Raw genomic sequence first — 115,343 nt, 5'->3', positions numbered from 1 at the left:
TAGGTTCGACTGTTAATAGCACGACAGATATATGGAACTTTACTGGATCATTCAACCATGATACTAGAGTGTCTGTCGAAATCCCTCCTAATTCCCTTAAAACCTGTAGAATAGATGCGCCAAAGTAATCACTTGCTACATGTCCCAATTTACTTAACGCTACTTGTTCTGCATACTTCCAGGCTTCATTGTTTTCTGATAAGTATACTTTAAGCAACTGTTTCAGTTTGTTCCAACCATAGTGATATTCACCAGGATTTGGCCTACCTACTTTTTGATTATAGATATCTAACCAATACAGCAGATCTTCTATATTTAATTGCCAGTTTTTATAGTGGTCAAAAAAAATCCTAAAAAAGGTATGAAAGTGTGGATCATTGGTCTGCATTGCTTCTACATCTATTGCTATTTGATGCAGAGAAGAACGATCTGCCATCAATACCAAAAAGTCAGCCATACCACTGCTGAGGTTAGAATGAGGCGGTTGCCCATTTACCATGAATGGAGACTCCATGGCAAGGTGGAATTCAAATAGGTTTTTTATGTTCGGGGAATAAGTAAATTTCAATTGCTCGCTGAACTTCCTGAATAAACCATAATACATCAATGGCTGATTACCTATACTCCAATCTTTTTCAGCCACGACCATACCATCAACAACCAGCAATCCCTCTTTAATCAGCAGAGGAAAGTGTGCGATGTCAGTAGATTGGAAGCGGATGAGTTTTTTGGCGATGATCCAGTCAAGGAACTGTTTCAATTCTTGCGATAGAGGATCATTGCTTTCATAGCATTTTTGTAGAGATATAATATCGAACTTGGGTATTATCATAAAAAAGACATACACTAAAATAATGAAAATGATCAAATTAATGAGAAATTCGTTATCAGCCGGTGGCCACATGTTGAATTTTAATCTCATTTTCATCAGATACCATATTAAAAATCGGTAATTTCTTAATCTTCATCATTTTTCCTCTATGGATGCCTAGTACTCTCCATTCCTAAATTTGGAAGTAAAGCCGTAATGAACTTATCTTTGTTTCCCACCGATATAACAGATCCTTTTCTATTTTAACATTTAATATTACAATGCGCATGCACCCAGACTATAAGCAATTATTGCAAAAATTCCCCAATGGAGTGATTCCCCAATATCCCATTTATAACTATAATAATAATCCTTCATTAAAACCTGTATTTGATCACGTGTTTGAGTTCCGTAATGATCACTTGCAGTATAAAAGGCAATTGTTGAGTTGGCCTCCCTCGTACCTTTATTTTGTGGATAATCCAACTAAAAATGCTTTTGCAACTACCCGAGCCTATAATAAGGCCATTGCTATTTTTCACGGGTTAGTGGAGAAAATGCATGCATTCTTTCAGTCACAAGAAACCTTGATAAATGATGATGCATTTAATGATGTTCGTGCTGTGCTTAAAAGAACTGGAGAGCCGGCGTTTTTAGCTTTTTTAGAGAATCTATTGTCATTTGCCTATTTTCATGAATATGGCCATTTGGTGCAGGGCCCGCGTCCTCAAAATCCGAACGATACAGAAGATAGTACTGGCACCATAAAAGAATCTGATGTTCCCATGACTCACGCTAGGGAAATAGATGCGGATTGGTTAGCGACTAACTATGTTGCCTGACAGGTTACATTAGCGTTTAAAGATGAGAATGAAAAATGGGAACAGGGTACGCCAGAAGAACTAGAGGCAATGGCAAGTGTCGCTTTATGCGGTAAATTTTGCTTCTTCATTCAATCATCCCAGCGGTATCCAGCATTATATTATGGCGAAACTGAATACCCACACCCACATCCTTTAATTCGCATAGCTTTCATCTCGCAGTTTATGGGTAAAATTATCTGTAAAAACATTCCCGAGGGTATGAAATTTGACGAAAAGGCCGCACTTTCGAAGGCATTGCAAATGGCAGAGCAAATGTTAGCGCCTACTTACGGTGCGGTCCTTTCTAAATTATCCAAGCAATTAGAGGATAATTACGATAAAATAGAAAGCTACGGCAACAAGATAATAGATTTAGCCAAAGCTACCCAGACCATGTGTGTTAACCGTAAGGAAAACCAGCTTTAATTGAGCTAGAGATTATTTGCTATTTTGATGTACAGTATATATTTTTCATGGTATAGGGAACGGATTTATCTGACACCTTCCCGTCTAGAGAATATCTTTTGATTTTCCTTCATCCATGAGCCCCAATCTTCTAAAAATTCCTCTCCTGCATTCTCATACTCAGCATGGATGATGCATGCAACAATGCATCTACAGTCACGCATATTTGTTATGTGCTTGTAGGGGATATTATGGCCATGGATACACTAACTTAGAATTTTTTGGTGTATCCTTATTTGTATCCCTTCAGATTGGATTGGATAGGATTAACTTCATTTCCGAAAAAGAGAAAAGCCGCATAAATCCTACGATCTATGCGGCTTTGAATCTTTTTGCTTTCGCTGTTGTGATTCCGCTGGGACTCGAACCCAGGACCCATACATTAAAAGTGTATTGCTCTACCAACTGAGCTACAGAATCATTCCCGTCATTTTCAATTGGGAGTGCAAAGATATGTATTAAATTATTTTTCCCAAATATTTCACCAACTAAAATTCCTCACTGCTCCAAAACCCGCTCCCCTGCTACTTATTAGCTACAAAAAAAATCTTCCCCCTCAAACCTTCCGGTTGTTTCTTCTTATCATATATATGCAGCGAATAATATTTACCTGCTACCCAATCATCCACCATGTTATCATAAAAAGCACTGCCCGGATTACCACTCTGCCCACCAGGGTAAATACCATAAGCTTTAGTTTCAGGGCCTAGTTCAACCACCATTCTCCAGGAAGGCCCGTGCGTTTTCTTAGTAGCATTGAGGATGTGTGTACCACCGCCCGTATTCAGGCTCATACGGCTCAGTGCAGGCAGGCTGCGTGTAAGATGGCGGATATCTGTACCTCTCCATTTACCGATGGCAAGATTCCCGGCAGCATCTAAAGCAGCAGCAGAATCCGCAGCCGCTTTAAACGATTGAAGAACAATATCAGAAAGTGTTTCGCGAACAGCAGGTGTGCGCACGTTATCTACAAAGCGCATCGAAGAGTCTTTCAGCAGCCATAACACCGTAGTGCGCTGTAAAGGTATTTCTAAAGTAATACTGTCAATAGAAAGTTCATCATCCCATACATCCTTCTGCAATTCCTCTATCCACAGATTAAAGATCGTAGCAGCTTTAGAATCCGGGTTCGCCTCTCCGTTCCAGGCAGCAATGGTCTTAAACTGTTCCTTCTGTTTGGCAGAAAGCGCTACAGGATCCAGAAAATTCGCAAGAAGAGGAATAGCCGTTACAGCAAAGAGGTTCATATTGTCGTTCTGCAACTTCATCATATCCTCCGGGGTAATGCCGTTCATCTCACGCAGTCTTTCATTAGCGCGTTTACCACGGAAGAGATCATATTCTCCGACCAGACGGTAAGGGTATGTGCTATCCGTTGGGCGTTGATTAGCGGAGCTTACAAAGCCTTGTGCAGGGTTGAAGATATGCGGGTTCTCTGCCTGCGGGATATATCCCTGCCAGGCGTAAGTACTATCAGCGCCGGGCATCACAAATTTGCCCTGATCTTTCCAGCGTGCAGGATACTGGCCGTTGTGCCAGATAGCAATATTCCCGTCCTTCCCTGCATAGATAAAGTTCTGCGCGGGACAGGTATAGTGCTTCAATGCTTCCAGGTAATCTTCGTAGTTCTTAGCATGGTTTAAGAGCGCAAAGGTGCGCAGTTCATTAGATTCATCATGCGCTTTCCAACGCACGGCCAGGAAGCCCTGTTTGCCGGTAGAATCCATGAATGTATTATCATACATCACAGGCCCCCATACCGTATAAGCTACAGTATCCATAAAGGGCTCCTCTCCTTTGATCTTGATTTCTTCCACACGCAGATCTGCTTTACGGTATGCGCCGTTGAAGAGATATTCAGTGCGCCCGTTGCGGAAATCCATGCGGTAATAATCCAGCACATCCTCGCTTCCATTGGTTACCGCCCAGCCCATGTGATCATTGAAACCAATGATGATCCCTGGTGCACCAGGCAATGAAGCGCCATACGCATTGAAAGAAGGTGTATGCAGCTGCATCTCATACCATAAGGAAGGGAGACTTAGCCCCAGATGCGGGTCATTGCAGAGGATAACTGCGCCGGATTTAGTTTTACTGCCGGATACCGCCCAGTTATTACTACCGTTATCAGGATCAGGTTTATCTTCTTTGAAACGGAAAAAAGCATCCGTAGCGTGCAATACGCTGTCAGATGGCGCTACCGGAACGAAAGAAGGCGCAGGAAACACAGTCCCCTTTGGAACAATAGGGTCCAGTGTATCAGAGAAATCAGGATACATCTGGTCAAATTCCTTAGCACTGAATAACCGCCGCGCATTCGTAGCCTCCAGGTCCGTATTGTTATAAGCCAGGTCATAGCTCATGTACTTGAGCAACAAAGCCGTTTTAAGGTTCGTCCAGGGCTCAGGTCTGTAACCAAGTAATTTGTATTCCAGGGGCAGATCGCGGTCCCTGAGGCAGTGTATATAAGCATTTACTCCCGCCGTATAGGCATCCCCCTGTGCTTTGGAAGCCGGGTCTTTGGAAATAGCCTCCACAGTCTTTTCTGCAGAAGATACCATGCCCAGCCTGCGCTGGCGGCGGTCGTAAGTGAGCATACGGGGCCCTAAAACCTCACACAGCCGCCCTGCAGCCGCATAAGTTTGCAGCTCCATCTGCCAGAGGCGGTCTTTTGCATGCAGGTACCCCTGCACGAAATAAACATCATTCTCTTTTTCCGCAAATACATGCGGCACCATACGTTCATCCAGCCATACCTCTACCGGGCCGGTAAGCTCTTTAAAAGAAAGACCTGTTTCATGTTTGATGGAAGAACGCTCCGCCTGTTGCCAGAAACCATGCTGCGGGCTCAGGAGCATACCAAATGCAGGTACACTGCCCCATCTGTGATTCAACGCCCATACAAGCGCAATCGTAAGGATTAAGGGTATAAATCTCATACTGGGAATAATCTGTTACTTAGCGAGGGCCAGCGGCGCTTCTTTCAGCACGCATACCTCAATCATTTTTATCCGGATGTCCGAATACATCTCAAAGATCTTCTTTAATAAGGAATATAATTCCTTATAGTTCGAAAACTGAGGTTTCTTCGTACCTCCGAGTTTGGAAAAGGTAGCCCCGGTATGATGGGTGGGGTCAGTGGAAAACATCATTACCACATCTACTACGCCGCCTTCCAGGGACACTTCCAGCCCCGCACTCAGCCCTTTGGCAATGCGGTTCACTTCGCTGTTCTCCAGGATGTACGTAGTGGTTTTGGGATTGTAGGTGGTCCTTGCGAACCCGAACTCGATCAGCATATCCTGCGCTTCGCTGGTGCTGAAGTCCGTAAATGCAGGCTCCGTCTGGTAGTTTCCGGATAAGGTCTGGTACCAGTTTACAAAGTCAAGTCCTTCCAATACTTTTTTAAGAACGGGATTTACTTCCATAGAAACAGGCTTTAGGTAATGAATTCCATGTTAATATACACCTTTTAGCAAATATGTTTGCTATTCATTTTAAATATTAATGGCGGTTATGAGCCGGTCCACGTCCGCAGCGGTATTGAAACTGTGCAGCACCACTCTTAAACGCTCCTGCCCCTTAGGTACAGTGGGATGTAAGATTGCCCGAACATCCAGACCCTCCTGTTGCAAATTGTGCGCCAATTGCCGGGCCTGCTCATTTCCGGGGGCCATTACTACCTGGATGGGCGTTTCGCTGGCTGCCCCGGGAACACCTTTCCGGAACTGAGCGATCAGGGAAGAAAGATGGGAACGCTCCAGGTGCATGTCCGGAAAAATGTCATATGCAGCCAATATTACAGCTATGGCATGCGGTGGCAGCGCAGTGGTATAAATGAAGGAACGGGAGAAATTGATCAGGAAATCTCTCAGCACCGCAGATCCCAGCACGATTGCCCCATGGCAGCCCACGGCTTTCCCAAAAGTATGTACCCGGGCAAAACAGCTCAACCCCAGGGCCTGCATCAGCCCTTCCCCTCTTGGCCCTATTACCCCGGTAGCATGCGCTTCATCTACGATCAGCAGGGCGCCCAGTTTATCGCAAAGGGCAGTGATCTCTTCCAGCGGGGCAGTATCGCCATCCATGGAATAAACGGACTCCACAGCTACGAATACACGGCCGCCTTCTACGGATAAGATCTTCTTTTGCAGATCTTCCACGCTGTTATGAATAAATGAGTAGGAAGTGGCAGCAGATAAACGCACCCCATCCCGGATGGAAGCATGGATCAGCTGATCGTATATAATAGTATCGCCTTTTTGCGGAACGGCAGAAAATAAACCAAGGTTGGCATCGTAACCGGAATTATAGATCAGGCCGGCAGGCGCTTCATGGAACTTTGCCAATACCTGTTCTGCCTGCTCTACGAGTTCGTAATTCCCTGCCAGTAATCTTGAGCCTCCGCTTCCGTGCACCTGTGCCAGTTGACGGCTGATAGTAAGTGCTTCTTCCTGTACACGTTCACTCCGCGCAAGACCCAGGTAATCATTTGAACAGAAATCTATCATGCGCCCAGGCAAACGCAGCTGGCGGAATGCGTGCTGCTCCCTGCGTTTGTTCAATGCTGTTTCCAGAAAGTCTTCTTTTCGCATAATGTCAAAACTAAGTATCTTGTCCCAATATCAAACATAGTATGAGCAGTAAAGTTTCGATCCTTGGATTAAAATTACCATCGGACCCGCGGTGGGTGGACCTGGCAGCAATTTCGCTGGAAGAAGTATTAACGGATCATGCTTTCTGCGAACAAAAAGCAGCTACCTCCTGTATCTCTCTCATTCAACGATATCCGGACAGATCAAAATTAGTGGAAGAACTCGCACCCATTGTTACGGAAGAATGGGGCCATTTCCGCCAGGTACTTGCCGAAATGAAAAAACGCGGCTTCACACTCGGTAAACAACGGAAAGATGAATATGTGAATGAACTGATCTCCTTCCAGGTAAAAGGCGGCTCTCCTGCCGATGTGCTGCTGGACAGGCTGCTGATCTTTGCATTGATCGAAGCCCGCAGCTGTGAGCGCTTCCGCCTCTTAAGCGAAGGCCTTGAAGATGCCTACCTCCGCGAATTCTACCGTAAGTTCATGATCTCCGAAGCAGGGCACTACCGCCTCTTTATCGATCTCGCCAATGAATACCTGCCGGAAGAAAAAGTAAAGAAACGCTGGGCGGAATGGCTGGAATTTGAAGCAGGCATGATCGCTACTCTCAAGGTGCGTGGCGACAGGATGCACTAAAAATGGAAACCCAGGTTTACATACGCTTTTAAATACTGTGCCTGATCACTGTACATCACGGATGCCTCCAGCGGCCCCAGCCTTGTGCTGTAGCCGAATGTAACACCATACCCTGTTACATAATTATATTTTGTTTCAGATACGCCGTTAAAATCATACGCGCCGAAGGATGCCTTGGGTGTGATGAAGATGTTCCTTATTGCTTCATATTGAAAACCAAGTGAAGCAGAGGCCACACTGGAAGTATTCACTTCTCCATGATACAATCCCATAAAAGGTATCTGGTTACGCGTGAAGTCCGTGAGGCCACCGATCAGGAAGTCGTTGGTGATGATCTGGTTATAGTTGAAGTTAAATCCCGCATAACCGTTTACGATCAGGGTAGATCTTTTGGAAAAAGGGAAATAGTAATTCATTTTCAGCAATACGCGCTGGTAGTCGGAGAAATTATAACCCAGGCTGTCTATGTCCTGCGTAACACCTTCCAGCGTTACCCTGAGGTCCGGATTCTGATTATGGATCATGCCGGCTTCAAATTGGATCTCTGCTCCTTTGGTGGGGAACTGTTTGCGGTCCACCGTACTTAAACCATAATATAAAAAGGAATTGAATTGTTTGGTATTGCCGTCCAGCTCCACATAAGGAGAAAGTTTAGGTTTAATGCGGATATACTCCCAGCGGGAACTTACGCCTACTGCCATCACCCGGTTCAGCATGTATTGCAGTTTGGCATCTACCGAGGCATATTTATTCCGGTACTCCTGGATCTTCTTAAAATTATCGTAGAAATTGTAGGGATTGTTTTCGTAATAGGTGCCTACGCCAAAACCAAAGTTCCGCTTGCGCCCCATGTATTTAAAGAACTCTGCCCTGATCCGGGGATTTTCACTGATAGCCACGGTTACATAGGCCCGGGAGTTGGGTACAATGAAGTTACGCTGGGTGAGGTTGATGATAGCACTGGCATTGGTGAAGGTATTATAATGCAGTGCGAACTTCACATAACTAAGCGGGTTCTCTTCCACATCTATTTCCAGCTGGCTGCTGCCATAACCCATGGGGGTAAGGTGATAGGTGATCTGTTTGTAGAAACGGGTACCATATACGTTCAGTACTGCTTCTTCAATCATCTCCGGCGTATAACAACCTCCCGCTTCGAGACCTAAACGGCCACGGAAGAAGTTTTCATCTGAATGCACCAGCCCTTTTATCCTGATCCCGGAGATCTCTACATCCGGCACATTCGGCAGGCGGTTAGCCACCCGTTCTTCTTTGCCATAGATAGCATCCAGCGAATCTGCCATGTGTTTGAAAATGGGATACATCTCCCTTCCTTTCCGTTTTCCCTCTTCAATGATGGAATCCACACTGTTGAAGCTGGCGGCGGAATAATTCTTCAGATCATGATGAATATAGATGTTGGCCAGCTTGCGGGCTTTTACAAAATCATCTGCATCTTTATAAAAACCTAACTGGTAAAGCACATCAAATGGCGTAAGCAGTTCATCTGCGGGCCGGAGGCCATTGCTCACATTGGAGCCGATAATAAAATCAGCGCCCATCTCTTTGGCGGTAACGGAAGGGAAATTACGCACTACCCCGCCATCCACGAGCTTGCGGTTGCCGATCTTCACCGCCGTGAACACGGAAGGGATGGCCATACTGGCACGCATACACGTAACCAGCTCTCCTTTATCGAGCGTCACTATCTCCCCGGTGGCCACATCGGTGGCAATACATTTAAAAGGAATATTGAATTTGGAAAAATCTTTGATGTCCCGCGCGGGCCAGCTGAGTTTTGCCAGCTGCAGCCATAAGCGCTCCCCGGAGATAACACCGGAATTGAGCTTGGGTTTACCATACTCAAAGGGGATCTCCAGCATATAACGGTTGTATTCTGCCCTTTCTTCAAAACTGATATCGTTCAAAACGGGCTGATTGGAGAATAATGTGCCCCAATCCAGCTTTTTGGCAATAATCTCAATGGTATCGCCGGAATAACCGATCGCATACAGGGCGCCTACGATACTGCCCATGCTGGTGCCGGTTACATAATTAACTTTTAAACCTGCACTGTCCAGCGCCTGCAGGATGCCGATATGCGCCAGGCCTTTCGCGCCGCCACCGCTTAAAGTAAGTCCAATGCCCGGCCTGTGGCCCGGCGCCTGCTGCGCGGCCACAAAATAAGGCAGGAAAAGAAGTATGATAATGAATAGTCGAAGCATGCGGGTTTACCGTCCTTGAACAATAATAAAGGTAAAGGTTTTAACGATCCGAAAAACAAACTGTAATCAAAGTGATTTTATTTATTAAAGTATTTCTCTATCTTTTCGGGATAACAATTTCACAATATGAATTTACCGAACCAAAAGCAGAGTATCTGGCAAGTGATATTCGCTTCGTCTGCAGGCACCTTAATAGAATGGTACGACTTCTACATCTTCGGCAGTCTTTCCCTGATATTATCTGAAAAATTCTTCCCGGACACCAATCCCACCCTCTCCTATGTAGCCACCCTGGCCACTTTTGCAGTAGGTTTCATCGTACGCCCTTTCGGCGCCATTGTATTTGGCAGATTGGGTGATATGGTGGGCAGGAAATACACTTTCCTCCTAACCCTTTTGATCATGGGAGGTTCCACTTTTGCTATCGGCCTTATACCCGGGTACGCTACCATAGGGATATTAGCCCCTATCTTAGTGTTGATCCTGCGCCTGGCGCAAGGGCTTGCACTGGGTGGTGAATATGGCGGCGCGGCTACTTATGTGGCAGAACACTCTCCCGCAGGGCGCAGGGGTTACTATACCAGCTTTATTCAAACCACCGCCACACTTGGGTTGTTTGTATCCCTGGGCGTGATCCTGGCCACCCGAACTACCATGAGCGCTGAAAGCTTTAATGAATGGGGATGGCGGATACCTTTCTGGTTAAGTATCCTGCTGGTATTGATGAGCTATTACATCCGTATCAAACTGCATGAATCCCCGCAGTTCGTACAACTGAAAGCAGAAGGTAAAACTTCCAAGAACCCTATTAAGGAGAGCTTCGGTAATAAAGAGAACCTGAAACTGGTATTGCTGGCGCTCTTTGGTGCGGCTATGGGCCAGGGTGTGGTATGGTACACCGGGCAGTTCTATGCTTTATCTTTTTTACAGAACACCATGCACGTGGAGTTCGTGCAATCCAATATCATCATTGCGGTGGCACTGTTCTTCGCTACGCCTTTCTTCATTTACTTCGGCCACCTCTCTGATAAGATAGGCCGGAAAAAAGTAATGATGACAGGAATGCTCATTGCTGCGCTCTCTTACTACCCTATCTATAAAGCGATGGATAATACAACAGACCTGAGCAAAAAAGAAGAGATCAGCAGCGCGTATCGCGTGGAAAGCAGCCTCACCCCGCAGGAAGGCGGAAAGTTCTCGGAAAGGTCTGCCAAGATCCATGTGTATACAGATAGTACCGTGGTAAAAGAGATCACCACTACTTCTGCAGCCGGCAAAGTGGATGTGAAGAAAGAAGTAACCGTAAGTAAGAGCAACCAGGCATGGCTGATCCTGCTTATTTTCATACAGGTGATCTTTGTAACCATGGTATACGGACCAATAGCGGCCTTCCTCGTGGAATTATTCCCTACCCGGATCCGTTATACTTCCATGTCGCTGCCGTATCATATCGGGAATGGCGTGTTTGGTGGATTGTTACCGGCTATCTCTACCCTGCTGGTTACAAAATACAATAACCACCTGGCAGGACTGATCTACCCGATCGGTATTGCATTGATCTGCCTGGTGATAGGATTGATCTTCATTAAAGAAAAGAAAACAGCAGACGGTTTTGCAGAAGTTGCAGACGTTTAAACATAATCATAGCTGGCGTGCCGGAGGGCATGCCAGCTATACTTTCCCTTCAAAATACCCCAGCTCCTCTCCCATTTCTAAAAAAGGATGTGCTGCCACCAGGGCCTTTGTTTTCTTCACATAAGTTTGTAAGAACTGCTGATGCTGCGGCGTTTGCGGGTTAAAAGGACGGTGATGCCTTGCCCTTGTTATTTCCATTACCTGTTGCAGGATCTTCTGCCCTTCCGGACTGATACAGTTGTTGGCAAAGTTATCCCAAACGTAATTGACAGCCAGTTCATTGGGGTGTACAAGGTCTTCCTTGTAAAAACGGTAATCGCGGAGATCGTCTATCACCAGTTCATACGCAGGGAAATAAAAAAGACGGTTGAATTTATTCACCAGGTGATGTACAGCCTGTAACAGGATAGCCTTGCTCAGGTTATTCTCTACCACACCATCCCTTATGTATCTCACCGGGCTCACGGTGAAAAGGATATTCACTTTCCGGTTCTGGAAGAACAGGCGGTGCATCATGTTATCCAATGCAGCAATGATCTCGTTGGCCGTTAATAAACGTTTGTAGAAAGCCTGATCGGGTACTTTATGGCAATTGGCAACAATGCGGTTGTTCTCTTTAAGTGCATAGGCGTGTGCGCTGCCTAAAGTAATGATCAGCCAGTCAGCCTCTTTTAAACGTTTGGCTGCGGCGGCTTGTGAATCGTTGATGGCGTTAAGTACTGTTTCTTTGGAGGCATCTGAAAAACGGGAATGATGGTCCCAGCTGTGCCAGAGGTCTTCATGCAGGAACAGATCCTGTTCGGTATATTCCTTTTCATCCAGGTAGTACTGCATGCTTTGTGCAATGCTCAGCGGATTAAAGAGAATGCCATTGGGATTGATGTTGACGTTAAACTTGTTCTGCCGCAGGCGTGCGCCGATCTCTTCTGCAAAACAGGAACCTGTGAGCAGCAGTTTGTCAGTATATTGAAGAGATGGTTCTATGGGAGCCACCGGAAAGGTTAAGCGGAAGTTCATGCTGCAAAAGTATCGATTTCAGTTAATGCGGAAAACCAGGTTCATGCTGGTATTTCAATCCTTTCTTTTTAATGCCGGAACACCTGATCCGCCAATGCGCCTGCCTGCATGAGCTTTTCTATGCTGAAAGGAAGAGGGATGTTCCGCTTCTGGCAAAAGGCAGCGAGGTTTTCTGTGGCAATGTTGCCTACCAGGTCGTCCTGCGCCATGGGGCAGCCTCCTATTCCGCGCAATGCACTGTCGAACCGGCGGCAGCCGTTGTCGTAGGCGGCGGCGATCTTTTCTTCCCAGGCCTGCGGGGTGGAATGAAAATGTGCGCCGAATTCAATCTCCGGGTAAGCAGGGATCAGATGCGAGAAGAGTTTGGAAATATTCTCCGGGTTGGCTACGCCTACTGTATCTGCCAGGGAAATGATGGGAATGTTCAGTTCTGCGAAAGCATTGGCCCAGTGCAGTACCACATCTGTATCATACGGATCGCCATATGGATTACCGAAGCCCATGGAGATATAGATCACCAGTTGTTTGCTGTTCTTCACGCAAAGCTCCTGGATGGTCTGCACTTCCTCCATGGATTCCGCGATGGTTTTATTGGTATTGCGGAGCTGGAAGGTTTCTGAAATGGAAAAGGGAAAACCGAGGAAGTTCACCGCCTCGTGAGATACGGCATCTTCCGCTCCCCGCACATTGGCCACAATGGCCAGTAATTTGGTTTTGGATGAAGGAAGAATGCCTTTGAGCACAGCGGCGGTATCCGCCATCTGCGGAATGGCTTTAGCAGACACAAAGCTGCCGAAGTCCAGGGTATCAAATCCTACTTCCAGCAAGCTGTTCAGGTAACTGATCTTTTCTTCTGTTGGTATCTGCTGCGGCCACCCTTGCATGGCGTCCCGCGGACATTCAATGAATTTGATCATATCCGTTGCTATTTTATCGGCAAATTAACCCTTTACGGCCATACGGTGACGCATGGCTTCGAACAGGATGATCCCTGCCGCTACCGATACGTTAAACGACTCAAAATCATTCTGCATGGGAATATAGAACTGCTGGTCCGATGCTTTGAGCAAAGCGGGGTACACCCCTTTGTCCTCAGACCCCATGATCACCGCTATCGGCTCCTGCCAGGGCAGGTCAAATAAGGCTGTTTTGGATTCCATTTCACTGGCCATCACCTTAATACCGTTGAGGTGCAGGGTGTCTATGGCCTTCAGCAGACTGTCCACCCGGCAAACGGAGATCCTTTCCAGGGCACCGGCGGAAGATTTAAGGGCTTCTTCATTCAGGGCAGCAATGCCCCTGTCTGGTATAATAATGCCATGGGCGCCGCAACAAACGGCGCTGCGGGCAATGGCGCCTATATTCCGCACATCCGTGATCCCGTCCAGGATCAGGAACAAGGGTGTTTCTCCTTTTTCTACTACATGAGAAATAACGTCCTGGAGGTCCAGGTAGGCTACTTTAGCCGTTACTGCTATCACGCCCTGGTGGTTGGCCTGTGTTAAACCGTTCAGTTTCTCCATCGGTACAGTGTTGATGGGCACTTTCAGTGAGGCAGCCAGCTGGCGGATCTGGGGAATAATGTCTCCCGTTGCGGATTTCAGTAAAAATATGCGTTCAATGGGCTTCCCGGCCTTCATGGCTTCCAGCAATGGCTGGCGGCCTATGATCAGCGAAGATTGTTTCGGCTTGGGAGGCGATGGCTTAAATCGATTGTTCATCGCGGCAAAGATAAAGCATCAAAGCTCACCTTCCAGCATCATGAGCTTAATCTTTTGGATAGCGGCAATAGAGAGGGAATCTGTTATCTCATGGTTTTTCACCATCTGGTACGCTTTTTCGAAGTGTACTTTCTGTACCAGCAGCTGTTCCGTTTCCTCCGGCTGGGCTTCAAACTGCTCTAATCCCTGTGCCAGGTATACAATGCCGAACTCGTCACTCACGGAATTGGATAGATGCATCTGGATGAGCATGGTCCAGTCCTGCGCTACCAGCCCGGTTTCTTCCAGCAGTTCCCTTTTGGCAGTTGCCAGGGGATCTGTTCCCAGGGGGCAACCACCTTCGGGTATTTCCCAGCTGAAAGCCTCCAGCGGAAAACGGTACTGCCCTACCAGGTAAAGCTGCTGATCTGTATCCAGCGCTACCACGCCAATGGCCAGGTTCTTGAAATGTACCACCCCGTAAATGCCGGCCCCACCGGAGGGGTTCAGCACCTGGTGTTCGGTCACACGGATCCATTTGTTCTCATAGGGAACGGCGGAATCGAGGATCTGCCAGGGATTCTGTTGTATGTTCATCGCACAAATATGCATAAAAAAAAGTGAGAACACAACGAGGTGTTCTCACTTATACGGGTCTATATATGGTTAAATGGAGAGGTAATAATAGTAGAATTCATCGTCCCGCTTAAAGCCGGTATCCTCGTACAGGGCCTGTGCAGTGATATTGTCCGTATGCGTTTGCAGCATAATGTACCTTGCGTTGGTCAGCTCTCCCAATGCCCTGGATGCGGCGATCAGTCCGCGTGCCGCGCCTATCCTTCTGTGCGCAGGGTCTACAAAGAGATCGTTCAGGATCCAGGCTTTTTTCATACCAATGGAAGAAAATACAGGGTATAATTGGGTGAAGCCTACTACTTCATCGTTATAGAGGGCCACAAATATTTCGCTTTCCCCTTTCTCCAGTCTTTCTTTGAGATAAGCTTTTGCGCCCTGCAGGTCTGAGGCCTGCTCATAATGCTGGCGGTAAGCATCAAACAGTTCTGCCAGCCGGGGCAGATGGGCGGCAGTTGCTTTAGTAATTTGCATGTACAGGAAATATTTGAGCCAGGTGATGGTTCAGGTGACGCAGGTAATCTTCTGCAATGTATTGTAAGGACACAGGGGCATTAGGCCCTATCACACAGATGTGCTGCAAAGCCCTGGCCGGTATGAGTGGCAGGATGCGTACAATGTGCAGGTTCTGTATGCGCCAGATGTTGATGATCTCTTTCCAGTCTGTTCGCTGATAAGCCCGTACCTCTACCCAGAAATCCTGGTTATAACCCGGCAGTTCCACGTACTCCGCATGCTGCGCTCTCACAAAGCGGGTATAGTTATTCACGGCAGAATCTATAAGGTGACCGAGTATTTCTTTTTTGCTCCATTTGGAAGGCAGCCTTTTTTCGCTGGCTTCTTCTTCTGAAAAGCGAAGAAGTTTTTCGGTGGTAGCTTCCACCACTTCCCAGAGTTTTTTGCTCAGGTCTCCCAGCGGCGGCTTTTCTAACGCGATGGCCATTTTGATATTACATCTTTCATAACCGCCTTTCTCCAGCTCCACTTCTTCAAATCCCAGCTTGCGGTACATATTGATAGCAGTGGCCTGTTTGGTGTTGGAATATAATACCATGCGGCTGAAACCGGCTTCCGCAGCACGCAGTAATAAAGTGCAGCCCAGCAGCCAGCCCAGTTTACGGCCCTGGAAGCTTTCATCCACGGCCATCTTCGTCATCTCTACTGTATCTTCATTCAATTGCTTATATGCAACGGTACCGGCTATTTTATCATCCACCGCTACAAAGATGATATCTCCGCCATGGTTGATGATATGTTCCTCCGGATTGCCCAGCACGGCAATGTCTATCGGCTCTAATGTGTAATCCTTTTTGATCCAGGCACTGTTCAGCTGCTCAAAATCTTTCTGATAGGCAGGATGCCAGGATAAGATGCGGATGTCATTTGCTTCGTTCATAACTTTTGTTCTTGTTAAAGGCATTGTTCACGAGATATACACCTAACAGGGTAACCAGGCAGGATGCACCGATCATCCAGTTGAGCTTTTCACTCAGGATGAGCCAGCCCAGTACCACCGCCACAATGGGGTTCACGTACGCATAAATGGAAACAAGTGAAGGCGGCAGATTGTTAAGTGCAAAAACGTAAGCGGAATACCCTAATAAAGATCCTATAAAAATGAGGTATAATAAACTTCCCCATAGCTCACCTGTGAAACTGGAAGATTGCAGATGCTGCCCTGTAACTACAGCTATCAGCAACATCACCAATCCGCTGAATAACATCTGGAACCCTGCGCCATACAGGTAATTCACTCCCAGCGCCCATTTGGCCGTGAGCACGGAACCCAGTGCCCAGAATACACAGGCCACTACAATGAGGATCACGCCTAAACGGTATTCCGGGTTCATCAGTTCTTTGAGATGATCGTAAAAGATACCACCGATGCCGATCATACCTATCACCATCCCTAAAACCAGCTGAACGGAGATCTTTGTTTTTTGTACCAGGAAGTAACTGAAGACGGTGATCCATATGGGAACGGTGGCGGCTATGATAGCGCCCATTCCGCTGGGAATGTATTGCATGGCCCAGGTCATGAGCCCGTTACTGCCGCACAACATCAGCACCCCTATTACAAACAGCCTGGAGAGGATAGGCAGTTCCGGTAACTTATATCCTCTTAACATAAAGAAACCAACCAGTATAACACCAGCCGCAGTTTGCCGCAGGCCTGCCAGCATAATACCATGCATGTGCTGTACACCAATGCGCGATGCCAGGTAAGTGGTTCCCCAGAAAAAACTAACTATGATCAACGCCAGGTAGGCGCTTGTATTTGACTTCTTCATGATGGAGCTTTGCTTTCGATACGGTTAATGATAAACTGCAACGGGTAGATACCCATTGCCACTTACTAATATCAACCTCTAAAATCAATTATTATCTACGATGGCAGATAAATCAGCTATTTCAGCGGCTACAGTTTCCAGTTCTGCCACAACTTTGTCGATATCCTGATCCGTGGTGCGCCAGTTCACGAGAGCTGCCCTGATAGCAGGTGTTCCCTTGTAATTGGTTGGCGTAACATACACCACGCCCCGCTTGACAAGTTTTTGCAGAAAGAGGTTCACATGTTCCTGTAACATTCGCTGCGAATGGTTCAGTGTAAAGCAGACAACGCACAACCGCACAGGTGCCAGCAAGTGAAAGCGCTCACTCTTAGCGAGTCGCTCTCCTAATTGCTGGGCGAGGCGGATATTGGTTTCTACCATATCTCTGTAACCTTCGGCCCCATATGCTTTCAAAGAGAACCACGCTGGAAGCGAGCGCAATCGTCGTGAGTTCTCCGGGGCATAATTAATGTAATTAAAATTCGCTTCGGGGTCGCCGAGATAAGCGGCGCCCGCATTCTGGAATACGGATAACTGTAACAATGGATGCCGGGTGAAAACCATTGCGGAATCGTATGGTACGTTCAGCCACTTGTGGGCATCAATCGTAATACTGTCCGCGCCTTCCCAGCCCTTCAACAAGTGTTTGTAACGTGGGCTTACAGCAGCAAAGCCACCGAATGCCGCATCTATATGTAACCAGAAATGATGTTCTTTCTTTAAAGCAACGATGGCGGCGATATCATCGAAGTCTACCGTATTCACGGTACCTGCGTTGGCCACGTAAATGAAAGGCTGTGCAGGATGTGCTGCTATCCACGCTTTCAGGGCATTCACATCTACTGCTTCGCGTTCAGCCAATACCGGTAATTTTACGAGTGCATTGCGGCCAAGGCCCAGCATACTGAGTGCTTTGGCAATGCTGGAATGTGGTGTTCCGCTGAGGATAGTCACCTCTTTTAACGCTGCTGCTCCTTCCTCTCCTACATCTACCCCTTGCTGAATACCCAGCCATTGCCGCGCAGTGGCCAGTGCTGTGAAGTTGGACATGGTAGCACCACTCACAAAACATCCCAGGAAATCTTCCGGTATATTGAATAATTGTTTCAGCAGGTTCAGTGTTTCTGATTCAATGTTGTAAGAAACGGCTGTTTTGTCTCCGGGGTTCATATCAAATGTACCCGCCAGCCAGTCTCCTGCCAGTGCTGCAGGCGTAACACCACCCGTTACAAAGCCGAAATAACGCGGCCCTGCATTGCCTGTCAGATGATCTCCATACTTATTGTCAAACAGCTCCAATGCTGCTGCAGTACCGATACCTTTCTCCGGAAGTAAAGACGCCGGGAATGCAGGCAGCATACCACTGACGGGCAACTCATTCATCTGCTGTAAAAAATCAGAAGCATACCCTGCCGTTTGCGTTAAGAGTTCGTTTATTTCTGCGAGGTCCTGGCGGAAAGTTGCATTCATGTCAGTTAGGTTTGGAGGTCTGTAATGACGCAACAAAATTCCAACATTTCCACTAAATAAAACAGATTCAGTTTTGGGAATTTTGACCAGATCAGATGGGTTGATCAAGAATAATTATCCATGACGAATGCGTTTCGTCATCAGAACAACATACCTCCGCGTTCATGGTCCAGCAACCACTGCTTCCGCCTTAATCCGCCAGCATAGCCGGTTAGAACACCACCGCTGCCTATTACACGGTGGCAGGGCACTACAATGGCCAACTGATTTTTACCATTGGTAGTTCCAACTGCTCTGATACTTTTTACATTTCCTACGCGTTTGGCGAGTGCCAGGTAAGTGATGGTATGTCCGTAAGGGATAGTAGTGAGGTAATGCCATACTGTTTGCTGAAAGTCTGTACCAGTCTGCTTTACAGGCAGCTCAAACACTTCTCTTTCTTTCCTGAAATACTCCTGTAATTGCTGCACACAGGTAAGCAGTAATGCAGGCGGGTTGTCTGTTGCAACATCTTTCTTTTCTCCATCAATAAACGAAACGGCGCTGATATATTCCGCGGTTCCGCGGATAGCCAGCAGGCCTACGGGAGAATCCATATAGATCAGGTGCTCATCCATGATAGAGGGAGCGCCAGCAGTAGAAGGTTGCATAAGCCGCATGATTTTGCCAGTGTTGTGTTAATGCTTTTACTTCGGGTAAAGCAGGTTTTGCCGCTAAGTTCAGCTGATGGCGTAATGCATTATGTAAACCTGCATCTTCCAAAGGTAATGCCTGCGGATGTTGCGCGAATTTCATCAGTACATAATTGGCGCTCCAGTTGCCTATCCCCTTAATAGATACTAATGTTTCACGCGCCTGTTCATAAGGCATTTGTTTCAGGATCTCTTCTGTGAGTTCACCTGCTGCCATTAGCTTTGCTACGCGGATAATGCCTTCTGCTTTGGTACGGGAGAACTGCATCACGGTGAGGTCTTCCGGCTGCAGGGAAGCTATTACAGCAGGGTGCGGATAGAGATAATAACTATCCAGCGTATATCCGAAAGTTTGCACCAGCCTTTGTTTCAGCGTATATGCAAAAGAAAGATTGATCTGCTGGCCGGTGATGGTCCAGGTGATGGCTTCAAAGAGATCAGGAATACCAATGAGGCGCAGGCCTTTGAATGCGCTGATCAGCGGTGCAAGTAATGCATCCTTTGCAGCGAAGGCATAAAACTCATCCATGTTGCCATCCAGGTGCATCCATTTATTGAGGAAATCGCGGATGTAAGCACTGCTGCTTTCATTCACTTCTCCCTGTAATACTTCTACCACCAGCGCCTGCTGTGCAGGATCTTCACTGATCTTCAGCAGCACGGGCTTCCCTTCCGGCGCCAGTAGTTTATATACACTTTGCTCCCTTACCTGGTGTAAACATTCACGTGGTGAACGGTTTAAGAACAGGAGGCATTCTGCAAAGCTGAAATGCGGATAATCTGTTATCGGTACAACAATCATTTACCGGGTGTATGGATCAACTGAATAATAGTGAATAAGTGATGCGCTTCATGCAGCAGGAACATTTCCAGCCAGCCCGGGATATTGAACACACCGTACTTCATGTGTTTGCCGGTGCGTGACAGGTCTTCAGGGTCAATGCTGTCCACCAAACGGATCAGTTCTGTGCGTTCTTTACGGTAAATAGACAGCAGTTCTGCATTGCTGAGTTTGCAATAGGAAAGGAAAACCGGATCAGTATCCCCTGAATAAGCAGCAAAAGTGGGATCATCTTCATTCAGCATTTTCTGGATACGAGCCTTGAACACCAGCTGAAAAGCCACGAGGTGTGCGGCATTTTCAAGAGCCGTCCACTTGCCTTCCCTCACCCTTTCCTCCAGCACATCCTGTGCAACTTCTCCTGTTATGTCTTCCAGCGCTAAATGTTGTGTGCGTAAACGTGTATCAGTGGCAATTGGAATTTGTAGCATGGTATGAATTGGTTAAACGGAGGATGAAATTATACAATTAAATCAGAATAAACAGATTCCATTTCCGTAATTTTGGCCATATCAGTACAAATCTCCCATCATGGAACATTTATATATGCAGGTGGCTGAACGCATTCAGACGATGATAGAAAAAGAAGTGATCAGGATAGGCGACAAACTTCCCTCCGTAAGGTCGCTGAGTAAAGAACAGGGCATCAGTATGAGTACCGTGTTCCAGGCATATTATCACTTGGAGAGCAAGGGGTTCATAGAACCAAGGCCTAAATCCGGCTATTACGTGAAGTTCTCCCCACGCCGTATGCCTGAAATGCCCAAGATCTGCCGGCCTGTTAAAAAAGCCGCGGAAGTGAATGTGAGTGATATGATCACAGAAGTGTTCTATCACCTTTCCGACGATGATGTACTGCGCTTTTCCCTGGCTGCTCCGCCGGAAGAACTGCTGCCTGCCGCCAAACTCGGCAAATCCCTCATCCAGGCGATGCGGGACCTCCCCGCCGGTGGGGTGAACTACGAGAACCTGCAGGGAAATGTGAACCTCAGGCGGCAAATTGCCCGTATGAGCCTGCAATGGAACGGGAATGTCACGGAAGATGACATAGTGACCACAACGGGCTGTATGGACGCTTTAACACTCTGCCTCTCCGCCACCACCCAACCCGGTGATGTAATTGCCCTTGAAAGCCCTGCTTACTGCGGCACCTTTCAGCTGGCAGAAAGCCTGGGGCTGAAAGTACTGGAAATACCCACCAACCCGGTTTGCGGGGTGGACCTTGAATATCTTGATAAAGCCATTCCCAAGTTTAAGATCAAAGCCTGCGTGTTTGTAACCAACTTCAATAATCCCTTAGGTGCAGTAATGCCGGATAAAAACAAAAGGGAACTGGTGAAACTCATGAACAAATACGACATCCCCCTGATAGAAGACGATATCTATGCCGATCTCTACTTCGGCAAACTCAGGCCTTCCAGCTGCAAGCAATACGACCGTAACGGCAATGTGCTGCTCTGCAATTCCTTCTCCAAATCCCTCGCACCGGGATACCGTGTTGGCTGGACCATGCCGGGGAAATACAAAGACAAAGTATTACGCCTTAAACTCAACCACTCCGTATCCAGCGCTACACTGCCACAGGCGGCTATTGCACATTTCCTGGAGAACGGGCGGTACGAGCATCACCTGCGCAACCTCCGCAAACAGATCCATACCCAATGCCTGCGTTACCAGCAGGCCATTGCAGATTACTTTCCGGAAGACACCTGCGTTACACGCCCGCAGGGTGGTTATGTGTTATGGCTGGAATTGAACCAGTCCATCAACACCTTTGAAATGTATGAACTGGCCATGAAGCGCAAAGTAAGTTTTGCACCTGGCAGGATCTTCTCGCTGCAGGACCGTTATAACAACTGCCTGCGCATCAGCCATGCCAGGCCCTGGAGCAAACAGGTGGAAGACGGTTTAAAAACAATCGGGAAACTGGCGCACCAGATGATGATGTAAAGAAAAGCCAGGGCAGTAATGCCCCGGCCGTCTGTTACCTACAACTGTACTAAACTGTTTTACGGTAATTCCATACAGCAATGCTGTTGATCACTACCGCAAACACCAGCATCATTCCAAGGTAATACCGGATATCCGCCCAGCCGCTGCCTTTCAGCATCACCATCCGTATCACCTTTACAAAATAAGCTATGGGGTTTGCCAGCGTGAGCTGCTGCGCCCAGCCCGGCATACTTTCTATGGGCGTGAACAATCCACTCATGAGGATAAAAATGATCATAAAGAACCAGGTGATGAACATGGACTGCTGCTGCGTTTCCGTAAAGGTGGACACAAGCAGTCCCATTCCCAGCATTACCACCAGGTAAATAGCCGCAAACAGGAACACATACCCGATACTCCCCACCATAGGTATGTTGAACACCAGCTTCCCTACTATAAGGCCAAAGCTTAGTTCAAACAAAGCAATGATCCAGAATGGTAACAGTTTGCCGATGATGAAGTGATGTTTACGGATAGGCGTTACATTCAGCTGCTCAATTGTGCCCATCTCTTTTTCCTTCACAATGTTCATCCCTGATAAAAATGCGCCGATCAGTGTTACCAATACTACCAGTATACCCGGCACCATAAAGAACTTGTAATTCATATCAGGGTTATACCAATAGCGGGAAGAAACTGCTATATGCTCCGGGGAATTGTCTTCATCCATCGCCAGCCAATCCAGCCTGATCTGCCGGTTGAAGCTGTTGATGATACTGGCGGCATAACCGTTGGCGAGGCCTGCCTTGCTTCCGTTGATGGCATTCACCAGCATTTGTACTTTCACTTCATCTTCCCGCACAAGGTCCCGCTCAAAATGCCGGGGGATAGTGAGCACCAGGTCTGCTTTGTTAGCTTCCAGGTCTTCGTAGGCTTCTTTTGGATTGAATGTTTGCCTGTTGAGAGAGAAGTAACCTGAAGAGAGCAATTTATCCCGCAACTGGCGGCTCCAGGTGGAGTTATCCTGGTCTACGATATCAACAGATAAATTTTTGATCTCGTAATTCGCCGCAAAGGAAAGGATCAGTAACTGTACCACCGGCACCACAAAGATGATCGGCAACATGGCACGGTTGCGGAAGATCTGAAGGAATTCCTTCTGTAGTATAAAGAATATCGTGCGCATCAGCTTAACCTGGTTTTAAAGTTCCGAACACTTAATACAAGGAAGAATAAAGTCATTCCACCGAGGATCACGGTAGGCAGGAAGATCTGCCGAAGCCCTGCACCTTTGAGCATCACATCTTTGAGAATAATGATGAACCATTTTGCGGGTATGATGTTCGAAATGATCTGTAATGGCCGGGGCATACTTTCAACCGGGAATACAAACCCGGATAAGAGGATGGTTGGCAATAACAGGCCCATCATGGAGATCATCATAGCCGTTTGCTGAGAATTGGTGATACTGGAAATAAGGATGCCCAGTGAAAGTGCTGTAAGCCCGAACAGACCGCATTCTCCCAACAATAACAAAAGATTTCCCTTGATGGGCATGCCAAAGATAAAGAAGCCCATCACTAATATAATACACGCTATTATAAAGGATAGCACTATATAAGGCACTACTTTACCTGCAATGATGAGAACAGGCCGCAAGGGAGATACCAGTAATATTTCCATGGTGCCTAACTCCTTTTCTCTTGTAATGGTGATGGAGGTCATCATGGCAGACACTAACATCAGGATGAGCGTCATTACACCGGGAACAAAGAGGAACACGCTTTTCAGGGAAGGATTGTATTCCATCCGCACTTCCGTATTAATGGTCAGCGGTAATTCAATCCTGCCCGTTAACTCCTGCTGGTATTGTGCGATAATAACAGTAGCATAATTGATAACGGTGGTGGCCGTATTGGGATCAGAGGCATCCGCCAGTAATTGCACCGGTGCTTTTTTCTGATGATAGAACTTATCACCAAAATGGTCAGGGATCACTACCACCAGTTTAATATCCCCTTTATGAAAAGCAGGTTCTATCTCGTCTGCAGACCGCAGGTTCTGCCTCACTGTAAAATAACCGGAGGAGGTCATCTTATGTATCATCTGCTGGCTGTAGGTATCGCGGGCATTATCCAGCACAGCTATCTGTACATGATGGATCTCATTGGTGATGGCAAAACCAAACAACACGATCAAAATAACAGGCATGCCGAAGAGGATCAGCAGCGTGCGCTTGTCGCGGAAAATATGGTAGAACTCTTTTCGTACAAATACGATGAACTGGCGCATGTTGTTAAGATTTAGCCCTGGCTAATTGCAGGAATACATCATTCATGGAAGCTGCGTTGAATTGCTCTTTCAGCTTTTGCGGTGTATCCAGTGCTTTGATCTTTCCATCCACCATAATGGAAATGCGGTTACAATATTCCGCTTCGTCCATATAGTGCGTGGTTACAAAGATGGTCACACCCCTGTCCGCCGCTTCATAGATCAGGTCCCAGAACTGGCGGCGGGTGATGGGGTCTACCCCACCCGTTGGTTCATCCAGGAACACGATGGAAGGATCATGGAGCACAGCAATGGAAAAGGAGAGCTTTTGCTTCCAGCCTAAGGGAAGGGAACTCACTAAATGACCGGCTTCTTTTTCCAGGTTGAGCTGTTGCAGCAAGCCATGTGTTTTGGTTTTGATCTGCTGATTACTCAGGCCGTAAATGCCACCATAGAAACGGATATTCTCTTTCACGGTCAGGTCCTCGTACAAAGAGAACTTCTGGCTCATGTAACCAATACTTTGTTTCACCTTCTCCGTTTGTGTGTATACATCAAAGCCCGCCACCTTCGCTTCTCCGCTGCTGGGTTTCAGTAATCCGCAGAGCATGCGCATAGCGGTGGTTTTACCCGCGCCATTAGCTCCCAGGAAGCCGAATATTTCGCCCTGTGCTACTTCAAACGTGATGGCATTGGTAGCAATGAAATCTCCAAAACGTTTGGTGAGATCTTTGGTTACGATCGCATAGTTATTCATACCGCTTCGTTTTGTTCCTGCATCAGTTGCATAAAGGCATCCTCGATACCTGCTTTTGCGGGGGTGATAACAAGGCCTTTGTGTTTGTTTGCCAGGTAAGCTTTTAATTGTTCCACATCCGTGTGCAGCGTTACGTGCAGGTATTCGCCAAATGCATAACAGCTGTCTGCTCCTTCGTAAGCGCGGATATCCTTTATGAGGTGGTACATATTGTCCGCCCGCGCGGCCCAGATCTTTTTACCGAAGTCGCCTACGATAGCAGCCGGTGTATTGATCATCATGATCTCTCCTTTCTGCATCAGCGCTACCCTGTCACATAAAATGGCTTCATCCATGTAGGGGGTGGATACCAGGATGGGGATACCTTTTGTTTTCAAACGCTGCAGCATTTCCCAGAACTCTTTGCGGGACACAGGGTCTACACCGGTAGTAGGTTCATCGAGGAACAATACCTTTGGTTTATGCACAAGTGCGCAGCAGAGTGCCAGCTTCTGTTTCATACCGCCGGAGAGTTTGCCTGCAGGGCGCTTTTTAAAAGGTTCTATCTGCTCGTAGATCTCTTTAATGAGATCATAGTTCTCTTCCACCGTAGTGTTGAAGATGGTGGCAAAGAAGTTGAGGTTTTCTTCGATGGTAAGGTCCTGGTAGAGGGAAAACCTGCCGGGCATATAACCTACCTGTGAGCGGATGGTCCTGTAATCTTTCACCACATCCGATCCGTTCACGGTTGCCGTACCTTTATCAGCCAGCAATAGCGTAGCCAGGATCCTGAACAGGGTGGATTTTCCGGCACCATCCGGCCCGATCAGCCCAAACAGTTCTCCTTCTTCCACCGTGAAAGAAATGTTCTGCAGGGCCTTAATATCCCCAAAGCTTTTATGGATATTTTCTACAACTATAGGTTGCATGTTCTTTTATTTAGAGAGTCTTATCTCACCCGGCATACCTATTTTGAGGCTGCCATCATTTTGTACCCGTACTTTCAGGGCATATACCAACTGTACTCTTTCCTCACGTGTCTGAATTGTTTTGGGCGTGAACTCCGCATCGCCGGAGATCCAGCTTACCGTACCAGGTAGGCTTTTCAATTCACCATTCGGCAGATCTGTTTGCACCGTTACCTGCTGGCCCGTTTTCACCAGGCCCAGCTGATCACCGCTGATGTATGCACGGAGGTACATAGTATTCAGGTCTGCTATCTTATACAATGGTTTTCCAAAAGTGACCACCTCTCCTTTCTCTACATATTTAGTGAGTACGGTTCCTTGTATGGGATTGATCACGCGGGATTGCGCCAGTTGTTCTTTCACCTGTTCCACCTGTAATTCCAGGGGCTGCGATTCACTGTTCAGGCCACTGATCTGCGTATTCAGCGAGGAGGAAGTAGAAGCATATTGTTTTTCCAGTAACGCAATCGCCGCATTGATATCATCCAGCTGTTTGGGCGTGGCAGCATTGGCTTTTAAGAGGTTCTGGATCCTTTGCTTTTCTCTTTGTTGTGTAGCGATCTGCTGGCGGATCACTTCCAGTTGCGGTGTGATCTCGGGGCGTTTGCTTAACACCGCTTTGATATTGGCACCCAGCTGTGCTTTCTTCAGGTTCAGCTGAACGGAATCGATACCGCCTACCAATGCATTGGCTTGTAATACCGCGCCTTCTTCCACATCAAAACTGAGCAGGCGGCCGGAGGCTTCCGCAGATACAATGATCTCTGTGGATTCAAAGTTGCCGTAGGCATCGGCAGCATCATCCTTTGATCTACATGCCGTGAATAAAACGATCAGTGATATAACTGTTAAGGTTGTTTTCATGTTTAATATCCTTTAATGACCTGGTAATATAATGTGGCATACACCCATTGGATCTCGTGTGTTTTATGTGCAATCACGGCCTGCGTTTCTGCATGCAGGTCTGTGAGATAATCATGTACTGTGAGTACACCATTATCCAGCTGCGCGGCAGATACTTCTTTCACTTTGGTACGCAGTTGCACAATCTCTTTATCTTTCTCCACGGCCTGCTGTAAATTGCTGATCTCTGAAGATTGCTGCACCAGCTGCATCTTTGTATTGAGCGTAAAGGCTTCCGACTGTGCCTGGATGCTTTGCTCCTGCTGCTGCAACACGGCGCGTTCTGTTCTGTTATAGCGCCAGTTCCACAACGTCCAGTTAAAACGGATACCCGTCATGTAGTAGAAATCAAACTTATTTTCCAGCATATTCAAACCCGGGCGGCCGTATCCTCCCTGTGCGAAGGCGCTTACCTTTGGCAATGCTTTTGTACCGGTGAGTTTGGATTGCTGCTGCAATACGTTCGTTTGATATTTATAGAGTTGCAATTCAGGGCGCTGTAATTCTTCCGTTTGATTAGAGACTGAAAGTGGTAATTGTAGTTTGAGAGGTGCCGGCAACTCTTTACCGGTGAGCAGGCTTAACACCTGTATAGCTGCGCGTTTGCCGGTCTGTGCTTCAAATAACTGCTGCTCTGTTTTTAAGAGTTCTGCTTTGAGGATGTCCACCTGGCTGGCCAGTATTGTGCCGTTATCAACGCCTGCCTGCTGGCGTTCCATCTTTTGTTTCACTTCCTCCATCATCTTTTCGCGCGCTGCAATATTCTCATCCCAAAGCAGGGCATTGAAATAGGTTTGCAATACCTGCTGGCGGAGCTTATATAATTCCACTTCCACCTTCTGCTGCTCTGCCAGTTTAGTTACTTCCTGCAATTCCCGCTGGTTTGCAGTGGCGCCTCCATCGTACAATAACTGCTTCACGTCTATGGTGGCTTTGTACTGGTCTTTGGATAATTCCGGGATGTTCATGCCAGGCAGTTTGATGGGGATCTGCGTTACTTCAGACTGATAAGTAGCCTGACCGTTCAATTCCACCTGCGGCAGGTAATTGGTTTTGATATTCTGTATCTGCAGCCGCGTCATGTTATCCAGCACCTGCTTCTGTTTCAGCAGGGGATAATTGCGCCTTGCCGACTGTTGCGCCGAGTCCAGGCTTAAGAACTGCTCCTGTGCGGATACCTGCAAAGAGAGCAGTAGCAGCAACAGTGGAGGGATCAATTTCATAACTAACTATTTTATTTAACTATTTGGTTAATAGCAGGACAAAAAAATATTTATGGTCGTAATGACATTAAAATAAACTCCGTTACAGATTTTTTCCGGTCTTCCATCAGTGCACTGTATTGCTGGTCATTCATGCCGAACACATTGCTGAGCATGGGTTTGGCGATGAAGGGGAAGATGCACATGCTAAGTGTATTCATCATCAGTTGCATGGGGTTCATCCTGCGGATGGTACCTTTTTCCATTTCTACCAGCATTTCTTTCATGAATTGCTTAATGTCCGGAAAATCAGGTGCATGCACGAATCTTTCAACAATCCTGTCTGGGTTCTGGTTTATTTCGTTGATAATAAAAACAGGCAGGTGTGGATTGGCGGACAGAAAAGTAATGTAATGATCCACCGCTGCGGCTACTTTTTCTTCGAAGGCCATTTCACCCTTAAAGATGATATTGATCCTTTTCAGCAGGTTCTCCATTGCCTCCTGGAACACCATGTCGAACAGTTTATCCTTGCTGCGGTAGTAGTAGTGCAGCATGGCTTTATTGATACCCGCTTCATCGGCAATATCCTGCATGCGGGCGCCTGCCAGGCCCTTTTGCATGAATATCTTCTTGGCAGCGTCTATGATCTGTTGCTCTGTGGTATTTGTTGTCTGCATATCTAACTACCTTGTTTAACCATTTGGTTAAACTCAAGGCAAAGGTATAGAATTTGAGGAATTCGCCAAATAATTATTTAAGGGGCTGGTAAATCTGCTCAGAAATATTGAAGTTGGCCATTTTGGCCGAATTGGCCGGAAATGACCGGTTTTTTGATTCATGTACGGCTCAACCATGGGCCATCCATGGGCCATCCCCGGAGCAACCCCGGAAGAACACCGGTTTTTCGATGCTTTTATACAGGCTTTACCTGGTCCCTTAAAATGATTGAAGCACAGCCCCCACCCTTTGATCGAAAGTATCAATACCGTTGTGTTCCACCCGGATGGATGCCAGAAAGCTTAGCATGGTTTCGTCATGTTCCGCTTTTTTACCTGTTTTCAGGTCGATGTGTACGAATTTGGACCAGAGGAAGGATTTTACTTTCTTTTTGGCTTCATCCGTCATCCACATTTCCACGAGGATGTGGTTATTGGAAAACTCCAGTACACGGGAGAAGATGTGTACTTTTTCTGCTACAAAGGCAGGTTTGAGGTAAGAGATCTGGTGCTGGGCTACAACCCAACCCACCCCTTTAACAGCATAATCTTTCAGGTGCATGTTATAGGTGGCAGCCAGGTGATCTTCCCGGGCATTCATGAAATAGTTGATATAAGAAGCATTGTTGAGATGGCCAAAGGGATCACAATCGCTAAAGCGTACGGTATACAGCGCTTCCGGTTCTTTGATGATCATGTTTGCATGGTTTTGGAGACCCGAATGTAAAGAAAAAGCCGGGTTCAGTGCGAAACTGCCCGGCATTGCTCTGTCAATTGTTTTAAACGCATTAATCAGGGTTCACAACGGATCATGAAAATTATGCAGTCTTACTAATCTTAACCCAACAATGGCTGAGTGGAGATGCCTCCATCTATAGTATATTCCGAGCCCGTAATAAACGAAGCGTCTGAAGAAGCCAGGAAGGCAACCAGCTTGGCCACTTCTGAAGACTCGCCCGAACGGTTCAGCGGAACACGTTGTTTTATCAGGTTATTGAATGCGGTGCGGCTATCTTCATCCATGCCCAGTTTGTCGAAAATAGGCGTGTTGATCGGTCCGGGATTCACGGTGTTCACACGGATGTTCCTCACTGCCAGTTCATTGCTCAAAGTGCGGCCCAACGCATTCAGAGCGGCTTTGCTGGCGGAGTATACAGAAGTGTTAGGCATTGCTGTGAATGCATTCACGGAAGACAACAGGATGATGGAAGCGCCATCATTCAATAATGGTAAGAATTTTTGTACGGTAAAGTAGGCGCCTTTGAAGTTGATGTTCATGATGCTGTCAAAAGCCGCTTCTGTTACTTCAGCAACAGGACTGAAAGTGCCTATTCCGGCGTTGACAAACAGCACGTCAACTTTTCCGAAATGTTCTTTCACGGTGTTTACCAATGCATCGGTATCTGTGAGGCTGGCCTGGTCAGCGATAATACCCAAAGTACCGTTGCCCAGTTTGGTTGCCGCCGCATCTACCGCAGCGCGGTTACGACCTGTAATGATAACCTGTGCTCCTTTTGCTACGAATTCTTCAGCCGTAGCGTACCCTATGCCGCTGTTACCGCCGGTAACAACAGCTACCTTGTTCTTTAAGGTGCTCATTTAGTGTGTATTTGTATTGATTTATTTAAAAATATCGATGTATTAGGGCAAAAAAAATCAACTCAATTGCAGGAAGAAAGAGGAAAGGTGTTTCATCATTTCTTTATTAATGGCCAGTTGTACATTCCGGCCTTCTTTTGTGCTGATCAATACGCCACTATCTACAAGGATCTTGATGTGATGGGAAACAGTTGGTTGGGATAGGCATGTAAGGTCCTGGATCTCTCCACAACAAACAGACTCATTCCTCGCTATCTTCATCAGTATAGCCATCCGGTGTTTATCTGCCAATGCATTTGCCGCCTTCTCTATCAACGCTGCGTCCATGATGCAAATATACATACATTTTCGAAACATCGAAATATTTCGATCTATTTTTTTTAGAAGGTAGTTACAATAAGGGGGAAAAGAGGCGTACAATGGCCTCCCCGAGGCGTGCCATCCGGCCACGGTTGCGCCATTGCTCCAGGTGCAGCTCTGTGCTGTGGAGGGTATCCTGCAAAAAGGCCTCAGTGAGCTTCCAGTTCATGTCTTTACTGTACACAAAGGCATTGACCTCAAAGTTGAAGTCGAAGCTGCGGATATCCATATTGGCGGTGCCCACTACGGAAAGGTTCTCGTCCACCACCATGGTTTTGGCGTGTACGAAGCCCTTCTGGTAACGGAAGATGCGTACGCCGCAGGTAAGCAGGGATTCAAAGAAGGATTCCGAGGCTTTGTTCACGATCCGGCTGTCGCTCATGTCCGGCACCAGCAGGCGAACGTCCCTGCCGGACAATGCGGCCATTTGCAGGGCGTTGAGGATGGACTCGTTGGGAATGAAATAAGGCGTGGTAATATATACGGAGCGCTCCGCCTGGTTGATGGCAGCCAGGTAAGAGAGCATAATGGAAGAACGTTCAGAGTCCGGGCCGCTGGCGGCGATCTGTACCAGGTCCTCCCCTGTTACTTTGATATCCGGGAAAAAATCCTGGGTAATGGGCAGGTCTGCTTCCGCGCAGAAGTTCCAGTCTCCCATAAAAAGGAATTGCAGGGTATGTACACCCAGGCCTTTTATGCACAGATGGGTATCTCTCCAGTAGGGCCATTGTGGATGTGCATCCCTGTAACGGGAGGTATTGATATAACGGTCTGCCACATTAATACCGCCGATGAAACCGGTATGCCCGTCTACTACTACTATTTTACGGTGGTTCCGGTAATTGAGGCGGTTGGCCAGCAGGCGCACGCGGTAGAAAGGATATACTTCAATGCCCGCTGCCCTCATCTGGCGGAGGAAACGGCGGTTGATGTCGCTGCTGCCGAAATCGTCATAAATAAAACGAACCGCCACCCCTTCTTTGGCCTTATGCATCAGGATGTCCATGATCTCCCGGCCGATCACATCTTCTTCAAAGATGTAGTATTCCAGGTGAATGTGATGTTTGGCAGCTTTCAGTGTTTCGATGAGCAGGGGGAACTTTTCTTCTCCGTTAAGGAGTAAAATGGCTTCGTTATCAGCCGTGATGGGTGACAAGGAATCCCTGAAAAGCAAACGGGCGATGCCGGTTTTATTGGTGACGAGGTCAGAATGTTCGATGAGGGTCTGGCGGCTTTCCTGCTGGAGGTATAACTGCAGTTTTTCGCTGAGCCTTACATTGCTCATCCATTTACGGCTGTAAATACGGTTCACCCGGCGGTTCATACCTACCAGCAAATAAATGAGTATGCCGATACCAGGCAGGAAGAAAAGAACTAAAAGATATGCCAGTGTTTTACCCGTGGACCGGGCTTCCAGCAATGCTTTGACAGCCACCCATGTTGTAATGCCGTAGAGGATAATGATGGTGATCGTTTGCCAGTGGTCCTTCAGAAATTGCAGTATCATCGTTCACAATAATACGTTTTTCGGGGCACAAAAAAAGCCGTACTATACTGCGTGCATTCTTCTACGTTATTTGCAGTATAATACGGCCACGATCTTTTAAGGCTGCTTAGTTGTTGCCGCCACCACCACGGTTACCACCGTTCTGGCGCATCTTCTCCTGAGCTTCCTTGTACTTTTTGAACTGGTCCTCTGTGAGGATGCCTTTCACTTTCTCATCTCTTTCAGTGCCCAGTTTCTGGAACGCTTCCCTGTCAGGACGGTTGCCGGAAGCCTGTGCGTCTGCACGCATTTTCTCCATTTGTTTGTAGGAGTTCGTGAATACAGAATCCAGCTTTGTTTGCTGATCTTTATTCAAAGACAGTTCAGTAGTCAGTCTTTCAATAGTAGCTTTTACGCGTTCTTCAACAGAACGGCGCTGACCGCCCTGGCCACCACCTTGTTGTGCAAAAACGCTGATGTTCATTGCCAGCAGAAAGGCCAGCATCAGCATGATCCTTTGTTTCATGATTAGAGGGTTTTGTAGATTGTTATTGTATTTAAATGCTCATGATGCCTTGCTATTGTTTCACACTATCTTTCGGCGGCTGATTCTTATTGCGCCAGGGGGCGTTCATTTTTTTCAGTACCTGGCTTACCACAGAGTCGAAAGCCGGTTGCTGCTGCGGGGTGCAGATGCTTCTCAGCCGTTGAAAATACCGGAATGTTCTCAGGTCTATCTTTTTCTGTTTGGCTGCAATGGTATCCGCTGCCGCATTGATCACGGAGTCTGGGATGGCGGTATCTTTGATCAGCTTAAAGAAATTATCTTTTGCCACACGCATTTCCCCGAAGTAAGGCCTGGTACTATCCCAATGCTGGTCTTTCAGACTTTTGTATTGCGCCAGCTGGTCCGGCGTAAACCCTACCTGTTTCTCCAGCATTTGCAACATTTCACCGCCTTTATCCTTATCCGGATGCTTTTGCGGAGACGCCGGTTTGGTATATACAAAGAATACCAGCATGCCGATGTTCGTCAACAAAAGGAAAACCAGCAGCAGGCTCAGTATTTTATTCCGGGCAAATGTTTCTTTCATCTTTTATTCGGGTTTGTCAAAGTCGTAAAAGGTGGTGCTGATACCCAGTTGGGATGCATCGTCAAAGTCCTGCTGCAACATAGCCTGTTCCGTTCTTTCCGGGGCGGGCTTCATTTGTACGAACATGAAACTATTCACCGCCAGGATGAGCAGTACACCGGCAATAGCTATAGAGGGCCTTGTAACAATGGCAAGGAACCGCTCCCATGCGTCTGCGGCACCGGACCGTTGCATCCTGGCCTGCAGGCGGGTAAAGAAGAAATCACCCGGCTCAGCCCGTTGTACGCCATCGAGGCTACTGAGGGTGCTTTCTACTTCGTGTGATATATTTAGTTTCTTCTTCATGATCGCTGTATTTAAGTTAGACGATAAAAAGCTTGAAAACTTGCATTTATTCTTCGTTATGGTAATATTCTTCCAATTGCTGCCTCAAATTCTGTTTAGCCCGGTGTAAAAGGCCCTCCACTGCGGATATACTGGCATCCATTACCCCTGCTATCTCCTTGCTGCTCAGGCCCTCCAGCTTGTGGAGCACAAAAGCGGCCTTCTGGCTGTCCGGCAACCGGGCAATAGCCCTGAACAGCAGGTCTGCCCGCTCTTTATTGGCTAATGCTACCCCGGGGTGGTGAAAATCCGGCGGATCTATGATCAATTCGTTCTGCTGGCCGAAAAGGCTGTAGACTTTCCCCCATCTTTTTTTCCGGTTCTTTTTCCGGAGATGGTCCAGGCATTTGGTAACGGTAATACGGTATAACCAGGTGGAGATCTGTGCCTCTCCTTTGAATGTTCCTATTGATTCATGCACCTGCATGAACACCTCCTGAGCCACGTCTTCCGCGTCCGCAGTATTTTGCAGTATCCCGAGGGCGGTATTATATACCATGCCCTGCCACTGAGCCACCAGTTGAGAAAAGGCGGCCTCGCTACCCTGCTTTAACTGTGCAATAATATCCGTCAATGCGCTCCGAGTAAGTTAGGTATTAAAACGGTCTGTTCATCATGTCCGGCGCGCCATTTAACCTGTTAAAACGTTCCCTGCCACCGGTTGGCATGTTGAGCTTACCGAAATTTTTCAATCTGTAAGTAAATGTAAGCATAAAATACTGGGTGAGCACCTGGCTCTGGCTGTCCACAATACTCAGTCCGTTCACCGTACGGCTTATTGCCCTGTTCTGCTTCAGCAGGTCAAAAACGGATGCCCTCAGTTCTCCCCGCTGGTTCTTCAGGAACTTCTTCCCGATACCGGCATTCCAGAGGATGTATCCTTTATCCAGGTCTCCTCCCAGGCCCCTGTTGAACTGGTAGTTCACTTCGTTCTGCAATACCCAGCCACTTTTGGTGAGCAGGTTTACAGCACCGGAGGCGGTATGGGTGGAATAATCACTGTTATTGCTTGGGTCGATGGTATTTTTGACCGTATTGAAATTACCGTTATACGATAATGTGAAATCAACATACTCGCTGATGTTGCTGGAGATCAGCACACCTGCGCTGTACGTATAGTTATGGGTGAAACCTCTCAACTGGTTGATCTGGCCCGGCGTACGCTGATAACTTACCCCTGTATTCAGGTTAAAGTTGGATTTGATGAATTTCAGCGGTACACCATACGTAAAGAAGGAACGTACACTCACAAAACCATCCATATTTTTTGCCTGCGTTAAGCGGCCACCGCGTTTCAGCGTATCAGTCCCTTGCAGCACTGAGTCTCCGCGGGATGGTGTGAACACGGCATTCGTCAGGTAATCGTTATTGGTTTGCAGGAATATATTGGCAAAGAAGTTATTGTTATTTACGGTGTTGGTATAGTTATACCGTGCAGCTACCATGTGGCCAAATTGCGGACGCAGTTTAGGATCACCCACGGAATAATTCAGCAGGCCGCTTTTGAAATAACCATCCTGTAATTGCTGAATGGAAGGCTGGTTCATAGAAGAACGGTAGAACACCCTGATCCTCGCATAATCCGTCAGTTTATACATCAGCATCGCATTGGGCAAAATGTTGGTAAAGCTTTGCGATTCGTTGCTGGCAAAAGGAAAGATCCTGTCGCTCGTCATCTCCGTATGCTGGTAGGATACACCTACAGACAACATCTTATCCCGGTTACCCAAACGGTAAGTGATACCGGCATTCTGCGTAACGGCGGTGTTCTCGAACATGTTGGACTGCGCAGAATCCAGGATGCTATAGTCTTTGGATCCCAGGAAGTCGTACTGATAAGCCCTTCTGTCTGAACTGTTCCTGCTGTAGGTAGGGTTATAGTTTATCTGTAATTGTCCGGATTTACCGATAGGCTCCGTATACGCGATGTTAGCATTATAAGATTGTCCGTCTGATAAAGGACTGATCTTTTGCCTCAGCGAATCATCCTTTCCTGAACCATCATAATAGTTAAGATCACTGTTCCTGTAGTTTGTTCCGGAACGGTCGTTGGTACTTAAGCCAAGGCTCAGGGAGATGGTCCTTCCTCTTTTCGCAAATGCGTGACGGTACATGATGTTTCCGTTCAGGTTGTACCCTGAATTGGAAGAACTGGAATTATTCATGTTATCCGCCAGCAGTTTGCCGAACTGGATGGTATTACCAAATGATTCCGAGTAAGAGTTATTGTTCTGGAAACTGATACCAGGTGTAAAGATGATAGAATTATTAGAGTCGATCCTGTATTCTATCCGCATATTGAAGCGGTGATTATAGTTGGAACTGTTGCTGTAAGAGGTATCCGTATCGATCTGTTTCTCACCCTGATCCAGCGTTTGTTCCTCACGGTTGATCTCGTTATTGCTGGTGTTGCTGTTATTGAAGAAATAACTGCCGTTGAAGGTTACTTTCTTACCGAAATTGTCATTGAAGTTTACACCAATAGAATTGGTTTTGTTCAGCCCCCTGTTGGTACCGGTGAGGAAGTTGGAACCACCTCCACCCCCGCCACCGCTGAAGCCGCCTCCGCCGCCACCACGGCCTCCGCTTCCACCACCTCTGCCACCACCTCCGCCGCCACGGCCACCGCCGCCGGCACCAGCGTTCTGCACACCTAACAGGTCTTGTGAAGAGAAGTTCTGCTGGTTGACGTTATTGGTCATACCAATGATAGAGATGCGCCTGTCCTGGTTGAAGAGGTTCACATTTCCACCGGCAGAATAGCGGCCCTCTGTACCATAACCGGCAAATATTTTTCCGAACTGGCCCTGGCGCATTTCTGCGCGGGTAACGATATTGATCGTTTTTTGAGAGTTACCGTCATCAAAACCGGTGAACTGTGCCTGATCGCTCATCCGGTCGAATACTTCTATCCGCTGAATGGCTTCTGCAGGCAGGTTCCTTAAGGCCAGTGTGGCATCTTCTCCAAAGAATTCCTTTCCATCCACCAATACTTTTCTTACATCTTCACCCTGTGCTTTTACATTACCATTCTCTACGGTAATGCCGGGCATCTTTTTTACGAGGTCCTCACCACTGGCATCCGGGTTGGTTTTATAAGCATCCGCATTGAATGCCAGGGTATCGCCTTTTTGCTGTGCAGGGGGTACCTGGCCTTTGATCACTACCTCTCTCAGTTCCCTGGTGGATTTGGGCATTTTAATAACACCCAGGTCCTGTGTTTCCGTTTGCAGCATGATAGCTCTTACGAGCTCTCCATAGCCGAGGAAACTAATGGTGAGGAGATAAGCCTGCGGTTTGAGGTCTGTGATCTCAAAAGCGCCGTTATTATCAGTAAATACTTGTTTTTTAAAGGTATTATCCGTTGGGGAAGTCAGCCTGATGGTGGCTTTTTTCAGTGTCGAACTATCCGCTTTATCTTTCAACACACCCTTCAGCACCAGATTCTGCGCAGAAGTAAGCTGAGCGCAGGTCAGTAAAAGCAATGTAAAGATCAGTGCATGCCGCATAGTATAAGTTATCTGTATGGTTGGACGATATATCCGGGGGAAACATTTGCGGCCTTGATAAAAATATTAAAAAAAGAGGATATCTCTGCTGAACGGGCGTTCCGCAGGGATATCCTCTTTATATTGGGCGGAGAGAGAGGGACCCTGCACCATGTAAGGGGCCAATTTTCTTCGGTTAAGCTTGCCCGTTATGATTTGGGTCAAATTCCACAATCCATTCAATACCATATTTGTCTCTGAACATTCCGGCGTATGTACCCCAGGGACTGTCACCAATGGGCCCTTCAACATCTCCACCTGCTGATAATCCGTTAAATATCTGGTCAGCCTCTTGCTTACTTTCGGCACCAACAACTATTTTAGACCTGTTTTCGTTTTCGTTCACCCGCCCCATAAATTCCGGAACATCATTGGCCAATAGCACATTGCCTTTACCGATAGGCAAAGCAATGGTCATGATCTTATCAGCCTCATTTTCCGGTACCGGAAATTCAGCACTTGATAAATCTTTAAAACGAACGATCTTAGTAAACTCGCCGCCAAAAACTGATCTGTAAAAAGTGAATGCTTCTTCGGCATTTCCGTTAAAGTTGATCCAGGGATTGATTGTTCTCATAACTTTATTTTTAGGTTTATAATTTCTGCGATAAAGTGGTTAACAGATCTTCCAGATTTTTTAAGGTCATGATGAAGCCCATTTTGAAGCCCTCCAATAATTTTTCCATTCGCTCAAACGATTCATTAAAAATGGTGATCCTCACTGTTGTTCTGCCATTTTGTTCACTGAAATTGTAATCCCATTCAGAACCCGGCAGTTCACGGTTTTCGTCTTTGTCAGCAAACGTGTTGTACATCTTAAAATTGGTTTTCGGGGTGATGGATGTAAATTCCTGCACCGCCCAACGCTCCTGCCCATCAGGGCTTATCATCGCGTAAAATCGCCGCCCGCCTACTTCAAAATTCATATATTTGGTCCTGGCGCGCATAGGTGCAGGCGCCCCCCATTGGTCCAGTAGTTCGGCTTTGGTAAAGGCATCCCATACTAAAGACTGCCCGGCATTAAATTCCCTGGTTATATAAACCGTTTTCGCGGTTTTGTCAACGTTAAAATCAAATAGCAGATCGTTGTTCATTATTTATTGATTAGTTAATTAATTATTTTTCTTTGGCATCAATGCTACTTCGTAGTCTTTTCTTTAATTGTTGTTAATAATTGGTCAAGTTGGTTAAACTGAGTTTCCCAATTTTGCCTGAATTGGGCCAGCCAATGGTCAAACTCCTGCATTTTTTTTGCATTAAAGTGATAATAAATCTCCCTGCCGCTCTGCTCAGGTTTAATCAATTCGCATTCGTGCAATACTTTAATATGTTTTGATACTGCCTGGCGGGTCATATCAAATTTTTCCGCCAATGCATTTGGTGTTAATGCCTGGATAGCGATTAACGTTAAAATAGCCCTGCGTGTCGGGTCTGATATAGCCTGGAATATATCTTGTTTCATTTCTTGATTATTATTTGCGCAACCCTCAGGTTGCAAATATATGTGCAACTTTTGAGTTGCGCAAATATATTTTTATCTTTTTACGGGAGTATAAAAGGCATAAAAAAAGCTCCTTACGGAGCCTGGGCGGAGGAAGAGGGATTCGACCCCCCGGATGGCTACTTATAAACCTTGCCATCTTTCATTACAAAAACCACCTCTTCTAAAACACTGATATCAGTTATGGGGTTTCCCTTCACTGCAATAATATCTGCAAATCGCCCGGCTTCAATAACGCCTATTGAACTGTTTCCTATTAAATCAGCAGGATGAAGGGTTGCGGCACGTAATACTTCAATATTGGACATTCCGGATGCCACATAAGTTTTATACATTGCGGCGCTGATCTGCCCCCGGGTCTTTCCCGGAAATTCATAATAGATATCCGAGCCTATTGCAATCCGCACACCCGCTTTTACAGCTCTTTTGATCCTTTCCTGGTATCTTGCAACTCCGGGTACATCTGTGGGAACCAAAAAAATATTCTTTTTGGCCATCAGGTTAAGCACTGTTTCGGAAACGGTATACGCGTGTTCAATGGAACTCACCCCTGCCTCCACTGCCGTCATAGAAGGGCCATCTCCATCAGTTGCATGAACGGCTACCGGCAGCTTAGCTCGTTTCGCTTCCTCTACAATAACTTTCATCTCCTCCAAAGATAACCTGCGGGAACCGGCATTGGCTATGACTTTTATACAATCGGCACCATCATATATAGCCTGGCGTACGGCCTTCCGGGCTTCTTCTGCGCCACTTATCTGAACATACTCCTGGCTTAATAACTGTTGTGCTGCTGGTGTCACTGACTGAAACTGTCCACCTACAGGAGAAAGTGCCCTGGTGGAAACAAACATACGTGGCCCGGTCACATCGTTGTTATTAATAGCGTCTCTTAATGCAATGTCTGCGTTAATGCTGGAATTGCCTAAATCACGCACAGCAGTAAAGCCAGCTTCCAGCATTTCACGTGCCAGCCTTGCACCTAATAATGCTCTTTTAGCAGGTCCGAGCTGGACCATTTCCAAAAGCCTGTTCGAATTGTCATCTCCATATCTTGTATAATACTGATGAAGCAAATGCGTATGAGCATCAATAAGTCCGGGCAAAAGTGTTACATCACCTAAAGCAAGAATTCGTACGCTGTCAGGAATTTTGAGATTAGAACCTACTCCTGTAATTTTATTTTTTTCTATTAATATAACTACATCAGGGATTTCCTTGCCGGCACGAACATCGATCATCCGCTTTGCGGTTACAGCAATCCTGTCTGTGTTTTTTTTATCCTGAGCATTTAATAAAAAAATAAATACTAAAATGAATGTAGTTGTTAAGGATATTGTCTTCACCGGTAGCTATTTAGCGTCCTTTACATAAGTGTTCAGCCATTGCGTTTGCTCCCAGAGCAGGTGCAGCAGGTTTTCCTTTGCGGAGTAACCATGACTTTCAAAAGGCAGTTGTACAAAACGTACGGTACCTCCATGCCCTTTCACCGCATTATATAACCTTTCGCTCTGGATAGGGAATGTACCGGGGTTGTTATCCATTTCCCCATGTATTAACAGCAAGGGTGTTTTGATCTTGTCTGCAAAGCTGAAAGGACTCATGTTAAAATAAACCTCGGGTGCCTGCCAGTAAGTACGTTCTTCTGCCTGGAAACCGAAGGGCGTTAAGGTACGGTTATAGGCACCACTCCGGGCAATGCCTGCCTTGAACAGTTTCGTGTGGGCGAGCAGGTTAGCCGTCATGAAAGCGCCGTAGCTATGACCGCCTACTGCTACCCTGTTGCTATCCCCTACCCCCATTTTAGCGAGGGCCTGTATAGCCGCATGTGCGTTGAGATAGAGCTGGGGAATGAAATTATCATTCGGTTCTTTATTTCCTTCTCCCACGATGGGCATTTCCGCATTGTCAAGAATGGCATATCCCTGTGTAACCCAGGGAATAGGGCCACCATACCCCACACGGGTGAACGTATACCTGGAACCCCTTACCTGTGCAGCATCTGCAGCGGATTTATACTCACGGGGATAAGCCCAGATCAGTACAGGCAGCGGGCCATCTTTCTTTGCATCGTATCCTTTGGGTAAATATAGATCGCCGGTAAGGTCTACGCCATCTGCTCTCTTGTAAGAGATCTTTTGTTTGGATACACCTTCCATGGCTTTATAAGGATTGGTGAAATCAGTGATAGGTGTACCGATCAGTGAACGTTTCTTCAGATCGCGGATATAATAGTTAGGTGCCTCCGTCTGGCTTTCCCGGGAAGTAAGCATGATGAGTTTTTCTGCGTCCAGTACATCCACCACTGTTTCATAGAAGGGTGCCTGGCAACGCCAGAGGATATTGCCTTTGCCCGTTTTGAGGTTATAGCTTTGCACAAAGGGCAGGTCTCCTTCAGGAGAAGAACCCTGTGAGCGCAACAGCAGCTCTCCGTTCTTTTGTACAAAAAGCACTGGTCTGTCGTATTGATTACGGATAGTTACAGGTGTACCTATCTCACTGTAAGCATCATTACTGCTTTTTTCAAAAAGGGAATCCAGTTTGCCGGTTTCGGAATTATAGATACTGATACGTTCTCTGCGATCGGCAAATAAAGATTCATATACCAGGGCGAGTTGTTTTGTGCCCCATACTACATTATCAAAACGGCGTTTGGTACGGAAGAGTTCTTTTGGTGTTGCTTCTGTAACAGCATCCACCGCCAGTACCGCATCGCGGAACTCCGCTTTTTTGCGGCCCAGTCCTTCATCCAGTGCTTTTACGTAAATGATGGTATGCGGCTCATCTGCCTTCCAGGAAAAATTACGCGGTGTGTTCTCTACATCATCGAAACCGATGGGTGCTCCTTCTGTGGAAGGGTTTTTAGCGAGTGATTTTACCGTATTTCCCTGCAGGTCTGTTACGGTAATGGTATGCGGAAAACCGAAAGCGGTAACGAGGTAAGAGAATGGTTTTTCCACCTGGCGCAGCAGCAGGTATTGTTTATCCGGTGATACGGAATAGGATTGCCAGATGCCTGGTTTACCTATGGGCTTTTCCGATTGCAGATCATTGATCACCAGTTGTGCATTGGTCATATAAGCAAACAATTGTTCGTCATATGGACTTTTGATCAGATCCTGGTAAGTGCGGGAAGCAGCGTTTTTACCTTTGCTTTCCTGCACAACAGGTCCTTTGGGGGCAGCAGGCGCGACAGGTAATGCGCCTGTTCCGGCAGGTACTGTTTTATACAGGAGGCGGTTGTTATCTATCCAGGTGAATGACTGGCCAAGGGCCGTGTTCAAAGGCGCCTGGTTCACTTTCCGGGCGGCTTTGGCAGCAATATCTATCACATAGAGGTCTATGCGGTCGTTGAGCGTGTTCGTAAATGCGGCGAGCTTACCGTCCGGGCTCCAGGTGACCTGAAAACCGCGGAACTCCTGTGGCAGGCCCGTGATGGGGAACAGCTCTTTGGTTTTGATGTTCTTAAGCTGGTAACCGGCATGATATACCACGCGGCTGGGGCCAAAGTTGCGGGGATTGAGGCGGAGGCCTGCAATACGCAATTCAGGCTGTGCAAGTTCTTCTACTGTTGGGTAGGAATTACGGTCTATGAGTAGCATCCACTCCCCTTTCTTGTCCACACTCACAGCAGGTAAAGGTTTTGCCAGCAGCAGCTCCTCTATTACAGCCGGAGGGCGCTGGTAGGTAACATTATCCTGGCCATAGGCAATAGTAGTGGCCAGCAGGCTTAGTGCAAATAGTGTTGTTCTCATCATGTAAAATTGGGTTTATCTAAAGCAGGTCTTCTTCTTTGATCAGGTTGTTCTTAAGGGCATACATCACCACGCCGGCGGTATTGCGCACATTCATCTTCTCCAGTATCCGGGTGCGGTAACCTTCTACAGTGCGTTTACTTAGAAAGATCTTATCTCCTATCTGCTGGGCGGTGTACTGCAGGCAGATCAGCTGAATGATCTCCTGCTCCCGTTCCGTAAAGGAGATCTGTTCTTTGTGTTTATAGGGATTGAACTTACTCTTGGCGATCATGCCGGCCAGTTTGGCTGAGGTGCTTTTGCAGTAATATACCCTGTCCTCATACACATTGGCAATAGCATCTAAGATCTCCTGTTTGTCTGCATTCTTGAGCAGGTATCCTTTAGCGCCGGCCTCCAGCATTTCAACGATCTGGTTCTCTTCATCGAACATAGAGAGTGCAATGATGCGGGCATCCGGTTGGAGGCGGATCATTTCCCTGGTGGCGGTGATACCATCCATGCGGGGCATCTTAATATCCGTCATCACCACATCCGGTTTCTCGCGGGCTACTACTTCCAGTAATTCCCGGCCATCTCCGGCCTGGCCTACGAGGGTAATATTTTCCTGGCGGGAAAGCATCAAAGCTAAACCGTCTAAAAAAATTTCGTGATCATCAGCCACTACAAGGCGGATATCGTAATTCATGGAGATTATTACTGGGGATTAGAAAAGGTGTGAACAAATATACAAAATTATCCCCGAGGTATCCTGAGATAATAATGGGTGCCCTCGCCGGGCACAGAGTGGATGCTTACAGAGCCGCGCATGATGTCCATACGGATCTCCATACTTTTCAGGCCCAGGCCGCGGGAATTCTGTTTGGCCTTTTCTACATTGAAGCCTTTACCGTTATCATGAACAAGGATCAGGAGTTCCTTTTCATCTTCACTGAAGCCTATCTCCAGTTTGGTGGCGCCTGCATGTTTGAGGGTGTTGTGAATGATCTCCTGGATCACGCGGAAGATATGAATATCCTTTTCAGGATCGGGGGTGATAGCATTTACGGCATAAACGTGTACTTCCAGCAGATCGTTATGCCCTATGTGGTTGGTGAATTCCGTGATGGCTTCAATAAGTCCTCTTCTTTCGAGGGTGTTGGGAAGCAGGTCGTACGAGATCTGGCGCATGCTGGTAATGATTTCATCTATATACTTACCGGATTTGGCAATGATCTGTTTATCGCGCGGGTCTGTGACTTCAATGCTCGTCATGTTCAGTTTAACGGTAGAGAGCAATGGACCCAGGCTGTCGTGCAGGTCTGTGGCAATGCGTTTGCGTTCATTTTCCAATGATTTGATCTCTGCGGTGATGCGTTCCCGTTGCAGGCGCACATAACGCCGGTGATACCGGATAATGGAGCCGATAAAGAAAGTGATGATCACTGCCAGCAGTGAAGATAATAGTGCGGTTATATCATATATCCTATCTTCCATGGGGTGCAACACTTACGCTTTGAAACGCTTGGAAAAGTAATAGTCGTCCCTTACGGGGATAAACCAGACGGCTATTGCATAGACAATATTAACGAAAGCATTGATAAAAGCGAAGAGGTTGAAGATATTCCTGGATACTCTTGAATTATCCGGGTCTATTAACTGGAAACCTTCCGTGATCACACTGTATACGCCAATGATGATAAGGCCTATACAGATCAGGAACTTAGCATTCCTGAAAAGGTTACCACCGAAGGCGGCGATCAGTGAATTGATCTCATTAATAGATAAAAGCACGGTTACCAGCGAATATAATATTACAAAGTAGGAGGAGAAGCCATCTGCCAGAAGGCCCATATAGAGGTTTTCAAACGCCCATACCATACAATAAACAATAGCAAGGAAGATCATTAACCTGGGGCGTTTCTTAAGAAAGCCCCAGGTGTAAAAAAGATAGAGGATCACACCAGCTTCCAGCAAGGTGTAGATATTGCTGGTGATGGTATTACTTTTAGTTAACCTGATACTTACTTCACTCACCACTTCTGCGGTTAATGCCAGTAAAAGGAATAGTAAGAAGGGCTGATAACTGGCACGTATACGGTGCATGCGTATCAGCCCCAATATCATTGGGAATATGATGGTAAAACTAAGTAACTGGATAACAGTATTGGACATTGATCCGGATTATTAAGGTACGAGGGGGCTTCCAATATCGCATGAATGGGGGCAGCGGTGACCGCGTTCAACGGCTTCTTCATCTTCCAATTCCAATTCAGGGTCCTGCGCATAGGCTGTACTCACACCTGGGATCCAGAAATTGTTCTGTGCAAATAGTTTACCACGGAGGTCTTTGCCCTGCCCATCAACAGGCACTAACACAAACACCACTTCTCTTTCCCTGTTCAGGCCGAGGTAAACACGAATGCCATCTGTTCCCTTTTTGTTGAGTAATGCCCCGATAGCGTCTTTATTGAATAATTCACAAACAGGCAGTTTAAAGCGGGTGGAGAGGTAAGAAGAATCTCTCAGTTGCCCCTGCAGCTCGTCTTTGGCGCTGTCGAATGCATGGGTATAGGCCCTGGCATCTTTCATGGTGATAATATGTTCTTTAGCTCTCTCTCTGTCCACAGGAATACCTCCGCCGCGGCCGAATTCCCTGTAAATGAGCAATATCAGTAATAAGAGGATAATAATCCAGGGCACTGATTGTGATCTTTTCATAACCATTGTGTTTTTTATGTGAGTAAATGCAAGGTAATACAGCCATTAGATGTTCAGGCAAGTAGAACTTCCCGAAAAAAAGGGTATAAATACTTATTTGAATTTGGGAACCTTTGGGTGGGTGAACTGGATGACGATATACGGCTACAATTTATGAAATTTCCTTAACTTGTACATTCACAAAGCCTTAGCCATGAAAAAGGTAGATGATTACATTGCTAAATCGGCCCCTTTTGCACAGCCCATCCTTGAACATTTACGGGAATTAGTCTATAAAGCCTGTCCGCATGCGGAGGAGGCCATTAAATGGGGCATGCCTATTTTTGAGACCTACGGTATCAATCTGTGCAGCATGGCTGCCTTTAAGCAGCACTGTGCTTTTGGTTTCTGGAAGGTGTCCCTGCTGGAGGATAAACAGGGGATCCTGCAGGGAGAAAATTCGATGGGCAGTTTGGGCCGGATCACTTCGCTTAAAGAACTGCCTTCTGACAAGGTGCTGATCTCTTACCTGCGGGAGGCGGATGCATTGAACAGAGATAATATTAAAGTGCCTAAGGCTTCTCCTAAGGAGAAAAAGGAACTGGTAACACCTAAGGAACTGGCCGCTGCATTAAAGAAAAATAAGGCAGCTACGAAGGTGTTTAATGCTTTTAGTTATTCCTGCAAGAAGGAATACATTGAGTGGATAGATGAGGCTAAAACGGAGGCTACGAAGCTTAAACGGGTGGCTACTGCGGTGGAGTGGATTGCTGAGGGGAAGGAGAGACACTGGAAGTATAAGAAGTGAGGCTTTAAATCTTTAAATAAAAAATCCCGGCAACGCATGTTACCGGGACTCCTGTATGAAAAATATTCTAAACGGTTCTTCCCATCAAAGGATCACTGAACGCCGACTTCCCCGTTTCAACATGCCCTGCATATCTCCTGGCAAATCCTTTCGCACCCTGTACCGTAATCAACAGATCATACCAACCAAAGCTGGTACCCAGCGTCAAAGGCACTGAGGCTTTCTTTCCTGCTGCTACTTTCACTTCGCGGGGTTTACCTTTATAAGACACATCTTTGATCTCTATTGTATAGGTTTCTTTACCATGATTAATAAAGTTCAATACTGCATTATCCATCGTTACATCCAGGCGCGGGTCATTTTCGTCTCCTTTTATTTCCCTGTAGAAACCATTCGGGCCATATACATTCAGCGCATAAGCAGCTGCATCCCATTCATCCGTTAAAGCATCGCCTGCTTTTACGGCGTAATTGCGAATACCTTTCCCGTAGACCGTAAATGGTGCACCTGCTGCCTGTTTACCGAAAAGCGTATTATCTGCTTTCAATCGCAGCACTACTTTTTTACGATCCGCACTTAGTTTGGCATCTGCAGATAACTGGTAAGGAATAGCGCAGGAAGGCCTGATACCCGGCTCCTGTTGCGGCATGATGGCAGACAGCGGGCCTGCTATTTCCTGCGGTGAAAGGAGTTTAAAGTTAGCAGGTGGTGCTTTGAACTTAGCTTTGTGTACACTTTCAATGAAGGCCTCTTTATTCAATGCAGCAGGGCTTTCTATCTTCTCTCCGTTATAAGGCCTGAACACAGAAGTAAGGTCTCCGCATACCGTGCGCCGCCATGCGGTGATGTTATCCGTTGCAATCTTCTTTTTCAGTTTGTGCGACAGGAAGTTTTCGAGGAACTGCACATCAGAAGTATGATCAAATACCTGCGAGTTCACAAATCCTCCGCGGCTCCAGGGAGAAGCTACTACCAATGGTACGCGGTAACCTAAACCGATCGCGCTTTCTCTTGCACCTCTTTTTTCCTGTGCAGCCAGTGTCACATACTCCACTGAAGGATCAATGCCTTCTGACACCTTACCTGCATCTGCTTTACCAGGCGTTGGTGGCACAAAGGGCGGTACGTGATCAAAGTAACCATCGTTTTCATCATAAGTGAGGATGAAGATGGTTTTCTTCCATACCTCCGGATTCTGCGTGAGGATGTCCATCACTTCAGAGAGGTACCAGGCACCATACCAGGGAGCGCCCGGATGGTCTGAGAAATTCTCCGGTGCTACAATCCAGGATACAGCAGGGAGTTCGCCTTTCTTTACGTCTTCACGGAACTGGTGCAGGATATCTCCTTTGGGTAATTGCACTTCCCGTTCTGTACTGCCATCGTTATATTTCAATGTGCTCAGGGAATGATAATCAGGATCATTCCTGTTAGTGGTGAATGCTCTTTTGTGCAGGTTCTGCTCTTTCTGCGGCAGGGTATTGAAAGGTTTTTGTGTTACCTTCTCAATTACCTTCTTTGCATATTCGAGGTATGTTTTTTTGCGTTTGAGCACTGCTTCATCTTTTTCAGCAGCGATCTCTGCAGGTAATGTTGTCAGTAATTTCTTCAGGTATTGAATGTGCGGTTCATAGTATTCCACATGATATTGGGAGAACCATTCAATGGAGTTATCTGTGAAGTTGGCCAGCCAGGCATCTTCTTCTCCTTCAAAACCAACGCCTACGCTGATCTCGTTCTGGTAGATCTTCCAGGAAACATTATTTTCTTCCAGCACTTCCGGGAATGTTTTCCAGCTGGCTTCTTTACCATAATCCACATCTGAATTGTATACGTTCGCTTTTGCATCAGCGCTCATTTCATGACGGATGGTGCCCGTCCAGAAGTACAGCCGGTTGGGGGTAGTACCGGTTAAGGAAGAGCAGAAATGCTGGTCGCATACGGTGAAGGCATCTGCGAGTGCGTAGTAAAAGGGAATGTCTTCCCTGTTATAATAGCCCATGGTAAGGGGCATGTGTTTGTATTCTTTATGACCGGAGCTTTTCACATCCAGCCATCTGTTGTATTTACCATCATTGCGTGCATCTACCTGGTCTGCCCAGGAGTGCGGCAGCGAACTCATCCAGGTAGCTTTGGTATCAAAGATGTTCAGGCGGAAGGGGGCGTATGTTTCCCCTGCGCTGTTGCTTTGCAGGAATACGGGATGGCCATTTTCCAGCTTAATGGCCCTTGGATCATTGAAACCTCTTACACCTTTCAGGGTACCGAAGCAATGATCAAAAGAACGGTTCTCCTGCATGAGGAACACTACATGTTCTGCATCCAGGTAACTGCTGCCCGGGGCGGGATTGATGGCCAGTGCCCTTTGTATGGTTTCGGGCAGGATGTTGGCTAATCCGCCTGCGCCTGACAACAGGGCTGCTTTGCGTAAAAATTCTCGTCTCGTATCCATAAAGCCAAAATAGCAATATTTCCTGAATGGGTAGGGGCGATAAGATTAAATCCTGATTAAAAGAAGAAGGGCTGACATTTACCTGCCAGCCCTTCTTCTTTTTAATCTTCTAACCCGAGATACACTTTTACCGCGGCATAATCGGACCAGTTTACCTGGGCAGCCGATCTCCCCAGCACATTGCCTGGCACAATCATGTAACGGTATTGTTGGTACTTCTTACCATTGGCAGATACAGTACCCACGTCCGCATTGGAATACAACTGAATCTTCTGCGTGTAAGCCATCACCTGGATGTAAAGACCAGATGGAGCAGAATAAGGCAAAGGATAAATTTCAGGATCACTTGCATCGCTGGAGTTGATGTATACTTTTACATCTGCATTGCTCAACAGCGCCAGGGTGAGTTTAGGTACGTCAATAGTGGCATAGAAGCCCACCGTATCAATACCACCGCCTGCAAGGTGGATGGTATCGGCCTTAAACGGCACATCCATCCATGCGGAATAGATCACAGAGCCGGAGCCGGTATCACCTTTAGGGCCGGCAGGGCCTTCGGGACCAGCAGGACCAGTAGCACCTTCTTTACCACAGGATACCATGAACATAACGAAAAAAAGTCCTGACAGCAGGACTAACGGGGAAATAAGATTGTGTCTTTTCATATTTAAGCTAATGTTAACGGCATGAAAGGGTTAAGGATTCACACCTGGGTCTGATTTAAGGGGGCTAAAGTACAAATTCCTTCTCAAAAAGAAAGAGGCTGCCTCCATTACTTTGAAACAGCCTCTTGCCCGGTATTTATTTTGCATTACAACCGACATCCGCAGGATGCAGGATCCTGGCAGTGACAGGTTGTACAGATACTTCATCTGCACCCAGGTCAAGCGCTCCTTTGCGCTCCTGGCCATCCATATCTGCGGTAATACCGGCGTATCCTTCTTTTACCACATCAATGGCCGGACTGCCTTTCTGCAGGTGACCATCCTTGGTAAGCTTAGGATCAAAGGATGTATAACCGGAGTCCGGCATTTGCCCTGCACCTTTGGTATTAAAGATCACATTCCATTTAAAGACTGGATTCACATAGAGCGGGCCTTGTATGCTCATGGCTTCTCCCCCGCCCTGGATAATGTTATAGGCAATAGTGATAAAAGTTGAACCGATACCATTCTTCCGTTCTGTACGGGTAATATTATCCTCGTTATTCAACAGCGTATTGAAAGCGATCACTACGCGATCAGGACGGTCGTGGCTGGTTAAAGGCGCACCATCTGCTACTTCCGCACCACCATTCCCTACATTGATAGCAGGTTTGCAGTTTTCAAAGTAATTGCTGTAAATGATATGATCATCTCCAAAAATGCGGAGACCGGGTGTGTTGTAGAAATAGTTACCATACACCTTGCAGAAGTTACCATGCCTTAGCGTGAACTGTGCTTTACAATCCCTTATGGTATTGTAACGAATAGTTACGGCAGAAGATTTAACAGAGAGTAATTCGTTTTCCCCTGCGCAATTCTCAAAGAGGTTGTATTCAAAGATACTGTTGCTGGAAGAAAGGCTGTAGCCGCTCAGGCCGAATTGCACGGCTTCAGCCCCGTTACCTTTTTGCGGCGAGAAGTTGTGAAAATAATTGTGGTGGATCCAGAGCCTTTCTGCGATCTGTTTACCGGTTCCTCTTACACCGATGAACTTTCCAAGTGAGTTTTTATCCTGGAAGGTGTTGTAATCTACGGTATGATCATTACCAATAACGGTGAGGTAATTTCCTTCTCCTGTGTTGATGAAGGTATTGCGCGTCCAGCGGCAGAAAGTTGTACCGCCTTCCATCACCGCTTTGTTAGCGGCATGCGTGAATTTAAATCCGCTGATCACGATGTAGGAAGAAGGGCTCATTATTTTAAAACCACCTGCACCGGTGATCTCTGCCTTTTCCGTAGTGATGGTAATGGGCTGGGCGGCTGTACCATTCCTTTGAATGCTAATGTCTTCCGTGGTGGTGTAAACACCATTGGCCAGTGTGATCACATCTCCGGGGGCAGCGCTGTTAATGGCGGTCTGTAATTCAGCGATGGATCTGACAAGTACTTTTTTGGCTGAGAGGGTGCCTGCAGCCAGCAGGAAAGTGAAGAGCATAAGCGCTCTTTTTGCACAGTGTATTGGCAAGCTAGTAATCATTGTGGAACCTTTTATTACCGCATAATTACAAACTTTAAATGATAAAGGAGTGGTTAATTCACCACTCCTTTTATTTTACCTTTTATGCATGATATTTTACCAGAACACCGTATACAGGGCAGTGAGGATACCACAGATGATCACGGAGCCTACTACGAAACCAGGGGATACCCGGAACATGGAAGTATCAATCTCAATTTCCTCACCGGTTGGTGTTGCTTTGGGTTTAGATAAACTGATCACGATCATGATAGCCACGATAAGCACGAAAGTGATCGTCATCCTGTCCAGGAAAGGATAATCCGGGAAAGCGCCGTTCGTCCATACCGGTAAGAATTTCAGGATGGTGGAAATTGGAATGGTGAGCAGTGTACCGGTAAGTGCTGCTGCTGCCGTAGTGCGTTTCCAGAAGAAACCCATCAGGAAGATTGCCAGCACACCAGGAGAGATAAAGCCCACATATTCCTGGATGAACTGGTACGCCTGGTCCAGCGATTTCAGGGCAGGTGTTACCAATGCCGCGAGTAACATGGCAATGACCACGGCCCATTTTCCTACGATCACCAATTGTTTTTCTGTAGCATTCTTGTTGAAGAACTTCTTATAGATATCCAGTGAAAAGATAGTGGAGATACTATTGGCTTTACCTGCCAGCGAAGCTACGATAGCCGCTGTGAGCGCTGCGAATGCCACGCCTTTGAGACCGGCCGGTAATAAGTTCATCAAGGTAGGATATGCCTGATCCGGTTTTAACACACCGGCCGCATTCTTCATTTCTTCCTGGAACATGCCATTCTTATGCAACACATACATCACGATACCCGGTAATACGGCGATCACCGGCACCAGTAATTTCAGGAAGGCAGCAAACAGTATTCCTTTCCTGGCGGTTTTAAGATCAGCGCCCAGTGCACGTTGCGTGATGTACTGGTTACATCCCCAATAGGCCAGGTTATTGATCCACATCCCTCCTATCAGTACAGACAGACCGGGAAGGTCTTTATAGTAAGCATTCGACTTATCAAAGATCATATGAAAATGAGTAGGCGCTTCCTTGCGAAGAACACCCAGTCCTTTCCAGATATCACCATCATACCCGAACTTATCTGCCAGCAGGGATAATGCGAGGTAAGTAGTGATCAATCCACCCACGATCAATACCAGCACCTGCACTACATCCGTATACCCGATCACTTTCATACCACCCAGCGTTACCACCAATGCAAAGATGCACAAGCCTGCAATACACCATTCAAAACTGATGGGTGTAATAGAAGTGATGGCCAGCGCGCCGAGGTAGATAATGGAAGTAAGGTTTACAAACACATATACCAGCAACCAGAACACGGCCATGATGGTACTCACTTTATCGTTGTACCGCCTGGACAGGAATTGCGGCATGGTGTAGATCTTGTTCTTCAGGTACAGCGGGATGAAGAACACGGCTACAATGATCAAAGTGGCAGCAGCCATCCATTCATACGTAGAGATAGCCAGGCCCAGCGCAAAACCGGAACCGGACATACCGATAAAATGTTCCGCAGAGATATTGGATGCGATCAATGATGCACCGATCGCCCACCAGGTAAGCGAACCTTCTGCCAGGAAAAACTCCTTTGCGCTGGTAGAAGTTGCTTTCTTACGATGATAGATATAATAACCATAACCGGCTATGGCAACAAAATAGATGAAGAATACAATGTAGTCAGCAAGCTGCAGTTTATTCATGTGGTGGAATTAAAAACTATTTAGACTTTAAGGAACCATCGTTTGCTGTACAGGAAATAAAGTGCTGCTAATTCAACAGCAAGCACGCCGCACCACAACCATACCTCATGAAATGCTTCCGGCGTAAACTTTATCAATCCACCGAACAGGTACTGCGAAGTATGTTTGAAATTAACAATGCCATGCGTTGCCATATAGATAAGGATGGCATTGGTACCGATCCATACGAAAGGCATACTCCATTTCTTCCAGCCTGCGGCGTCTATTATGAGGTAGAAAAAGGATAACAGCAAGAGGCTCCAACCGGCGGTAACCAATACGAAAGAGCTGGTCCAGATGTGTTTATTCAGCGGGAATATGAGCCCCCATGCATAACCCAGTATCAGAGACACTACACCTGCCAGTGCCAGGTAAGCACCTTTTTTCATCCGGCTCCACTCGCAGGACTTCAGGAATTCACCCGTGAGCACGCCCAGCAGGGCACTGCCTACGGCCGGAACGGTGGAAAACAGCCCTTCAGGGTCAAATACCGTACGGTACAGGTGGCCGGGCAGGAACAGGCGGTCGAAATACCCGGCAAAGTTCCCTTCAGGGGTTAAAACGCCGGCTCCGAAACCGGGTACCGGGATAAGCATCATGGCCGCCCAGTAACCGATCAGGAGGATCCCTACCCAAATAATGCGCATCCGTAAGGAGCAATTCAGGTAAATAAGGGCCGCAAAAAAGCAGGACAAGCCGATGCGGCCCAATACGCTGGCGAAACGGGTATTCTCATATCCCTCCCAATGCAGCAGGCCGTTCACAACCATGCCTAATACAATGAGGATAAGGGTACGCCGTACCAGCGAGCTGTATATCTTCTTTTTGCCGGTCACCGCTGCTTTTGCATAGGCAAAAGGCATGGATACCCCGGCAATAAAAATGAAAAGCGGAAAAATGAGGTCGTAGAACGTAAAGCCGTTCCATTCGGAGTGTTGCAGCTGAGCTGCCATAAGATCAAGCGCAGGGTGATGTGTGGCCTTGGCAAGCTGGGTGAAGATCTCTTCCCCGCTGATGATCCAGAACATATCAAAACCCCTTAATGCATCCAGTGACTGCAGGCGTTCCGCCGGCATAGTGTTAGGTAAGCCCCCCTTATAATTCATCGTATAATTTCCCGATTTTTTCTGATACCCGCAATAATCAGTGGTGTTATTTAATAGTTAGCGAGCGGGAGAGGTATAGGTAAAGTTATACTGCCGGATCCAGGACCCGGCAGTAGTATATTAGAATTTCAGTGTTTTTGGAAGGTATTTAGCCACCAGGTCCTCATAATAAGGCCGCAGTTGCTTCCAATCCGGTGGAACCGGGTTCTTGGAGTAGAGGTCGTAAGGGTTGAACAGCTTCACCCATTTCAGCATTTCACGGTCGTGATCATCCAGCAATTGCTCATAATCACCTTCCCGGTGCCAGGAGTAAAAGGAGTGATAACGCAGCATGTACAGGCCGGATTCCGGTAAACTGTCCTTCATCATCTGGTACACATATTCATCATGGCCCCAGGACATGTGTACATTGCGGAGACCGCAGCCTTTCTTGTATACGCCTGTAGGCGTCTGGTATTCCGGATTGTTGAAGTCCGGGTTGTTCTTAAAGAACTCAGGATATACGATCTTATCTGAATAGGCACAACCTACAGGGAAGGTATCCCCTACCACCGCCCACTGCGGCTCACCGAAGAGGCAGAGGGTTTTACCCATGTCGTGCATGAGCCCTACCAGCACCATCCAGTCCGGGTGGCCATCCCTGCGGATAGCCTCTGCTGTTTGCAGCAGGTGCTGGAACTGGTCCAGGTCCGTATCCGGGTCAGAATCATCTACCAGCTGGTTGAGGAAGTCAAATGCCTCCCAGACAGGCATCTCTTTTTTATTGAAACGCAGGTAATCTGCTCTTTTCTCCTGTACAAAATCATACGTCTGATAAGTATGGTTCAGCCGGTAGAATTCCCTTACCGTATCCCTTTCAGGTGCATCGTAATTACGGTATGCTTCTGTGGATTTGGAGCTGGCGATGGCTTCAGGATCAGGATAGCGTTCGAGAACGGCATCTTCCCATTCATCAAGGCTTCCCAGCGGGTTAATTTCTTTTTCGGTGAACTTTGGTGTGGTACTCATAGGAGCATCAGTTTACTGTGAGAAAATTGTGGAATGTTTCCCTAATTTCGATGTTTTCCCCAAGATTCTTTGCATAATAGTGTAGCTTTATTTACGAAACCGGTTTCGAAAATGAAGAATGTTACCATCAGAGCGTTAGCTAAGGAATTGAACTTATCCGTTTCCACTATTTCCAAGGCCTTGCGGGACAGTTATGAGATCAGCGAAGAAACCAAACAACGCGTGCTGGAAGTAGCCAACCGGCTGAGTTATACACCCAATCCTTACGCCAGCAGTCTGCGCGGCAAAAAAAGCAAAAACATTGCAGTAGTGATCCCCGAGATCGCAGATAGTTTTTTTGCGATCGCTATCAACGGTATTGAAGCGGTGGTGAAAGAAAAAGGTTATCACGTGCTGATCTGCCTTACTCACGAAAGTTTTGAAAATGAAAAGGCCATTCTCCGGGAATTTGGCAGTGGCAGAGTGGATGGGGTGCTGATGTCCGTGTCCAGTGAAACCACTTCCTGCGAGCATATCTGCGATCTGATGGATAAAGAAGTGCCGGTAGTGTTCTTTGACCGCGTACTGGATGAAGTGGATACAGATAAGATCGTAACAAATGATTTTGAAAGCGGTTATGCTGCTACGCGGCACCTTATAGAAAAAGGATGTAAAAAGATTGCCTATCTCGGCATCTCCAAAAGCCTTGCCATCAGCAACAACCGTATGGAAGGTTATAAAAAAGCATTGGCAGACCATCAGATCCCCTTTGAAGCGAGTGATATTGTACTTTGTACCAATGATCCTGCCTACAATACAGAGATCGTAAAAGAACTGCTGCAGCGAAAGAAAAGACCGGACGGGATTGTGGCTTCCGTGGAGAAGCTCACCACTACCGTGTACCAGGCCTGTAATGAGTTGCAATTGGCTATTCCGCGTCAGCTGCGGATCGTTTGTTTTTCCAATCTTGAAATTGCCACCATCCTCCACCCTTCCCTTACTACCATTACACAACCGGCATTTGAGATGGGAAAGTCTGCAGCTACCGTGTTGCTGAAAGCATTGGATAAAAAGAATAACAGTCAGCCGAAGAAGCAGTTGGTTATTCCGTCTACCCTGATCATCAGAGGCTCCAGTAGTATATGAAACTAATCAGAGGGACAGATAGTACATGCATTTATAAGAAGCTACTCTGTATATGAAACTTATAAGAACAACATCAGAAAATCCGGATTTCATTGCGCTTGTACGCGAGCTGGATCAATACCTTGCCGGTGTGAACGGCGAAGCACATAGCTTCTTTGCGCAATTCAACAAGATAGATATGCTGAAGCATACCGTGGTAGCCTATATTGATGATATCCCCGTAGGCTGCGGCGCATTTAAAGCCTTTGATACCACCGCTGCAGAGATCAAGCGGATGTTTGTACAGCCTGCCTTTCGCGGGAAAGGAATTGCCAGTGCTATCCTTAAAGAACTGGAAACCTGGGCGGCTGAAGAAGGGTTCACCGCCTGTGTACTCGAAACCGGCAGCCATATGCCGGATGCAGTGGCGCTTTATGCCGCCAGGGGGTACGGTGTGACCGCCAAATATGGCCAGTATGTGGACTCTGTGCTGAGTGTATGCATGCGAAAAGATGTCTGAAAATACCACTGTCGCATTAAACCTCTTCTTTGTCGCAATCTCCCCCCGGTGCTTTTTCAGTGGCGTTGTATGTTTGTATCACAAAACAAAAAACACCTGATCATGGAAAATAAGACACCCATCACAGTAGAAGCAACAATTCAGGCTCCGGTTGAAAAAGTATGGAAATATTGGAGCGAACCCACACACATTATGAACTGGTGCAGCGCCTCCGATGACTGGCATGCCCCTGCCGCAACAAACGACCTGCGTACAGGTGGAAAGTTCTCCACTACCATGGCCGCAAAAGACGGCAGTTTCAGTTTTGATTTTGCAGGCGTTTATGACGAGGTAACAGATCATCAATACATCTCCTATACCATGGGCGATGGCAGGACCGTAAAGATCTCTTTCAGCGGTGAAGGCAATGCTACAAAGGTTGTGGAAACATTTGATCCGGAAGAAGTGAATACAAGAGAATTACAACAAGGCGGCTGGCAGGCAATCCTGAACAACTTCAAGAAATATACAGAAGGGAACTAAGTTTTTTTCTTTTCAGGGACTGCATATCTTTAATATGCAGTCCCTTTTGCCATCAAACCCTCCACCACAGGCACTTGTAGATTTTTCTTCATCTCCAAGCAAAAAAGTTTTTTTTAAATACATTTCGTTTTATACTTTTGCCGCGGAGGAATGGCAGAGCGGTCGATTGCGGCAGTCTTGAAAACTGTTGACTGTAACAGGTCCGGGGGTTCGAATCCCTCTTCCTCCGCTGACAAAACAAGATGAACTCACAGGCTAAGCTTGTGGGTTTTTTGTTTTTTAAAGAATACCCTTTCTCAGAATTCTCTTTATATTTATGGAGATTCCACTGAATGCAATACCAATCATATACTGACCATCAGTTATTAGACATGTTAAGGTTGGGTGATAAAGCTGCACTGAACGAAATATACACAAGATACCAGGGCATCCTTTACAGTCACGCTTTCCGGCGCTTCCCCGACCGGGAGGAGGTGCGTGATGTAGTGCAGGATATATTCATCAACCTCTGGAACAACCGCGATCACCTCCAGGTGGGCACCAGTCTTGCCGCTTATCTCTATGCTTCTGTACGGAACCGGCTGCTAAATATTATCCGTCACCAAAAAGTGCAGGACTCCTATATCCATTCCCTGCAGCATTTCATTGACAAAGGGGAGAACATCACGGATGAAAAGCTCCGGGAAAAGGAACTGATCCTCCTTGTTGAGCAGGAAGTGGCCGCATTGCCGGCGCAAATGCGCCTTATTTTTGAAATGAGCCGCCAGCTGAACATGAGCCACCAGCAAATAGCCGAAGAGCTGAACCTGAGCCCCCTGACGGTGCGGACACAGGTCAGGAACGCACTGCGCATCCTTAAGGTGCGGCTGGGTCCCCGGATCTTTAGTGTTTTCTTCTGATTTTTTTTCAAATCATCTACCCCCTCCCCCTTTTTTGCGTGTCATATACGTATACAGGGGGAAATAATCCCCATTCCACGATGAAGAACGCCAAAGAACTGCTTGATAAATATCTTTCCGGAGAGGCAACCAGCGAAGAAAAAGCGTTGGTTGAAACCTGGTATCTGCAAGAGGGCCTCCCTCCCTCTGATCTTTCGCAACAACAACTTCAGGAAGAACACGACATGGGCCTGAAAGCCCTGCATTCACAGATTTCGCCCGTAAGGCGCATCTGGCCGCGTTGGGCCGCCGCTGCGGTGATATTGTTATGCGTGGGAACTGCCGCCTTTTACATGACGCCTGCTAAGCAGCATACGCAGCCAGACGTAGCAGTAAACGTAACGGAAGCGGATATACCTGCTGGCAGTAACAAAGCTGTACTGACCCTTTCCAACGGAAAGAAGATCAGCCTCACGGATGCCGCACCGGGTAGTCTTGCCCGTGAGTACGGGGTTTCTGCAGAAAAAACAGCAGATGGAGAACTGGTGTACACCTCTAATGATGCCTCTTCCGCGAACGAATATCACACGATCACAACACCCGCCGGTGGTCAGTACCAGGTTACCCTGCCCGATGGTAGTCATGTATGGCTCAACGCCGCATCCAGCCTGCGTTACCCTGTGAAGTTCATACAGCAGGAACGGCAGGTGGAATTAAGCGGCGAAGCCTATTTTGAGGTGAATAAACAAGCCGGCAAACGGTCTTTCATTGTACAAACCGGCGGCCAGCAGGTGGAAGTATTGGGCACACATTTTAATATCAGCGGGTACACGAATGATGCAGCTATTAAAACCACCCTGCTGGAAGGGTCTGTGCGGGTACGGAACAAACCGGGCAGTGATGTGTTGCTGAAACCAGGGCAAATGGCCATTAACAACCCCGCCAAGGGCGCCATACGTGTAACAGCGGCGGATGTGGAAGATGTAATGGCCTGGAAGAACGGGCTGTTCATTTTCAATAATGAGCACATCAGGGACATTATGACCAAACTGGCACGCTGGTACGATATTGAGGTGCAATATGAGGGAGACATGACCGGCGTGGCCTTCCAGGGCAACTATCAACGCTCGAGGAGCCTTGTGAACCTTCTCAAAACAATTGAACAAACCAATAGTGTCCGCTTTAAAACAGAAGGCAGGCGGATCACCGTGATCAGACAATAAACTTTTTTTAATTGACGAACAGCCGTTCATACTGCCGTTGTGCAGGATGCGGAACCGTATTGTAAAAATTCCCGCGTGTTATGAAATGTAGATTTACTTTTTTCCTGATCGCCTTTCTGCTGGCCGGCGCTTCGGGGTTCTCACAGCAAGTCAGCATCCGTGTAAAAGATGCTTCTATCAAGGAAGTGTTTTCCAAACTTACAGAACAAACCGGCCTGAACTTTATGGCCGATGCCGTATTGATGAAAAACCTGAAACCGCTCAACCTGCAGTTCAGCAATGCATCGCTGAACGAAGTATTGCAAAAATGTTTCAGCGGTGAAGAGGTGGACATCCTGGTGAACCAGGACTACAAAACGGTAGTGATACGCAAGAAAACACCGGCCGCCAAAACAACCAGGCAACAAAAACAAGTTACCGGCAAAGTCACCAATAGTACCCATGAACCATTGCCCGGTGTGAGTATCCGGGTGAAAAATACGGTTACTGCCACCGTGTCTGACGCCACAGGTATGTTCAGCATTGAAGTACCTGAAAATGATGCCACACTTGCTTTTTCCTTCATCGGGTTTAGCCCGAAGGAAGTAGCGGTGAAAGACGGATCGGATATAACCGTGGTGCTGGAAGATCAGCAAAAGGCATTGGGAGAAGTGGTGGTGATCGGCTATGGTGAACAAAGCAGTAAAAAAGTAACCACGGCTATTTCACGGATCGGTGGAAGTGCTATTGCAAAACAGCCTGTTGCAACACCGGGTGAGGCGCTCGCAGCCCTTGCACCGGGCATACAGGTGCAATCTGCGCGGGGCGGTTATCCCGGCGAAGCACCTACCATCCGGATCAGGGGCGTTGGCTCCCTTGGCACCAGCAGTGATCCGTTATACGTGGTAGATGGTTATCCCTTACAGGAATCCACACAATTCGACCTGATCAATCCTGCTGATATCGAATCCATAGAACTGTTGAAAGATGCGGCTTCCGCAGCCATTTATGGCTCCAGGGCGGCTAATGGCGTGGTGATCGTGACCACCAAAAGAGGTAAAGCAGGTAAAGCTAGTTTTAATGTTTCCGCTTATAGCGGCATACAACAGATCGCCAAAAAAGTAGAACTGCTGAACCGGGATGAATATATTGATTATGCAAAGTTCACAGCACGTCTGCGTAATGTAACGTATCCCGCAGTATTCGATACCAATCCTGACAGTCTGCCGGATGTGGATTGGCAGGATGTGATCTTCCGGCAGGCCCCTATCTCCGACTTCCAGTTGTCCGCAAGAGGAGGTTCTGAAAAAGCCCGGTATTCCGTTTCCGGCGGATACTTTAGCCAGGATGGAACTATGCGTGGCACTTCCTACAAGCGGTATAACCTTCGTTTTAATATGGATGCAGACCTTCACCCTAAACTAAAGATCGGTATATCCATGGCGCCCTCTTTCTCCGATCAGTACCGGCAGCCTGCAGCAGGACAGTTCAGTGAAGCTTCTACCGGCGAAACAGCTGGCGGCCGCGGTTTACCGAGCCCTATCCATTCCGCTGTATTAATGCCGCCTGTAGTGCCTGTATATGCAGCAGATGGAGATTATGCACAGGGATACAGGGGTTTGAAAAACTCCGCGAACGGTGTGTTCTTCCAGGCCAGCCTCTACAACCCGCTGGGTGTGCTGGAACTGTACCGCAACAGGGTAAAAGAATACCGCCTGCTGGGTAACAGTTTTTTGGAATACGAACCGGTGCAACGGCTAAAGCTGAAAACCTCACTCGGCGCTACACTCAACATCAATGATCAGAACGCCTATATCCCGGCTACACTGGCCAATAACAGCGCACCAGCTGCCAGCCGTTCAAACCCTGTGATCGCGCAGATCTATGCGATGGAAAACCAATCGACAGTGGTAGACTGGCTTTGGGAGAATACGCTCACTTATTCAGGCAACATTGCAGAAGCGCATCACTTTAATGCTCTTTTGCTCTACTCACTGCAGAAATACCAGGCTAAATCCACCGGTGCGGCAGGCCGCTCCGGTACGTATACAAGTGCTTTGCTAGAAAACCCGCTGGCTTCTTCTGACCTTGTAGGCTCACTGGCTTACAGTCAGAATTCTTTCCTGTCATTCGGTGGCCGCCTGAATTATGATTACAAGAATAAATACCTGCTCTCGGCAGCGCTTCGCCGCGATGGTTCTTCCCGCTTTGGCCCCAATAACCGCTTTGCTTCTTTCCCTTCAGTATCTGCGGCATGGCGCATCAGCGAAGAACCATTCATGCAGGCAATCAGCCCGGTGTTGAACGAAGTGAAAGTACGCGCCAGCTATGGTGAAACAGGCAATGCCAGCATTGGTGATTTTACCTGGGCCAACAACATTGTACCACGCGATTATGGTTTTGGTAACCAGCGTACTTACGGCAGCGCACAATCCGGCTTCGCTAATTATGATCTCACCTGGGAAAAGAACCGGCAAACAGACATCGGGCTGGAGCTGGGTTTCCTGAACGATAAATACAGTCTTACCCTCGACTATTATACCCGTGAAACAGAAGGTATGCTCTTTCAGAAAGATCTGCCTGCCATTATCGGTTATGCAGCATTTTATCGCACCAACCTGGGCAAATTACGCAACAATGGTTTTGAACTCAACGCAAAAGCCAACTTCAACCTCGGCCCTGTTAAGTGGGTGCTGGAAGGAAATATATCCGCCAACCGCACAAAGGTGCTCAGCCTGGGAGGTCCCTCTTCCCTCCCCCCTGACGCGGCTATCTTCGGATGGGATAACGTATTCCAGGTAAAAACAGGTGATCCCCTGGGACTGATGTACGGTTACGAGGTAGCAGGTATTTTCCGCACAGCGCAGGACTTACAGCAACATCCTCAATGGGTGACCGGTAATAAAGTGGGTGACTGGATCATCAAAGATCAGAACAACGATAAAAAAATTGATGAGAACGACCGCGCTGTTCTCGGCCATGGCTTCCCTGATTTTCTCTATGGCCTCAACAGCACCTGGCAATACCGGAACATAGATCTGTCTATCCTGGTGCAGGGCGTGCAGGGTGTTGATGTGATCAATGGCAACGTACGGCATCAGTTCGGCATCCACAATGTGAATACCAGTCCTGAGTATTACAACAACATCTTTGATCCGCAGCAGCCGGATAAAAATGTGGAGTACCCGGCACCACTGGCTTCCGGCGTAACACCGCTCAATAACCTTACGAACAAAGCAGTGTCTGACGCATCTTTTCTCAGGCTTCGCAATGTAACACTCGGTTATACCTTACCACCGGCTGCATTGCGAAAAATAAAAGTACAGGCGCTCCGCTTTTATGTGACCGCACAAAATCTGTTCACCATCACCCGGTATAACTGGTACAATCCTGAAACCAGCGTTACAGGTGATTCTGTATACAGGCCCGGGGTAGATCAGGGCACCTACCCGGCTAACCGTGTGTTCATTGCCGGCCTTCATCTTGGTTTTTAACCTTAAAAATGTACAACATGCATCTTGGAAAATACATCACCATTCTGTTGGTTTCATGCACAGCTACCGGCTGCAGCAGTTTTGTAGACATCACACCGCAGCATGTGATCCCTGTGGGCAATTACTATAAAACGGAAGCGGATATACGCGCCACACTTACCGGCGCTTATGGTAACCTCCGCGATATTTACAATGGTTTCTGGATCCATTTTGAACTCCCTTCAGACAATACGCAGGTGTTCACGGAAAACGAAGGCAGCTATGGAGAATTCGACTGGCTGACCTTCCGCTCAACCGGCGGTGTATCCGGCCCCTGGAACCAGGCGTACCGGACCATTGCATCTGCTAACATCATTCTTGACCGCATTGATGGCATCACCATCACGGATGAATTGAAGAAACAATATACCGGTGAAGCTAAATTTCTCCGCGCGCTCATGTACTTCAACCTGGTACGCCTCTTTGGCGATGTGCCGCTGGTGCTGAAAGAACTGCTTACGGAAGAAGAGGCCTACACCTACCGCCGTACATCCGCAGAAGCAGTATACGCACAGATAGAGAAAGATCTGCTGGACGCAATAGCGATGCTGCCACCGAAGTTCACCGGCGTCAATGTTGGCCGCGCTACGAGCGGAGCCGCAAGATCGCTGCTGGGCAAAGCATATTTACAGCAAAAAAAGTGGGAAGCTGCTGAAGCTATCTTAGCGGAAGTGATCAATGCCTATACCTTTGAACCTGATCTTACCAAACTGTTCGGTCCTGCTAACGACAATAACTCCGAAGTGATCTTTTCCATACAGTATGTGGCAGGTGGCATTGGATTGGGTAACTCCTTTGCACATGCTTTTGCACCACAGAAATCCGGCACCTCCGTTGTATCGCTGGGCGCACTCAGTAACAATGTGGGCACACAGGACCTGTATGATGCTTTTGAGGCTACCGATCTGCGCAAAACTGCCTACATCGGCGTGTTTAAAGATGGCACCAATCCCAAGATCTACTACTGGTCCAAAAAGTTTGTGAACAACGTATCAGTACTGAATGATGGTGGTAACGACTGGCCGGTGATCCGTTATGCTGATGTGTTGCTGATGTATGCGGAAGCACTCAACCAGAATAACAAAACGGAAGAGGCGCTGACCTTTATCAGTAAAACCCGTGTAAGGGCCAAATTAACACCGCTCACAGGTCTTTCAAAAGCAGATACACAGCTGGCACTCGAAAAAGAAAGAAGGCTTGAACTATGTTATGAAGGCCACCGCTGGCATGACCTTATCCGTTGGGGCAAAGAAGTGAGCACCATGGAAGCCTTTCAGACAAAATACCGTCCTATTGATCCCCGCCTTTCCAATATGAGCATTACAGCGGACAGGAAGCTGATGCCTGTTCCCTTCAGGGAGATCAACCTCAACCCTTTACTCTTACCACAAAATTCCGGCTACTAATACATGAAAAAGATATTGATACACCTGTTGATCTGTGTACTTTTTATTGCCTGGAAGCCAGCCGGTAATTATGATGTGATCGTATATGGCGGAACACCTGCAGGTATTACAGCAGCTATTGCTGCCGCCAGGGAAGGCCGTACCGTATTACTGCTGGAACCTTTACCATTGGTGGGTGGCATGATGAGTGGCGGCCTCAGCTTCAGCGACTCCAACCAGATGTTACGCGAAGCGCTCCTTGGCTTGTTTGAAGAATTTCATCAGCGGGTAGAGGCGTATTATACATCCCGTGGCATAACGTTGCCATACCGTGTAGCAGAGAAAGATACCAAACACTGGACGTACGAGCCACATGTAGCCGAAAAGGTGTTCAATGAGATGTTGAAAGAAGCGGGCGTGGAAGTAATACTGAATGAAACGTTGAAACAGGCAGCTATGTCCGGCCCACGCATCACAGGCCTCCGCATGTGGTCCGGCCGCCGGTTTTCCGGTAAGATGTTCATAGATGCCAGTTATGAAGGTGATCTGCTGGCGGCTGCCGGTGTACGGTTCCGCGTAGGCAGGGAAAGCCGTGCTGAACTGGGTGAATCTTTTGCCGGTGCAGTGTATCAGAAGAAGGCAGTAGCTGCTGCTTCCATGGAGGCAGGCAAACCACTTCCTCTCATTTCAGGCACTACGGTAACGCCTGAAGGAGAAGGTGATAACAGGATCATGACCTATAGTTTCCGGCTTTGTTTATCCGAAGACCCAGCGAACCGCGTGCCTTTCACCAGGCCCGCAGATTATGATGAAAAACGTTACGAACTGTTCCGGCGCTTTTATAAAGCCATGCCGAAGACAGGTATCCCTTTCGACATGTATCCGATCCCGGGCAACAAACTCGATGGCAATAACGGCATCGGCGGACAGCTTTCGCTGGGGCTGGTTGGGGAGAACTGGCAATATCCCACTGCATCCCGCAAACAACGGCAAGCTATCTGGGCTAAGCACCGGAGTTACACAGAAGGTTTGCTTTATTTTCTAATGACAGATCCGGCAGTACCGGATAGCGTTCGCAACCGCATGCAGCGCATGGGATACGCCAAAGATGAGTTTGCTGCTTATGGTCACTTTCCACCAGTGTTGTACGTGCGGGAAGCCAGGCGCATGGTAGGGGAATATTTTTTGACGCAGGCGGATATTCTTGAACATAGTGAAAAGCCGGATGCCATTGCCGTAGCCTCGTTCCCGATAGACTCGCACGATTGCCAGCGCATTGCTACCCCCGGTGGCGGATTTATCAACGAAGGCACCATATTCCCGGCTAAAACCCGTGTGGAAGGCCGCGGTATTCCTTACCAGGTGCCTTACCGCAGCATTATTCCAAAAGCAGCAGAATGTGTGAACCTGCTGGTGCCGGTATGTATTTCTGCTTCGCATGTGGCCTTTAGCTCCATCAGGGTGGAACCAGCCTGGATGGTACTGGGAGAAAGTGCAGGTATTGCCGCAGTGGTTGCATTGGAAAGTAACGTAGCTGTACAACAAGTGGACTATTCCAAACTGGCGGATCGCCTGAAAGCGAAGGGCCAGGTTTTATCATACCAAAAATAACAAGCATGAAAATCATCCCTTTTATCGCTATCATACTGATAGCGTGGCTTTCGTCATGCCAAAAAACGGCGGATGTGATCCCCCTTACTACCGGGGACACGCTGAAAACAATCCCTTATTTATCCATGGTACAATTGCGCAGCGGCGCAGCAGATCACCGCGATGTTGTTTTTATCACTGCCGATCAACAGTCTGGTTCCTTCCAGTATGATCCCAACGACACCACCACGCCTGACGACAGCGCCATGACGCTCGTTAGTGGCAGCAGGCGTTACAAACGTATAGCCACCTACGTAACACTGGAAATGTTCGGCGCCAACGGTGACTATGATTATGTAGCCCAAACCGGCACAAACAACACCTACAAAATCCAGAAGGCGTTGAACTATTGTTCCGTGAACGGTACGGAAATAAAATTACTGGCTGGTAAAAAATACCTGACCGGTACACTATACCTGTATAAAGACAGTATCAAAAACCCACTGTATGCCGCAAGGCCGGGACGCGTAAAAATTACAGGGCAAGCCGGAGGCATCGCCACCGGCAGCCTGGAACCACAGGGCGCAGCACTGGTACATATGAAAAACGACACCGGCAGGCTTATCGAATGCATTGGCAGTTTCTCTATTTCAGCTCCTGCCAGCATGGGCGGGCAGATTCTGTTCGAGAACATGAATTTTGTAGGTGGCAACAAAACAAAGGATGTGGTTTATTTTGAAGCCTGTCAGGGGCAGATCAGCATGAACAATTATACCGTGCAGATCAACAACCCCGCAGGCAACGGCATCACGGAAGTGACCACCTGGGAAACAGAACACCACAACGGTCTCATTCGCGGGCAGGCTGCCGGTACCGGCAGCTGGACAGGAATTGGCCTGAACATTAAATCCAATGAGAGCGATGGTCAGGTGAACATGAAAATATACAGCAACGTAAACGTGTATAAATGTGGTTATGGCATCCGCATAGGCAGACGGGGTGCTACGTACGGCACCATTGGCCCGCTTAACTTCATAGGTGGCCAGGTAAGTCTTTCCGATCAGCATAATATGTGGCTGGATGGTGGTGCATACAACCTGGTGTCTACCGGCCAGCAATTCGAAGGTTCCCGTCTCAATGCCATACTCATTGATTCCGATGGCGCAAACGACCTGCCGAGAAACATCAAGTTCATCAATACCTACTTTACCGGTGGTGGCAGAATAGAAGACGACAGCTACAATAGTTTCGCTGTGCATGTGAAGGATGGCGTGGGAGTGGAATTTGACAGTCCTTTGTTCAATAACCTGGGTTGCGGTATTGTATTCAACAGAGGGCTCACACAAGGTCTTGTGATACGCCGGCCGGTTGTAAGAACGGTAAGGCCTTATGGTACTACCAACGGTATTTTCATTGATGCGTACGGCACCAGTGTATCCAGCAACCGGCTGACGCTGGAAGATCCGGTGTTCAATCAGTCTCCGGCTACCCTGATCTCCGATGCAGCCCTGCAGGCTTTTCTGACCACAGCAGCCGGTGGCCGTTTATCGGTAAATAATAACGCTGCTGTTGTTTCCTGCTCTATGGGCGGTGGTACTTTGCAGGCTGCGCAGATACTTAACTTCAACAATTCAGTAGCTACTACCGTCACCAATATTACCGGCGGGCAGCTGTACCGGGAGCTATTGCTCACCTTCAGCAACACATTGACTAAGATCGGGCATAACTCTAATATCTTTTTATCGGGCGGGGTGGACTTTTCACCAGCTACTTCGCGCGCTACGCTTAAGCTGATATGGATGGGGAGTTATTGGATAGAAGTTTCAAGAAGCTGACATAAAAAGGGCTATCCGTTTATCCGGATAGCCTCTATTTTGTAAGAAAACGCCCCTTCTTTCATCATTATTGTGCAGCAAAAAATATAGTTGGGAAACCGTGTTTTGGTAGCCCATACCCCCTATTTTTGGGCACATGAATACATACGTACTTAGTTTTCAGGAGATCGACAGATCAAAGCTTATGGTTGCCGGCGGTAAAGGCGCTAATCTGGGCGAATTATCAGGGATCAGTGGGATACAGGTACCAGATGGTTTTTGCGTAACCACTGAAGCGTATAAAAAAATAACCGGCCAGCTGAACAGCCTGCTGGATGAATTAACACCCCTCAAAGCAGAAGAAAGGGAAAAGATCCGCGGGATCAGTGCGAGGATCCGGATAGCCATCGAAGGCATCCCCATTCCTCAGGATATAGCAGAAGAGATAACCAGCTATCTCTCTGAAAAAGATGCCTATGCCGTTCGATCCAGCGCTACAGCGGAAGACCTGCCTGCAGCCTCCTTTGCAGGCCAGCAGGATACCTACCTGAACGTTATCGGAAAAGCGGCCATCCTGCAACATATCAGCAAATGCTGGGCATCGCTGTTTACTGAACGTGCCGTGACCTACCGTATTCAAAATGGTTTTGATCATCATAAAGTTCATCTGTCTGTAGTGGTGCAGAAGATGGTTTTCCCGCAGGCAGCAGGCATTCTGTTTACTGCGGATCCCATCACCGCCAACAGGAAAGTACTATCCATAGATGCCAGCTTCGGGCTTGGTGAGGCGCTGGTTTCCGGCCTGGTGAATGCTGATAATTATAAAGTGCGTGATGGTAAGATCATCGATAAGAAAGTATCTGCCAAGAAACTGGCTATCTACGCTGTAAAAGGCGGCGGCACAAAAGAGCAGGAGATCAGGCCTGAACAGCAGAACAGGCAAGCGCTCACAGATGAGCAGATCTTACAGCTTGCAAAGATGGGTAGAAAAATAGAAGCACACTTCGGCAATCCGCAGGATATTGAATGGTGTTTGGCGGATGATACATTTTATATTGTTCAAAGCAGGCCCATCACTACTTTATACCCCATCCCTGAAGCGAATGATCCCGAAAATCATGTTTACGTATCAGTTGGTCATAATCAAATGATGACGGATGCCATGAAGCCCCTGGGCTTATCTTTCTTCCTGATATGGACGCCTGCACCTATGCGCACAGCCGGCGGAAGATTGTTTGTTGATATCACAAAAATGCTGACTTCAGCTACCGGCAGGGAAACGATCTTAAATCATACCCTTGGGAAATCCGATCCGCTCACCAAAGATGCACTTACAACCATCGTAGAGCGGGACTTTATAAAATTACTACCGGAAACAGGCGAGGGTAAAATGCCGTTTGCTGCTTTACCGCCGCAACTCGAAAACGATCCCTCCATTGTTCATGACCTGATCAGGCGTAACCAGGAATCTGTACAAACATTAAAACAAAGTATTCATTCGAAATCAGGACCGGAGCTCTTTGATTTTATCCTGGAAGATATCCGTTTGCTGAAACTCAATGCTGATAAGCAAAGCATAGGGGTGATCATGACTGCCATGAATGCTTCAGCATGGATCAATGAAAAAATGAATGAATGGCTGGGTGAGAAAAACGCAGCAGACACGCTTGCTCAATCCGCACCCAATAATGTTACTTCGGAAATGGGATTGGCGTTGATGGATGTGGCAGATGTGATTCGCCCCTACCCTGCAGTAATCGATTATTTACAGCATGCGAAAGATGATGACTTTTTAGATGAGCTGGTTCAGTTGGAGGGTGGACAGGAAGTACAGGATGCCATCCATGCTTTCCTGAACAAATACGGTATGCGTTGTGCCGGGGAGATCGATATCACTAAAACCCGCTGGAGCGAAAAGCCATCTATCCTTGTGCCCATGATCCTCAGTAATATCAAAAACTTTGAACCAGGTGCCAGTCGTAAGAAGTTTGAGCTGGGGCTGCAGGAAGCGTTGAAAAAAGAACAGGAGTTATTAGAGCGCTTGCAACAATTACCGGATGGTGAACAAAAGGCCGCAGAAACAAAACAAAAGATAGACCAGATCCGGCATTTCAGTGGTTACCGGGAATATCCAAAATATGGCATCGTTAACCGCTACTTCATTTACAAACAGGCCTTACTGAAAGAAGCGGAACGGCTTGTGCAAGCCGGAGTTATCCATGAAAAGGAAGATATCTATTATCTCAATTTTGAAGAACTCCTCGAAGTTGTACGCAGCCATAAAGCCGACTACCCACTCATCAACAAACGAAAAGAAGCACACAAAGTATATGAAAAACTAACTCCGCCACGTGTTATTACCTCTGATGGTGAGATCATCACAGGCAAGTATAACCTGGAAAATCTTCCGGCCGGTGCTATTGCAGGCCTGGCTGTTTCTTCCGGTATTATAGAGGGAAGAGCACGGGTGATCTTAAACATGGAAGATGCAGACCTGGAAGAGGGAGATATATTAGTCACCACATTTACTGACCCCAGCTGGACACCCTTGTTTGTATCCATAAAAGGCCTGATCACCGAAGTTGGCGGGCTGATGACCCATGGGGCAGTGATCTGCCGTGAATATGGTTTACCGGCAGTTGTTGGTGTGGAGAATGCAACCAAACTGATCAAAGACGGACAGCGGATCCGCGTGAATGGCACAGATGGATATATAGAAATATTATAAAGTAATGCCCTTGAGAAAAACAAAAAACTCCCGGAATAAAATTTTAGGTTTACAGCCACGAGAAGTAATCTTTTATTGGAGAACAAGGGCATACATAACGACAATGAACTGTTATCGGGAATAGCGGAAGGAAACATTGAGGCCTTCCGGCAATTCTTTGCCAATATGTATCCGGCGCTTTTTTCCCTCACACAACGCCTGGTTGCCGATGAGGAAGTAGCCAAAGACATTGTTTCCGACATCTTCCTGCAGGTCTGGGAAACCAGGTCCACACTCTCTGCAGTGGAGAACATCAGGGCATACCTGTATGTAGCCACCCGCAACCGCACCCTTAAATACCTGAAAAAAGAAAAACCTTCCGGCAGCACCATTAACGACCAATGGGAAAAAGCCGATCCTGACATTTTCCTGCATGCGCTCTACGATACAGAGACCATACGTGTTTTACATGAAGCCATCCAAACCCTGCCTGAAGAATGTAAGAAAGTGATCTTACTGGGGCTGGAGGGGCATGGCACCAACGATATCAGCCGCCTGCTGGAGATCTCCGCATCTGCAGTCAGCAATCAAAAATCAAGGGCTATCAGGTTATTGCGGGAAAAACTGCCGCCTGAGCTATTCCTCCTATGCATTTACCTGTTCTCAGAACAGTAAAACCCCGCCTTTAAAAAATATTTTCGGCGCGAGGTGAAATTTATCCCTGCTCCGTACTCTATTATACAAAACCAGTAATCCGCTCTATGCAAGAAGAGAACGGCCATATTACAGAAGAAGAGATCAGCAGTTTATTAAAGGCTGCCGGGCTTACCGCCTGGAGCCAGCTGGACCAGCTGTCCCTGGCTCAGCAGCAGGAGCTGAAAAACTGGCTGCAACAACATCCCCGGCATCTGCAATGGTGGACGGAGCTGACGCGTGCAGGCCGTCTCCCGGAACTTGCCGCGAATTATCAATCCCTTCAATCCCTCGCAGCCAGCGAGTTTGAAAAATTCGACCGGGCCTACCTGACACAGCCTGTTCCCGGAGAAGCAACAGTTGAGGAGCTTCTTCCCACGGAAACACCTGTACGCCGTATCTCCATCTTCCGCCGCTGGAGCTGGGTAGCAGCATCTGTTATCCTGCTACTGGGAGTGGGTACTTACCTCTGGCAAACCAATAAAACAACCGCCCCGACCATAGCCATAACAGATATCTCCCCCGGCAGCGATGGCGCGGTACTCACCCTTGCCAATGGCAAACAGGTGGTGCTGGATAGCCTGCAAAACGGGCTTGTTGCTGTTCAGCAGGGAGCAGAGGCCATGATCAGAAATGGAGAGCTGATATATGATGCCAGCGGAGCTGCTTCTGGAGAAGTCATGTACAATACCATGCGCACGCCTAAAGGCCGGCAATTCAGATTACAGCTGCCGGATGGCACACGGGTATGGCTCAACGCAGCCAGTTCCATACGTTACCCTACTGCATTCACGGGAGACGAAAGAAGAGTAGAGATCACCGGCGAAGCCTATTTTGAAGTAGCAAAAACCTTCTCTGCAGGCGGCCGGGAAGGTGTTATCCCATTCAGGGTGAACGTACGCAACAAAGCCGAGGTAGAGGTATTGGGCACGCATTTCAATATCAATGCGTATGAAAATGAGAAAAACATTCAAACCACATTGCTGGAAGGAAGTGTAAGGGTGATGCAGGCAAGCGGTGCACTTATTCTGAAACCCGGCCAACAGGCCCTCATTTCACCCATAAGAGAAAAAATACAGCTTGTTGATCAGGCAGATACAGATAAAGTAATGGCCTGGAAGAACGGCCTGTTCTATTTTGAAGGATTAACATTGGAAGAAGCCATGCGCCAACTGGAACGCTGGTACGATATAGAAGTGATCTATGAAGGAGCCGCACCCAATATCCGGTTCGGCGGAAAAATGAGGCGGGATATAACCCTGGGCGGGTTACTTCAGCTGCTCTCGGATTCGCAACTGAAGTTCAGGCTGGAAGAGGGCCGCCGATTGATAGTACTACCGTAACATAACTATGCCAATATAACTAATCAACCAAAGAACGTTTTCCGGCGTGAACGGAACTGAATTATCATTTTAATTGCTACCGGGGTCTCCTGTAAAAAGCAAACCGGAAGTGGGCAAACACTTCCGGCGATGTTCGGGTCGATCCAAAAAGTCTGAAACCATTTTTATCAAACCAAACTACTGCAAAAGTATGCAAAAAACTGCTTTCCGGAACCCCGCCGGTCCGCCCGGCCTATTTCCGGCCTTAACGCTGAGAATTATGAAATTGCAAACAGTCTTCTTCTTTGTGGCCTGCATGAGTGTTTCCGCCAAGCCTGCTGCCCAGACTATCACACTTTCCGGCAAGGACCTGCCCATGAAGCAGATCTTTTCTTCTATTGAAAAGCAAACCGACTTTGTTGTTTTTTTCAATGCCAGTTTCCTGGATGTTTCCAGGCCGGTTTCTCTCAACGTTTCCTCCATGCAGCTGCGGGATTTTCTTTTTCTCGTAGAACAAAACCAACCATTCTTTTTCCGGATAGAAGGCAAAACTATCTCACTTGTTCCTAAAGCTGCTCCCCCACCCGGTACAGGCACTGATCCCGGCCCGCCTGCTCCTGTTGACCTCATCCTCCGCGTCCTGGATGAAGCAGGCAGCCCCCTCCCGGGTGCCAGCGTGAAGGTTAAGGGCACTAAAACGGGCACCACTACAGATGCTGAAGGATTTGCGATATTGAAAGGAGTAGAAAATGAAAAGGTGATACTGGAAGTAAGCTATATCGGTTATCAAACCAAGGAGGTAAAATTCCCGGAAGGCCAGCGGCAATTTTTTGTAGGTCTTGCCGTAGCGGTGAATGTATTAGATGAAGAAGTGGTACAGGCTTATGGTAAAACCAGCCAGCGCCTTGCTGTGGGTAACATCGTGAAGATATCAGGTGAAGAGATCCGGAAGCAGCCTGTGATGAATCCCCTGCTGGCGTTGAACGGAAGAGTACCGGGCGTACTAATAACTCCCACCAGCGGATATCTCAGCGCACCGGTGAAAGTGGAAGTGAGAGGGCGGAATACTATTAATGAAACCCTGGTAGCCGATCCGCTCTATGTGATAGACGGCGTTCCACTTACGATACTGGATATCAATACATCTTTCAATTCCAGCAATTATCAAAATGGCTCTACCGGTTTCTTCCAGGCAGGTCTTTTCTCCAACACACAAGGACAAAGCCCCTTATTCAGTATCAACCCGGCAGATATTGAAAGCATCTCCGTACTGAAGGATGCTGCTGCCACAGCCATCTACGGTTCCAGGGGTGCCAACGGGGTAATCATCATCACCACCAACAGGACCAAACCCGGTAAAACCAGGCTCAATGTGGATGTGCAACGGTCAGTAAGTGCTGCGCCCAAACACTGGGACATGCTGAACACCTCACAATATCTTCAGATGCGCCGGGAAGCCCTGAAAAACGGTGGACTCCCCATTAACCTCGCCAATATGCCTGAGCTGGGCTGGGATACCACCCGCTCTACTGACTGGCAGGATGTGTTCTGGGGATTGGCAAAAAGTACAGAAGCATCAGTAGGCTTATCAGGCGGAGACCGTAACACTGCATTTAATTTAGGTGCAGGTTATAACGAGAGCCAGGATATCACTACACTTAGCGGAAAAAACCTACGGATCAATATATCCTCCAACGTTACACATCACAGCCCCAACCAGAAATTAACGATCGATCTCAGAACATTATACAGCTATACTTATGTGAAAGCCATTACCAGTCCCAGCCTGGTAACACTGCCTCCCAATGCGGCGCCGATCTTTGATAAAAAGGGAGCATTGAACTATGCGGATTGGACGGCAGTGGGATTAACTTACCCTTTCGCCCAGGTACTGCAGCCTTCTACGAACAGCAACAATTTCCTCAATGCAGGTTTAAGGATCAATTATCACCTGGTAAAGGAATTAAACCTGAGTATCAACGCAGGTTATAGTAATGCACAAAGCAACAGCACCTGGTTCAATCCGATAGCTGCACAAAATCCCCTTTTCAATCCTACAGGGGCTGCCAGTTTCGGTAATTCAACGATCAACAACTGGAATATTGAGCCGCAGCTGAACTATGCAGTGCATGTTGGCGGAGGTATGCTGGATGTAATGGCCGGCGGTACTTATCAGAGTTCTGGCAGCAAAGGGATCAATATGACCGGTTACGGGTATACCAATGATGCGCTGCTGAAATCTATTTCCAATGCACCTTTTGTAAGCTCAGGCCAGCAGCTGGCCGAGAAAAAGTATGTCAGTGTACACGGTCGTATTAACTATAACTGGCAGAACAGGTACATCCTTGAGCTCACAGGTAACCGGGATGGCTCTTCCAATTTCGGGCCCGGTAAACAGTTCGGTAATTTCTGGTCCGCCGGTGGGGCATGGATCGCCTCTGAGGAAACATGGGCCAAAAACCTGCTGCCTTCCTGGTGGAGTTTCCTGAAACTGAATGCGAGTTATGGCGTAACCGGCCTTGATGCAGGAGGCGCCTATAAATACCTCTCGCAGTGGAGCGCTCCCAAGTATACCGGCTACGACCTGGGCAACTATAATGGTGTAGCGGCAATGATCTCCCAGCAGGCGGTAAATGCAGACTATCAATGGCAGGAGAACCGGAAAATAAATGCGGACCTTTCCATGGGCTTCCTGAAAGACCAGATCACGCTGACCGTTTCATGGTACCGCAACCGCTGTGATAACCAGCTCACAACAATACCACTCCCTTCATACACCGGCTTCACCAGCGTGCTGGGCAACTCGCCTGCCAATGTGGAGAACAGCGGATGGGAAGGAAATCTGAATGCAAATATCATCGCGACCAAAGCTTTATCCTGGACAGTGGGATTCAATATTGGCATCAATCGTAACAGGCTATTGTCTTATCCTGATTTTGAATACTCTTCTTTTTACACCAGGAAGAAAATAGGTGCATCCCTGAATACGGAATACCTGCTTGGTTACCTGGGCGTCAATCCTCAGAACGGCAGGCATAGCTATGCTGATTATAATCATGATGGCATTATTACCCAAAATTCAGGAGTTCCTCCCGGCACACTGAATGACGATAAATACGTTGCAGTGGATGTTACGCCCAGATACAGCGGGGGAATATCCAACCAGCTATCCTATAAAAACCTTATGCTGAGTGTGTTCTTTAACTTCAAAAAGCAATTGCGGCAGTTGCCTTTTACTGGCTTTGCAGGAGGCATGGGCAATATACCGCTGGAAGTTTACAACAACCACTGGCAAAAGCCGGGTGACCAGACCATCTACCCCCGCTTTACCACACTCTCTACACTAAGCGATGCACGCTTTGCCGGTTCAGACGGTTCATATGTTGACGGCTCATTTGTACGTTTATCCAGCCTGGCCCTCTCCTATTCCCTGCCTAAAAAGCTTTGTCAAAAGATGTACATGCAGGGCGTGAACTTATCGCTCAATATGGGGAATGTATTTACGATCACCAGTTACAAAGGCATTGATCCGGAAATAACATTCGGAACACTGCCCCTGCCAAGAACGATTGCCGGGAGGGTTTCATTCAATTTCTAATTTTTTCACTATGCTCAAACTTTCAAGAATAATAGTACCTGCATTTTTCCTGATGTCATGTACAAAAATGATAGAGGTACCTCAGCCTATCAATAGCATTACCACTGTTGAAATGTTCAAGACCAATAACCAGGCGAATACTGCCATGGCTGGTGTGTACACCCAGCTGGTCAACGGGGCACTGTCTTTCAGTAATGGTTATACTACGATCCTTGGCGGGATGTCTGCCGATGAGATCAGTTATTATGGAACCGGGGATGCGCATATGCTCAGCTTTACGCCTAACCAGCTATTGTTCAATAACAGTTATACCAGCCAGGTATGGACGAGCGCCTACAATGTGATCTATGATGCCAATGCAGTGCTCGAAGGAATTGCGGGGTCTGATTCCCCTGAGTTTTCGGACAGCCTCCGGACCAAGCTTACAGGGGAAGCTAAATTCGTGCGGGCCTTCTGTTTTTTTTATCTCACCAACCTTTTTGGGGACGTACCGCTTGTGCTAACCATAGACTTCAATAAAACCCGGTACATGACCAAAACTCCGGCCACTGAAGTATACCGGCAAATAATACAGGACCTGAAAGATGCATATGACATGGTAGGCGTCAATTATCCGAGCCCAGGTGCAGAGCCAGAAAGAATTGTTCCCAATAAAGCAGTGGTTGCAGCTATGCTGGCAAGGACCTACCTCTATACCAAAGACTACACCAATGCCGCCGCGCAGGCTACTGCCATTATTGATAACGTTTCCAGGTATAAACTGGAAACCGATCCTAACAAGGTATTTGCTCCCGCCAGCAAGGAAGCCATCTGGCAGTTAAAGCAAAACACAACTGCTGTTAATTTCCTGAATGCTACCGGTGAGGGACATACGATGATTCCCAGTCCTCTGGCTACCGGCATAGCCAATTACAGTCTTACCGCTTCCCTGCTGAGTGCTTTTGAGCCGGGAGACATTCGCAAAACTGCCTGGACAGGCGTTACTAACTACAATGGTACACCACTCACTTATGCTTATAAATACAAACTTGGCAAACATAACGCTGTAAGCGGTGCAGCCTCTTCTGAATACTACATGGTATTCCGCCTCGCGGAAATGTACCTGATACGTGCAGAAGCTGCAGTCAATGGCGCACCCGGAGGTCTTTCGGCCGCTATTACTGACCTGAATGCGATCCGCCTCCGTGCCAAACTGCAGCCATTATCCGCTTCCTTAAATGAAGAGCAGGTGAAGGCGGCTATTGCGCAGGAAAGGCGCACAGAACTGTTTGTAGAATGGGGGCATCGCTGGCTGGACCTGAAACGCACCGGCCAGGCAAATGCAGTGCTTTCTGCTGTGCTTGCAAAGCAGCCATGGGCAGGTGACTACCAGTTGCTTTATCCTGTTCCGCCACTTGAAATAGACGTAAATCCCCGCATTAAGCAAAATGATGGTTATTAAGCAGATCAAATAATTCATACAATATGAAACATACATTTTTCAGACAGCTGCCGGTATGGGTACTTGCATGTAGCCTGCTGGCCTGTAAAAAACAAACCGTCTCTCCTACCGCCTCTCTGAACCTGATCAATGCCGTACCGGGCAGCACACCATCGCTGGTGACCAATTTCGGTGGCACCACGCCCATCGTGTGGTACAAGACTGCATTAAAACTTGTATATGGCACGTTTGATAAAGCCAGCCAGGCATTATCTCTCAGGGGGCCACAAAAACTGGCTGTCTATCTTTATCCCGATACCACTGCTCACAGTACCCCCCTGTTTAACCTGGACCTTCAGCTGAAGCCGGGAACCATCAATACCCTGTTCCTCACCGGCACCAAAACGGCGCCGGACACTTTGCTGACTACGGATGTTATTCCCTATTATCCTGCATCAGACAGCAGCTTAGGGATAAGGTTCGTGAACCTTTCCACTGGTAGTGCGCCGGTAAGCGTTAACATTACCGGTCTTGCAAATGGCTCGGAAGCGGCGGGTATTTCCTACAAGGCCATTACCGGCTTTAAGAAATACCCGGCTCCTGCCGGCCTGAGCCAATACAATTTCGAGTTCAGGAATGCAGCCACCGGCGAACTATTGGGCAGTTATGTGCTGACGGGTGTGAACTCAACCTTTGCCAACACTGCAAAGCGGTACCGGAACTTTACACTGGCCTTTATGGGTTTGCCTGCGGACCGCACCACCTGGAAGATAATGCTGATAGAAGCTTATTCATATAACTAAACATACCATGCCTCACATATTAAAGGTGGAGAAGCTCTCCCACAAGTACAACAGCAACTGGGCTATACGCGATATCAATATTGAAATAAACGGTAACGGCGCCGTGGGCCTCTTAGGCTCCAATGGCGCCGGCAAATCCACCACCATGAACATCATGTGTGGCGTATTGAATCAAACAGAAGGATATGTGTATATCAACGGGCAGGACATCGGGAAAGAACCGGAACTGGCCAAGCGGGAGATCGGCTTCCTTCCGCAACAACCGCCTTTGTATCCGGACCTTTCCATTGATGAATACCTGACCTATTCCGCAGAGTTGCGGATGATACCAAAGCATAAGATCAAAGGAGCGGTAAGAGATGTGAAAGAACGTTGCGGCATTGCGCATTTCAGCAACAGGCTGATCCGCAATCTCTCCGGTGGTTACAAACAACGGGTAGGCATTGCCCAATCCATTATTCATCAACCAAAACTGGTAGTGATGGATGAACCTACCAATGGACTGGACCCTAATCAACTGATAGAAGTGAGAAAGCTGATCAAAGAGATTGCACAGGACCATGTGGTACTGATATCTTCTCATATCTTATCAGAGATACACCTGATGTGTAAAGATGTGATCATGATCGAAGGCGGAAGGATCGTTTTTTCAGATTCCATGAATGCCTTCAATGATTACATACAGCCGCACAGTTTAGTGATCCGTATGGAACAGCCACCCACGGCAGCGGAACTGCTAACGATAAAAGGTGTTACGAAAGCGGACTTCCTGACGGACCGGCAAGCCCGCATCTATTTTGACGGCGATGAAGAGGTAGCAGAAAGGATCATTGCCGCCAGCATGCAACAGGGCTGGAAACTCCGCGAACTCACGCTCGACAAAGGCCTTCTTGATGACATCTTTAAACAATTATCCATCCAGCCGAACTCATAAACTGTAATTGATGAAAATGATCTATAAAATTGCGAAGACAGAACTTCGTAATCTCTTCTATTCTCCCGTAGCATGGTTCCTGGCTGTTGCGTTCTTTGTGCAATGCGCTTATTTCTATACAGACACTTTATACGGCACCGCCAAACTGCAGGACCTGCTGCTGAGAAATCATCCAAAGTTCAAAGACTTTGGTCCGGTTTCACAGACCCTGAAGATCTTCCTGAGCCCGAACGGCATCTTCAGCAGCGCACTGCAAAATCTCTACCTGTTTGTTCCATTGCTCTCTATGGGATTGATCAACCGGGAGATCAGCAATGGTACTATCAAACTGCTTTATTCTTCTCCCGTTAAGCTGCGGCAGATCGTATTAGGGAAATACCTTGCCATCATGATCTACAACCTGTTGTTGCTTTCGATCATAGGTGTATTTATGATATCAGGGGCATTCAATATCCAATCGGTTGACTATGGCATGTTGTTATCTGCCTCACTTGGTTTTTACCTGCTTGTTTGCGCCTATTCGTCTATCGGCTTGTTTATGTCCAGCCTCACCACTTACCAGATCGTTTCCGCTATCGGCAGCTTTATTATTATTTTCATCCTGAGCCGCATTGGCAGCTTATGGCAGAAGATCGATCTTGTGAGGGACCTCACGTACTTCCTTTCCTTATCAGGGCGAACTGGAAAAATGCTGCAGGGATTGATCACCACGAAAGATGTTATTTATTTCATCCTCATCGTATATATGTTCCTGGCATTTACCCTGCTCAAGCTCAGGGCAGCACGCCAGTCAAAGCCATGGTATATAAGAGCAGGAGGTTATGCGCTGGTGATATTATCTGTATTACTGGCAGGATATGTGAGTTCACGCCCCACCCTTACAGGTTACTGGGATACCACTGCTGCGCAAACCAATACCATTCATCCACGGACACAGGAGGTGATCAAAGAACTGGGCAAAGATCCATTGGAGGTAACGCTGTACACCAATATACTCGGCGGCGGCGCTTACAGAGGCCTGCCGGAAAAACGCAATGAATACCTCTCTGAAGTATGGGACCAGTACCAGCGTTTCAAACCGGACATCCGCTTTAACTATGTATACTATTATGCTTACGACAGTATTATAGATGCTGGTTCTTTGCGCAGATCATTCCCCGGGAAAACCGTACAGCAGATGGCAGTGCAAATGATAGAAGGTTATGATGAAAAGGTATCGCGCTTTCAATCGCCGGACTCCATACGCAAAACGATCAACCTGTTGCCGGAAAATTACCGGTTGGTGATGCAGTTAAAATACAAGGGCAGAACCACCTTCCTGCGGACCTTTGACGACAACATCTTCTGGCCGATGGAAACACAGGTGGCTGCAGCCATTAAACGCCTGGTAAAGGCAAAGCTGCCCAGGGTTGCTTTCATCAGCGGCGACCTTGAACGCAGTATCTATAAAAAGGGAGAACGGGAATACCGGCTGCATGCACTGGCCTTGGAGAACCGCTTTTCATTGATCAATGTGGGCTTTAATGCAGATACTATTTCACTGAACACTGCCAGTATTCCTCCGGATGTCACCACACTTGTGCTGGCAGATCCAAGGATGGAACTCAGCGAAACCGCGCTGGGCAAGATCAGGCGTTATATAGACAATGGCGGCAATATGCTGATACTGGGCGAACCAGGTAAACAATATGTACTGAACCCGCTATTGCAGCAACTGGGTGTGCAACTGATGAACGGCACGCTGATAGAGCCCAGCAAAGATGAGATGCCCCATATGACACAACCTTATATCACAGGGACCACCTTAAATCTTGCGGAAGAAGGCGCGCTGCTGGAGATAAAGAAATATGGAGACACGGGCAAGATACTCATGCCCGGCGCAACCGGTATTTCCACATCAGCACAGGCTCCTTTTAAAGCAACGCCTTTATTACTGTCCACTGAACAAACCTGGCTGAAAGCAGGTACCCTGGTAACAGATTCCGCAGCGCCGGTATTCAGCCCGCTGGAAGGAGATCTCAAAGGCAGTTTCCCTACAGCTATGGCACTCACCAGGCAGATCAATAACCGGCAGCAGCGCATCGTTGTTTGCAGTGATGCTGATTTCATGAGCAATCTCAGGAATGGCGGCAGTTTCATGAGCAGGGCATTTTACAGCTGGATGAACTATGGCAGTTTCCCGATCTATGCACCACGCCCGGACGTGAAAGACAATAAAGTGAGCATCAGCCCCAATGGCGTAAGCATGCTGAAGATCATATACATCTGGATACTGCCGGCCCTCATATTGCTGACAGGCTCCATATTATTAATCAGGCGTAAAAGAGCATAAAATGGCCTTTCATACAGACGAGCAAACGATCACCGATCTGGGGATATTCGAAAAACGCGGCAACAACGGCATTTATGATCTGTATAACCGTACACATACCAGGGGTGGTGAACTGATCCTGAAAGAAATGTTCCTCGCCCCGCTGTCTGACACGGAAGCGATCAGCCGGCGCAGTAGTATCATCAAAAGTTTTGCCCGGTTAAAAAAGGCCTTTCCGTTCAGTTCAGCTTTATTCGATATAACGGAGAAGTACATAAAGGACCCGGATCATGCGAAGTTGAATGACAAAGAGATCCAGCAGGGCGTATCATCTGTGATCTCGCTGATCCTGCAGACGCGGGAATTTACAGGATCAACGGAAGTAAAGAACATCGCTGCCTATGCAGAAGAACTGGCTGAGATCACATCGCTGGTGAATGCTCCTGCATTGGAACCCACATTACGCGAAAAGGAAAATGCGCGTTTATCCTTTGCTGCCGTTGCAGCCTATGATAATCTTTTCAGGGTACGTGAACGCGACAGGATAGCGCAATTGCTCCGGCATATTTATTACCTGGATGTGTATCTCTCTGTTGCAGGCATCGCTGCAGAAAGGCAATTCGTTTTTCCTTTGGCCCGTGAAAAAGGGCAATGCATACTGAAGCTGGAAGGCGTGTACCATCCTTCTTTACAGCATCCGGTTGGCAATAACGTATCCATGAGCCCTGCTGAACATGTTATTTTTCTTACCGGTGCTAATATGGCGGGGAAGTCCACTTTCCTGCGTTCCGTGAGCACCGCTTTATACGTGGCTCATGTAGGATTCCCGGTGGCAGCAGCTTCCATGGAGTTCTCCGTAATGGACGGCATGTATACGACCATTAACCTGCCGGATAATTTAGGTATAGGGGCCAGTCATTTTTATGCAGAAGTGCTGCGCGTAAAAAAAGTGGCCACAGAATTAAACCGGGGCAAAGCCTTGTTCATTGTATTTGATGAACTGTTCAGGGGAACGAATGTAAAAGATGCCCATGAAGCTACCGTAGCCATTACCAGCGCTTTTAGCAGGAAGAAGACCAGCATGTTCATTATCTCCTCGCACATCGTTGAAGCCGGCGAAGATCTGAAACAGCAAAACACTATCGGCTTCCTTTACCTTCCTACACGTATGAACGGCCATACACCCGAATACACCTACACTTTAGAAAGGGGCATTACAGACGACCGGCACGGGATGATCATTATCAGGAACGAGAACATCCTGGAAACATTGAAGAATGGGCACAGACCCGGAAAAATATCACAAGCATGAACTTTAGCATAGATGCACAAACACTGGAAGAACTAAACCTGCTGGGAAAATTCCGGCACGGTTCAGTTTACAGCATGTTCAACCAGGTTAAAACACGCGGTGGTGAACAGCTGCTGGATAACATGTTCCGTACACCACTGACCAATGCCGTTGCTATCGTTGAACGCAGCAGCATTTTCCGGTTCTTCCAGCAGGCAGATACCGTATTCCCTTTCGATGCAAAAGAGATCAGTACCATGCGGGAATACCTGGATGCGGATTCCGGGAGCAATGTGCTCATTACACTCGCAGGAACCCTTGTTAAAAAATGGCTGGCCGCTTTAACCCGGAATGATCAATACAAAAAGATCGTGCAGGGATTACAGGCAACGATCGTTACCCTGAACAAATGTTATGCCTTCCTGGATACGATCCACTCCCCTACAGGCCCTTATGCGGACCGCATAAGCACCATCCGGGAGCTGTTATCCGATAAACGGCTGGAAAAACTCAGTCATACGGATATCTATAAAGCACTGCCGTTTAAAACCATTGCATCCTATGATCATGTTTTAAAAGGGGAACTGCGTGAACAGATGGAAGCGGTCCTTGCGTTCATTTATGAAGTGGATGTGAACATAGCTGTGAGTAATGTGGCACGTGCAAGAGGTTTTGTGTATGCCCGCGCATGGCCGGCGGAAAAGAACATCCTCTCTGCTACGGGCCTGTATCATCCCGCGATAAAAAATGCAGTAGGCAACGATCTGTCTATGAACGGGGACAGCAATGTGCTGTTCCTCACCGGCGCTAACATGGCCGGTAAATCCACCTGGATGAAATCCCTTGGCATAGCCATGTACCTCGCGCACATAGGCTTTCCCGTAGCAGCAACAGGCATGGATTTTTCTGTGCGGGAAGGGCTTTACTCCTCTATCAATGTTGCGGATAATATCAGCCTGGGATACAGTCATTTTTATGCGGAAGTGATGCGGGTAAAGCAGGCTGCAGATGCTACAGCCAGCGGTAAAAGGCTCATGCTGATGTTTGATGAACTGTTCAAGGGAACGAACGTGAAAGATGCCTATGACGGTACGCTGGCTGTAACAGAAGCATTTGCCGGATACAGGGAATGCCTCTTCATTATTTCAACACATATTATCGAAGTAGCGGAAGCATTGAAAAGCCACGATAACATCCATTTTGTGTACATGCCTACCGTGATGGACGGTGTCCATCCCCGTTATACCTACCAGCTGCAGAAAGGTGTTACCGCAGACCGGCAGGGCATGATGATCATCCGCAACGAAGGAATACTGGAATTGATCGAAGGATAAAGCAATTAACAAAGGAGCAGGTTATATGATGCCTTCTCTTTTGTTTTTAATTATGACGTTTTAAACAAAACGATTTGACGCTTTAAACAAAGCGACTCCGTTTTACTGTCTGTAGTTTTGTCTTATAAAAATAAATAAGATGGAAACTAAAGACAACTACAACGGAGCATTGCAAACGCCTGTCAACTCTGGGTTTAACGCCAGCTCTACAACACATGATGTGATAAAAGGTGTAAATCTTACCGGTAAAACTATTATTGTTACCGGTGGTTATGCAGGGATAGGACTGGAAACAGTGAAGGCTTTTATAGCTGTGGGCGCAAAAGTGATCGTACCTGCCCGTGATATTAATAAGGCAGCAAATAATCTTAAAGGTATTCCCAATGTAACAGTTGAAGCAATGGACCTAATGGATCCTGCTTCCATTAATGCTTTCGCAGCGAAGTTCCTTGCTGAACATGGCACCCTGCATATACTCGTAAACAATGCAGGCATCATGTGGGTACCACTGCAACGTGATCAGCGCGGGTATGAATCACAGCTTGCCACCAATCACTTAGGGCATTTTCAATTAACCGCTAAACTCTGGCCTGCATTGAAGAAAGCCAAAGGTGCACGTGTGATCAATGTATCTTCCTTCGGTCACCAGATGGCGCCTTTTAACTTTGATGATCCCAACTTCTTAAACAGGGAGTATGAAACATTGCAGGGATATGGCCAGTCTAAAACAGCCAACAATCTCTTTGCAGTGGAACTGGACCACCGTGGCAAAACATTTGGTGTACGGGCCTTCTCTCTGCACCCGGGCTCAGTGAATGGTACTGATCTGGGGCGTGTTGCACCCATGAGCTTATTCCAGCAAATGGGTACCCACGATGCAAACGGGAACATCTACCCGGAAGTAGCTGCCACACTCAAAACTGTTGAACAGGGAGCAGCCACTTCAGTATGGTGCGCTACCAGCAGCCAGTTAAATGGCATCGGCGGGGTGTATTGTGAGAATGCGGATGTAGCAGAACTGGATGAAGGGAATATTGAACATAACTATAGTGATCCTTCTTCTTTGAGAGGTGTTAAGCCTTATGCGGTGGATGCAACGCTCGCTCAAAAGTTATGGACATTAAGCGAAGAAATGACCGGCATTCAATTCAAACTCTAAGATAATAAGCCAGCTGTATTAAAACAGCTGGCTATTTTGTAAATTCGGCAACATGGAATTCGAAACAAAATACATTACACCTGATATCAAACTCTCTGAATTCAGCGGCAATATTTTCAGAACGGAAGTAGTGTTTGAGCATCATATGCTGGTGTGGTTTATTTCCGGTGAAACAAAGATCATACAGGCAGATGCCACTTATACTTTCAATGCAGGCGATATCTTTCTTATTCCCCGCAATCAGCTGGCTACGGTGATCAATTACCCCAAGAACGGAAAACCGCATAAAGCGGTGGCCATGCATCTTACCAAAGAAAGGCTAAAAGATTTCTATGCCAGGCATACGAGTTCCGGCAAAATGCAGACCTTTCAAAAGGTCTACCGCTTCCGGAAACATCCCCTGCTGGAAAGCTGCCTGGCCTCACTGATCCCCTACTTTGACCTGGGAGAAGACCTGCCGCCCAATATCGCCGATATTAAAATTGAAGAAGCCATCAGCATCTTAAGGTCTATTGATAAAGGCGTGGATGGTTTGCTGGCAGACTTTGATGATCCGGGCAAAATAGACCTGACAGACTTTATGGAACGTCATTATATGTTCAATATGACGATGGATAAGTTCGGATACCTTACCGGCCGCAGCCTGGCCACCTTCAGGCGGGATTTTAAAAAGACCTTTAATACCACGCCCCAAAAATGGCTGACGGAAAAACGATTGGGGCTGGCGCATTACCAGATAGCGGAGAAACACCGGAAACCAATTGACGTTTATTTTGAGGTGGGTTTTGAGAACCTCTCCCATTTTTCCTATGCATTTAAAAACCAATACGGTTACCCGCCCAACGCCCTGTTCGACAAAAAGAGGCCCCCGGAATAGGTTTTTTGTTTGTAATTTGCGGGCCGGATACACCAAACGATCGGGGAATGCATTTATTCAAATGAGGGGATAACGAATTTTGCCTGCTAATTCATCATACGAGGACAATGAACTGCTGACGCGCATAGCTGAAGGTGATGCTGCCATATACCCCTATTTGCATGACACTTATTATAATTCTCTCGTTTATTTTTCCCTCAGTATCATACAAAACCTGCAACAAGCCGAGGATATTGCCATAGATTCCCTGGTAAAGCTCTGGCAGATCCCCACCCGCTTTGAAAGCACCGGTAAACTCAGGGGTTACCTTTTCACCCTGGTAAGGAATGCCAGCCTGAATTACCTGAAGCACCTGCAGGTGCGGGAAAAAACAGAACAGGCGCTGTTACTGGATACCCCCAGGCTGGAAACCCTGGTGGTGGAGTCAGACATTATGCACCTTGTTTACCAGGAAGTGGCTCTCCTGCCTGAATCCTACCGCCAGATAGTGGAATTATTATATATAGAAGATCTTTCTTCTGCAGAAGCGGCAGACCAGTTAGGTATTAGTATGGACAACCTCCGGCAGCGAAAAGGCCGTGCCCTGAAAGAGCTGAAAAGTGCCTTGTTACGGAAAGGTCTCAGCGAACACATCTTCTCCATGTTATTTTTTTAAAAAATCTGTCACGCTTCCTTCTCTTCAGTTGTTCTACTGAAAATAACTGGCATGGCTAAGGAGGATTCTCCCATCATTAACACGGAATTACTGGATCCGGTAGCACCCCTGCTGCAAAAGCTGCTCATCGGGGAAACGCTGTCCGGAGAAGAACTGGCGTTGCTGGAAGCGTGGAAAGACCGGTCAGAAGAGAATAAGGCGCTTTTTGAACGCCTGGGAAACCCTGCTGCTGTACAGGAAATGCTTAAAACATGGCATGGGATAGAAAAGAACCGGGAGTTAAATAAACAACGCGCCATGAACAGGATCAGTGAACTGGTTAGTACACCTACCCCTGCTGTTCACCAGGTCCATTTCCTGAGGCGAAGGCCTTTCCGTTATGCGGCGGCAGTATTGCTGCTGCTAAGCGCAGGTACTTATTTCTGGGCTATTAATAATAAAGGAACAGATCAGCCACCGGCCTCCGCCACCGCTGTAATAGAACCAGGCCGTGAAGGTGCAATCCTGACGCTGGCTGACGGATCCAAGGTGGTACTGGATAGTTTGGGTAATGGTGTTGTAGCCAACCAGAGCGGTGTACAGGTAGTACTGCAGAACGGCCAGCTGGCCTATGACGGTTCCTCCAGGGAAACGGCCTTTAATACCATTACTACGCCTAAAGGGCGCCAGTTCAGATTACAATTACCAGATGGCAGCAAGGTATGGCTTAACGCAGCCAGTGCTATAAAATACCCTACTGCATTCACGGGCAGGGAACGCCTGGTGGAACTGGAAGGAGAAGCTTATTTCGAAGTAGCGAAAAATGCAGCGATGCCTTTTAAGATCACAGCGAGGGATGCAACAGTGGAAGTATTGGGCACCAGTTTTAACGTAAACGCCTACCGCAATGAATCTGTTATCAGAACTACGCTGCTGGACGGCGCAGTAAAACTGAGCGCATACCAGCAGTCACAAACACTTAAACCCGGGCAGCAGGCCCTGGCAAAACCTGCCAGGGAGCAGCTGGAAGTGGTGAACGATGCTGATCTTGATAAAGTAATGGCATGGAAGAACGGGCTGTTCAATTTTGAGGATGCCAGCCTGGAAGAAGTAATGCGGCAGCTGGAACGCTGGTATGATATAGAAGTAACTTATGCAAAGGGGATACCTCCTATCCGTTTCGGAGGAGAGATAAACAGACAGAATACATTACAGGATGTTTTACAGATCCTGGAAAAGTCCAACGTGCATTTCCGTTTTGAGGAAAGCCGCAAACTGGTTGTAATACCATAATATTTCACACTATACCAAAATATCATAGATGAGTCCATGACAGACAACCAGCGGGGATAGCCAATAAAAAACCGAAGGTGCTACCAACACCTCCGGCGGACGGTTGGGCCGATCCCTATAAACAATTTTCCGTGGGAGGAATTACCGATTATTTTATCAACCCTAACCAGATGTAATTTATGGATTTTACAGCTTATCCCAAGCCGTATGTTACGGCTGTGCCATGCGAACAACAACCGGCACACAGGGAATCAACCAAACCGCTGCTGGCGATGGTCCGGAGCAAAACGCGGAGCCATCGGGCCAGTACAGCATCAATTGTTCTAGCGATGAAAATGACAATTGTACTATTAACTGTTGCGCTAATTCATGTTCAGGCCGCTGTTGTTGGACAGGCGGTAACACTATCGGGCAGGAATATACCCGTTAAAAAGATCCTCCAGTCTATTAAGCAGCAAACAGGGTATGTTACTTTTTACAACCAGGAAATGCTGGCGGATGCAAAGCCCGTTTCACTGGAAGTAAACGGCCTTCCTTTAAATGATGTGCTGAACATTATAGCAAAGGACCAGCCTTTCCTGTTCGAGGTCAAAGCAAGCACAAAAACGATCGTGCTGGCGCCAAAGCCAGTGGCGGTTATGCATTTGGGTACGCCCACTCCCCTTTCGGCAGCCTTCTTTCAGCCCGTTTCCGGAGCCATAAGAGACAGCCTGAGCAATGATCCGCTGCCCGGAGCTACTGTAAGGGTTTCAGGTACACAACAGGTAGCTACTACAGACAATGCAGGGCAGTTTAAGGTGAACGCCAACGTGGGTGATGTACTCATCATCAGTTATGTGGGTTACAGAACTGTTACCTACAAGATCAGGGACATCAGCAAACCGATCAGTATTACCCTGGCACCAGCCATTTCCACTATCAGCAATGTGGTAGTAACGGGGATCTTTAATAAAAACAAAGAAAGTTATACCGGCGCTGTGAAAGTGATCACGGCAAAAGAGATCCAGCAATTCCAGGGCCGTAATATCTTTGTTACACTGGGTAATATCGATCCCTCTTTCTACATTGTTCCCAATAATACTTTAGGCTCAAATCCCAACCGTATACCGGATATACAACTCCGCGGTACCCGGAACCTTCCCAATGTAGACCAGATCAACCAGCTCGGAGAGGCCGCTGCTGCCGCGCTTAACCAGCCGCTTGTAGTGATAGACGGGTTTCAATCCACTATGGAAAGGTTGCTGGACTTTAATACCAATGAGATAGAATCCGTTACGTTACTGAAAGATGGCGGGGCTACTTCCCTGTATGGTTCTCAGGGTGCAAATGGTGTAATTGTTGTGACCACCAAACAACCAGTGGGCGGAAAGTTAAGATTCACTTACAGAGCAGGTATGAACCTGAGCCTGCCGGACCTCGGCAGCTACCACTTGCTGAACGCCGCGGAAAAACTGGAGCTGGAACGCATCTCCGGTTATTTCAGCAATCCTACCAAAACACCTCAGTCCAATATTGCCATGGAGCAATATTATAATCAGCTGCTTGGTCTGGTGCAAAGCGGCGTAAATACGGACTGGATGTCCAAACCTTTACGCACAGGAAAAGATCAGAACCATTCTATCAGGCTGGAAGGTGGAGACAACGCATTCAGGTATTCCCTGCAGGGCCAGTATAACAAGATAAACGGTGTGATGAAAGGTTCAGGCCGTGAAACCGTGAATGGTACCGTAGATATCTCCTACCGCCTGAACAGGCTCAACTTCCGTAACAATCTTACTGTGGGCAGTGCAAAGGCAGAAGAATCTCCCTGGGGATCATTCGGCGACTACGTACAACTAAATCCTTACTGGAGCCCTTACGATGCTAACGGAAAAATTGTACAGACTTTCAGCCCTTACCTCAAGGACTACTGGGATCAAAGCCAAAGGTATACCATGCCATATGCTAACCCCATGTACGATGCCACACTGAATACTTTCGACAAAAATGCCTATACCAATATCACCAATAACTTCCAGGTTCAGTGGATGCCTGTTGATCACGTGTCGCTCAGCGGCTTTTTAGGGATCAGCAGCAAACAATCCTCCTCAGACAGATTCAGACCGGCATCGCACTCCGCGTTTTCACAGTATAAAGAAGAGGATCTGATCAGGAAAGGAAGTTATGATTATAACAGTGGAAAGAATTTCAACTATACTGCAAGGCTGCAGGCGGGCTATTACAATACTTTCAATAATCTGCACGCTTTAAGTGTGGATGTAAACCTGGAAGTGGCCGAAAACAAGGGCACCACTTACATGTTCAGTGCGGAAGGTTTCCCGGATGAAAGCATTGATTTTATTGGCGAAGCGCTGCAGTATAAGCCAAACAGTTCTCCTGACGGATCAGAAGCCACTACACGCAGAGTGGGGCTGGCGAGCATGCTTACTTATACTTACGACAAACGTTACACAGCAGAATTGAACTACCGTGTTGACGGCGCATCCCAGTTTGGAACAGATAAACGTTTTGCACCTTTCTGGTCTGCCGGCGCGGGCTGGAACCTCCATAATGAAGCCATTATCATAGACAACCTCCCCTTTATCAATCGCCTGAAGCTGCGGGGTACTTTTGGTGTAACAGGTAATCAGAATTTTAATGCCTACCAGCCACTGGCTACTTACGGTTATATTACGAACGACCGTTACAAGAACTGGATAGGTGCTGTTCAGAAAGCACTTGGTAACCCGGACCTGCAATGGCAGAAAACGGATAAATATGACCTGGGTATTGAAGTTGAATTATTTAACCACCGTGTAGAACTCCAGGCTGATTATTATAAAGAACATACTTCTAACCTGCTTTCTTCCCTGGAACTCCCTTATTCCAATGGTTTTACAGACTATATTGAAAATATTGGCGAACTGGAGCAGAAAGGTTTTGAGATAATGGCCAGGGTAACCCTGATCCAGAATAATGCACGCCGGATCTATTGGTCTGTTACAGGTAATATCGCCTACAACCAGGATAAGATCGTAAAACTATCCGAGGCTATGAAAGCCGCGAATGATAAACTTGCTACCCAGCCGGACTATTTAAATAACACGCCCAACAGGATCATCCGTGAAGGCGCTTCTCAGAATACTATTTATGCAGTGCCTTCACTGGGCATAGACCCGAGCACCGGTAAAGAAGTATTCTTAAAGAAAGATGGCGGGGTCACTTATTCCTGGGATCCTAAAGACCGGATAGCTGTTGGTTTATCTCAACCGAAATACCGTGGTAATTTCAGCACCCTGTTCCGTTATGGCGGTTTCAACTTCAACACTTCTTTCGGTTACCGTTTTGGCGGACAGTTGTATAATGAAACGCTGATAGACAAAATAGAAAATGCCAACAGGTTTTTAAACGTAGATGCACGGGTGTATTATGACCGCTGGAAAAAACCGGGAGACATTGTTACGTTCCGCGGGATCAATGAAACCATACGCATCAATCCTTCCTCCCGCTTTGTGCAGAATGAGTCAACGCTTACCTGCCAGAATGTGAACATCACTTATGATGTTCAGAACAGGGAACTGCTGAGGCGTTTGCGTATGCAGGCATTGTCTGTAGGCGCTAATACCGGGGAGCTGTTCTATATCTCCAGCGTGAAGCAGGAACGTGGTACAGACTATCCATTCACCCGGCAGGTTAGCTTTAGCTTGTTTGCCACTTTTTAATCTGAAATCCAATGAAGAAAATAATTATCTCCACTATAGTACTGAGTGCCCTGGCCTTTACCGGGTGTAACAAGTGGCTGGATGTAAAACCGGCAGCAACTACTACGAAAGACGAGTTGTTCCAGACCCAGAAAGGGTTCAGGGATGCCCTCACAGGTGCTTATCTTCATATGAAAAGCGGCAACACCTATGGCGGTGCATTGATATGGGGCAATATTGAATACATGGCACGCAACTGGGATGTAACCGCCCCCAGCAACGCAGCCCTCAACAACCTGGCAGCAGCCAATTATACGGATGCAGCAGTGAGAGGCTGGCTGGATGCCACTTACCAGGATGAGTATAAGGTAATAGCGGATGTGAACAGCATCCTGGAAAGGATAGACGCCAAAAAATCAATCTTCACTGATAACAACTACGCGCTACTCAAAGGAGAAGCATTGGCTTTACGCGCTTTTGCGCACTTTGATGTGCTGCGCATGTTCGGTCCTATGCCGGATAATCCGGGCACTACGGCGGTATTACCTTATGTGAAAGCAGTATCCAAAGAGATTGTTGTATCTGTTTCTTTCCAGGAGTTTGCGCAAAATGTACTGGCAGACCTTGATGCAGCAGAAGGCTTGTTGAAAGATGTGGATCCGTTCATACAATATTCCATAGCAGAACTAAACCCTTTGCCTAATGCTACCGCTCCGCCGGTAGTAGCAGACAATTACTACATGTACCGCCAGGTACGCATGAACTATTATGCAGTACTGGCCCTGAAAGCCAGGGTATATATGTGGCTGGCGCCTTCTAACAATACCAACCGCGCAAACGCCGCTAAATATGCGAAGATGGTGGTAGACGCCAAAGACCGTTCAGGTGTACCTACTTTCCGCCTTGGAAAAGCTGCAGACCGTAATGCCGGAGATAATACCATGTCTCCCGAGCATATTATGGCCATCAGCATGTATGACCTGAAACAAAAAGCCATCGATCTGTTCCTGGAAGGTGGCAGCCTGGCCCGTTCTGACTTCAACATACAGGATGGATATTATTATCTCAACAACCTCTTCCCGGTAGCTGAGCGGATTGCCGATGTGAGATGGGTTGGTATGTGGGCCTATAAAGTAACAGCAGGTAACACCAACTTTGTGATGAATGCAAAATACCTGCAGCGGGAAACATTGCCGGTTCTGCAGATCCCTTTGCTCCGCCTCAGTGAAATGTATCTCATCCTCACAGAGTGCGCGGAGTCTAAAGCAGAAGCAGAAGGTTTTTACAGAACCTATTGCGCAGAAAAAGGTATCCCCTTCACTAACGGCTTTAATGCTGCAGCCTGGGAAACAGACAGGAAGAATAAAATGATCAGGGAATATGTGCGGGAGTTCTTTGCTGAAGGCCAGACCTTCTTCACCTATAAGAGATACAATGTAACCACATTGCCTGCCAGCTGGACAGCTGCGTTCTACAGCGGTACAACAGCAAGATACATTGTACCTAAACCTGACCGTGAAATTAATTACCACAACAAGTGATCACAGCCATGAAAAGATTCATATACATTATAGCAATTCTGCTGGCAACAGCTTCCGGCTGCACCAAATCAGAATACCTGCTATTCAACGATATTGCCAGGGTACAGTTGAGCGATACCACTTCACTCAGCTCAACATTTGTTTATGATCCCGTTTCCGTTGTAAAGGATACCGTTTATATAGAGGTTAGTACTATCGGCGGCATCACTAATTACGACCGGCCGGTGAAACTGGTGCAGATCCCGGAGTTTGATTACACCTATGTTCGCGATCCCATCACTAACCAGATAACAGATACCATTGCTACTGAGCGGCCGTTCAAAGCTGTTCCCGGCACGCATTATATTGACCTGGCGGACAAATCGCTGGAATCTATGATGATAGTGAAAGCGGACTCTGTAAGAGCCCGGATACCAGTAGTACTGTTACGCGATGCCAGCCTGAAAACAAACAGTTACCGTTTGCGCCTGCAACTTGTTGCCAATAAGGAATTTGGCCTGGGAGAGAAACTTTCGAGGGAAAAAACAATTGTGTTTTCGGACCGCCTGGAACGTTTTTACTCCTGGAGGATAGATGGTACCGCGGCACCGGCATTTAACAATTTCGGAAAATACAGCACAGGCAAACATCAGTTTATGATAAATGTGCTGAAAGTGAATATAGATGAAGCATGGTACCAGGCGGCTCTTGCGGCACAGGCAGTGGGCAACTACGCGAACCTGTTGAAGCGTGCATTAACTACATTCAACAGCGATCCTGCTAACATCGCCAGTGGAAAAGCGCCCTTGCGTGAAACAGATTCACCAACCAGCGCAGTAGTTACTTTCCCCTGATCACCATCAATAATTATCAAGATGAAGAAATTATATTTCCTGGCAGCCGGCTTGTTTTCCATACTTGCCTTTGCCTGCACCAAAGATAAAAGCACTTCAGCTGACCGGCCACTGCCGACCTTTACTGTGAGCGGATTGCAAGCCAGCTATGCTGTATTAACACATAAAGATACTTTACGCATTCATCCCACCGTGCAGGATGAAAGCCGGTACGAATATTACTGGACGGCATTTGACGCCAATTATACTATCGGAAAGGGCAACAGGAAGCCGGATACACTGGCTAAAACAAAGGACCTTGACTATGCCATGGTGTTAAATCCCGGCCCTTATGTACTGGTGTTCAACCTGAAAGATAAAGAAACCGGTGTCACCAAATTGCTGAATGTGAACATGACCGTGTCCACACTGAACATGAATGGCTGGTACCTGCTCAAAGACAACAATGGGAAAACAGACTTTGATTTCATTCATAGCCTCGGCCGTATAGATAACTGGATCGCTTTTCACAATGACGGTAAAAGCCTGGAAGGGGCAGCTGTTAAAGCCGTGTTCACGAATACCTTTAAGATGGCCCTTACTTCCCTGGATATTTTCTCAGCATTCACTGTGCTCTCAGATAAAGACGCGGCGATATACCGGATAGATAATGGAAAGGTAATGCGGACCTTTGATGATATGTTCTTTAGCAAACCTTCCGTGCGCAGGCCGCAAAGTGTATACCAACCTGTTAATACAAACGTTGTAGGAGTGGTTAATGATGGGCAGGCATATGTGATGCAAAAGGGCACTTTATTCAGTTCATTACCTTACAACCCCGCCAAACTATCATCAATAACGGCTGTAGGGGCTATGACCCTTGCTTTTGACCAGGATTCAAAATCACTGGTGCTCATTAACGACTTCAGTTTTCAAACTGTGCCTGCCAGTGGAGCTGAGCTGAAGAATATGAATGCTGATCTTGTATGGCTGAATAGTTATGCAGGCCTGCGCGGTTTAGCCATGGCCCTTTTTCGTAAGCCTGATGGCTCAGGGCTCCTTTACAGGCTGAATGTACAATTCGGTTTTCTGTTCGGTACGCAACAGCCTATGATACAGGCAAAAGTAACGGTGCCTGGCACACATAGCATAATGGCAGCGACTGCCATCGGCGGTAATTATGATGCGGATTTCATCTACTACGCCCTGGGAAATAAGGTTTACATGACAGACCTGATCACGCTGCAGGAGGCATTGCAGGTAACACTGCCTGCCGGTGAAACCGTTACAGGTATCCAGCATATCAAGTACCCTCAGCCTTCTGCCGGTATACCCATCACAACAGATTACCTGTCGATCGCAACTTATGCCAACGGCCGGTACAAAGTATACCTGCATAAGATCAGCTCTACCGGAACCATTCAGCCATTAGCCCAGCCTGATTTTGAAGGTGAGGGACGGATCAACACCGTTATCTATATGGAAAACGGATTCGGAAGCAGGGTCTTCTAAATTATTACATACATGAGCTCACCCCAATTGCCGCTGTACAACAGCTGGCGGGGTGATCTCATGTCTTTATAAAAACAAATCAATGAAAAGCTTATTACTACTTGCATGCAGCTTTAGTGCCCTGAACGTACTGGCACAAACGGATACAGCCATGCAAAGAACAGAACTGAAACAGGCCCTGCAGGTGATAGATCAGAAAATGGCAGACCGGCAGCAGGCATGGCTGGATGCACAAAAAGCAAAAGCGAAGTATGATACCATAGGGCTTGCACAATACCGCGCTGAATGGGCGGTGTTGAAAGCAGAAAGGAAAAAGCAGGAGATCGTTTTCGTGCAGCAGCATCCCGGCTATATGGTAAGCTTGGAAGCCCTGAAAGATGCCATCGGCCCTATCCCCGATGATATTCAGAAATATGAGGGGCTGTTTAAGAAGCTGGATAAAAAGGTGCGGGAAAGCGAGGGCGGTGTGAGTACAAAAAAGCTCATTGATCGTTATATGACGGTGCGTATCGGTGCCAAGGCCCCTTCCTTTTCCGCTCCCGACACCTCCGGCCTTCCTGTACGACTGGCAGACTATAAAGGAAAATATTTGCTGCTGGATTTCTGGGCAAGCTGGTGTGGCCCCTGCCGGGAAGAGAATCCCGTTGTAGTAGCTGCTTACAATCGTTTTAAAGATAAAAGCTTTGACATCCTTTCCGTATCACTGGACCAGCCGGGTAAACAGGCAGACTGGCTGAAAGCCATCCATCACGATGGCTTAACCTGGAAACATGTATCTGATCTGAAATACTGGAACAATGAAGTAGCGAAGTTGTACATGATACGTTCCATCCCGCAGAACTTTCTGATAGATCCACGCGGGAAGATCATCGCCAAGGACCTTCGCGGTGAACAGCTTATCCAAAAACTAGAAGAAATATTAAAATAGTACCATGCTCAGATTTAACATCGCTTTATTTGCGCTGCTTGGCTTCGCTGTTGCTGCTCATGCGCAAAAAGCCGTTCCTGCGGACACATCTGCAAAAAAAACAGATTCTCTTCCTTCCGCCATCAAACCGTATGGAACGGTGATCACCGCAAAAGCAAAAACATACAATGGTATGTTCAAAGTTCACCAGCTGAATTCCCGTTATTACTTCGAGATCCCTGATTCCATGTATAACCGGGCCATATTGGTTGTGAACCGTATCGCCAGGTCAGCAGCGGGGCCAAGGCCGCAAATGACCGGTTACGCCGGCGACCAGATCGCGGAAAACGTGATCCATTTCGAAAAAGGACCGGATGACAAGCTCTTCATGAAAGTGATGCGCTTTAATGAACGCTCCACGGATTCCACAGAGAATGGCCTGTACAGGTCTGTGATCAATTCCAACCTTGAACCTATTGTTGCGGTATTTCCTGTAAAGGCTTACAACAAGGAGGCCAAAAGCACGGTGATAGATGTAACAGATTACCTGAACACAGAGAATGAAATATTCCATTTCAGCCCGCAGGTAAAAACAACGCTGAGCATCGGTGCCATACAGGCGGATAAATCTTTCATCACTGCTGTGAAAGCTTTTCCGCTGAACATTGAGATCCGCATGCTGCGGACTTACATGAAAGGCGGGCAACAGGCTGCGTCCACTACTATCCCCGATACCTATGAACTGAACAGCTCCATGGTACTGCTTCCGGCAGTACCCATGCAGCCCCGGTATGCAGATGCGCGGGTAGGCTTTTTTGCCAGGGGATACGTGGATTTTGATACGGATCCGCAGGGTGTAAAGCAACAATTCATGATCACCCGCTGGCGGCTTGAACCCAAAGAAGAAGATATAGAGAAATATAAACGCGGTGAACTGGTGGAACCTAAAAAACCCATCATCTATTACATAGATCCCGCCACACCCAAAAAATGGGTGCCTTACCTGATAGCTGGTGTAAACGACTGGCAGAAAGCATTTGAACAGGCTGGTTTTAAAAATGCCATCAAAGCATTACCAGCGCCCGAAAATGATTCTACCTGGAGCATAGATGATGCACGCCATAACGTGATCGTATACAAACCATCAGCGATCGCGAATGCGAGTGGCCCCCATGTACATGATCCCCGCAGCGGAGAGATCATAGAAACGCATATCAACTGGTACCACAACATCATGCAGCTGGTGCGCAACTGGTACATGATCCAGGCCGGCGCCATTGATCCTGCTGCCCGTAAAATGGAATATGATGAAGAACTAATGGGCCAGCTCATCCGCTTTGTTTCTTCTCATGAAGTGGGGCACACACTGGGTCTTATGCATAACTTTGGTTCCAGCTCCACTGTACCGGTAGAGAAATTAAGGGATAAGGCATATGTGGAAGCACATGGCCACACCCCTTCTATCATGGACTATGCACGTTTTAACTACGTGGCACAACCAGAAGACCATATCACACAAAAAGGCATCTTCCCAAGAATTGGTGAATATGATAACTGGGCTATTGAATGGGGATACAAATGGTACCCTGCATTTAAAACAGCTAAGGACGAAGGCCCTTTCCTGAATAAACTGATCATCGACAGTCTGGCTAAAAACAAACGCCTGTATTTCGGCAGTGAATTCAATTTCTCCGATCCACGTGACCAAAGCGAGGACCTGGGTGATGATGCTATTGCAGCCGGCAAATATGGTATCAAAAATCTCCAAAGGATCCTGCCACAACTGAAAGAGTGGACGAAGGTGCCCAATGAAGGTTATGATAACCTGAAAACGATGTATGAGGAAGTGATCAAACAGTATAAACTGTATACTGTTCAGGTATTGAAAAGTGTGGGCGGTGAATACCGTACCCTGAGGAGCATAGAACAACCCGGCAGGATAATTGAACCGGTGGGGTACCAAAAACAGAAAGCCTCCATGAAGTTCCTGAACGAATATCTCTTTGCTACTCCTGCCTGGCTCATCAATGAATCATATACAGCATTAACCGGCACCGATCCTATTGTAAACATCGTTATTGCGCAGTCCAATGCGCTGATGAAACTACAGGGCTCCGGTATGCTGATAGGCCTGATCAAATCAGCAGAAATGAACAAAGGTATCAAAACATACACGGCTGCTGAGTTCCTGGAAGATCTGAAGCAAGGTGTCTGGAGCGAACTGTATACCAATAAACCGATTGATATCTACCGCCGCAACCAGCAAAAGGTATACATAGAGAATTCATTCAAGGCATTTAAAGCAATGAATGAAATAGTAGGCAGGAACAATGGTAACGGTACTATCTTTTATATTAACCCGGATCCTACGGGCAATGATGTTTCCAGCATTACGCGGGCGCATCTGACGGGGTTGCGGAATGATATCCGCAAAGCTATACCAGCACAAACCGGCATTTCAAAGTATCACCTACAGGATATGGAGAACCGGATCAGTGATGTACTGGAAGGAAAGAACAAATAACCAGCCATATTAATTCCACGTGAAAACCTAAGCCGTATAGACCTTGTGTCTATACGGCTTTCTTTTTTTATTCAGTTGGCATCTGGCTCATATCCATATAGGCTATTTCCCATTGGTGGCCATCCAGGTCCTCAAAGCTATGCTGGTACATCCAGCCGTAATCCGAGGGTTCATTATAGATGTTGCCACCTGCCTGTTTTGCTTTAGCCACTATCTCCTGCACTTCTTCCCTGGAAGCTGCATCCAGCGCAATCAATACCTCTGTGGCTTTCTTTGCATCACTTACCGGTTTCTTCGTGAATGTTTTAAAATAATCTTCCTGTAACATCATAGCATAGATGCTGTCGCTGATCACCATGCAGGCTGCTTTCTCATCGGTGAACTGGGGATTGAATGTATATCCCAGCGCTGTGAAAAACTGCATGGATGCTTCCAGATTCTTAACGGGCAGATTGATAAATACTTTTGTTGCCATGATCTTTATTTTTGGGTGATTGAATGATACAAAACTAGGGCAGAGAAAAAATCAAACCATTTACATATGTTGAGGAATGGAAATTATTTATTGGCGAATAAGATGCGGCTTAATTGGGTGGGCGTAATGCCAAGATAAGAAGCGATATGGTGTTTCTTCAACCGCTTAACAAGGCCGGGGTACTTTTCCGCAAAGCTTTCGTACCGTTTGCCGGCAGGATCGTGCCGGAGGGCTATCTCCAAAGGTTCTTTCTCTATGATCCAGTGCAGTTCCATATAGTTGATATAGAACGTGGCAATATCCATGTATTGCCCTGCCAGTTTCTTAAACGCAAAGAAATCATATTCCAGTACGCTGGTATCTTCCAATGCGGTGATCGTAAATAAACCGGGGGTATTGCTGAGCATGGCACTCACCGATGCGGCAAAACGCAACTCGGGGAAGAAGGTTTTGATCACCACTTCGCCTTTATCAGAAATATAGTTCTGAGAAAAGAGCCCTTTCACTACAAAGGCCACTTTTTTGGGCGCCTGCCCTTCTGATATAAAGTTCTCACCCCGTTTGTAGGTTTTAGCTACCAGTATGGCTTCCCATGCTCTACGGCTTTCCTCAGAAAGTGTTGTGTAGCTGTTTACTTTTGAAAAGAAGGTATCCATTTATAAAGCCATTTTATCCAGCGCCTTCCGCAGGATGGTTAATTGCTCCAGCCTTGTGCTCCGGTAATCTTCCGCAAACACGCTTAACCTGGATGGAGCGCATTCCGCCTCTACTGATTGTATTGTTCGCGCAAGCAGGTCCTTATCTATCTTTCCTTCCAGCACAAACTGGCCAAACCCTACTGCTATGATCACATTATTAGTACCCAATACGGAACGCTCCATTAAATATTCCACTACTTCAGCATCGTGCGGGGCTGGCCCCCTGCTGTATCCCCATGTATCCAGTAATGTTTCTATGAAAATAAACGGGCTGGCTGTTTTATTGGTTTCCCGCCATTCCCTGAACTGATAGAAAGCATCTGATCCATCGTCACTTCCAAAAGGAGAAGTTTCTTCAATAGGGCTCCAGTAAAATTCTTCTTTGAAAAGTTCCCTTGCTTTAATATGCGCATTTTCCGGAGACAGTTCGTATGTGTTACTCATGCAGCGAAAATATATAAAAAAGAGGACTTACTTCAGCCGGATCTCCGGTGTAATGGTGAGTGGTTAAAAAACAAAGCTACCATCGTGTTATCGCTGTTTTAAGCAGGTGCTTATTTTATATCCAGCAAGATAAACAGCAGAAAAAAATTCTTGAGGTTAACCCGCAGATACTGCAAGGCATGTGTGATCTGATTCTCCACACTTCTTTTAGATATATTCAACCTGTCTGCAATCTCCTGGTTGCTCAGGTTCTCCTGCCTGCTTAACAGGAAGATCTCTTTACAGCGTTTAGGTAATGCGCCCAGGTAAAAACTTAATTGTTCCCGGAAGGTTTGTTCAGATAATTTTTCTTCCGCATAATTAAAACTGAACGATCCACTGTATTCCGCTGGTAATTCCTGTGTTGCTTTCTTTGCTTTTAATTCTCTGTATATATGATAACGGGTGGCAGAGATGAGATAATTCTTAAAGTCCGTTATATCCAGCGTATTTCTTTTGAGCCATATATTAAGGAAAACATCATGCACTATTTCCTCGCTGGCCTCATTATCTCCGAGCAGGGATAAGGCAGTTTGATACAACCGCCCCCAGTAACGGTTGAACAGCAGGTTGAAAGCTGCTTTATCTTCATTTCTGACAGCAAGCCATATATCAGCATCCGCTGAATTAGCATCAATCATGTTCATGCCTCAAAATTGACAAAATATAATTACGCCCCGTGTTAAATTAAAATGAACTGTACGTTAAGGAAGAGGTTGTGCCGACAAAATATAGATTTTTTTTAAAAAAGTATGTGTGTCAGGAAAAGTAATTGTCTCTATAGAGATATAAAGCCTGCCACATGACGAAAGAAGAATACATCATCTTATATGAAAAATATTTAAACAATGAATGCAGTCCGGAAGAGCTGGTACTGCTGGAGCAATACAAAGATGACTTCTCATTGTCTGAAACTGACTATAAAGATGATCAACTTCAAGCTAAAATATATGGTAAATTATTAAATAGCATTGCAGAAAGGGAAAAGGTAAAACCCCTGTTCCCATGGAAGAGGTATGCTGTAGCAGCAGCCATGTTGTCTGCCGTAGTGGTAAGCGGGTTTATGTTGTTAAGGGAAGGAAATAAGCAACCGGCGACTGCTTCCCTCCCACCCGCTACTGCTGTTAAACATGATATTCAACCCGGTAGTAATAAAGCAGTGCTCATTTTAGGCGATGGCAGTGTAGTGGAACTGAATGATAGTATTAAAGGAAAGATCGCGCAGCAGGGAGTTACCGTGATCAGCAAAACCACTAACGGACAACTCACTTATGAGGAAATGGGGGCTGATGCCAACGAAGTTATTTACAACACCATCAATATCCCAAGAGGCGGTCAATATAGCCTGAACCTCCCGGATGGCAGTAAAGTATGGCTGAACGCAGCCACCTCATTCAGATTTCCCACGCAAATGAACGGAAAAGAAAGAATAGTGGAACTGGATGGAGAAGCTTACTTCGAAGTGGCTAAAAGCAAACAACCCTTCCTGGTAAAAGTGAGGGACATGCAGGTAGAAGTTCTGGGTACACATTTCAATATAATGGCCTATAAGGATGAAGCCAATATCAACACCACCCTGCTGGAAGGAAAGGTTAAACTCAGCAGCGGCACCAGTGAAGTGATCTTAAAACCCGGGCAGCAGGGCCTCTATACGCAGGCTGCAGGATTTAAAGTAAGAATTGCAGATACTGATCAGGTACTCGCCTGGAAGAACGGTTACTTCAATTTCAATGATGAAGAACTGGCCTCCGTTATGCGCAAAATATCCAGGTGGTATAACGTAGATATCCAATATAGTAACAAGAACAGCAACTTGTCCTACATGGGTGTTATATCCAGGTTCAAAAATGTATCCGATGTACTGAATATGCTGTCATTGACCGGAACTGTACAATTTAAAATAGAAGACAGGCACATCACCGTCATTAACTGATCATAGCTCACAGCTCACACCTTGTCAAAATACTAAATCAGATCAAATTTAACTTTATGCTCAGAGTTCGTCATTTTTCATTTAAGGCGTTCAGGGTTATGAAAATAACTATGGCCCTGATGTTCTTCCTGTCCATACAGGTAAGTGCGGTAGCCTATGCACAGAAGATCAGTCTTTTCGAAACGCAGGCATCTCTAAAAGAGATCTTTAAAGAGATCAGGAAACAAACGGGTTATGATTTTTTACTCAACACGGAAATGCTGGCAGACGCAAAGCCGGTAACCGTATACATCAGGGATGCCTCTATTGAGGAAGTTTTGAACAAATGTTTTGAAGGGCAGCCCCTCACCTACACCATCAATAACAAAACAATTGTTGTAAAAAGAAAAGCACCGCTGCAAAGAGCAGAGATCACGGGCAAGATCACGGATGAGAATGGCAGCGGCATTCCGGGTGCCAGGATATTGAATCAGACGACCAGTAAATCTGTTATCACAGATGAAACCGGTGCGTTCAAAATTGATGCAATAGCAGGTGATAAACTGCAGGTGATCATGATGGGCTATGACCCGCAGATCATTACAGTAGACAGTAAACAAAACTATGCCGTGACCTTGAAGCCTGGCACTACCAATCTCGATGCCGTAGTGGTAGTAGGTTATGGCACACAAAAGAAAGCCAATTTAACCGGTGCACTGAGCACCGTAAGCAGCGAAGATTTCAAAGGCCGCCCTGCTACATCTGTAGGCTCTGCATTGCAAGGCCAAATGCCCGGTGTTACCGTGGTAAATTCTACCGGTATACCCGGTGGCGGCGGCGGCACCATCCGCATCCGCGGTATAGGTACGCTCAATGATGCCAGCCCCCTGCTGGTGATAGATGGTATCCCCAGTGGCAATATCAATATCCTCAACCCTGAAGATGTTGAAACCATCACGGTACTGAAAGATGCAGCCTCCTCTTCCATTTATGGTGTACGGGGTGCCAACGGCGTAATCCTCGTGACCACTAAAAAGGGAAAGAACAATGCGAAACCGGTGCTGAGCTACAACAACTACTTCGGGCTGCAGACACCAACGGCATTGCCGGACTTCCTGGGTTCTGTGGATTACATGACACTCCTGAATGAAGCCAAGGTGAATGCAGGCGCCAACCCTACTTATACAGATGCGCAGATACAGATCGCAAAGGATGGTTCTGATAAGAACTATTATGCCAATACCAATTGGGTGAAAGAAATGTATAAATCCAATGCGCCACAGCAAAGTCATATGCTTAATTTATCCGGTGGTGCCAATAATATCAATTATTATCTCTCCTACTCCCTGTTAAAACAGGGCGGCCTGATCACGGGCGATAACTTCGATTCAAAAAGGCAGAACGTACGTTTAAGGATCAACACCACTTTGTTTGATGTACTGCAGCTGGATGCTAACCTGGGTTATATAGACAGGAACCAGATCGGTTCCAGCTCAGATGTTGACGGAGATGCCGGCCCCATCTATTCTGCTCATCAGATCTCTCCATTAGTGCCCATACGCTTTACAACAGGCGGCTGGGGTTACCTGGGCGGATCACAAAACCCTATTGCAGTGGTTACGGATGGTGGTACAAATTACTTCACTTCACAGGAGATCACCGGTAATATCCAGGCCACTTTAAACATCACAAAAGAATTCAGGTTACGCGGGCAGTACGGCCTGGTAAAATCAAACTCTTTCCGTGAGATCTTTACTAAAACCATCAACTACTACAGTCCGATCGACAACTCCCTGATCTACCAGACCAATAATCCTAATAAGATAGATAACCGCGATTACACAGCTTACTATCAAACTGTGATAGGTATGGCGGAATATGAAAAGACCTTTGCCGGCAAACATTACGTGAAAGCATTGGCTGCCGCTTCTTCCGAAGAAAGCGTGGGACGCAACTTCAGCACCAGCAGAACCAACCTGCCTACGCAGGACCTGGGCAGCATTAACCTGGGTACCCTGAACCCGCTGAACAACTCTGACGCCAATCAAAACGCCCTTCAATCCGTTTTTGGCAGGGTGAATTACAGTTATAACGATAAGTATTTATTGGAAGGGAACTTCCGGTACGATGGGTCTTCCCGTTTTGCACCGGATCTTCGCTGGAACTGGTTCTTCGCTGGTTCTGCCGGATGGGTGTTCTCCAACGAAAAATTCTTTCAGCCGCTGAAAAGCGTCATCAGTTTTGGTAAGATCAGGGCCTCTTATGGCACACAGGGCAACGACAAAGTGGGCGCAGATTTTGCTTACCTCTCCTCTATCGGTTCTGTTGCAACAGAGCCCATTGGTAATATCCTCACCGTAGGTTATCGCCAGACCGGCATTCCCAATGAACTGCTCACCTGGGAATCCGTGGTAAAACAGGATCTTGGTATTGATCTCGCCATGCTGGACAATCGTTTAAGCGTAACTGCAGATTATTACATCAACAATACAAACGACATCCTGCTGAAAGTTCCTTTACCGGATGTTTTAGGTCTGAGTGGCTCCTACCCTCCGCAGAATGCCGGTAAAGTACAGAATAAAGGATGGGAACTGCAGGTAGGCTGGCAGGACAATATCAAGGATTTCTCTTACGGCGTAAGCGCTAATATCTCTGATGTACGGAATAAAGTACTGAGCCTGGGAAATGCCCCTGCTACGGTAGCGGATCAGATCAGAACGGTAGGGCAGCCTATTGATGCATTCTATGGCTTTGTAGCAGAGCGCATTTCACAGATCTCCGATTATACGTATGACGATGTCACTAAAAAATACACACCTAACTTCCCTTATGATGCCAGCTATCCCATGCAACCGGGCGATATCATCTACAAAGACCTGAACGGTGATAAAAAGATCACGGCTGCAGACGACAGACAGGTGATCGGCAGCGCCATTCCCCGTTATACTTATGGTTTTAAAGCCAACGGCCAGTATAAAGGTTTTGACCTGAGCTTCTTTTTGCAGGGTGTAGGGGAAGCAAACGGTTATATCGCCGGTGCGGCAAGGCATGCTTTCATCAATGAAAGTTCCAATCCGCAAAAGATCCACCTGGACAGATGGACGCCCACCAACACAGGTGCCAGCTATCCCAGGTTAACCTATGGTTATTCCTATAACCAGCGCCTTTCCACCTTCTGGCTGGAGAATGCAGCTTACCTGCGGTTAAAGAACATACAAGTGGGTTATATCATTCCGAAAAGGATCACAGAACGTTACAGGATAGACCGTTTAAGGGCTTATTTCTCTGCGGACAACCTGCTCACTAAATCTGATTTCTTCTACGGATATGACCCGGAAACACCCGTGAGCTTAGGCGGTTTCTACCCACAGGTTAAAACATTTGTATTTGGTTTAAACATCAATTTTAAATGATCATGAAAAAGATACTTCTCTATATATCCGTTTCACTTCTTATCATTCCAAGCTCCTGCAGAAAAGGTTTCCTGGACCGTGCACCACTGGATGCCATTTCAGATGCCAATTTCTGGACAACAGAGGAACAACTTACCCTTGCGCTGAAAGCCTTGTATGCCAACGTGAAGAACAACAACACAGTGGCGATGGACCAGATGGGCGATAACAGCATCAACTCCAGCACCGGCGATGCTTACCGCATCTTCGGCAGTGGTAACTTTGATCCGGACCTTTCTTCCGTGAACGCAGAATGGGTAAGCCAGTATTCCGGTATCCGCCAGTGTAATGTTTTCCTGGCCAATTATGAAAAAGCCACTACCGTTCCACAGGCAGTAAAAGATCAGATGGCCGGCGAAGCCAGGACTATCAGGGCTTATATGTATATGAACCTGGTTTCCTATTTCGGCGACCTGCCGCTGACCACCAAACCTTTAAAGATCGATGAACTGTACGGCCCGCGTAATACCCGCAAAGAGATCATTGATTTCATCCTCAAAGAACTGGAAGAAGCAGCTGCACAAATGCAGAAAGCCCCGCAGACCGGCGCCAATCTGGGCCGCTTCAGCAAAGGTGTGGCCTTAGGTTTCAAGGCCCGTATGGCTTTATATGACAGCAGGTGGGATGTAGCTGAAAAAGCAGCGAAAGATGTAATGGACCTGGGTGTATACTCCCTCTATTCAACCGGCAAACCAGCGGTGGATTATTACACCCTGTTCACTTACGCCGGTAAACTCTCTGCAGGTGCCAATAAAGAAACTATCGCAGCCCGTATCAACCTCACAGATGTGAGCATGCATAACATCAGCCGGGAAACACAGGTACCTGACCAGGCATCCCGGTATAATCCCACTAAATCCCTGGTGGATGCTTATCTGTGTACCGATGGCCTGCCTATTGACAGATCACCGCTTTACAAAGAAGACACTTATGCTAATATATTCGCTAACCGCGATCCCCGGATGAAACAAACCATCCTGGCACCAGGCGCGGCATGGGGTGGTAAAAAAGATGGTAACCCTGCCAATACCAATGCAGGTATCTTCACCGCACCGAAGTTTGTTTCTGATAAGCTGGGTTGTGTAACCATCACCGGTTATTACTTTACCAAATATGTGGAAATAAGCACTGTTGCGGCCGTTTCAAAAGATCAGAACGATATTCATGTACTCCGCCTTGCAGAAATATTACTCACCTATGCGGAAGCTAAAATGGAACAGGGCACACTTACACAGGCAGACCTCGATCTCACCATCAATAAATTACGCGACAGGGTTGGTATGAAAAGAATGGTGATCACAGAACTCGCTGCAGATGGCCTGGACCTCAGAACGGAGATCAGAAGGGAAAGAAGAGTGGAACTGGCGCGGGAAGGGCAAAGATGGTATGATATCATCCGCTGGAAGCAGGGCAGCCTCCTGGCCGCAGATGTAAAAGGTATGAAGAAGTCCCTGGCAGCAGTGCCTTCACAGGTAAGCAACCTGGCAGCCGATGCTAATGGTTATATTATTGTAATGACAGGAAGACAATTTGTTGCCCCCAAACATTATCTCTTCCCGGTGCCGTTGACGCAGATACAGCGTAACCCTGCACTGGCACCACAAAATCCGGGTTGGTAATTCATTTACCAATAATAAAAAAGGCCCGTGAGTTACGGGCCTTTTTTATTATTCTTTATCCTTTATCTGAGATGGTTTCAGATAGATCTTCTTCCCTTTTTTATCTACATAATACTTGCGGTCTTTATTATCAATATAAACCACCTCTCCTCCCGGAGCCTGTTTGCCTTTGTAGATCTTATCCTTAATGGCGGATACGCCTTTAACAGCTGTAGAAGCTGTTTTATTACCTACCTTTTTAGCAGTGGTATCAATAGCCTTACCTACTTTTTTAACAGTAGTGTCAATGCCCTGTGCCATACCGTTCAGGCTGGTAAAGGTAGTTGCTGCGCCCACCAGGGCAGCAATAAATGATATGCGGATCTTGCTCATGGTCGTTATTTTTGATTAAGGTTCCAAAAATGGTGCCACGCCCATAACTGTCGGTTTTTTACAATTTCTTCTGTGTTATGGTACAGATATTTGCATAAAAAAAATGGACGTTAAAGCTATTGCTGCACAATTGAGGAAACCAGTGGGCGATCTGGGGAAAGAGGTGGGTATGAAGATGAATGAGGGAAATCTGCATATCAACCAGTATACCATTGCTGCATTGGAAATAAAAAGCCATCAGCAGATCCTGGAGATCGGCATGGGAAATGGCTTTTTTGTGAAGGATATTTTATCCTCCGCCCCTGCCGTGAAATATACCGGCTGTGATTTTTCAGAGACCATGGTAGCAGAGGCCCGGTCCCTGAACACCCGCTTTATTCAAAAAAGGCAGGCAGAGTTCATTGCCGCTGCCTCTGATGAACTGCCTTTGTTTGATGCACTCTTTGATACCGTATTTACAGTAAATACACTTTACTTCTGGGAGCATCCGCAGAAAGAGCTTGCAGAGATACGCAGGGTATTAAAACCGGGAGGAAAGATAGTGATTGCCATCAGGCCGGCTTCTGTGATGCAGGCCTTACCCTTTGTGCAGTATGGCTTTCGCTTGTATGAAAAGGAAGATGTGGCAGCATTGCTGGAACAAAACGGATTTGGCAGGATACACGTTATTGAAAGGCCTGAGCCTGCAGGGAAAATGGAAACACTGATCGTACGTGCGGCCAAAATTTAGCTTTAATTTGCACTATGCTTATCAGACCTTATACTGCGGCAGACCGGCAGGCATGTGTAGATGCCTTTAAAAGTAATATGCCAAAATTCTTCATGCCGCATGAACTAAGTGATTTCGAGAACTGGTTAACGGATGTGGAAGAACAGAAGATACAGGCGCCTGACGAACAATATTTTGTGGTAGAGCAGGATAATGAAGTGATCGGCTGCGGCGGGTTCTCCATCTACCCTGATAAACAACGCGCCACCATGACCTGGGGCCTTGTGCACAACCACCTGCATAAAAAAGGCATTGGCAAAGCCCTGATCCTGCACCGCATTACAGCCATCAGAAAAGCCTTCCCCTCTGTAACTATTAACCTTGATACCACACAACATTCTTTCTCTTTCTTTGAGAAACTGGGATTTGTGACCATCAGGATAACCAATAACTCCTACGGCGAGGGGATGCACCGTTATGATATGGAACTCAGGCCTGCTAATCCCGCGTAGTACCACAGGTTACATTCGCAAACGTACCCGTCATGCCACTGGCCTGATCAGAAACCAGGAATACGGCTGTGCTGGCTATCTCCGCCATCAATGGTAATTTCTTCAGCATGGTATCATCTATCAGTGCCTGAATGGCGTTATAAGGTTCAGGGCCTTTAACTTCCTCTTCCATTGCTTTCTGAAACACCGCGGAATCAGGAGATCCTGCTGAGCGGATGCCTACTACCCGGATGCCGTATGGCCCCAGTTCATCCGCCAGGTTCCTGGAAAAACCTTCCAGCGCACTGCATGCCGGTCCAAAACCACCAACGAATGCATAAGCCTTACCTGCCGGCGTAGCAGAGATAGACAGGATCACACCACTCTTCTGTTTGATCATGTGTTTACCTGCCGCCTTAGCCGTGAGGAATTGTGTTTGCATCGCCACATGGATAGGTTGCGTAAAGTCTTTCAACGACATCTCCACGATAGGAATACCCTGTACATCTTCCAGGCCAATGGCATTAAAGGAAATATCTATCCTTCCTGCTTTGGCCACCACCGCATCTGTAAAATCTGCAATGGCCTTTTCATCCAGCGCATCTACAAGAGCCGTTTCTGCCTTGCCGCCCAAAGCAAGGATGTCTTTAGCTACTGTGTCCAGCGAAGATTGAGTGCGGCCGGCCAGGAATACCCTGGCACCTTCACGGGCAAAGGCCCTGGCTACAGCACCGCCAAGGGAACCTCCTGCACCGTAGATCACGGCTGTTTTGTCTGTAAGTATCATGCTTAAAATTACAGGTTACAAACGGCCCCGACCGGGTGCTGATGAGACAATTCAAGGGGTTATTGCGCCAAATAATTCGTATTTTCAAACCTCCTCCTTATATAACACACAAAAAACTGTATGTTATGATCCTTATTGCGATCCTCTGCCCGGGCCTCTCCTTCCTGCTCAGAGGAAAATTAATTGCTGCTATCCTGGCTATTGTTCTTCAGGTGGTAGCCTGTTTCACGTTCCTATTCTTTGGTGCGGGCTTTTTCCTCTGGCTGATCCTTGCCATATGGGCCGTAATGTCCTATAATAACGCGAAGGCAGATAAACGGAGCAGGGCAATACTCAAGGCCATGAGATCAAGGGATTAGTGAAACTTATATCCCAGTCCATAAGACCATAACCATTTACTTTGGTTACTGATGTAATATCCAGGCACCAGGAAAACAAACCTGCGGTAATCCACCCGAAACCCAAGCCCGAGTTTAGGTTCGGGTTTGCCATCGTGTATAAATAAAGAAGGCAATGCACAAATGCCAACGCTCCAGTGCTCCCCTACTTTCAGTTTGAGGTTAGGGCCGCCTACATTAACGGCAACGAGGTTGTTGCCAAAGGAAACACCGATCATTCCTTCCAGGGAAAAACGGATCTTTTTAGCGGTGGAGTCCTGGGCGCGGACAGACATACTGATGATCAAAAACAAAACTATAAGTATTCTCATAAGATAAAGACTTTTAAAAAGATTCCCACCAGCGCTGCCAAAAGGATCAATAAGGGTTCCGGCACCCTGCTATATTTCCAGCAGACAAAAGCGGTTAACAATGCAATAGCCACCGTGTATCCATCCACCAGGGAACGTTTACCCAGTACGATCACGGCGCCGGTAATAGTGCCAATGGCAGCAGCGGTTACACCATCCACGAAAGCTTTAATACCGGGATGTTTTCCATATTTCTTAAAATAAGGAGCAGGTAGTACCGTGAACAGGTAACAGGGAAAAAAGGTAGCGAATGCCGCCACGGAAGCACCCTGAAAACCTGCAGTGAGATAACCGATAAACCCCACTGTGATCACTACAGGCCCCGGCGTGATCATGGCCACTGCTACTGCATCAATGAATTCCTGTTCCGTTAACCAGCCGTATTCTTTCACCACGCCTCCATAGAGAAAAGGAACAATGGCCAGCCCGCTGCCAAAAACAAATGCACCGGCTTTGGTGAAATAAAGGAAGATCTCCCATAACGGAACAGGAACCACTGCACGAAGTACCGGTGGTCTTTTGATCAGCCACCAGAGTATACCTGCAGCCAGGAAAATAAGTACGGACTCACTTTCCTGCCATACTGTAAAAACAGCGGCTACACCATAGATACCCCATAAGCCTTTTGAAATACTTTTCTTTGTGAGTTTAAAGGCGCTGTAAGCAATGATCCCTATCACGCTGGCACCTATACCATAAAACACGGCCTGCATCCATGGGATGCCGTTATACGCTTCGTAGATAACGCCCAATGCCAGCACCATAAAAAAAGAGGGTAATACAAAAGCAAGCCCCGTGAGCGTAGCGCCTGTGATGCCGTAATGTATGTATCCCATGTAAATGCCCAGCTGGGCTGCTAATGGGCCTGGTGCAAGTTGCGCAAGGGCTAACCCTTCTTTGTAATCTGCTTCTGTGATCCATTTTTTACGCTCCACCAGGTCGCGGTTCATATAACCGACCAGCGCTACGGGGCCGCCAAATCCCCAGGTTCCCAGTTTCAGGAAATACAGGCACAGCTGCTTGAGTGAATAGGTTGGTGCAGACATCATGCTGCAATACTATTGAGTATCCCGGGGGCAGAATAGAACGTTCTTAACGATTTGTATCCTTTTTACCTTTTTGCAGTTCTTTCCGGTATTCTGAGGGGTTTTTACCGGTATGTTTTTTAAAGATGCGGGTGAAATGGCTTTGATCGGAAAAGCCGGTGAGGTAAGCTATTTCTGTAAGGGAATAATGGGTTTGCAACAACTCAATGGCTTTGTCTATTCTTTTCTTACGGATATAATCCCCGAAAGAAAGGTTATCAAAATACCTGGAGAATTCACGGGAAAGATAAGCGGGGTTTATGTCCAGTTCTTTTGAAACATCTCCTAAACTTACATTCAGGTTGGTATCCAGCTGGTCCTGGATGATCTCTTTCAATTCCTTTGCCCAATCCGGTATCTTTTGTTTTGCTTTCTGCCGGATGAACTTATTGAAGATCTCCATCAGCAAATGTTCTGCAGGGCTTTGTGTATGTTTATCCGTATACAGATGGCTGGCCCAGCTGTAGAGCGCATCATAGATGAGCATCCCTTTTTCCAGCAGTTCTTCATCATTTTTGAAATTATAGGCAAGGCCTGCAGATATGGCCCAAAGCCCTGCTGCCTGTGCAGAAAGATCATGCCGGTCTGTATCCGCGCCCCTGATGATCGGCGCCATCTTCAGTAATGCAGGGTCTTTGAGTTGGTGTTTGGACAGGAAGTAATCAAAAGTACAAAGGTCTTTATGATGACTGTATTCCACATCCGGAATATCAAAAGGGATGGCATTGCGTGCTTTGGCTTCAGACAGTACCTGTTCAGCCGGTACATAAATGATCTCCGCATCCTTATCAATAAACCGCCTGATCAGCCAGGGGCAGGCAATGCGGTCTATTTTCGGATGTTCGCGGGTGATCCATTTCATACTACAATAATAAATAAAAAAACCGGCAGGCATAAGCCCGCCGGTACAACCTGATGTTCATGAAGAATAGAAAACCGCTGACAGATGACAGCTGTCCCTTGCATTGCTTCCGTTTAACCTGTCTGTTGTTCCGAAAAAAAACAACTATCACCTGTCACCGGCTTTCTGTTCTCTTATTGATATCCTCCCCCTAATGAACGGTAGAGGTCTACCATTGCCGTGAGGCGCTGGCGGCGGATATCTACCTGTGTTAACTCTGCCTGCAGGCTATTGCCCTGTGCAGAAATAACTTCCAGGTAATTGGCCAATCCGCTGCGGAACAGTAAACGGGCGTTGTTCACGGCCTGTTGTGTAGTTTGCAGGCGGGTTGCGGCTATGTCCTGTTGTGTGTGTAGTTTATCTAACTGTACCAGTGCATTGGATACTTCGCGCACAGCGTTGGTCACTGACTGGCGGAAAAGGATCACGGCCTGGTCACGATCTACTTTCGCTACTTCCAGTTGCGTTTTTAAACGGCGTTGCTGGAAGATAGGCTGTGCAATGTTTCCTGCTACGGTACCAAATAATGAGTTAGGGATGGCGAACCATTTTCCGATCTCGTAAGCATTCAAACCGCCGTTAGCCGTTAAGCTTAAAGCAGGATACATGCTTCCCTGTGCCACACCCACCTGGGCGTTGGCTGCTTTCAATCCTAATTCAGTGGCTTTTACATCCGGGCGGTTGCTGATCACTTTTGCAGGCACACCTGTTTCCAGGTTATCCCATACAGGATAGGCTTCCAGTGAACCATTGCGGGCAACAGGGCCTGGCATCTGACCGGTGAGGATGCGGATAGCATTCTCCTGGATCGTAGAAGCTTGCTCCAGTTGCGGGATCAGCAGTTCTGCTGCCTGCTTCTGGGCTACGGCCTGTTGTACAGCCAGTTCGGTTACCTCGCCGGCAGTTTTCTGCATGCGGATCATTTGCACGATGGTATCGCTCAGCGCTACATTGCTGCGGGCAATGGAAAGCTGTGCATCCAGCATCAGCAGGTTGAAGTAACTATTCGCGATATTGGCGATCAGGCCTGTTTGTACTGCTTTGGCTGCTTCAAATGTCTGCAGGTAAGTAGCCAGCGCAGCTTCTTTCTGGCGGCGGATCTTACCCCATACATCTATTTCCCATGAAATACCTACACCGAGATTGAAATCTTCAATGTGATTTGTTTTCAGGAAGTTTTGCAGGCTCAACCCGTTCAGACTATTCTTGGAAGGAATAGTGGTGTTAGCGGTAGCATTTGCCGTAACAGAAGGCAGGAAAGCTGCCTTTGCCTGTTTTACATAAGCAGAAGCGGATTCTATCCTCTTCAATGCTATCTGCAGATCGAAGTTATTGGCCAGTCCGTCTGCGATCAGTTGTTGTAATGCAGGATCAGGGAAGAACTGCCTCCATGCTGCATTAGCTACACTGCTATCTGTAGCAGGTGCACTGTTGAATTGCGCGGGGAGCGCAACCTCCGGCCGCTGAAAGTCTTTTCCGACCTTACAAGCGGCCAGTGAGGCAGCACCAAGTATAGCTATGAGATATTGATTTAAACGCGTCATTGTTTGCTATATTAATCTGATGAATACTAAGCTTCCTGTTCTACGGTCAGTGGTTGCGGTTTGCCGGTGATCTTCTCCTGGATGAACTGGAAGATCACGAACAACACCGGGATCACGAATACACCCAGCACAACACCCGTGAGCATTCCTCCGGCCGCACCTGTACTGATAGACCTGTTACCAAGGGCTGAGGAGCCTGTAGCCCGCATCAGTGGTATCAGACCTGCAATAAAGGCGAAGGAGGTCATGAGGATGGGGCGTAAACGCAGCCTGGATGCTTCCAGTGCTGCAGCCAGCAATCCCATTCCCGCTCTTCTCCGCTGCACGGCGTACTCTACGATCAGGATCGCATTTTTGGCCAGCAGACCGATGAGCATGATCAAACCTACCTGTACGTAGATATTATTGTCGATGCCAAACATGTTGATGAAAGAGAACACACCGAAGATACCCAACGGTACGCTCAGGATCACTGAGAATGGCAGGATGTAACTTTCATATTGTGCAGCCAGCAGGAAGTATACGAACACAAGACACAACAGGAAGATAATACCTGCCTGTCCGCCTGCGGCGATCTCTTCTTTGGTCATACCCACCCACTCGTAAGAATATCCGCGGGGCAGGTAATTGGCTGCTACTTCTTCCACCGCTTTGATAGCATCACCGGTACTGTAACCTGGTTTTGCCTGACCATTGATGGTAACGGCGTTGAAGAGGTTATTACGGCTCACTGTTTCAGGGCCATATACCCTTTCCAGTTTAACAAGACCGTTGATCGGTACCATTTCACCTGCGTTGTTCTTCACAAACACACCATTCAGGGAAGCAGGTTCTGCACGGTCTGCAGCATCTGCCTGTACGATCACACGGTAGTATTTACCAAAACGGTTGAAATCTGAAGTATAAGAGCTACCGTAATACACCTGCATGGTGTTCAGGATCTCACTTACGGGAACGCCTAATTGTTTACTCTTACGTTCATCCACTACTATTTCATACTGCGGGTTACCGGTATTGAACGTAGTGAAGGCAAAAGCAATCTCCGGACGTTTCATCAGCTCACCGATGAAACCATAAGCAGTACCACCCAGTTTATCCAGGCTGCCACCGGTACGGTCCTGCAGGATCACTTCAAAACCATCCATGTTACTGAAACCAGGTACGGTTGGCATGTTGAAGAGGAAGATCCCTGCTTCGGGGATGCCGGCTACTTTTTGCTGCATCAGGCCCATTACATCCTTCAGATCTTTTACGGAACCTCTGTCCTTATGCGGTTTCATTTTCACGAAACCTACTGCAGAAGAAGAACTGCTGGAGTTGGTGAGGAAGTTGAAACCTGCCACGCTCAGGTAAGTGTGCGTAGCTTCGAGTGACTTCATTTCTTTCTCCAGTTTCTCAATCACTTTCCTTGTGCGTTCTAATGAAGAACCCGGAGGCATGTTCACCGCATATACGATAAAGCCCTGGTCTTCTGTGGGAATGAAACCGGAAGGTGTTTTGCGCACCATCAGTACGGTCACCACCCCTATGATCACCAGTCCTAAAACAGTGATCCATTTGTGGCGTATGAGGAAGCGGAGGCTGTGTACATATTTATTGGTAAGGCTGTCGAAGCCTGTATTGAAAGCAGTAAAGAAACGTTTACCAAAACCTTTGGCTACCACGTGGTCGCCGGGGCCGGTGTGGTTATTCTTCAGTAACAATGCGCACAAAGCGGGGCTCAGGGTTAAGGCGTTCAATGCAGAGATCAGGATGGCGATAGCCAGCGTAAACGCGAACTGCCTGTA

The 115,343-nt window shown here is 47.2% G+C and carries 99 protein-coding genes and 2 tRNA genes (2 of these 101 running past the window's edge); 42 read left to right on the top strand and 59 right to left on the bottom strand.

Annotated features, from left to right (window positions below):
- A protein-coding gene (locus tag AAHN97_RS06320; RefSeq protein WP_343306710.1) for a hypothetical protein crosses the window boundary here: on the bottom strand, positions 1-928 show its 5' portion. It extends 1,196 nt beyond the left edge of the window; 928 of the gene's 2,124 nt are visible here — the first part of the coding sequence; the start codon lies at positions 926-928; the stop codon falls past the left edge of the window.
- A gap of 170 nt (positions 929-1,098) precedes the next feature.
- On the opposite strand from AAHN97_RS06320, the gene AAHN97_RS06315 reads away from it, so the two are divergent.
- Positions 1,099-1,653 (top strand): hypothetical protein, encoded by a 555-nt coding sequence (locus AAHN97_RS06315; protein WP_343306709.1) that lies wholly within the window; start codon positions 1,099-1,101, stop codon positions 1,651-1,653.
- Positions 1,654-1,722: 69 nt separating this feature from the next.
- Entirely contained in the window at positions 1,723-2,100 is a 378-nt protein-coding gene (locus AAHN97_RS06310) for a hypothetical protein (RefSeq protein ID WP_343306708.1), read from the top strand.
- A 386-nt stretch (positions 2,101-2,486) separates the two neighbouring features.
- Here AAHN97_RS06310 and AAHN97_RS06305 read toward each other — a convergent pair.
- The 4 genes from AAHN97_RS06305 to AAHN97_RS06290 all read right to left on the bottom strand — a co-directional run bounded on the left by AAHN97_RS06305 (position 2,487) and on the right by AAHN97_RS06290 (position 6,734).
- Positions 2,487-2,559 (bottom strand) — tRNA-Lys (locus tag AAHN97_RS06305).
- Between the two features lie 104 nt (positions 2,560-2,663).
- Positions 2,664-5,078 (bottom strand): penicillin acylase family protein, encoded by a 2,415-nt coding sequence (locus AAHN97_RS06300; RefSeq protein ID WP_343306707.1) that lies wholly within the window; start codon positions 5,076-5,078, stop codon positions 2,664-2,666.
- A gap of 15 nt (positions 5,079-5,093) precedes the next feature.
- On the bottom strand, positions 5,094-5,567 hold the full coding sequence (locus AAHN97_RS06295; RefSeq protein ID WP_343306706.1) for a hypothetical protein: 474 nt from the start codon (positions 5,565-5,567) through the stop codon (positions 5,094-5,096).
- Between the two features lie 69 nt (positions 5,568-5,636).
- Positions 5,637-6,734 carry an aminotransferase class I/II-fold pyridoxal phosphate-dependent enzyme gene (locus tag AAHN97_RS06290; RefSeq protein ID WP_343306705.1) on the bottom strand — a complete coding sequence of 366 codons (1,098 nt, stop codon included), beginning with the start codon at positions 6,732-6,734 and terminating at the stop codon, positions 5,637-5,639.
- 41 nt (positions 6,735-6,775) lie between these two features.
- On the opposite strand from AAHN97_RS06290, the gene AAHN97_RS06285 reads away from it, so the two are divergent.
- Positions 6,776-7,375: a tRNA-(ms[2]io[6]A)-hydroxylase gene (locus tag AAHN97_RS06285; protein WP_343306704.1), complete on the top strand. Its 600-nt coding sequence runs from the start codon at positions 6,776-6,778 to the stop codon at positions 7,373-7,375.
- Here AAHN97_RS06285 and AAHN97_RS06280 read toward each other — a convergent pair.
- Positions 7,372-9,600 (bottom strand): patatin-like phospholipase family protein, encoded by a 2,229-nt coding sequence (locus tag AAHN97_RS06280; protein ID WP_343306703.1) that lies wholly within the window; start codon positions 9,598-9,600, stop codon positions 7,372-7,374. The two genes, AAHN97_RS06285 and AAHN97_RS06280, sit on opposite strands and share 4 nt — an antisense overlap.
- A gap of 126 nt (positions 9,601-9,726) precedes the next feature.
- Between AAHN97_RS06280 and AAHN97_RS06275 the strand changes: the two genes are divergently transcribed.
- Complete coding sequence (locus tag AAHN97_RS06275) at positions 9,727-11,235, top strand: MFS transporter (protein WP_343306702.1); 1,509 nt, start codon at positions 9,727-9,729, stop codon at positions 11,233-11,235.
- A gap of 36 nt (positions 11,236-11,271) precedes the next feature.
- On the opposite strand, the gene AAHN97_RS06270 is transcribed toward AAHN97_RS06275, so the two are convergent.
- From AAHN97_RS06270 to AAHN97_RS06220, 11 genes are all read right to left on the bottom strand, one after another.
- The gene (locus tag AAHN97_RS06270; RefSeq protein WP_343306701.1) at positions 11,272-12,252 is read right to left on the bottom strand and encodes a GSCFA domain-containing protein; all 981 of its coding nucleotides are present in this window, start codon (positions 12,250-12,252) and stop codon (positions 11,272-11,274) included.
- 68 nt (positions 12,253-12,320) lie between these two features.
- Positions 12,321-13,169 (bottom strand): hydroxymethylglutaryl-CoA lyase, encoded by an 849-nt coding sequence (locus AAHN97_RS06265; protein ID WP_343306700.1) that lies wholly within the window; start codon positions 13,167-13,169, stop codon positions 12,321-12,323.
- Positions 13,170-13,193: 24 nt separating this feature from the next.
- Positions 13,194-13,973 (bottom strand): 23S rRNA (guanosine(2251)-2'-O)-methyltransferase RlmB, encoded by a 780-nt coding sequence (gene rlmB / locus AAHN97_RS06260; RefSeq protein WP_343306699.1) that lies wholly within the window; start codon positions 13,971-13,973, stop codon positions 13,194-13,196.
- A gap of 18 nt (positions 13,974-13,991) precedes the next feature.
- Complete coding sequence (locus AAHN97_RS06255; RefSeq protein WP_343306698.1) at positions 13,992-14,549, bottom strand: NUDIX hydrolase; 558 nt, start codon at positions 14,547-14,549, stop codon at positions 13,992-13,994.
- 69 nt (positions 14,550-14,618) lie between these two features.
- Positions 14,619-15,059 (bottom strand): GNAT family N-acetyltransferase, encoded by a 441-nt coding sequence (locus tag AAHN97_RS06250; RefSeq protein ID WP_343306697.1) that lies wholly within the window; start codon positions 15,057-15,059, stop codon positions 14,619-14,621.
- The gene (locus AAHN97_RS06245; RefSeq protein ID WP_343306696.1) at positions 15,046-15,981 is read right to left on the bottom strand and encodes a GNAT family N-acetyltransferase; all 936 of its coding nucleotides are present in this window, start codon (positions 15,979-15,981) and stop codon (positions 15,046-15,048) included. The genes AAHN97_RS06250 and AAHN97_RS06245 overlap by 14 nt, the downstream gene beginning before the upstream one ends.
- A complete protein-coding gene (locus AAHN97_RS06240; RefSeq protein ID WP_343306695.1) occupies positions 15,965-16,876 on the bottom strand; it encodes an EamA family transporter in 912 nt (303 codons plus the stop codon). The genes AAHN97_RS06245 and AAHN97_RS06240 overlap by 17 nt, the downstream gene beginning before the upstream one ends.
- Positions 16,877-16,960: 84 nt before the next feature.
- On the bottom strand, positions 16,961-18,388 hold the full coding sequence (locus AAHN97_RS06235) for a pyridoxal phosphate-dependent decarboxylase family protein (RefSeq protein WP_343306694.1): 1,428 nt from the start codon (positions 18,386-18,388) through the stop codon (positions 16,961-16,963).
- A gap of 140 nt (positions 18,389-18,528) precedes the next feature.
- Positions 18,529-19,038: a methylated-DNA--[protein]-cysteine S-methyltransferase gene (locus tag AAHN97_RS06230; protein WP_343306693.1), complete on the bottom strand. Its 510-nt coding sequence runs from the start codon at positions 19,036-19,038 to the stop codon at positions 18,529-18,531.
- Positions 18,998-19,882, bottom strand: coding sequence for a DNA-3-methyladenine glycosylase family protein (locus AAHN97_RS06225; protein WP_343306692.1), 885 nt, complete (start codon positions 19,880-19,882; stop codon positions 18,998-19,000). Before AAHN97_RS06225 ends, AAHN97_RS06230 begins: the two co-directional genes overlap by 41 nt.
- Complete coding sequence (locus tag AAHN97_RS06220) at positions 19,879-20,352, bottom strand: DinB family protein (RefSeq protein ID WP_343306691.1); 474 nt, start codon at positions 20,350-20,352, stop codon at positions 19,879-19,881. Before AAHN97_RS06220 ends, AAHN97_RS06225 begins: the two co-directional genes overlap by 4 nt.
- A 100-nt stretch (positions 20,353-20,452) precedes the next feature.
- Between AAHN97_RS06220 and AAHN97_RS06215 the strand changes: the two genes are divergently transcribed.
- Positions 20,453-21,871, top strand: a complete 1,419-nt coding sequence (locus AAHN97_RS06215; RefSeq protein ID WP_343306690.1) for a PLP-dependent aminotransferase family protein — start codon at positions 20,453-20,455, stop codon at positions 21,869-21,871.
- 49 nt (positions 21,872-21,920) lie between these two features.
- On the opposite strand, the gene AAHN97_RS06210 is transcribed toward AAHN97_RS06215, so the two are convergent.
- From AAHN97_RS06210 to AAHN97_RS06090, 25 genes are all read right to left on the bottom strand, one after another.
- The gene (locus tag AAHN97_RS06210; protein WP_343306689.1) at positions 21,921-23,039 is read right to left on the bottom strand and encodes an ABC transporter permease; all 1,119 of its coding nucleotides are present in this window, start codon (positions 23,037-23,039) and stop codon (positions 21,921-21,923) included.
- Positions 23,039-24,145: an ABC transporter permease gene (locus AAHN97_RS06205; protein WP_343306688.1), complete on the bottom strand. Its 1,107-nt coding sequence runs from the start codon at positions 24,143-24,145 to the stop codon at positions 23,039-23,041. The genes AAHN97_RS06210 and AAHN97_RS06205 overlap by 1 nt, the downstream gene beginning before the upstream one ends.
- Positions 24,146-24,149: 4 nt before the next feature.
- Positions 24,150-24,881 (bottom strand): ABC transporter ATP-binding protein, encoded by a 732-nt coding sequence (locus AAHN97_RS06200; protein ID WP_343306687.1) that lies wholly within the window; start codon positions 24,879-24,881, stop codon positions 24,150-24,152.
- A complete protein-coding gene (locus AAHN97_RS06195) occupies positions 24,878-25,789 on the bottom strand; it encodes an ABC transporter ATP-binding protein (protein WP_343306686.1) in 912 nt (303 codons plus the stop codon). Before AAHN97_RS06195 ends, AAHN97_RS06200 begins: the two co-directional genes overlap by 4 nt.
- Before the next feature lie 6 nt (positions 25,790-25,795).
- Positions 25,796-26,692 carry an HlyD family secretion protein gene (locus AAHN97_RS06190; RefSeq protein WP_343306685.1) on the bottom strand — a complete coding sequence of 299 codons (897 nt, stop codon included), beginning with the start codon at positions 26,690-26,692 and terminating at the stop codon, positions 25,796-25,798.
- 2 nt (positions 26,693-26,694) lie between these two features.
- A complete protein-coding gene (locus AAHN97_RS06185; protein ID WP_343306684.1) occupies positions 26,695-27,954 on the bottom strand; it encodes a TolC family protein in 1,260 nt (419 codons plus the stop codon).
- Between the two features lie 50 nt (positions 27,955-28,004).
- Positions 28,005-28,613, bottom strand: a complete 609-nt coding sequence (locus AAHN97_RS06180) for a TetR family transcriptional regulator (RefSeq protein WP_343306683.1) — start codon at positions 28,611-28,613, stop codon at positions 28,005-28,007.
- A gap of 259 nt (positions 28,614-28,872) precedes the next feature.
- Positions 28,873-29,349, bottom strand: coding sequence for an acyl-CoA thioesterase (locus AAHN97_RS06175; protein ID WP_343306682.1), 477 nt, complete (start codon positions 29,347-29,349; stop codon positions 28,873-28,875).
- A 140-nt stretch (positions 29,350-29,489) separates the two neighbouring features.
- Positions 29,490-30,251, bottom strand: coding sequence for a glucose 1-dehydrogenase (locus AAHN97_RS06170; protein ID WP_343306681.1), 762 nt, complete (start codon positions 30,249-30,251; stop codon positions 29,490-29,492).
- Positions 30,252-30,308: 57 nt separating this feature from the next.
- A complete protein-coding gene (locus AAHN97_RS06165; RefSeq protein ID WP_074239244.1) occupies positions 30,309-30,578 on the bottom strand; it encodes an ArsR/SmtB family transcription factor in 270 nt (89 codons plus the stop codon).
- 64 nt (positions 30,579-30,642) lie between these two features.
- Complete coding sequence (cls, locus tag AAHN97_RS06160; RefSeq protein WP_343306680.1) at positions 30,643-32,118, bottom strand: cardiolipin synthase; 1,476 nt, start codon at positions 32,116-32,118, stop codon at positions 30,643-30,645.
- Between the two features lie 106 nt (positions 32,119-32,224).
- Positions 32,225-32,623: a hypothetical protein gene (locus tag AAHN97_RS06155; protein ID WP_343306679.1), complete on the bottom strand. Its 399-nt coding sequence runs from the start codon at positions 32,621-32,623 to the stop codon at positions 32,225-32,227.
- Positions 32,624-32,675: 52 nt separating this feature from the next.
- Complete coding sequence (locus AAHN97_RS06150) at positions 32,676-33,191, bottom strand: Spy/CpxP family protein refolding chaperone (RefSeq protein ID WP_343306678.1); 516 nt, start codon at positions 33,189-33,191, stop codon at positions 32,676-32,678.
- A gap of 3 nt (positions 33,192-33,194) precedes the next feature.
- Positions 33,195-33,536 carry a hypothetical protein gene (locus AAHN97_RS06145; protein ID WP_343306677.1) on the bottom strand — a complete coding sequence of 114 codons (342 nt, stop codon included), beginning with the start codon at positions 33,534-33,536 and terminating at the stop codon, positions 33,195-33,197.
- 46 nt (positions 33,537-33,582) lie between these two features.
- Positions 33,583-34,149 (bottom strand): RNA polymerase sigma factor, encoded by a 567-nt coding sequence (locus tag AAHN97_RS06140; protein ID WP_343306676.1) that lies wholly within the window; start codon positions 34,147-34,149, stop codon positions 33,583-33,585.
- Positions 34,150-34,171: 22 nt separating this feature from the next.
- Positions 34,172-37,084 carry an outer membrane beta-barrel protein gene (locus AAHN97_RS06135; RefSeq protein WP_343306675.1) on the bottom strand — a complete coding sequence of 971 codons (2,913 nt, stop codon included), beginning with the start codon at positions 37,082-37,084 and terminating at the stop codon, positions 34,172-34,174.
- Between the two features lie 175 nt (positions 37,085-37,259).
- Complete coding sequence (locus AAHN97_RS06130; RefSeq protein WP_343306674.1) at positions 37,260-37,700, bottom strand: VOC family protein; 441 nt, start codon at positions 37,698-37,700, stop codon at positions 37,260-37,262.
- Positions 37,701-37,716: 16 nt separating this feature from the next.
- A complete protein-coding gene (locus AAHN97_RS06125) occupies positions 37,717-38,217 on the bottom strand; it encodes an SRPBCC family protein (RefSeq protein WP_343306673.1) in 501 nt (166 codons plus the stop codon).
- Between the two features lie 44 nt (positions 38,218-38,261).
- Positions 38,262-38,585: an ArsR/SmtB family transcription factor gene (locus AAHN97_RS06120; RefSeq protein WP_343306672.1), complete on the bottom strand. Its 324-nt coding sequence runs from the start codon at positions 38,583-38,585 to the stop codon at positions 38,262-38,264.
- A 158-nt stretch (positions 38,586-38,743) separates the two neighbouring features.
- Positions 38,744-39,970, bottom strand: a complete 1,227-nt coding sequence (locus tag AAHN97_RS06115) for an amidohydrolase family protein (RefSeq protein WP_343306671.1) — start codon at positions 39,968-39,970, stop codon at positions 38,744-38,746.
- 6 nt (positions 39,971-39,976) lie between these two features.
- Positions 39,977-42,382 carry an alpha/beta hydrolase family protein gene (locus tag AAHN97_RS06110; RefSeq protein WP_343306670.1) on the bottom strand — a complete coding sequence of 802 codons (2,406 nt, stop codon included), beginning with the start codon at positions 42,380-42,382 and terminating at the stop codon, positions 39,977-39,979.
- Between the two features lie 16 nt (positions 42,383-42,398).
- A complete protein-coding gene (locus AAHN97_RS06105; protein WP_074239251.1) occupies positions 42,399-43,067 on the bottom strand; it encodes a response regulator transcription factor in 669 nt (222 codons plus the stop codon).
- A 47-nt stretch (positions 43,068-43,114) separates the two neighbouring features.
- The gene (locus AAHN97_RS06100; protein WP_343306669.1) at positions 43,115-43,855 is read right to left on the bottom strand and encodes a sensor histidine kinase; all 741 of its coding nucleotides are present in this window, start codon (positions 43,853-43,855) and stop codon (positions 43,115-43,117) included.
- A 12-nt stretch (positions 43,856-43,867) separates the two neighbouring features.
- Positions 43,868-44,533, bottom strand: coding sequence for a hypothetical protein (locus AAHN97_RS06095; protein WP_343306668.1), 666 nt, complete (start codon positions 44,531-44,533; stop codon positions 43,868-43,870).
- A gap of 12 nt (positions 44,534-44,545) precedes the next feature.
- On the bottom strand, positions 44,546-45,079 hold the full coding sequence (locus tag AAHN97_RS06090; RefSeq protein ID WP_343306667.1) for a hypothetical protein: 534 nt from the start codon (positions 45,077-45,079) through the stop codon (positions 44,546-44,548).
- Between the two features lie 193 nt (positions 45,080-45,272).
- On the opposite strand from AAHN97_RS06090, the gene AAHN97_RS06085 reads away from it, so the two are divergent.
- Complete coding sequence (locus AAHN97_RS06085; protein WP_343306666.1) at positions 45,273-45,866, top strand: YdeI/OmpD-associated family protein; 594 nt, start codon at positions 45,273-45,275, stop codon at positions 45,864-45,866.
- 67 nt (positions 45,867-45,933) lie between these two features.
- On the opposite strand, the gene AAHN97_RS06080 is transcribed toward AAHN97_RS06085, so the two are convergent.
- The 6 genes from AAHN97_RS06080 to AAHN97_RS06055 form a co-directional block, all read right to left on the bottom strand.
- On the bottom strand, positions 45,934-48,318 hold the full coding sequence (locus tag AAHN97_RS06080) for a phosphocholine-specific phospholipase C (protein WP_343306665.1): 2,385 nt from the start codon (positions 48,316-48,318) through the stop codon (positions 45,934-45,936).
- Between the two features lie 101 nt (positions 48,319-48,419).
- Entirely contained in the window at positions 48,420-48,983 is a 564-nt protein-coding gene (locus tag AAHN97_RS06075; protein ID WP_343306664.1) for a hypothetical protein, read from the bottom strand.
- Positions 48,984-49,119: 136 nt separating this feature from the next.
- Positions 49,120-50,457, bottom strand: coding sequence for a polysaccharide lyase 6 family protein (locus tag AAHN97_RS06070; RefSeq protein WP_343306663.1), 1,338 nt, complete (start codon positions 50,455-50,457; stop codon positions 49,120-49,122).
- A 138-nt stretch (positions 50,458-50,595) separates the two neighbouring features.
- Positions 50,596-52,227 carry a sodium/sugar symporter gene (locus tag AAHN97_RS06065; protein ID WP_343306662.1) on the bottom strand — a complete coding sequence of 544 codons (1,632 nt, stop codon included), beginning with the start codon at positions 52,225-52,227 and terminating at the stop codon, positions 50,596-50,598.
- A 20-nt stretch (positions 52,228-52,247) separates the two neighbouring features.
- Positions 52,248-53,342, bottom strand: coding sequence for an acyltransferase family protein (locus AAHN97_RS06060; RefSeq protein ID WP_343306661.1), 1,095 nt, complete (start codon positions 53,340-53,342; stop codon positions 52,248-52,250).
- Positions 53,343-53,492: 150 nt separating this feature from the next.
- Complete coding sequence (locus AAHN97_RS06055) at positions 53,493-54,380, bottom strand: inositol oxygenase family protein (RefSeq protein WP_343306660.1); 888 nt, start codon at positions 54,378-54,380, stop codon at positions 53,493-53,495.
- Between the two features lie 111 nt (positions 54,381-54,491).
- On the opposite strand from AAHN97_RS06055, the gene AAHN97_RS06050 reads away from it, so the two are divergent.
- The 30 genes from AAHN97_RS06050 (at position 54,492) to AAHN97_RS05905 (ending at position 98,280) form a co-directional block, all read left to right on the top strand.
- Positions 54,492-55,505, top strand: a complete 1,014-nt coding sequence (locus AAHN97_RS06050) for a LacI family DNA-binding transcriptional regulator (RefSeq protein WP_343306659.1) — start codon at positions 54,492-54,494, stop codon at positions 55,503-55,505.
- A gap of 52 nt (positions 55,506-55,557) precedes the next feature.
- Entirely contained in the window at positions 55,558-56,004 is a 447-nt protein-coding gene (locus AAHN97_RS06045; RefSeq protein ID WP_343306658.1) for a GNAT family N-acetyltransferase, read from the top strand.
- A gap of 102 nt (positions 56,005-56,106) precedes the next feature.
- Positions 56,107-56,526, top strand: coding sequence for an SRPBCC family protein (locus AAHN97_RS06040; protein ID WP_343306657.1), 420 nt, complete (start codon positions 56,107-56,109; stop codon positions 56,524-56,526).
- 144 nt (positions 56,527-56,670) lie between these two features.
- Positions 56,671-56,755: transfer RNA gene (locus AAHN97_RS06035), tRNA-Ser, on the top strand.
- Positions 56,756-56,858: 103 nt separating this feature from the next.
- The gene (locus tag AAHN97_RS06030; RefSeq protein WP_343306656.1) at positions 56,859-57,425 is read left to right on the top strand and encodes an RNA polymerase sigma-70 factor; all 567 of its coding nucleotides are present in this window, start codon (positions 56,859-56,861) and stop codon (positions 57,423-57,425) included.
- An 80-nt stretch (positions 57,426-57,505) separates the two neighbouring features.
- The gene (locus AAHN97_RS06025) at positions 57,506-58,627 is read left to right on the top strand and encodes a FecR family protein (RefSeq protein ID WP_343306655.1); all 1,122 of its coding nucleotides are present in this window, start codon (positions 57,506-57,508) and stop codon (positions 58,625-58,627) included.
- An 80-nt stretch (positions 58,628-58,707) separates the two neighbouring features.
- Positions 58,708-62,100 carry a SusC/RagA family TonB-linked outer membrane protein gene (locus tag AAHN97_RS06020; protein WP_343306654.1) on the top strand — a complete coding sequence of 1,131 codons (3,393 nt, stop codon included), beginning with the start codon at positions 58,708-58,710 and terminating at the stop codon, positions 62,098-62,100.
- Between the two features lie 17 nt (positions 62,101-62,117).
- Entirely contained in the window at positions 62,118-63,545 is a 1,428-nt protein-coding gene (locus AAHN97_RS06015) for a RagB/SusD family nutrient uptake outer membrane protein (RefSeq protein WP_343306653.1), read from the top strand.
- A 3-nt stretch (positions 63,546-63,548) separates the two neighbouring features.
- Positions 63,549-65,135 carry an FAD-dependent oxidoreductase gene (locus AAHN97_RS06010; protein WP_343306652.1) on the top strand — a complete coding sequence of 529 codons (1,587 nt, stop codon included), beginning with the start codon at positions 63,549-63,551 and terminating at the stop codon, positions 65,133-65,135.
- 5 nt (positions 65,136-65,140) lie between these two features.
- Complete coding sequence (locus tag AAHN97_RS06005) at positions 65,141-66,949, top strand: hypothetical protein (RefSeq protein ID WP_343306651.1); 1,809 nt, start codon at positions 65,141-65,143, stop codon at positions 66,947-66,949.
- A gap of 136 nt (positions 66,950-67,085) precedes the next feature.
- A complete protein-coding gene (gene ppsA, locus AAHN97_RS06000; protein WP_343306650.1) occupies positions 67,086-69,656 on the top strand; it encodes a phosphoenolpyruvate synthase in 2,571 nt (856 codons plus the stop codon).
- A 75-nt stretch (positions 69,657-69,731) separates the two neighbouring features.
- The gene (locus tag AAHN97_RS05995) at positions 69,732-70,310 is read left to right on the top strand and encodes an RNA polymerase sigma factor (protein WP_343306649.1); all 579 of its coding nucleotides are present in this window, start codon (positions 69,732-69,734) and stop codon (positions 70,308-70,310) included.
- A gap of 86 nt (positions 70,311-70,396) precedes the next feature.
- Positions 70,397-71,671 carry a FecR family protein gene (locus AAHN97_RS05990; protein ID WP_343306648.1) on the top strand — a complete coding sequence of 425 codons (1,275 nt, stop codon included), beginning with the start codon at positions 70,397-70,399 and terminating at the stop codon, positions 71,669-71,671.
- Positions 71,672-71,930: 259 nt separating this feature from the next.
- Complete coding sequence (locus AAHN97_RS05985) at positions 71,931-75,248, top strand: SusC/RagA family TonB-linked outer membrane protein (protein ID WP_343306647.1); 3,318 nt, start codon at positions 71,931-71,933, stop codon at positions 75,246-75,248.
- A 10-nt stretch (positions 75,249-75,258) separates the two neighbouring features.
- Positions 75,259-76,689 carry a RagB/SusD family nutrient uptake outer membrane protein gene (locus AAHN97_RS05980; RefSeq protein ID WP_343306646.1) on the top strand — a complete coding sequence of 477 codons (1,431 nt, stop codon included), beginning with the start codon at positions 75,259-75,261 and terminating at the stop codon, positions 76,687-76,689.
- Positions 76,690-76,712: 23 nt separating this feature from the next.
- The gene (locus AAHN97_RS05975) at positions 76,713-77,471 is read left to right on the top strand and encodes a hypothetical protein (RefSeq protein WP_343306645.1); all 759 of its coding nucleotides are present in this window, start codon (positions 76,713-76,715) and stop codon (positions 77,469-77,471) included.
- A 7-nt stretch (positions 77,472-77,478) separates the two neighbouring features.
- Positions 77,479-78,405 carry an ABC transporter ATP-binding protein gene (locus AAHN97_RS05970; RefSeq protein ID WP_343306644.1) on the top strand — a complete coding sequence of 309 codons (927 nt, stop codon included), beginning with the start codon at positions 77,479-77,481 and terminating at the stop codon, positions 78,403-78,405.
- A gap of 10 nt (positions 78,406-78,415) precedes the next feature.
- Positions 78,416-80,737, top strand: coding sequence for a Gldg family protein (locus AAHN97_RS05965; protein WP_343306643.1), 2,322 nt, complete (start codon positions 78,416-78,418; stop codon positions 80,735-80,737).
- Position 80,738: 1 nt separating this feature from the next.
- Positions 80,739-82,028: a MutS-related protein gene (locus tag AAHN97_RS05960; protein ID WP_343306642.1), complete on the top strand. Its 1,290-nt coding sequence runs from the start codon at positions 80,739-80,741 to the stop codon at positions 82,026-82,028.
- Positions 82,025-83,341, top strand: a complete 1,317-nt coding sequence (locus AAHN97_RS05955) for a MutS-related protein (RefSeq protein WP_343306641.1) — start codon at positions 82,025-82,027, stop codon at positions 83,339-83,341. Before AAHN97_RS05960 ends, AAHN97_RS05955 begins: the two co-directional genes overlap by 4 nt.
- A gap of 139 nt (positions 83,342-83,480) precedes the next feature.
- Positions 83,481-84,500 carry an SDR family NAD(P)-dependent oxidoreductase gene (locus AAHN97_RS05950; protein WP_343306640.1) on the top strand — a complete coding sequence of 340 codons (1,020 nt, stop codon included), beginning with the start codon at positions 83,481-83,483 and terminating at the stop codon, positions 84,498-84,500.
- A gap of 52 nt (positions 84,501-84,552) precedes the next feature.
- Positions 84,553-85,377: an AraC family transcriptional regulator gene (locus AAHN97_RS05945; RefSeq protein ID WP_343306639.1), complete on the top strand. Its 825-nt coding sequence runs from the start codon at positions 84,553-84,555 to the stop codon at positions 85,375-85,377.
- A gap of 79 nt (positions 85,378-85,456) precedes the next feature.
- Positions 85,457-86,032, top strand: a complete 576-nt coding sequence (locus tag AAHN97_RS05940) for an RNA polymerase sigma factor (protein WP_343306638.1) — start codon at positions 85,457-85,459, stop codon at positions 86,030-86,032.
- 51 nt (positions 86,033-86,083) lie between these two features.
- Entirely contained in the window at positions 86,084-87,304 is a 1,221-nt protein-coding gene (locus AAHN97_RS05935) for a FecR family protein (protein ID WP_343306637.1), read from the top strand.
- A gap of 329 nt (positions 87,305-87,633) precedes the next feature.
- On the top strand, positions 87,634-91,005 hold the full coding sequence (locus tag AAHN97_RS05930) for a SusC/RagA family TonB-linked outer membrane protein (RefSeq protein ID WP_343306636.1): 3,372 nt from the start codon (positions 87,634-87,636) through the stop codon (positions 91,003-91,005).
- An 11-nt stretch (positions 91,006-91,016) separates the two neighbouring features.
- The gene (locus tag AAHN97_RS05925) at positions 91,017-92,525 is read left to right on the top strand and encodes a RagB/SusD family nutrient uptake outer membrane protein (RefSeq protein WP_343306635.1); all 1,509 of its coding nucleotides are present in this window, start codon (positions 91,017-91,019) and stop codon (positions 92,523-92,525) included.
- Positions 92,526-92,533: 8 nt separating this feature from the next.
- Positions 92,534-93,358 (top strand): DUF4843 domain-containing protein, encoded by an 825-nt coding sequence (locus AAHN97_RS05920; RefSeq protein ID WP_343306634.1) that lies wholly within the window; start codon positions 92,534-92,536, stop codon positions 93,356-93,358.
- 21 nt (positions 93,359-93,379) lie between these two features.
- Entirely contained in the window at positions 93,380-94,849 is a 1,470-nt protein-coding gene (locus AAHN97_RS05915) for a PKD-like family lipoprotein (protein WP_343306633.1), read from the top strand.
- Positions 94,850-94,931: 82 nt separating this feature from the next.
- On the top strand, positions 94,932-95,777 hold the full coding sequence (locus AAHN97_RS05910; RefSeq protein WP_343306632.1) for a peroxiredoxin family protein: 846 nt from the start codon (positions 94,932-94,934) through the stop codon (positions 95,775-95,777).
- Between the two features lie 4 nt (positions 95,778-95,781).
- The gene (locus AAHN97_RS05905) at positions 95,782-98,280 is read left to right on the top strand and encodes a zinc-dependent metalloprotease (RefSeq protein ID WP_343306631.1); all 2,499 of its coding nucleotides are present in this window, start codon (positions 95,782-95,784) and stop codon (positions 98,278-98,280) included.
- Positions 98,281-98,347: 67 nt separating this feature from the next.
- Here AAHN97_RS05905 and AAHN97_RS05900 read toward each other — a convergent pair whose 3' ends face one another.
- The 4 genes from AAHN97_RS05900 to AAHN97_RS05885 all read right to left on the bottom strand — a co-directional run bounded on the left by AAHN97_RS05900 (position 98,348) and on the right by AAHN97_RS05885 (position 100,583).
- Positions 98,348-98,755, bottom strand: coding sequence for a VOC family protein (locus tag AAHN97_RS05900; protein WP_343306630.1), 408 nt, complete (start codon positions 98,753-98,755; stop codon positions 98,348-98,350).
- Between the two features lie 83 nt (positions 98,756-98,838).
- Positions 98,839-99,411, bottom strand: coding sequence for a Crp/Fnr family transcriptional regulator (locus tag AAHN97_RS05895; protein WP_343306629.1), 573 nt, complete (start codon positions 99,409-99,411; stop codon positions 98,839-98,841).
- Positions 99,412-99,897 (bottom strand): hypothetical protein, encoded by a 486-nt coding sequence (locus tag AAHN97_RS05890; protein WP_343306628.1) that lies wholly within the window; start codon positions 99,895-99,897, stop codon positions 99,412-99,414. It abuts the gene before it with no gap.
- Positions 99,898-100,007: 110 nt separating this feature from the next.
- The gene (locus tag AAHN97_RS05885) at positions 100,008-100,583 is read right to left on the bottom strand and encodes an RNA polymerase sigma factor (RefSeq protein WP_343306627.1); all 576 of its coding nucleotides are present in this window, start codon (positions 100,581-100,583) and stop codon (positions 100,008-100,010) included.
- Positions 100,584-100,738: 155 nt separating this feature from the next.
- On the opposite strand from AAHN97_RS05885, the gene AAHN97_RS05880 reads away from it, so the two are divergent.
- The 3 genes from AAHN97_RS05880 to AAHN97_RS05870 all read left to right on the top strand — a co-directional run bounded on the left by AAHN97_RS05880 (position 100,739) and on the right by AAHN97_RS05870 (position 106,919).
- Entirely contained in the window at positions 100,739-101,869 is a 1,131-nt protein-coding gene (locus AAHN97_RS05880; protein WP_343306626.1) for a FecR family protein, read from the top strand.
- Between the two features lie 98 nt (positions 101,870-101,967).
- Positions 101,968-105,261 carry a TonB-dependent receptor gene (locus AAHN97_RS05875; RefSeq protein ID WP_343306625.1) on the top strand — a complete coding sequence of 1,098 codons (3,294 nt, stop codon included), beginning with the start codon at positions 101,968-101,970 and terminating at the stop codon, positions 105,259-105,261.
- Positions 105,262-105,263: 2 nt separating this feature from the next.
- The gene (locus AAHN97_RS05870; protein ID WP_343306624.1) at positions 105,264-106,919 is read left to right on the top strand and encodes a RagB/SusD family nutrient uptake outer membrane protein; all 1,656 of its coding nucleotides are present in this window, start codon (positions 105,264-105,266) and stop codon (positions 106,917-106,919) included.
- 48 nt (positions 106,920-106,967) lie between these two features.
- On the opposite strand, the gene AAHN97_RS05865 is transcribed toward AAHN97_RS05870, so the two are convergent.
- Entirely contained in the window at positions 106,968-107,291 is a 324-nt protein-coding gene (locus AAHN97_RS05865) for a hypothetical protein (RefSeq protein ID WP_343306623.1), read from the bottom strand.
- 103 nt (positions 107,292-107,394) lie between these two features.
- Between AAHN97_RS05865 and AAHN97_RS05860 the strand changes: the two genes are divergently transcribed.
- Together AAHN97_RS05860 and AAHN97_RS05855 are read left to right on the top strand one after the other, a co-directional pair.
- The gene (locus AAHN97_RS05860) at positions 107,395-108,021 is read left to right on the top strand and encodes a class I SAM-dependent methyltransferase (RefSeq protein ID WP_343306622.1); all 627 of its coding nucleotides are present in this window, start codon (positions 107,395-107,397) and stop codon (positions 108,019-108,021) included.
- A 14-nt stretch (positions 108,022-108,035) separates the two neighbouring features.
- A complete protein-coding gene (locus AAHN97_RS05855; RefSeq protein WP_343306621.1) occupies positions 108,036-108,512 on the top strand; it encodes a GNAT family N-acetyltransferase in 477 nt (158 codons plus the stop codon).
- Here the strand turns inward: AAHN97_RS05855 and AAHN97_RS05850 are convergent.
- Positions 108,499-109,278 carry an SDR family NAD(P)-dependent oxidoreductase gene (locus AAHN97_RS05850; RefSeq protein WP_343306620.1) on the bottom strand — a complete coding sequence of 260 codons (780 nt, stop codon included), beginning with the start codon at positions 109,276-109,278 and terminating at the stop codon, positions 108,499-108,501. The two genes, AAHN97_RS05855 and AAHN97_RS05850, sit on opposite strands and share 14 nt — an antisense overlap.
- Before the next feature lie 125 nt (positions 109,279-109,403).
- On the opposite strand from AAHN97_RS05850, the gene AAHN97_RS05845 reads away from it, so the two are divergent.
- The gene (locus AAHN97_RS05845; RefSeq protein ID WP_343306619.1) at positions 109,404-109,637 is read left to right on the top strand and encodes a YqaE/Pmp3 family membrane protein; all 234 of its coding nucleotides are present in this window, start codon (positions 109,404-109,406) and stop codon (positions 109,635-109,637) included.
- Here AAHN97_RS05845 and AAHN97_RS05840 read toward each other — a convergent pair.
- The 5 genes from AAHN97_RS05840 to AAHN97_RS05820 all read right to left on the bottom strand — a co-directional run.
- Positions 109,634-109,987 (bottom strand): hypothetical protein, encoded by a 354-nt coding sequence (locus AAHN97_RS05840; RefSeq protein WP_343306618.1) that lies wholly within the window; start codon positions 109,985-109,987, stop codon positions 109,634-109,636. The genes AAHN97_RS05845 and AAHN97_RS05840 overlap by 4 nt on opposite strands.
- Complete coding sequence (locus tag AAHN97_RS05835; protein ID WP_343306617.1) at positions 109,984-111,075, bottom strand: chromate transporter; 1,092 nt, start codon at positions 111,073-111,075, stop codon at positions 109,984-109,986. The genes AAHN97_RS05840 and AAHN97_RS05835 overlap by 4 nt, the downstream gene beginning before the upstream one ends.
- 43 nt (positions 111,076-111,118) lie before the next feature.
- Positions 111,119-111,973, bottom strand: coding sequence for a chromate resistance protein ChrB domain-containing protein (locus AAHN97_RS05830; RefSeq protein ID WP_343306616.1), 855 nt, complete (start codon positions 111,971-111,973; stop codon positions 111,119-111,121).
- A gap of 173 nt (positions 111,974-112,146) precedes the next feature.
- Positions 112,147-113,556, bottom strand: coding sequence for an efflux transporter outer membrane subunit (locus tag AAHN97_RS05825; RefSeq protein WP_343306615.1), 1,410 nt, complete (start codon positions 113,554-113,556; stop codon positions 112,147-112,149).
- Between the two features lie 26 nt (positions 113,557-113,582).
- On the bottom strand, positions 113,583-115,343 hold the 3' portion of the coding sequence (locus tag AAHN97_RS05820) for an efflux RND transporter permease subunit (RefSeq protein ID WP_343306614.1). Its footprint extends 1,395 nt past the window's final position; only the last 1,761 of its 3,156 coding nucleotides appear in the window; its start codon lies off the right edge, out of view; the stop codon is at positions 113,583-113,585.

Origin of the sequence: Chitinophaga niabensis, from assembly GCF_039545795.1 — a bacterium.
Taxonomy (GTDB): Bacteria; Bacteroidota; Bacteroidia; order Chitinophagales; family Chitinophagaceae; genus Chitinophaga; species Chitinophaga niabensis_B.
The sequence above is the reverse complement of the archived record's forward strand: the minus strand, read 5'-3'. Positions and strand labels throughout refer to the sequence as shown.

Bases quoted from the DNA above. Each gene is read 5' to 3' on its own strand.
- AAHN97_RS06110 (WP_343306670.1), bottom strand. From the start codon at position 42,382: ATGATGAGAACAACACTATTTGCACTAAGCCTGCTGGCCACTACTATT.
- AAHN97_RS06055 (WP_343306660.1), bottom strand. From the start codon at position 54,380: ATGAGTACCACACCAAAGTTCACCGAAAAAGAAATTAACCCGCTGGGA.
- AAHN97_RS05830 (WP_343306616.1), bottom strand. From the start codon at position 111,973: ATGAAATGGATCACCCGCGAACATCCGAAAATAGACCGCATTGCCTGC.
- AAHN97_RS06195 (WP_343306686.1), bottom strand. From the start codon at position 25,789: ATGCAACCTATAGTTGTAGAAAATATCCATAAAAGCTTTGGGGATATT.
- AAHN97_RS05985 (WP_343306647.1), top strand. From the start codon at position 71,931: ATGAAATTGCAAACAGTCTTCTTCTTTGTGGCCTGCATGAGTGTTTCC.
- AAHN97_RS05915 (WP_343306633.1), top strand. From the start codon at position 93,380: ATGAAGAAATTATATTTCCTGGCAGCCGGCTTGTTTTCCATACTTGCC.
- AAHN97_RS05880 (WP_343306626.1), top strand. From the start codon at position 100,739: ATGACGAAAGAAGAATACATCATCTTATATGAAAAATATTTAAACAAT.
- AAHN97_RS06220 (WP_343306691.1), bottom strand. From the start codon at position 20,352: ATGCTACAAATTCCAATTGCCACTGATACACGTTTACGCACACAACAT.
- AAHN97_RS06015 (WP_343306653.1), top strand. From the start codon at position 62,118: ATGCATCTTGGAAAATACATCACCATTCTGTTGGTTTCATGCACAGCT.
- AAHN97_RS06190 (WP_343306685.1), bottom strand. From the start codon at position 26,692: ATGAAAACAACCTTAACAGTTATATCACTGATCGTTTTATTCACGGCA.
- AAHN97_RS05920 (WP_343306634.1), top strand. From the start codon at position 92,534: ATGAAAAGATTCATATACATTATAGCAATTCTGCTGGCAACAGCTTCC.
- AAHN97_RS05855 (WP_343306621.1), top strand. From the start codon at position 108,036: ATGCTTATCAGACCTTATACTGCGGCAGACCGGCAGGCATGTGTAGAT.
- AAHN97_RS06150 (WP_343306678.1), bottom strand. From the start codon at position 33,191: ATGAAAGAAACATTTGCCCGGAATAAAATACTGAGCCTGCTGCTGGTT.
- AAHN97_RS05980 (WP_343306646.1), top strand. From the start codon at position 75,259: ATGCTCAAACTTTCAAGAATAATAGTACCTGCATTTTTCCTGATGTCA.
- AAHN97_RS06040 (WP_343306657.1), top strand. From the start codon at position 56,107: ATGGAAAATAAGACACCCATCACAGTAGAAGCAACAATTCAGGCTCCG.
- AAHN97_RS06275 (WP_343306702.1), top strand. From the start codon at position 9,727: ATGAATTTACCGAACCAAAAGCAGAGTATCTGGCAAGTGATATTCGCT.
- AAHN97_RS05885 (WP_343306627.1), bottom strand. From the start codon at position 100,583: ATGAACATGATTGATGCTAATTCAGCGGATGCTGATATATGGCTTGCT.
- AAHN97_RS06030 (WP_343306656.1), top strand. From the start codon at position 56,859: ATGCAATACCAATCATATACTGACCATCAGTTATTAGACATGTTAAGG.
- AAHN97_RS06120 (WP_343306672.1), bottom strand. From the start codon at position 38,585: ATGAAACAAGATATATTCCAGGCTATATCAGACCCGACACGCAGGGCT.
- AAHN97_RS06250 (WP_343306697.1), bottom strand. From the start codon at position 15,059: ATGCAAATTACTAAAGCAACTGCCGCCCATCTGCCCCGGCTGGCAGAA.
- AAHN97_RS06230 (WP_343306693.1), bottom strand. From the start codon at position 19,038: ATGCAACCTTCTACTGCTGGCGCTCCCTCTATCATGGATGAGCACCTG.
- AAHN97_RS05910 (WP_343306632.1), top strand. From the start codon at position 94,932: ATGAAAAGCTTATTACTACTTGCATGCAGCTTTAGTGCCCTGAACGTA.
- AAHN97_RS06255 (WP_343306698.1), bottom strand. From the start codon at position 14,549: ATGAACATACAACAGAATCCCTGGCAGATCCTCGATTCCGCCGTTCCC.
- AAHN97_RS06020 (WP_343306654.1), top strand. From the start codon at position 58,708: ATGAAATGTAGATTTACTTTTTTCCTGATCGCCTTTCTGCTGGCCGGC.
- AAHN97_RS06075 (WP_343306664.1), bottom strand. From the start codon at position 48,983: ATGAAAAGACACAATCTTATTTCCCCGTTAGTCCTGCTGTCAGGACTT.
- AAHN97_RS06205 (WP_343306688.1), bottom strand. From the start codon at position 24,145: ATGCGCCAGTTCATCGTATTTGTACGAAAAGAGTTCTACCATATTTTC.
- AAHN97_RS06210 (WP_343306689.1), bottom strand. From the start codon at position 23,039: ATGCGCACGATATTCTTTATACTACAGAAGGAATTCCTTCAGATCTTC.
- AAHN97_RS06270 (WP_343306701.1), bottom strand. From the start codon at position 12,252: ATGAACTTCCGCTTAACCTTTCCGGTGGCTCCCATAGAACCATCTCTT.
- AAHN97_RS06245 (WP_343306696.1), bottom strand. From the start codon at position 15,981: ATGAACGAAGCAAATGACATCCGCATCTTATCCTGGCATCCTGCCTAT.
- AAHN97_RS06200 (WP_343306687.1), bottom strand. From the start codon at position 24,881: ATGAATAACTATGCGATCGTAACCAAAGATCTCACCAAACGTTTTGGA.
- AAHN97_RS05890 (WP_343306628.1), bottom strand. From the start codon at position 99,897: ATGAGTAACACATACGAACTGTCTCCGGAAAATGCGCATATTAAAGCA.
- AAHN97_RS06165 (WP_074239244.1), bottom strand. From the start codon at position 30,578: ATGGACGCAGCGTTGATAGAGAAGGCGGCAAATGCATTGGCAGATAAA.
- AAHN97_RS05845 (WP_343306619.1), top strand. From the start codon at position 109,404: ATGATCCTTATTGCGATCCTCTGCCCGGGCCTCTCCTTCCTGCTCAGA.
- AAHN97_RS06280 (WP_343306703.1), bottom strand. From the start codon at position 9,600: ATGCTTCGACTATTCATTATCATACTTCTTTTCCTGCCTTATTTTGTG.
- AAHN97_RS06215 (WP_343306690.1), top strand. From the start codon at position 20,453: ATGGAACATTTATATATGCAGGTGGCTGAACGCATTCAGACGATGATA.
- AAHN97_RS05825 (WP_343306615.1), bottom strand. From the start codon at position 113,556: ATGACGCGTTTAAATCAATATCTCATAGCTATACTTGGTGCTGCCTCA.
- AAHN97_RS06025 (WP_343306655.1), top strand. From the start codon at position 57,506: ATGAAGAACGCCAAAGAACTGCTTGATAAATATCTTTCCGGAGAGGCA.
- AAHN97_RS06225 (WP_343306692.1), bottom strand. From the start codon at position 19,882: ATGATTGTTGTACCGATAACAGATTATCCGCATTTCAGCTTTGCAGAA.
- AAHN97_RS05955 (WP_343306641.1), top strand. From the start codon at position 82,025: ATGAACTTTAGCATAGATGCACAAACACTGGAAGAACTAAACCTGCTG.
- AAHN97_RS06100 (WP_343306669.1), bottom strand. From the start codon at position 43,855: ATGGAAGATAGGATATATGATATAACCGCACTATTATCTTCACTGCTG.
- AAHN97_RS06180 (WP_343306683.1), bottom strand. From the start codon at position 28,613: ATGCAGACAACAAATACCACAGAGCAACAGATCATAGACGCTGCCAAG.
- rlmB (WP_343306699.1), bottom strand. From the start codon at position 13,973: ATGAACAATCGATTTAAGCCATCGCCTCCCAAGCCGAAACAATCTTCG.
- AAHN97_RS05865 (WP_343306623.1), bottom strand. From the start codon at position 107,291: ATGAGCAAGATCCGCATATCATTTATTGCTGCCCTGGTGGGCGCAGCA.
- AAHN97_RS06170 (WP_343306681.1), bottom strand. From the start codon at position 30,251: ATGAGCACCTTAAAGAACAAGGTAGCTGTTGTTACCGGCGGTAACAGC.
- AAHN97_RS06240 (WP_343306695.1), bottom strand. From the start codon at position 16,876: ATGAAGAAGTCAAATACAAGCGCCTACCTGGCGTTGATCATAGTTAGT.
- AAHN97_RS06085 (WP_343306666.1), top strand. From the start codon at position 45,273: ATGAAAAAGGTAGATGATTACATTGCTAAATCGGCCCCTTTTGCACAG.
- AAHN97_RS06005 (WP_343306651.1), top strand. From the start codon at position 65,141: ATGAAAATCATCCCTTTTATCGCTATCATACTGATAGCGTGGCTTTCG.
- AAHN97_RS06155 (WP_343306679.1), bottom strand. From the start codon at position 32,623: ATGAAACAAAGGATCATGCTGATGCTGGCCTTTCTGCTGGCAATGAAC.
- AAHN97_RS06125 (WP_343306673.1), bottom strand. From the start codon at position 38,217: ATGAACAACGATCTGCTATTTGATTTTAACGTTGACAAAACCGCGAAA.
- ppsA (WP_343306650.1), top strand. From the start codon at position 67,086: ATGAATACATACGTACTTAGTTTTCAGGAGATCGACAGATCAAAGCTT.
- AAHN97_RS05875 (WP_343306625.1), top strand. From the start codon at position 101,968: ATGAAAATAACTATGGCCCTGATGTTCTTCCTGTCCATACAGGTAAGT.
- AAHN97_RS06315 (WP_343306709.1), top strand. From the start codon at position 1,099: ATGCACCCAGACTATAAGCAATTATTGCAAAAATTCCCCAATGGAGTG.
- AAHN97_RS06295 (WP_343306706.1), bottom strand. From the start codon at position 5,567: ATGGAAGTAAATCCCGTTCTTAAAAAAGTATTGGAAGGACTTGACTTT.
- AAHN97_RS05990 (WP_343306648.1), top strand. From the start codon at position 70,397: ATGCAAGAAGAGAACGGCCATATTACAGAAGAAGAGATCAGCAGTTTA.
- AAHN97_RS06310 (WP_343306708.1), top strand. From the start codon at position 1,723: ATGGCAAGTGTCGCTTTATGCGGTAAATTTTGCTTCTTCATTCAATCA.
- AAHN97_RS05905 (WP_343306631.1), top strand. From the start codon at position 95,782: ATGCTCAGATTTAACATCGCTTTATTTGCGCTGCTTGGCTTCGCTGTT.
- AAHN97_RS06130 (WP_343306674.1), bottom strand. From the start codon at position 37,700: ATGAGAACAATCAATCCCTGGATCAACTTTAACGGAAATGCCGAAGAA.
- AAHN97_RS06045 (WP_343306658.1), top strand. From the start codon at position 55,558: ATGAAACTTATAAGAACAACATCAGAAAATCCGGATTTCATTGCGCTT.
- AAHN97_RS06135 (WP_343306675.1), bottom strand. From the start codon at position 37,084: ATGCGGCATGCACTGATCTTTACATTGCTTTTACTGACCTGCGCTCAG.
- AAHN97_RS06010 (WP_343306652.1), top strand. From the start codon at position 63,549: ATGAAAAAGATATTGATACACCTGTTGATCTGTGTACTTTTTATTGCC.
- AAHN97_RS06265 (WP_343306700.1), bottom strand. From the start codon at position 13,169: ATGATCAAATTCATTGAATGTCCGCGGGACGCCATGCAAGGGTGGCCG.
- AAHN97_RS05965 (WP_343306643.1), top strand. From the start codon at position 78,416: ATGAAAATGATCTATAAAATTGCGAAGACAGAACTTCGTAATCTCTTC.
- AAHN97_RS05835 (WP_343306617.1), bottom strand. From the start codon at position 111,075: ATGATGTCTGCACCAACCTATTCACTCAAGCAGCTGTGCCTGTATTTC.
- AAHN97_RS05950 (WP_343306640.1), top strand. From the start codon at position 83,481: ATGGAAACTAAAGACAACTACAACGGAGCATTGCAAACGCCTGTCAAC.
- AAHN97_RS06105 (WP_074239251.1), bottom strand. From the start codon at position 43,067: ATGAATTACGATATCCGCCTTGTAGTGGCTGATGATCACGAAATTTTT.
- AAHN97_RS05935 (WP_343306637.1), top strand. From the start codon at position 86,084: ATGGCTAAGGAGGATTCTCCCATCATTAACACGGAATTACTGGATCCG.
- AAHN97_RS06060 (WP_343306661.1), bottom strand. From the start codon at position 53,342: ATGCCGGCGGAACGCCTGCAGTCACTGGATGCATTAAGGGGTTTTGAT.
- AAHN97_RS05895 (WP_343306629.1), bottom strand. From the start codon at position 99,411: ATGGATACCTTCTTTTCAAAAGTAAACAGCTACACAACACTTTCTGAG.
- AAHN97_RS06185 (WP_343306684.1), bottom strand. From the start codon at position 27,954: ATGAAATTGATCCCTCCACTGTTGCTGCTACTGCTCTCTTTGCAGGTA.
- AAHN97_RS06095 (WP_343306668.1), bottom strand. From the start codon at position 44,533: ATGTCCAATACTGTTATCCAGTTACTTAGTTTTACCATCATATTCCCA.
- AAHN97_RS05945 (WP_343306639.1), top strand. From the start codon at position 84,553: ATGGAATTCGAAACAAAATACATTACACCTGATATCAAACTCTCTGAA.
- AAHN97_RS05960 (WP_343306642.1), top strand. From the start codon at position 80,739: ATGGCCTTTCATACAGACGAGCAAACGATCACCGATCTGGGGATATTC.
- AAHN97_RS06290 (WP_343306705.1), bottom strand. From the start codon at position 6,734: ATGCGAAAAGAAGACTTTCTGGAAACAGCATTGAACAAACGCAGGGAG.
- AAHN97_RS06070 (WP_343306663.1), bottom strand. From the start codon at position 50,457: ATGCTCTTCACTTTCCTGCTGGCTGCAGGCACCCTCTCAGCCAAAAAA.
- AAHN97_RS05975 (WP_343306645.1), top strand. From the start codon at position 76,713: ATGAAACATACATTTTTCAGACAGCTGCCGGTATGGGTACTTGCATGT.
- AAHN97_RS05870 (WP_343306624.1), top strand. From the start codon at position 105,264: ATGAAAAAGATACTTCTCTATATATCCGTTTCACTTCTTATCATTCCA.
- AAHN97_RS06285 (WP_343306704.1), top strand. From the start codon at position 6,776: ATGAGCAGTAAAGTTTCGATCCTTGGATTAAAATTACCATCGGACCCG.
- AAHN97_RS06080 (WP_343306665.1), bottom strand. From the start codon at position 48,318: ATGGATACGAGACGAGAATTTTTACGCAAAGCAGCCCTGTTGTCAGGC.
- AAHN97_RS06050 (WP_343306659.1), top strand. From the start codon at position 54,492: ATGAAGAATGTTACCATCAGAGCGTTAGCTAAGGAATTGAACTTATCC.
- AAHN97_RS05900 (WP_343306630.1), bottom strand. From the start codon at position 98,755: ATGGCAACAAAAGTATTTATCAATCTGCCCGTTAAGAATCTGGAAGCA.
- AAHN97_RS05970 (WP_343306644.1), top strand. From the start codon at position 77,479: ATGCCTCACATATTAAAGGTGGAGAAGCTCTCCCACAAGTACAACAGC.
- AAHN97_RS06175 (WP_343306682.1), bottom strand. From the start codon at position 29,349: ATGATCATCAAAGAACCGGAAGCGCTGTATACCGTACGCTTTAGCGAT.
- AAHN97_RS06300 (WP_343306707.1), bottom strand. From the start codon at position 5,078: ATGAGATTTATACCCTTAATCCTTACGATTGCGCTTGTATGGGCGTTG.
- AAHN97_RS05850 (WP_343306620.1), bottom strand. From the start codon at position 109,278: ATGATACTTACAGACAAAACAGCCGTGATCTACGGTGCAGGAGGTTCC.
- AAHN97_RS05840 (WP_343306618.1), bottom strand. From the start codon at position 109,987: ATGAGAATACTTATAGTTTTGTTTTTGATCATCAGTATGTCTGTCCGC.
- AAHN97_RS06235 (WP_343306694.1), bottom strand. From the start codon at position 18,388: ATGAATGCAACTTTCCGCCAGGACCTCGCAGAAATAAACGAACTCTTA.
- AAHN97_RS05930 (WP_343306636.1), top strand. From the start codon at position 87,634: ATGAAAATGACAATTGTACTATTAACTGTTGCGCTAATTCATGTTCAG.
- AAHN97_RS05925 (WP_343306635.1), top strand. From the start codon at position 91,017: ATGAAGAAAATAATTATCTCCACTATAGTACTGAGTGCCCTGGCCTTT.
- AAHN97_RS06065 (WP_343306662.1), bottom strand. From the start codon at position 52,227: ATGAATAAACTGCAGCTTGCTGACTACATTGTATTCTTCATCTATTTT.
- cls (WP_343306680.1), bottom strand. From the start codon at position 32,118: ATGATACTGCAATTTCTGAAGGACCACTGGCAAACGATCACCATCATT.
- AAHN97_RS06090 (WP_343306667.1), bottom strand. From the start codon at position 45,079: ATGAAAAGATCACAATCAGTGCCCTGGATTATTATCCTCTTATTACTG.
- AAHN97_RS06145 (WP_343306677.1), bottom strand. From the start codon at position 33,536: ATGAAGAAGAAACTAAATATATCACACGAAGTAGAAAGCACCCTCAGT.
- AAHN97_RS05860 (WP_343306622.1), top strand. From the start codon at position 107,395: ATGGACGTTAAAGCTATTGCTGCACAATTGAGGAAACCAGTGGGCGAT.